The following is a 114,379-nucleotide window of genomic DNA, read 5'->3' as shown; positions in this document are numbered from 1 at the left end:
GCCTCGTGGAGGAGGGTGCCGTCGGTCCCGACCAGTGCGGCCTTCATTCCGGTGCCGCCCACATCGAGGGCGATGACATGTCTCACGGAAGACAGTTTCGCCCGCCGACCCCCAAAAGGTCTAGTCCACTAGCGCGGTTTGTTGCGGACGCATACAAAATGATGAACGCGTGAAGGTGGACCTTTTTGTGCCGTAAAGCGACTAATGGGCAACTCGGATCGGGGTGAATCCGGACCAAAGGTCTGGACCAAGATACGGGGAGGGGGTCCCGACTGCCAGTACCTGCAAGCCAGTTGTGGTTTGCGGGGCCGATATACGTTGCCGAAGCGATACTCCGGTGGTGTAGACCGCTGGTTCGGCAATGGGGGAAAATCGCAGTTCGTCCGGACGGTGTCGGACAGGGGGCAGTGCCGCGGCCGGACAGGGGGCCGCCGGCGACGCCGACGCACCGTCCGCGCGATGGCTGAAAAACAATGAGGATGGGCGAGGCTGTGCAGCGGCGCTTTTTGGGTCTGACCGCGGTGGTGGCCGCGCTGGGAATGACGGCAACGTTGTCGGGCTGCGGCGGTGACACCGGCTCGGGCGACGTCACGCTCAAGCTGGTCGCCGCGGACTACGGCACCGGCCCGGAGAACAGCTCCGAGAAGTACTGGAGCGGGGTCGCGTCGGGCTTCGAGAAGGAAAACCCCGGCATCAAGGTCGATGTCACCGTCCTGTCGTGGAAGGACGTCGACCGCGAGGTCGCCGAGATGGTCAAGGCGGGCAACGCCCCGGACATCGCCCAGATCGGCGCGTACGCGGACTACGCCAAGGCGGGCAAGCTCTACACCGCCGACGAGACGCTCGCCATCCGCACCGCGGCGAACTTCCTCCCGTCGCTCACCGACGCGGGCAAGGTCAACGGCACGCTCTACGGCCTGCCCTTCGTCGCCAGCACCCGGCTGCTCTTCTACAACCAGAAGCTCTTCGACCAGGCCGGCCTGGACGCCCCCGAGACCTGGGAGGACATCCAGAGCGACGCCACCGCGCTCAAGGCGAAGGGCGTCGACTACCCCTTCGCACTGCCGCTCGGCCAGGAGGAGGCCCAGGCCGAGACCCTGATGTGGCTGCTCAGCGGCAACGGCGGCTACACCGACGACGTCGGCTCGTACGACATCGACTCGGCCGAGAACGTCGCCACGTTCCGCTGGCTGCGGGACAACCTCGTCGGCAAGGGCCTCACCGGGCCGGTCGAGCCCGGCAAGCTGGACCGGGCGAAGGCGTTCGAGGCGTTCACCGCGGGCAAGGTCGGCATGCTCAACGGCCACCCCACCCTGATGGACGAGGCCGAGGCCAAGGGAGTCAAGGTCGGCATGGTGCCGCTGCCCGGCTCCGACGGCCCGACCACGGGCTCCATGGGCGTCGCCGACTGGATGATGGGCTTCAAGCAGAACGGCCACCGCCAGGAGATCGGCAAGTTCCTCGACTATGCCTACTCCGACGAGAACGTGCTGGAGTTCGCCGAGGAGTACGACCTGCTCCCGGTGACCGGCAGCGCCTCCGCCGCGATGGAGACCGACAAGAAGCACAAGAAGCTGCACGAGTTCCTTGCCGCGCTGCCCAACTCGACGCTGCCCCCGTTCGGCAAGACGTCCTGGGCCACCGTCAGCGACGCGATCAAGAAGAAGATCGGCGGCGCGGTCGCTCCGGGCAGCAACCCCGAGAGCATCCTCGGGGAGATAGCCGCCGAGGCGACGCGGGCCGAGGCCGCCGAGTAGCCGCCGGGCGGCCGGTGTCGGGGGTGGGCGTTAGGTTGGTTGATATGACCGCCTCCGGCCCTGCTCCTGACCCCGACCCCGGCCCTGCCCCCGCCGGCTCCGAGCAGTCCGATTCCCCGGCCGTGGATTCTCCGGCCGGGGAATCGTCCGCCGTGCCCGTGGCCGGTGCGGACGAGCTGTCCGTACGGGAGCGGGCGCTGCTGGCCCTGGAGCGGCGGTCCTGGGCGGGGCCCGGGGCGAAGGAGCGGGCGATCCGGGAGGAGCTGGGGATGTCGCCGGTGCGGTACTTCCAGCTTCTCAACGCGTTGATCGAGGACGAGCGGGCGTTGCGGGTGGATCCGGTCACGGTGAACCGGTTGCGGCGGGTGCGGGACGCGCGGCGCGGGCGGCGCTGAGGCCGGGCTTTCGGGGGCTCCGCCCCCGGACCCCCGCTCCTCAATCGCCGGAGGGGCTTGATGGGCCGGGCCCCCGCTCCTCAAGCGCCGGAAGGGCTTGAGGGGTCGGAGGGGCTTCCGGGGCCGGAAGAGCTTGAGGTGTCCAGCACCAGGTCCACCGCTCGGTCCAGGCGGTCGCGTTCGGCTTCGGTCAGGTGGGGGTTCCGCTGCTGGCGGGTGCAGGCCAGGGTCAGGTCGGTGGCCGACGCGCCGCCGTCGTCGGAGAGTTCCGCCAGGAGTGCCGTCAGCAGCGGCCGTACGTCCGCCCCGGCCGGGAGCGACGGGTCGAGCGCGATCCGGGCCAGGGTCAGCGCCGACATCGCGCGGTCGAGGCCGGGCGGGCCCTCCGCCGCGGTGGACCAGTCGATCACCACCGCGCCCTCCGCCGTCAGCACCACGTTCTCCGGATGCAGGTCCAGGTGGAGCACACAGTCCTCCGGGTTCGCCGAGACCCGGGGCGGTATGGCGTGCAGGTCACGCAGCAGCCGGGCGAGCAGCGCGCCCGCCTCGGCCGCCTCCACCCGCCCCGCCAGCAGGGCCTCGGCCAGGGTCGGGCCGGTCAGCCGCTGGAGCACCAGGTCCGTGGGGCGGGCGCCCTCGGCGGGCGGGCCGATGCGCGGTACGGGAAACCCGAAGGCGCCCACGTACGACATCACGGCCAGCTCCTCCGTGGTGTCGGTGCGGTCCCGGTAACGGCGAAGGACCCAGGAGCCGTCGAGTGCGTACACGTCGGCGGTGCGTCCCGAGCCCAGAAGTTGCCCTGTGTGCATGAGGGCGAACCTACCCGGGCGCCCCGCCGAAAGGGAGACGGCTTCCGGCTTCGCCCCATAACGCCGGGGGAGGGGGGTGAACGGGATCTCCTGCGCCGGGTGTCACCGCCGCTACGGTTTCGGCAATTCCCTGGTCCGGACCAACCCCCACCGGACCCGGACACCCCCTGAACCAAGGAGAGTTACGTGGAGAGAACCACGCTCCGCAGACGCGCCCTCGTCGCCGGCACCGCCACGGTGGCCGTGGGCGCGCTCGCCCTCGCCGGGCTGACCGGTGTGGCGTCCGCCGGCCCCGCGGGCACCACCGCCGCGCCGGTTTCCGCCGACAGCCTGTCGCCCGGACTGCTGGCCGCCATGGAGCGCGACCTCGGTCTGGACGCGGACGACGCGCGCGGCCGGATAGCCAACGAGTACCGCGCCGCCGCCGTCGCCGCCGGTCTGGAGAAGTCCCTCGGCGCCAGCTACGCCGGAGCCCGGGTCAGCGGTGCGAAGGCGGCCCTGACCGTCGCCACCACCGACGCCTCCCAGACCGCCCGGATCACCGAGGCCGGGGCGAAGGCCGAGGTCGTCGGCCACAGCCTGGACCGGCTCGAAGGCGTCAAGGAGGCCCTCGACCGGGCCGCGCTGCGCAAGGCTCCGAAGGACGTGCCCGTCTGGTACGTCGACGTCGAGGCCAACCGGGTCGTCGTGAACGCCGCGAGCACCGCGGCCGGAGCGGCGTTCCTCAGGACCGCCGGGGTCGACAGCGGCCCGGTCACCGTCGCCCGGTCCGCCGAACAGCCGCGCGCCCTCGCGGACCTGCGGGGCGGCGACGCGTACTACATGAACGGCTCCGGCCGCTGTTCCATCGGCTTCCCGGTGAAGCGCGGCACCCAGAACGGCTTCGCCACGGCGGGCCACTGCGGGCGGGTCGGCACCACCACCAACGGCTTCAACCAGCAGGCCCAGGGCACCTTCCAGGGCTCCACCTTCCCCGGCCGCGACTACGCCTGGGTCGCCACCAACGCCAACTGGACCCCGCGTCCGCTGGTCAACGGCTACGGGCGGGGCGACGTCACCGTCGCCGGATCCACCGCGTCCGTCGTCGGCGCCTCGGTCTGCCGCTCCGGCTCCACCACGGGCTGGCACTGCGGCACCATCCAGCAGCTCAACACCAGCGTCACCTACCCGGAGGGCACCATCTCCGGCGTGACCCGCACCAGCGTCTGCGCGGAGCCGGGCGACTCCGGCGGCTCGTACATCTCCGGCAACCAGGCGCAAGGCGTCACCTCCGGCGGCTCGGGCAACTGCTCGTCCGGCGGTACGACGTACTTCCAGCCGCTCAACCCGCTGCTCCAGGCGTACGGGCTGACCCTGGTCACCAGCGGTACGCCCACCGACCCGCCCACCACGCCGCCGACCGACCCGCCCACCGACCCGCCGGGCGGCACCTGGGCGGCCGGCACCGCGTACGCCGCCGGAGCCACGGTGACGTACGGCGGAGCGACCTACCGCTGCCTCCAGGCGCACACGGCCCAGCCCGGCTGGACCCCCGCGGCCGTTCCGGCGCTCTGGCAGCGGATCTGACCGCCGCCGCCCCGGCCGCCCGTACGGGTGTCGCTCGCCGACACCCGTACCCGGACCGGCCACCGACCGTCCCGCGCCACCGAACCTCCTGAACCTCCGCCTCCCGCCTCCCCGCGCCGAGGCCCACCGAGGACTCCGAGGAAACGTCATGACCCCACAAAAGGACAACGGCAACGCCACCCCCCACGACCCCGACGCCTCCGACGAGGCGTCGGGCGACCGGCGGCGGATCAGCCGCAAAGGTCTCCTGAAGGCCGCGCTCGTCGCGAGCGCCGCACCCCTGCTCGCCGGAGGAGGCGTCGCCCTCGCCCGCGACGCCGCCTCCACCGGGAACGGGCCCCTGGCCCCGACCCCGGAGTGCGACGACGGCGACGACACGACGCCGCCGCAGATGGAGGGGCCGTACTTCAAGCCCAACTCGCCGCGCCGCACCAGCCTGGTGACCCCGGGCACGCCCGGCGTACCGCTCACCGTGAGCGGCTATGTCTTCGGCCGGGCCTGCCGGCCCATCTCCGGGGCGCTGCTCGACTTCTGGCAGGCGGACGCCAACGGGGCGTACGACATAGCCCGGTTCGCCTTCCGCGGTCACCAGTTCACCGGAACGGACGGGTCGTTCAGCCTCACCACGATCGTGCCGGGCCTCTACCCGGGCCGGACGCGCCACATCCATGTGAAGGCGCAGGCGCCCGGCGGCCGCATCCTCACCACCCAGCTCTACTTCCCGGACGAGCCGCGCAACAACACCGACGCCCTGTTCGACCCGGAGCTGCTGATGAACGTCCGCAGCGTCGGGAACGGGCGCCAGGGCACCTTCGACTTCGTCCTGGACGTCGCCCAGACGCCCGGCCCGACCGATCCGCCCACCGATCCGCCCACCGAGCCGGGGACCAGCTGGGCCTCCGGCACCTCCTACCGCGCGGGCGACCGCGTGACCTACGGCGGGGTCGCCTACCGCTGTCTGCAGGCACACCAGGCCGTCTCGGGCTGGGAGCCGCCGAACGTCCCCGCGTTGTGGGAACGCGGGTAGACGAGGAACAGCGAGCGCGCACCACCGCCCGCGCCCCGTTCACGCCGTCCGGCGCGTGAACGGGGCGCTTTTCCGTGCCGGAAAGTTTTCCCGGACCGTCCGAAACATTTGCCCGGACCCGTCGCGTCATACAGGTGGAAGGGCGGAACGGATGGGTGGACGGGGGAGGGTATGAGGGCGTCGCGCACCGAGGAGTACCGGGTGTTCGCGGCCGGCCGGGCCGGCCATCTGTTCCGCTCGGCCTGCCTGTTGACCAGTGGCGATGTGCATCTCGCCGAGGATCTGGTGCAGGAGACGCTGAGCCGGATGTACGTGCTGTGGGGCCGGGCCCGCCGGATCGACAACCCGGCGGCGTACGCGCAGACCGTGCTCGTGCGGACCTTTCTGACCCACCGGCGACGGCGCTCCGCGAGCGAACGCCCGCTGGCCGAACTGCCCGACGGCGCTCCGGTGGACCCCGACGACCCGGCGCTGCGGATGACGCTGCTCCAGGCCCTCTCCCAACTGGCGCCCAAGGACCGCGCGGTCGTGGTGCTGCGGTACTGGGAGGACCGGAGTATCGAGGAGACCGCCGCCGCCCTCCAGGTCAGCCCCGCTGCCGTACGGACCCGCTGTGTGCGGGCGCTCGGGCGGCTGCGGGGGCAACTGGGCGGCAGCATCGCGGAGTTCGCCGCCCGCTGACTTCGGCCTCCTGCCCGACCGGCCCCCGCGGGCCGTCAACTGTCGAACACCCCCGAATTGCCCCCGAATACTCCGAACGAGAAGTGGTGGTTCCCCATGCCCAGTGAAGACGAGCTGCCGTTCGAGGACAGCCTCGGTACGGAGCTCCGCCGTGCCGGAGAGACCTTCGAGCTGTCCGGCCGTGCCGCCCTGGTGGACGGCGCGCTGGAAAAGGGCCGGCGCACCGTGCGTCGCCGCCGGACCGCCGCCGTGGCCGGAAGCGTGCTGACCCTCGCGCTCATCGGCGGGGGGGTCACCTTCGCCACCGGGCAGCTGCGTCCTTCCGGCGACGGGGCGAACGTCGCGAGCAGCGGCCCGGTCGTGCAGACGCCCACCCCCTCGGCCGCCCCCACGGACGCCGCCGCACCCACGCCGACGGCCGCGCCCACCGACGCCGCGACGGCCGACCCTTCGCCCTCGGACGCACCGGCGGCCACCTCCGCCGTCACGGGCGGTTCGCGCACCGGCGAGCCCTCGCCGGACCCGGCCTCGCGCGGGACGCACGACGCCGGGGTTCCGGCGCCGCCGCTCGACTACACGCTGCTGATGCCGACCTTCCGCGCCCTGCTCACCGAGGGACTGACCGTGAGCGACGAGACGGACAGCGGCGGCGAGTTCGCCGCGGTCGTCGTCGACGACGGCAAGGGCCGCTCCCTCGTGCAGATCAATGTGCAGCCGGACATGCGGGACGTCGCCGACGATCTGTACCGCGACGCGACCACCCGGCCCGACGGCACCCTGCTCGCCACCTCGAAGACGCCCGGTGAGAAGGGCGGCGCGGGGGTCGTCATGTGGACGGCCGACTCCATGCGCCCCGACGGCATGCGGGTCTTCGTCTCCGCCTTCAACTCCGGCGAGCAGTCGAGCACCGCCACCCGCCCGGAGCCCGCGCTCACCATGGACCAGCTCATCGCCCTGGTGCTCAGCCCGGAATGGCCGAAGCTCCAGCAGCGGTAGACCGCGGGCCGGTGGCGCGGCGGCCCGGGAAGCCGCGCCACCGCGGGTCACTTGGCGTCCGAGTAGCGCTCCACCACCGCCGTGGTGAAGGGGAAGCGCACCGGAGTCTCCCCGAAGGCGGTCCGCCCGGCCAGCTCGCCCGCCGCGCGGATCGCCTCGGCGACGGCCGCGGTCTCCTCGGCCGGGCAGTGCACGATCACCTCGTCGTGCTGGAAGAACACCAACCGCGCCCGCAGCCCCTGCTCGAAGAGCGTCCGGCGCAGGGCGGCCAGGAGCAGCAGCGCCCAGTCGGCCGCACTGCCCTGCACCACGAAGTTACGGGTGAAGCGGCCCCGGGCCCGTGCCGTACCGCCGCCGGACCCGGCTCCGGCGCCCCGGTCGTCCTCCGGATCCTCCTGCGGGATGCCCGCCTCCTCGTCCTGGCCGGCCAGCGCGACCGGCGGGCTGGTCCGGCCCAGCCAGGTCCGCACCACCCGCCCCTCCTCGCCCGCCCGCGCCGCGTCGTCGACATAGGCGACGGCGAGCGGGAAGCGGCGGCGCAGGGCGGCCAGGTTCTTCAGGCCGTCGCCGGAGGTCTGGCCGTAGATCGCCCCGAGCAGCGCCAGCTTGGCGTGCTCGCGGTCGCCGGAGAACGCCCGGTCGGACAGGGCCTTGTAGAGGTCGCCGTCATGGCCGGCCACCTCCATCAGGCCCCGGTCGCGGGAGATCGCCGCCAGCACCCGGGGCTCCATCTGGTCGGCGTCCGCGACGACGAGCCGCCACCCCTCGTCGGCGACGACGGCCTGCCGTATCACCTTGGGGATCTGCAGGGCCCCGCCGCCGTTGGTCGTCCAGCGGCCGCTGACCGTGCCGCCCGGCTGGTACTCCGGGCGGAAACGGCCCTCGCGCACCCAGTCCTGGAGCCAGGACCAGCCGTGCGCCGTCCAGATCCGGTACAGCTTCTTGTACGCGATCAGCGGCTCGACCGCCGGATGGTCCAGCCCTTCCAGCTCCCACCGCCGGGTCGACTTCACCGGGATCCCGGCCTGCGTGAACGCCTTCACCACATCGGCCGGCAGATCCGGGCGCACCCGTCTGCCGAACGCCGCCGACACCTCGTCCGCCAGCTCGGCGAGTCTGCGGGGCTCGCCGCCGCCCGCGTACCGCTCGCCCAGCAGTCCGTTCAGCAGCTCCTGGTGGACGTCGGCGCGCCAGGGCAGCCCCGCCCGGTGCATCTCGGCGGCCACCAGCATCCCCGCCGACTCCGACGCGGTCAGCAGCCGCATCCGGTCCGGGTGCTCCGCCGTGTCATGGCGGCGCAGCTGGTCCGCGTAGACCCGCAGCAGCCCCTCGAACGGCACCCCGGTCCCCGACGACGGCTCGAAGAGGGAGGACTGCGCGCCCGGTTCGGCGGACCGGGTGGGCGGGTCCGGCGGCACCGGACCGTTGTCCAGCCGGGCCAGCGCGGCGGCCGCCGACCGGGGCTCGCCCAGCCGCCCGGCGTGCCCGAGCAGCAGCAGCTCGGCGCACTCGATGTCGTAACACCGCTCGACCCGGACCCCGGCGGCCAGCAGCCGGGGGTAGATCTCGGCGGTCGACCGCCACACCCAGCGCACCACATCGGGGCGGGAGCGGACCGCCTCGACGAGATCGGGCTCGGCGACGACCGGACCGGCGGGCGTGCCGTCCCGCCCCAGCGGCGCGAGCAGCGCCCCGCCCCCGTCCTCGGCCGCCACCGCCCACCGTCCGGTCATGGGGGCGAGTCTGGCACCCGCCACTGACAGTGCCCCGGAAGCGGGCCGCCGACTGGCCGCCGGGCTCCGCAGCGCCGAGGATCGCCTCATGGAAGCGATCGTGTACGAGGAGTTCGGCGGCCCCGACGTCCTGCATCTGGCCCGGCTCGACCCGCCGCGCCCCGGCCCCGGCCAGGTCCGGGTCGCCGTGCGGGCGGCCGGGGTGAACCCGCTCGACCACAAGATCCGGAACGGCTGGATGGAGGGCGTCTTCCCCACCCCGCTGCCCGCCACGCCCGGCGCCGAGTTCGCCGGGGTGGTCCAGGAGACGGGGGAGGGCGTCACCGCGTTCGCCCCCGGTGACGAGGTCCTCGGCTGGAGCGCCACCGGCTCCTACGCCACCGAGGCGCTGGCCGAGGCCGCCGCCCTCGCCCGGAAGCCCGAGGGGCTGTCCTGGGAGCAGGCCGCGGCGCTGCCCGTCGCGACCGACACCGCGTCCCGGGTCCTGGACGAACTGGCGCTGGCCGAGGGCGAGACGCTGCTCCTGCACGGGGCGGGCGGCGGCGTCGGCTCCGCCGCCGTACAGCTCGCGACGGCCCGCGGCGCGACCGTCATCGGCACCGCGTCCCCGGCCAACCACGACTATCTGCGGGTGCTGGGCGCGGTCCCGGTGGCGTACGGGGACGGGCTGGTCGAGCGGGTGCGGGAGCTGGCCCCGGAGGGGGTGGACGCGGTGTTCGACGCGTCGGGGCGCGGCGCGCTGCCCGCCTCGATCGAGCTGCGCGGCGGCACCACGGACCGGATCGTCACCATCGCCGACGGGGACGCGGCCGAGCTGGGCGTCGCCTTCTCCCCGGGCGGCGGTCCGCCCTCGGCCGAACGCCTCGCGGAGAGCGCCCGGCTGGCGGCCACGGGTGAGCTGCGGGTGGAGATCGCCCAGGTCTTCCCGCTCGCCGACGCCGCGAGCGCCCACGCCCTGAGCGAGGGCGGCCATGTGCGGGGCAAGCTGGTGCTGCTGCCGTAAGGGGCGGCCGGGCGGTGCGCCTACCCTTGGCCGGATGGAATCGGTGATCGACCGGGCGTGCGCGGCGGCTCTCTACGCGGAGGGCGACGCCGCCCTGGACACCGGCGCGTCCCTGCTCGCCGCCGCCCCGGACGCCGACGACGCGGCGCACCGGCGCGGCGAGGAGTTCGTCCGCCGGGCCTGGGACCGGGGCTGGCAGCCGGCCGACCTGATCCGGTGCGTGCGCCGGGAGCTGGACGAGCGGCGGGCGGCGCTGGCCGCGGCCCTGATCGCCGCCGAGACCGCCCGGTACGCGGAGCTGCCGCCCCGCTGGCCCCAGCAGCTCGCCGAGCTTCCGCCGCCCGCGCCCCGCAACCGGCCCGACCGGTTCTCCTACGCCGCCGATCTGCTGGAGCTGTACCGGCTGCTGCTGCGGCTGCCCGCCATCGAGCCGGTGGGGCCGCCGCCCGGCACGGTCGCCGACGACCTGCACCGGCCGCCCGCCGCCGACGAGCCCCGCATGCTCACCCGGATCCGGGCGCTGCTGGCGAAGGCCGAGGCGACCGGCTTCCCGGAGGAGGCCGAGGCGCTGACCACCAAGGCGCAGGAGCTGATGGCCCGGCACAGCATCGACGAGGCCCTGCTCGCCGCCCGGACGCACAGCCGCGAGACGCCGGGCGCCTGCCGGATCGGGGTGGAGCCCCCGTACGAGAGCGCCAAGGCGATCCTGCTCGACGCCGTCGCCTCCGCGAACCGCTGCCGGGCCGTGTGGAACGAGGACCTCGGCTTCACCACGGTCGTCGGCTTCGATCCGGACCTGGAGGCCGTGGAGCTGCTGTTCACCTCGCTGCTCGTCCAGGGGACGGCCGCGATGACCCGCGCGGAGGCCGGACAGCGGGCCGGAGGACGTAAGCGGACCAAGACCTTCCGGCAGGCCTTCCTGATGGGGTACGCGCAGCGGCTCGGCCGCCGGCTGGCCGACGGCGCCGAGCGGGTCACGGCAGCGGCCGGATCCGACACCGATCAGGGCGGCGGGCTGCTTCCCGTCCTCGCCGCCCGGGATGTCGCGGTCACCGACACCGCCGGGCGGATGTTCCCGAGGACCACGACCGCCCGGGTCCGGGGCGTGAGCGACCTGGACGGCTGGACGCACGGCACCGAGGCCGCCGACCGGGCCCGCATGGGCGGCGGGAGAGGCGGCGCGTCACCCCGACCCGACCGCGCAATCAAGCCATAAGTCGAGCTTGTCCGGTATCGCCCGGTTAGGCTCGGCCCATGAGCTGGCTCCGGGCGCTGAAGGAGACCGCCCGCTCGGGGCTGGAGATCGAGCGGCAGAGGCTGGAACCCCTCATCGCCTTCCGCGGTGCGGCCGGTCTCGCCCTCGTCATCGGCACGAGCCTCCTGCTGTTCGGGCCGGAGATCGCGGCGAGCTCCGCGTTCGGCGCGTTCCAGGCGGCCATCGCCACCTTCCAGCGCAGCTGGCGCCCGCGCCCGGTCCTCGCCCTGGTCTCCGGCGCCAGCCTCGCCGTCTCGACGTTCGTCGGCTACGTCAGCGGCGCGCACGTCGTCCTCTTCCTCTGTCTGCTCGGCGCCTGGACCTTCCTCGCCGGGCTCGCCTGGGCGGCCGGGCCCACGGGCGGCATCATCGCCTCGTCCAACGTCGCGATCATGCTGGTCACGATCACCCTGCCCACCTCGGTCGTGGACGCCGCCGCCCACGCCGGGATGATCGCCGTCGGCGGCTTCGTACAGGCGGCGCTGATCGTCCTCTTCCCGGTCCGCAGATGGGGCGCCCAGCGCGACGCGCTCGCCGACGCGCTGGCCGCCGAGGCCGACTACGCCCGTCGGCTGCGGAACGACCCGGTCGCCCCCTTCGACCCGCTGCCCCTGATGACCGCCCGCAGCGCCGCCGCCGTCACCCCGCGCCAGGCCCGCCGCCGCCCCGCCGAACTGCACGGGGCGCGGGGCGTCGCCGAGCGGCTGCGCCCGGTGCTCGCCTCGCTCGCGGACCCGGCGATGGGGGTGCCCGGCGACGGTCTGGAACGGCTCTGGGTGAACGAGCTGCTGGGCGCGGCCGGATCGGTGCTGGACGCCGCCGCGCGGGCCGTCCGGCACGGCGAGCCCGTCCATCTCTCCGCCACCGACCTGGGCGTCCTGAAGACCCCCGACAACGACGTGATCCTCGTCGGCCCCGCCCGCCGCGCCGCCGACCGGCTCTCCGCCCTGCTCGACGACGTCCTGGAGATCGCGGAGGGCACCGGCACCGACAGCGGGATCCCCACGGACCTCGCCCCGGACACCCGGCACCGGCCGACCCTGCTGAAGCTGATCCCGGTGGTGCTGGCCTCGATGCGCCGCGAGCTGCACCACGGCTCGCCGATCATGCGGCACGCCATCCGGGTCGCGGTGGTCGCCGTCTCCGGGTACTTCGTCGGCGAGGCCGTACCGCTCGGGCACGGCTACTGGGCGCCGATGACCGCCGTCATGGTGATGCGGCCGGAGTTCTCGCAGACGTACGCCCGTGCCGCCGGCCGCTTCGGCGGCACCCTGGTCGGCGTCGGGCTCGCCACCGCCGTCGTGCAGACCGCCCACCCCGACGCCCGGCTCTCCGCGCTCCTCGCGGTGATCTGCGCCGGGCTGATGTATCTGCTGATGCGCACCGGCTACGCGGTCGGCCAGGTCTGCGTCGCCGCGTACGTCGTCTTCCTGCTCGGCATGGCCGGCGACGACTGGTCCCAGACCGTCACCGAACGCATCGTGCTGACGCTCGTCGGCGGACTCCTCGCGATGCTCTCGTACGCCGTCTACCCGGCCTGGGAGACTCCGCGGCTGCGCAACCGGCTGGCCGAGTGGCTGGTGGCGGACGGGCGGTACGCGGCCGCCGTCGTCGACCGGTACGCGGACCCCGCCGACCGCGACGACGAGGACGTCCGGGACGCCCTGATCGCCACCCGCGAGGCCCGTGTGGCGTGGCAGGAGGCGCTGGCGACCGCCCAGCACGAACCCGTACGCCACCGGGGCATCTCCCGGGCCGCCGCCACCGACGCCCAGCACGCGCTGGCCCAGCTCGGACGGTCCGCGATGGTGCTGGAGGCCCACCTCCCGGCCCGGTCGGCCGACCCGGTGCCCGGCGCCGCCGAACTGGCCGAGGCGTTGCGCCGGGCCACCGAGAAGGGCGCCAAGGCGGTACGGGAGCGGCGGCTGCCCGACTGGCAGCCGGTGGTGGACGCGGTGGCCCACTGGGACATGCCCACACCGACGGAGGACGGCACGACGCCGGTGGGCGACCCGGTGGTGCGCCGGGGCGCGGCGCTGCTGCTGGACGCGCTGGAGGAGTTCACCCGCGCCCTGGACGAGCGGGGCGGCTCCACCCGGGTCAGCAGCACGCTCGCCGAGAGCTGAGAGAGCGGCGAGCGTGCTGCTGACCCGGGTGGCCACGGTCCTTACGGGGCGGGCACCTCGGGCAGGTCCGAGAGGTCGGGAAGCGAGGGCATCCCGCTCGGCAGCTTGCCCGGCTCGGCCTTGGTGAGGGTGTCCTTGGTGCCGCCGTCCCACGAGACGACCAGCTTCGAGCCGTCGACGGAGTCGATCGCGCCCATCGTGCGGTCGGTGGAGCCGCCGGTGCACGTCAGCGCCAGCATCGGCTCGCCGCCCATGTCCTTCACATCGCCCTGGCACACGGACTGGTCGGCGACGAGGGCGACCTTGCGGGCGGCGACGGACACGGTGACGTTCTTGCCGTCCGTGAGCCCCACCCAGGTGCCCTCCAGCGCCGCGGCGTCCGTGCCGCCGTCCTTGGACTCCTCGGAGCTGTCGCCGCCACCGGGCGTCGCGCTCGCCGCGGGGTCCGCGCCGGAATCCTTGCCCGCGTCGTCGTCGCTGCCGCACGCGGTCAGCGCCAGTGCGGCGGCCAGAGCGGCGACCACGACGGCGCCGGTGCGTAGAGAGCTGGTCACGTGGAGTTCCCCCTTGCTGTATTTCCGGTCGAAAGACCGCGCCACGTTACCAAGGTCCGCACGGATCAACTCCGGTAAGCGGGAGCGAAATAGGCGTGCCGTTCGTCTCTCTTCCGGGAGGATGCCGCCAGGGGCGGAAAGCCTGTAATCAAAGGAACACCCCGCGTGCACGTGCATCTGCTCATGCATTGGCATATGAACAGAGCTATGATCCGAGCTAGTTGACACTTGCACCTTGCAACTCGGGGAGCGTCCTGTGCACCACGTGTACAACGGCATGGCGGCCACAGAGCTTCGCGGAGTCGTCTGGCAGAAGAGCAGGCACAGCAACTCCCAGGGATCCTGCGTGGAGTTCGCGCGGCTGCCCGGAGGGGATGTGGCGATGCGGAACTCCCGTCACCCCGACGGGCCCGCCCTCGTCTACACACCCGCGGAGATCGAGGCGCTGCTGCTGGGCGTCAAGGACGGCGAGTTCGACCACCTCGCCACCGGCGCCTGACGCCGGGCCCGGCCCGTGACGGGCCGGACCGGGGTTCCTAGGAACCCGACTTCGGGTTTTCCGGAAGCCGGAAAAGGGCCCAGACCACCTTGCCGTACAGCGGTCCCGAAGGCAGTTCCCCGAGCGGTGCGGGGGAGGGGTGCCAGCCCCAGCTGTCGCTGACGCATTCCACCAGGAACAGGCCGCGGCCCGATTCGGCGGAATCCGCCGCCTCGCCGGCCACCGGGCTCTCCCGGCTGGGATCGCGCACCGCGCACACCAGTCGTGAGGTCCAGCGCATCAGGTGCAGGCGCACCGGCGGGTCCTGGAATTCCCGCGGCGGATCACCGGGCAGGGCGTGGCGCAGGGCATTGGTGACGAGTTCGGACACCACCAGGGCGACATCGTCGAAACGGTCGCCCAGCTCCCAGCGCTCCAGTGTGGCCCGGGTGAACTTCCGTGCGCCGCCGACCGCTTCGTAGCGTGCGGGCAGAGCGCAGGACGCCGATCCGGCAACCCCTGAGGGGTCGGTGGGGGGAAGCCCCTGCCGTAACGGCTCGAGCATCGTCGATCCATTCGTCCCCATACGAGGCACTCCCGGGATTCGCGGCTGTAGCGGCACTGCCTGTAGCGGTACTGCGGGGGGTACAGCGGCACAACACGAGCACGCAGGTGCGCGAGGACCATGGTTCCGAATGCGCAGGGCAGATGCAAGGGCAGATGCACGTGCACGCGCCGGACCTGCCCGATACCGTGGTGGTTCTGGGGCATTTCTTCCCGGGGTCAGTTTCGGAGCTTTCTGGACGTCTTCCCATTTCCGTAATCGAATGAGTACGGGCTGAAGCGTTTTGGTGGCAGAATCCGGCACTCGGGGTTCCGGGGGGCTCCGGGTGCCAGGTACACGATGGGGAGGGTCGGACCAGTGTCCGCAGGCGAGTCGAGTGGATCGGTGGTGCGGCGCATCCTCCTGGGCTCACAGCTCAGGAGACTGCGGGAGTCGCGCGGAATCACCCGTGAGGCGGCCGGCTACTCGATCCGGGCCTCCGAATCGAAGATCAGCCGCATGGAGTTGGGACGGGTGAGCTTCAAGGCCAGGGACGTCGAGGACCTGCTCACGCTCTACGGAGTGGCGGACGAGGCGGAGCGGGACTCCCTTCTCGGCCTGGCGCGCGAGGCCAACGTGGCGGGCTGGTGGCACAGTTACGGCGATGTACTGCCCGGCTGGTTCCAGACGTACATCGGTCTGGAGGGTGCGGCCTCCCTCATCCGTACCTTCGAAGTCCAGTTCGTGCACGGCCTGTTGCAGACCGAGGCGTACGCCCACGCCGTCGTCGCGCGCGGGATGCGCGGCGCCTCGCCCGCCGAGATCGACCGCCGCGTGGCCCTGCGGCTGGAGCGCCAGAAGGCCCTCGTCTCGGAGCGCGCCCCGACGTTCCACGCCGTGCTCGACGAAGCCGCGCTGCGCCGTCCGTACGGCGAACGCGAGGTCATGCGTGCCCAATTGCGGCATCTGATCGATATGTCGGAGCAGCCGAACATCACGCTTCAGGTCATGCCCTTCAGCCATGGCGGCCATGCGGGCGAGAGCGGCTCATTCACGATGCTGCGATTCCCGGAATCCGATCTGTCGGACATTGTCTATTTGGAGCAGCTGACGAGCGCGCTCTATCTGGACAAGCCCGAGGAAGTCGCGCACTACGAAAAGGCCATGGCGGACCTCGCCCAGGAGAGCCCCGCACCGGAAGAGAGCCGGGATCTTCTGCGCGGGCTCCTCCAACTGACGTAAATTCTCAGTACGATGACGTCGCATCAGGAGTGTGCGAACGCCTGCAGTAAGGGATTGCATGTCCTTCTTCCATGAACTGGCCCACCAGTACATCGACGGCGAGTGGCTGAACGGCAGCGGCTCGTGGGACATCATCGATTTCAATCCCTACAACGGCGACAAACTCGCCGCCGTCACCGTGGCCACCGCGCTGGAGGTCGACCGGGCCTACCGGGCGGCCGAGCGCGCGCAGCGGGAATGGGCCGCCGTCAACCCGTACGAGCGGCGTGCCGTCATCGAACGCGCGCTCCGGATCACCGAGGAGCGCGCCGAGGAGATCGCCGAGGCGATCATCGACGAACTGGGCGGCATCCGGTCGCGGGCGGCCCACGAGGTGCACGCGGCGTCGGAGTTCCTGCGCGAGGCGGTCCGCCAGTCGCTGCGCCCCACGGGAAGGCTGCTGCCCGCCGTGGGCGACGGCCGGGAGAACCGGCTCTACCGGCTGCCCGTCGGCGTCGTGGGCGTCATCAGCGCCTTCAACTTCCCGTTCCTGGTGACGATGAAGTCCGTCGCCCCCGCCCTGGCGCTCGGCAACGCGGTCGTCGTCAAACCCCATCAGAACGCGCCCATCGTCGGCGGCGGGCTGATAGCGAAGATATTCGAGGACGCGGGACTGCCCGCCGGGCTGCTCAACGTCGTCATCACCGACAGCGCCGAGATCGGCGACGCGTTCATCGAGCACCCCGTGCCCAAGGTGATCTCGTTCAGCGGATCCGAACGGGTCGGCCGCCACATCGCCGCCACCGCCGCCGGCGCCTTCAAACGGACCATCCTCGAACTGGGCGGCAACAGCGCCCTGGTGGTGCTGGCGGACGCCGACGTCGACCACGCGGTCCGGGCGGCTCTCTTCAGCCGCTTCGTCTACCAGGGCCAGACCTGCCTGGCCGCCACGCGCATCCTGGTGGACCGGTCGGTGGCGGCGGAGTTCACCGAGAAGTTCACCGCCCGGGTGGCCGCCCTCAAGGCCGGCGATCCGAGGGATCCGGAGACCACCATCGGGCCTGTCATCAACGCCTTCCAGGCCGACGCGCTGGACGCCCTGGTGGACCGGGCGGTCGCGGACGGCGCGACGGCGCTCGTGCGGGGCCGGACCGTCGGCAACGTCGTCGGCCCGACCGTTCTGACCGGCCTCGCGGAGGACTCCCCGCTGCTTCGGCAGGAGGTCCTCGGCCCGGTGGCCCTGCTGATGACGTTCGACGGCGAGGAGGAGGCCGTGCGCATCGTCAACGACGGCCCCTACGGACTGAGCGGCGCCGTCCACACCGGGGACGCGGAGCGCGGGGTGCGGTTCGCGCGGCGGGTCGACAGCGGGATGTTCCACGTCAACGACTCCACCGTCCAGGACGACCCGCTGGTCGCGTTCGGCGGCGAGAAGGCGTCCGGGATGGGGCGGCTGAACGGTGAGGCGGCGGTGGAGGCGTTCACCACCCAGCGGTGGATGTCGATCCAGCACGGCCGCTCGGTCTTCCCGTACTGACCCTCCGTCATGTCCGGTGTGCCGGGCCCCGGAACGTGGTGCGGTAGGCGCCCGGCGAGACGCCCAGCGCCGCGTGGAAGTGAAGGCGCAGATTGGCCGCCGTGCCGAGCCCGGCGCGGGCGGCCACCTGCTCGACGGGCAGGTCCGACTCCTCCAGCAACTCCCGCGCCAGTTCGATGCGTTGCCGGGTCAGCCAGGCCATCGGCGGCAGGCCCGTCTCCTCCCGGAACCGCCGGGTGAAGTGCCGTACGCTCATCGACTCCCGGGCCGCCAGCTGCCCCAGGGTGATCGGGTCCTGGAGCCGCCGCAGCGCCCAGTCGCGGGCCGCGGAGGTCCCCGGAGCCGACCGCTCGGGCACCGGCCGCCGGATGAACTGCGCCTGGCCGCCCTCGCGATGGGGCGGCACGACCGTGCGCCGGGCCACGTCGTTCGCGACGGCCGTGCCGTGGTCGCACCGGATCATGTGCAGGCACAGGTCGATGCCGGAGGCGCAGCCCGCCGAGGTCAGCACGGGCCCGCCGTCGGTGTAGAGCACGTCCGGGTCCAGGGCGACCCGCGGGAAGAGCCGGGCGAACAGCTCCGTGTACCGCCAGTGGGTGGTCGCCGTGTGCCCGTCGAGCAGCCCGGCCGAGGCCAGCACGAACGCGCCGGTGCAGATCGAGGCCATCCGCACACCGGGCCGGATCAGCGCGAAGGCCTCCGCCAGCGGGGCCGGGAGGACCGGCTCCTCCTGGACGTAGTCCTCGTACGACGACAGGACGATCACCGTGTCGGCCTCGGCCAGCGCCTCGGGCCCGTGCGGGACGGCCACGGTGAAGTCGCCGTCCGTGCGGACGTCCCCGGGGCGCGGGGCGCAGGTGGCGACCTCGTACAGCGGCTCGCCGTCCGCCGAGGCCCCGTGCCGGGCCTGGCCGAAGAGCTGGTGCACGATGCCCAGCTCGATGGGGAGCAGGACCTCGCGGGCGAGCACGGCGACCCGGTGCCGGCCGGGGTGGGTGAAAACGGTCATGGCCATATCCTTGCGCACCTGGTCCATCAGGACACTCGTGGCGGCGGCCCCCGCTCGCCAGGCTGTCCGCATGGCCCCTTCGACATCCGTCCGGTCCGTCCGGCCCGCCCGTGTCCACCGCGCCTGGCTGATGGCCGCCGTCGCCGGCGCGGCCATCGTCACGGCCGGGGCGTTCACCACCGTGCCGGGCCTGCTGGTGACGCCCCTGCACGAGGAGTACGCCTGGGAGCGCGGGCAGATCGCGCTCGCCGCCTCGGTGAACATGGTGCTCTTCGGCCTCACCGCCCCGTTCGCGGCGGCGCTCATGGACCGGATCGGGGCCCGCCGGGTCGTCGTGGGCGCGCTGCTGCTGGTCGCGGCGGGGGCGCTGCTCACCGGGGTGATGACGCGGCCGTGGCAGCTGGTCGCGTACTGGGGCGTGCTGATCGGCCTCGGCAGCGGCTGTCTGACCATGACCTTCGCCGCCGGGGTGACCGCCCGCTGGTTCGACCGGCGGCGTGGTCTGGTGACCGGTGCGCTCGGCTCCGCCAGTCATCTGGGCCAGTTGCTCTTCCTGCCGCTGCTGGCCTGGTCCGTCGACCGCTTCGGCTGGCGTCCGCCGGTGGTGACGCTGGCGCTGGTGGCCCTGGCGGTCGCCGCCGCGGTGTTCCTGCTGCTGCGCGACCACCCGGCCGATGCGGGCGTAGAGCCGTACGGGGCACCGGAGTTCGTGCCGCGGCCGGCTCCGGCGCCCGGAGCGGCGATGCGCACCCTGAAGGTTCTCGCGCGTGCGGCGCGCGGCGGCCCGTTCTGGCTGCTGGCCGGGATGTTCGCGCTCTGCGGGGCGTCCACCAACGGCATCATGTGGTCCAACTGGGCTCCCGCCGCGCACGATCACGGCATGCGGGCCACGGCGGCGGCCTCGCTGCTGTCGCTCGTCGGGGTCTTCTCCGCCCTCGGCGCGGTGCTGGCCGGCTGGCTGACCGACCGCTTCGACCCGCGCCGCCTGCTGACCGTCTGCTTCGCCGTCCGCGCGCTGCCGCTCGTGTTCGCCTCCTCGGTCACGGCCCCGATGCTTCTGTTCGTGGCGGTGTACGGCCTCGTCGACGTCGCGACCGTGCCGCCCGTCATCGAGCTGGCCCGCCGGGTGTACGGGGCGGACGGCCCGGTCGTCTTCGGCTGGACGAACGCGGCCCACCAACTGGGCGCGGGCGCCTCGGCCTTCCTCGGCGCCACCGCACGGGACGTGTTCGGCACGTACGACGTGGTGTGGGCGGCGCTGGCGGCCGGCTGCCTCGTCGCGGCGCTGCTCGCTCCGGCCGTGCGCGTGAGGGCACACCGGCCCGCCCTGCGCGAGCCCGGCGGGCTACCCTAGTCAAAGTTGAATAGGAAAGATGGGTGTCATGTCCGCGATCCGGCTGCTGGTCCTCGGCGCCGTGCGTATGCACGGCCGCGCACACGGCTATCAGGTCCGCAACGACCTGGAGTACTGGGGCGCGCACGAGTGGTCCAACGCCAAGCCGGGGTCGATCTACCACGCCCTGAAGCAGATGGCGAAGCAGGGACTGCTCCTCGCGCACGAGACGGCACCCTCCACGGCCGGCGGCCCGCCGCGCACGGAGTACGAGGTCACGGACGCGGGCCTGGCGGAGTACCGCACCCTGCTGCGTGACGCCATCCGCTCCTACGACCAGGACATGGACGTCCTCTCGGCGGCGATCGGGTTCATCGTGGACCTGCCCCGCGCGGAGGCGGTCGCGCTGCTCAAGGAGCGGATCGAGGCCATGAAAGGGTGGCGGGACTCGGTCACCGAGTACTACACGCCCGAGGAGGGCCCCGAATCCCTGGGCCACATCGGCGAGATCATGAATCTGTGGGTGCACTCGGCCGACACCGGCGCGGAGTGGACCCGGGGCCTGATCGCCCGCATCGAGGGCGGCGCGTACACCTTCGCGGGCGAGGGCGATCCGTTCGTCGGCGTGCTCGCCGAGGGTGAGGAGAACCCGTACGCGACCGGTGTTCCCGATCCCGGGGACCGCGACTAATCAAGTTTGACGAATGCTGCGGCGGGGTTTACCTTCGACCTGCTAGTCAAGTTTGACTACAGGCGTGGGTGAACGCATGGAAGGGCGGCGGGGAACGTGACCGAAGCGATCGTCATGGACGGTGTGCACAAGCGGTACGGGGAGAAGCGCGCCCTGGACGGACTGGACCTGGCCGTCAGCGGCGGCACCGTGCACGGCGTGCTCGGCCCCAACGGCGCGGGCAAGACCACCGCCGTACGGATCATGTCGACGCTGCTGCGTCACGACGCGGGCGGGGTGACCGTGGCCGGCCTCGACGTCCGGGAGCGGGCGGGCGAGGTGCGGCGCAGGATCGGGCTGCTCGGGCAGCACGCGGCGGTGGACGAACAGCTCGGCGGGCGGCAGAACCTGGAGATGTTCGGGCGGCTGTACCACCTGGGCGCACGCCGGGCGGGCAGCCGGGCGGACGAGCTGCTGGAGCGGTTCGGCCTCGCGGACACCGGGCGCAAGGCCGTGAAGCAGTACAGCGGCGGCATGCGCCGACGGCTGGACCTGGCCGCGTCGCTGATCACCGATCCGGACGTGCTGTTCCTGGACGAGCCGACGACCGGCCTCGACCCGCGCGGCCGGACCGAGGTGTGGGATGCGGTCAGGTCGCTGGTCGGCGGCGGCACCACGGTGCTGCTGACCACGCAGTATCTGGACGAGGCGGACCAGCTGGCCGACCGGATCTCGCTGATCGACGGCGGCCGGGCGGTCGCCGAGGGCACCCCCGACGAGCTGAAGGCCCTCGTCGGCGGCGACCGGATCGACATCGTCCTGCGCGACGCCTCCCGGCTGGTGGAGACGGCCGCGCTGCTCGGCGGCGAGGACCTGACGCTCGACCCCGACCGGCGGCGGATCGGCGCGCCCGCCCCGGACCGGATGGCGGCCCTGGCCCGGACGGTGCGGGTGCTGGAGGAGGCGGGCATCGAGGCGGAGGACATCGCGGTGCGCCGCCCGACCCTGGACGAGGTGTTCCTGTCGCTCACCGGACAGCCCGCGGCGGAACGGCGTGCGGAGAAGAAGGCGGAGGTGCCGGCATGAGCGCGGCCACGACGACGGTTCCCGGCCCGGACGGCGGCGGGGCGTCCGCCCGGCTCGGCTGGGCGCTGGCCGACTCCTGGACGATGACCCGCCGCGAACTGGCGCACTGGGCCCGGCAGCCCGTCGAGGTGGTCGTGGGCCTGGTCTTCCCGGTGATGCTGCTCCTGATGTTCACCTATCTGGCTCGGCCTTCGGCCGAGAGCGATGCTCGCGGTCACCCAGGACCTCGGACATCACCGCTTCCGCTCATGCCGATGCTCCTGGTCGGCGCATCGCGGATGCCGATGGGCGGGTGGAGCGCGGCATCCTCCAGCGGTCGCGGCTCTGGCATGCTGGCCTGGTGGCCGATGGTCATCCGAGTGGCCGGTCGACGGCCACCGCCGTACGGGAGTTGTTCGGCAACCCGGGCGGCGCCACCGGATCCTGGGCCGCCGAACACGCCCAACTGCTCGCGATCCTCTGGCCGGTGGCCATCATCGCGGTGTTCTTCCCGCTGGCGGTACGGAAGTTCGCGCGGCTGAGCCGCTGAGGGGGCCCGCGGTCTAGTACTTGCCCTTGCCGGTCTTGGAGGCCACGATCCAGCCCTTGCGGTCGTAGACCGAGTCCTTGCCGTAGTACCAGACGTTCCCGGCGGCGCTCTTGGCCTGGCACACGGCCCAGAAGTGGCCGGCGAAGTCGAGGCCGTACCGCTTCTTGTACGTCTGGCCGGGGCCGGTGCGTACCGCGGCCCCGGCCAGGTCGTCCACGGTGCGCCACTGGTTGGTGATGTTCTTGGTGCAGGACCGGCTGTCCAGGGCCGACGCCGTGGGCGCGGTGGCGAGCGTGGTGCCGAGCACGGCGACGGCGACCGTGGCCGCGGTGGCGGCGGTACGGCCGAGGCGGCGCGTGGCGCCGCGGGCCGTGAGGTGCGTGGACAAAAAAGCCTCCCGAGCAGGCGTGGTGGGGGGAGCCCCTGGGGTGTGGGCACAGGGGTTCATGCTGCGAGGGAGAGCTTAGTTGTCCCGCTCCGAGGCCTTTCGGGCACCCTTCGAGGGCGCCGCCCGGGTCACGGAGCGAGACGCCTCCTAGTGGTGGAAGGCCGTCGCGGCCGCCCGGTCATGGCTCAACGGATGCTTCTGCGCCCGCAGTTCGGGCAGCAGCAGCTTCAGGTCCTCGATCAGCAGCTCGGCCAGGTCGGAGGAGAAGCCGTTGCGGCACACCACCCGCAGCACCGACAGATCCTGCCGGTTGGCGGGGAAGGTGTACGCGGGCACCAGCCAGCCGCGCTCGCGCAGCCGGCGCGACACGTCGAACACGTCGTACGCGTGGACGTCGGCGGTCGTCGTGAAGGCGAACACCGGCAGCTCGTCGCCCCGCGTGAGCAGCCGGAAGTCGCCCAACTCCTCGATCGCGCGGGCCAGTCCGCAGGCCACGTCCCGGGAGGCCTGCTGGACCGCCCGGTAGCCGTCGTGCCCGAGGCGCAGGAACGTGTAGTACTGCGCGACCACCTGCGCCCCGGGCCGGGAGAAGTTCAGCGCGAACGTCGGCATGTCGCCGCCCAGGTAGTTCACCCGGAAGACCAGCTCCTCCGGCAGCTCCTCCGCCGTACGCCACAGCGCCCAGCCGACGCCCGGGTAGACCAGGCCGTACTTGTGGCCCGAGGTGTTGATCGACGACACCCTCGGCAGCCGGAAGTCCCACACCAGGTCCGGGTCGAGGAAGGGCGCCACCATCGCGCCGGACGCCCCGTCCACGTGGACCGGGATGTCGAGTCCGGTGCGCTCCTGGAGGGCGTCCAGGGCCGCGCACAGATCGGCGATCGGCTCGTAGGACCCGTCGAAGGTGGAGCCGAGGATGCCGACGACCCCGATGGTGTTCTCGTCGCAGAGCTCGGCGGCGGCCTGCGGGTCGAGGTGGAAGCGCTCGCCGTCCATCGGGACCTGCCGGGCCTCCACCTCCCAGAAGGTGCAGAACTTCTCCCAGCAGACCTGCACATTGACGCCCATCACCAGGTTGGGCCGTGCCGTCGCCGGATAGCGGTCCGCGTTCCGCTTCGCCCAGCGCCGCTTCAGGGCGAGCCCCGCGAGCATGCACGCCTCGCTCGACCCGGTGGTCGAACACCCCACGGTGGACACCGGATCGGGCGCGTTCCACAGGTCGGCGAGCATCGCCACACAGCGCTTCTCCAGCTCGGCGGTGCGCGGGTACTCGTCCTTGTCGATCATGTTCTTGTCCCGGCACTCGCCCATCAGGACACCGGCCTGCGGCTCCATCCAGGTGGTGACGAACGTGGCCAGGTTGAGCCGGGAGTTGCCGTCGAGCATCAGCTCGTCGTGGACCAGCCGGTACGCCGTCAGCGGCGGCAGCGGCCCGTCCGGCAGCCGGTGCCGGGGCGGCGCGGTGTTCATCGCGGCCGTCGGGTCCGCCTCGCCGAAGAACGGGTTCAGGGCGAGCCTGCGCCGCTCCTCGGAGGGTTCGTCCTGTTCCGGGTGGGCACCGCGGTGGAGCGGCATGGGGGAAGCCCTTCTCTCGGCCGAAGCGATGCGGGTACGGGTCAGCTCTCCGCTGCCAGGCCCGCCTTGATCGCCCGGGTGAACTTCACGACCCGCTCGGCCTGCACGCGGACGGCGGTGAGCGTCTGCTCGCCGACCGGGAGGTCACCCTGCCCGGCGATGTGCGAGGTGCCGTACGGATTGCCGTCGACGAACTTCGTCGGGTCGGTGTACCCGGGGGTGACGAGGATGCCGCCGAAGTGGTGGATCGTGTTGTACAGCGCGAGCAGCGTGGACTCCTGGCCGCCGTGGGCGGTGGCCGTGGAGGTGAAGCCGCTGTAGACCTTGTCGGCGAGCTGTCCCGACTGCCACAGCCCGCCGAGCGTGTCGATGAACTGCTTCAGCTGGGCGGTGATGTTCCCGAACCGGGTCGGCGTACCGAAGATCACCGCGTCCGCCCAGACCATGTCGTCCGGTGTGACCTCGGGGATGTCGGCGGTCTTCGTCACGTTCTCGGCCCACGCGGGGTTGGAGTCGATGGCCGCCTGCGGGGCGAGCTCCGCGGCCCGGCGCAGCCGCACCTGCGCCCCGGCCCGCTCCGCGTCCTCGGCCATCGCCTTCGCGATCGTGGCGATGGTGCCGGTGGAGGAGTAGTAGATGACGGCGACGTTGACGGGCGTGGGCATGCGGGGGACCTCCGTCGGAGCAGCGGTACGGAACCGTGTCGGGGCGTGAGCGCGCACAGCGCGCAAAGCGCGCGAACCAGATGAACCCGACGATACGGAGGTTCGGTGCGTCCGGCGCGTCGGGCGGGTCCTTCTCCGTGACCACCCGGTGAACGGCGTACGCCGCTCGCCTAGCGCAGCGACTTCCCGTCGCCGTCCAGCTGCATCTGGGCCCGCCCGGTGACCAGCAGCCAGGCGGGCAGGGTGGCCGCGCACAGCAATGGCAGCACGGAGGCGTCGCTGACCAGCACCGCCGCGGTGAACAGGCTCACCCAGCCCTGCCGGGTGACGGCGAGCAGCACGCCCAGCACCGCACAGGACACCGCGAGCGCCGCCGGGACCGCGTCGACGAGCGCGTGGGCGCAGAGCCCGAGCGACACCCCGACGAAGACCGCCGGGAAGATCCGGCCGCCCCGGAAGCCGCAGGCGGCCGCGATCACGAGGGCGGCCGTCTTCACCACCGCCATCCCCGCGAACTCCCCGGCCGACCAGCCGTCCGGGTCGCCGGCGAGCTCCTTCACCTCGTCGAGCCCCTTGAAGAGGGTGAGATGGCCGCCCAGCGCGCCGAGCAGCCCCAGCACCAGACCGCCCGCCGTCAGGGCGAGCACCGGGTGCCGCAGCGCCGTGAAGACCCGGTGCGCCACCGGGAACGCGTACACCGCGAGCAGTCCGAGGAGCGCGCCCGCCGAGGCGATCAGCAGGGCGGAGAGCAGATCGCCCCAGTGCGGTCCGTCGTACGCCGGGAGCGACAGGTCGAAGCTGGGGTGCGCGATCAGCGACATGGTCAGCGCGCCCGCCGTGCCCGCCGCGAGCGGGGCGAACAGCCGGTCCCAGAACGCCCCGGGGCCCGGCTGAGAGGCCAGCACCTCGGAGAGGATCAGCGCGGCGGCGACCGGGGTGCCGAAGAGCGCCCCGATCGTTCCGGCCGCCGCCAGCGCCACCCACAGCTCGCCCGGCGCACCGGGTGCGAACCGCCGGCCGAGCCAGAAGGCCAGCGCGATGTTGGCCGCGGTGATCGGGTTCTCCGGGCCGAGACTCACCCCGCCCGCCAGCGCCAGGACCGTCACCAGGAGCAGCCCGGGCACGATGCCGGGCCGCATCGGGGCGTCGACCAGCCCGGTGGTGGCCGGGTCGGGGCCGCCGTGACCGGGCACGGTCCGCAGGACGAGCCCCACCGCGAGGCCGGTCGCGGTGAGCATCACGACCATCCACAGCGAGGAGAACCGCCCCACCCCGAGCGTGTCGGGCAGGGTCTTCCAGAGCACGTCCTGGAACTGCTCCGCCAGCAGGCTCACGCCGAGCAGGATCAGCGCGCACACGACGCCGACGGCGATCGCGGGCAGCACGAGCGGCAGCAGCCGCCGGGCCGGGGCGGCCGGGGGGCGCGGGGGAGCCGGCGGCGGAGCGGGGGATTCGGGGGCCACCGGCCCACCCTAGAGCGACGAAAAGGGCAAAACGCTTCATGGTGTCTCGGCGGCCCGGCGCCCCCGCGTCACCCCCGCGCGGCAGCCGCACCCGCGCGGCAGCCGCACCCGCGCGGCAGCCGCACCGCCCGGGGCCGTGCCCGGGTCACACCTTGCTGATCACCGCCGCCGTCCCGTACGCGCAGACCTCCGTGCCGACGTCCGCCGCCTCGGTCACGTCGAAGCGCATCATCAGGACCGCGTTCGCGCCCCGGGCCCGCGCCTGCTCCACCAGCCGGTCCATCGCCTGGTTACGGGTCTCGACCAGCGTCTTGGTCAGCCCCTTCAGCTCGCCGCCGATCATCGACTTCAGCCCGGCGCCGATCTGGCTGCCGAGATGCCGCGACCGGACGGTCAGCCCGAAGACCTCGCCGATGACCTGGGTCACCTGGTAGCCGGGTACGTCGTTCGTGGTGACGACCAGCACGTCCGCCTGGGCCGTCTGGCCGCCACCGAATTCCTCAATGCCCATGTTTGTGGCACCTCCTGTGATCAGCTTCGGGCCGCTTTCCAGGATGCGCATTCCCGCTGTGCGCCACTGGAACCACGGGCGCCCATCGGGCGTTGATAGCTTGGGGCAGCCACAGAGCCGCCATCGCACACCTCATCCTGGAGCCCGGACCCTTGAATACGCTTGCGCTCGGACCGAGCTGGCTGGACCCGGACTATCTGCTCAACACGTTCGGGCTCCCCGGCCTCCTTCTCATCGTCTTCGCCGAGTCCGGCCTCCTGATCGGGTTCTTCCTGCCCGGCGACTCGCTGCTGTTCACCACGGGTCTGCTGGTGACCACGGGACAGCTGAAGTACCCGCTGTGGCTGGTCTGCACGCTGATCGCCGTCGCCGCGATCGTCGGCGACCAGGTGGGCTATCTCTTCGGCCGCAAGGTCGGCCCGGCCCTCTTCAAGCGCCCCGACTCCCGCCTCTTCAAGCAGGAGAACGTCGAGAAGGCCCACGAGTTCTTCGAGAAGCACGGCCCGAAGTCCCTGGTCCTGGCCCGCTTCGTGCCCATCGTGCGCACCTTCACGCCGATCATCGCGGGCGTCAGCCGGATGAACTACCGCTCCTTCATCACGTACAACGTCGTCGGCGCGATCCTCTGGGGCGTCGGCGTCACCGTCCTCGGAGCGCTGCTCGGCAAGATCGACTTCGTGCACGAGCACATCGAGATGATCCTCATCCTGATCGTGCTCATCTCCGTGGTGCCGATCGTGATCGAGGTGCTGCGGGCCCGCAGCCAGAACAAGAAGGCGGCCGCCGCCGAGGCGCCGGACGGCGACGGCTCCGGCCGTCCCCCGGCGGGCGGCAACGGCCCCTCCTCCGGCCAGCGCGGCCGTCACGCCAAGCGCTGACCCGCGTACGTACCCGACGAAGCGCCCCTCCCCGCAGCTCCGGGGAGGGGCGCTTCTGCGCGTACCGGCGCGCGTACGGGCGTCCGTGCAGCATGCGTACGGCGTGCGTACCCGCGTCCGTACGGCCACGAGGCCCGCGGGCTCAGAACCCCCGGGTCCGCTTCGCCGCCCGCCGGCTCGCCCCGCCGACCGCGCCCGGCACCCCCATGAACAGCCGCGAGATCTCGCTCCCCAGGTTCACCCCGATCGCGATGGCCAGCGCCGTCGCGACCGCCGTCGACAGCGAGGCGAGCCCGGTGTCCAGCTCGTTCTGCGCCACGCCCAGCAGACCGAAGTACGTCGCCGAACCGGGCAGCAGCGGCCCGATCGCCGCCGTGATGTACGGCAGCGAGGAGTGGAACCGGTAGCGCGAGAACAACTGGCCGAACAGGCCGACCAGCCCGGCCGCCACCGCCGTGGCCGCGACCGGCGAGATGTTCCCGGTCCGGGCCATCGCCCCGAAGATGATCCAGGCCACGCCACCGTTCAGGGTGACCGCCAGCACGGTCGACCGCTCCTGCTGGAGCAGCACGGCGAAGGCCAGGCTCAGCGCCATCGACGCCAGGATCTGGACCACCGGCTCGTTGTACGGCGTGAACCGGGCCTCGGGGTTGAGCTGCGCCCCCAGCTGGAGCCCCAGGTACAGGATGATCAGCACGCCCGCGACGATCCCGATGAAGAAGTACATGACCTCCAGCAGCCGGGCCGACGCGGTGATGTAGTAGCCGGTCAGCCCGTCCTGCACACCCGCCACCAGCGCCCGCCCCGGCAGCAGCGCGAACAGCCCACCGGTGATCACCGCGGACGGGCGGATGTCCGTCGAATGCGTCAGCGTCAGCGCCACCCCCATCGCGGCGGGCGGCATCGCGGCCACCGTGAACTGGTAGAACTCCGGCAGCCCGCGCCCGGCGCACAGCCACGCGAGCCGGTCGCCGAGCATCGCGCCCGCCGCCGCCACGACGAACACCAGGAACCCGCCGCCGACCAGCACCGAAGCCGAACCGGCCAGCAGCCCGGCGGCCGCCGTCAGCACCCAGCCCGGGTAGGGGTGGCGGTTACGGCGGATCTCCGCGAGCCGCCGGTAGGCCTCCTCCAGCGACACCTCGGCGTCCGTGTTCGTGATGTCGTCGACCAGCCGGAACACGGCCGCCAGCCGGGTGTAGTCGGTGCCCCGGCGGCGTACGGTACGGCTCGCCGTCACCGGGTCGTCGACCAGCGACGGCTGGTGCGAGATGGACAGCAGCGTGAACGTGACGGTCGGCTCGCTGCGGTCGAGCCCGTAGGACCGGGTCACCGCGAACATCGCCGCCTCGACGTCCTCGGCGCCCTCACCGCCCGCCAGCAGCAGCTCCCCGATACGCAGCGTCAGGTCGAGCACGCGCGGCACCGCGGGGCCGGTCTCGTCGTCGGTGTGCTGGATCGCCTCCGTGGCCGGACGCTCGGTGACCGGCATCCGCAGCATCGTGCGCATCCGGTCCTGCCAGGGCGCCTCCTTGGTCAGCTTGACCATCGGAATGCCCTGCGCCGGGGTGAACGCGGGCGGCGACTGCTGGGCGTTGTACGTGCTCGGCGGCGTGAAAGCGGAACTCAGCGTGTCGGAGTTCGAACCGCCCCCGGAACCGCCGCCCGACGCGGCCGGACCGTTCGGCTCCTGGTGCACCCCGGTCGGGATGGCGAACTCCGACGTCGGATGGTCCTCCTCGGGCGGCGACACCGGATACATCGTCCCCGCGGGCGGAGCGAAAGCGCTCCGCGCCTCGTCGGACTGGGGCTTCTGGTCCTCGGGACCGCCCGATTCCGCCACCACTCGACCTCGTTCCTGCTCGACTGCACGTCACTGGGGGTCGCCCCGCCGCACGTGTGCCCAGTATGGCCACCGGCATGGGCCCCGCACGCGCGGAAGTGCGGACAGCGAAACGGGCGGCACACCCGCGAAGGTGTACCGCCCGTTCGAAGACGGCCGTCCGGCTCACCAACGGAACCGGAAGAGGGACGTCAGTGCGCGCCGCCCTGCGCCTCAAGACGCTTGTACGAGGCCTCGATCTCGGCCTCCGCCTCGGTACGGCCGACCCAGTCGGCGCCCTCGACGGACTTGCCCGGCTCCAGGTCCTTGTAGACCTCGAAGAAGTGCTGGATCTCCAGGCGGTCGAACTCCGACACGTGGTGGATGTCGCGCAGGTGCTCCACCCGCGGGTCGGACGCCGGGACGCAGAGCAGCTTGTCGTCGCCGCCCGCCTCGTCGGTCATCCGGAACATACCGATGGCGCGGCACTTGATGAGGCAACCCGGGAAGGTCGGCTCGTCCAGGATGACCAGCGCGTCCAGCGGGTCGCCGTCCTCGCCGAGGGTGTTCTCGACGAAGCCGTAGTCGGCCGGGTAGCTGGTCGAGGTGAAGAGTCGACGGTCCAGGCGGATCCGACCGGTCTCGTGGTCCACCTCGTACTTGTTCCGCGAACCCTTCGGGATCTCGATGGTGACGTCGAACTCCACGGGTGGCTCCTCCATGATCAACACATACGACTGGTGGTTAAGTGTCCCCCACGCAGAAGTGTGCTCGCGAAAGGGGCTGGTCAGCGGTGGCCGAGCAGGTGGAAGAACCGTCGGTGCGCCCCTCGGACCCGTGGGGCGGGCCGAAGATCCTGACGAAGAAGCGCAACGGGGCGTACACCTGGCAGGTGATCGCAGGCTCCGCAACGCTCGGCCTGGTCGTCGCCGCCGGCGCCGTCCTCGCCGCCGGCCCCTGGGACAACGGTCAGCGTAAGGCCGAGCGGGCACTGGCAGCCGCCGGTGACCGCACAGGTGGCGCACATCACGGCCGCCCGACGCCCGACGGCCCCCGCCCGGCCCCCAGCGCCCCGGCCGTCCTCCCGGCCCTCGGCACCACCACCCACGACGCCCCCCAGGACCCCGCCGGGCTCCGCGACGCCCTCGCCCCGCTCATCGGCGCGCCCGAGCTGGGCACCGAGGTCGCCGCGTCCGTCATCGACACCGCCACCGGCAAGGAGCTGTACGGACGCGGCGCCACCACGCCGATGACGCCGGCCTCCACCATCAAGATCGCCACCGCCACCGCGGCCCTCTCCGTCCTCGGCCCCGACCACTGCATCGCCACCACCGCCGCGCTCTCCCCCGACGCGCGCACCCTCACCCTCGTCGGCGGCGGCGACCCCACGCTCGGCGAGACGGCCCTGCGCACGATGGCCGGAAAGGCCGCCGAGGCGCTCCGCGAGGACGACAAGGACTCCGTACGGCTCACGTACGACACCTCCCGCTACACCGGCCCCGTGCTCCACCCGATCAGCCCCAACGAGAACATCGCGCCCGTCACCGCGCTGATGGTCAACGAGGGCCGCCTCGACGACACCGACCGCGGCGTCGCCGACCGCAGCGAGGACCCCGCGGGCGACGCCGCCCGCACCTTCGCCGCACAACTGGAGAAGGCCGGCGTCAAGGTCACCGGCGAGCCCCGCGAGGCCCGCGCCGACGACAAGGCCCGCACCCTCGCCACCCACCGCTCCGCCCCGCTCTCCGCCCTCGTCGAGCGCACCCTCACCAACAGCGACAACGACATCGCCGAGGCCCTCGCCCGGCAGACCGCCATCGCCAAGGGCGAGAAGGCCTCGTTCGCCGGGGCCCGCCGCGCCGTCACCAACGAACTGAAGAAGCTCAGGATCCCGGTGGCCGACGCCCACTTCGCCGACGGCAGCGGCCTGGACCGCAAGGACCGGGTCACCCCCGCCCTCCTCACCGCCCTCCTCGCCCGCGCCGCCGACCCCGACCGCCCCGGACTGCGCCCCGTCCTCACCGGCCTCCCGATCGCCGGCTTCAGCGGCACCCTGGACGGCCGCTACGAGAAGGACGCCGGAGGCACCGGTCTGATCCGCGCCAAGACCGGCACCCTCAACCGCGTCAACGCCCTCGCCGGAACCGTCGTCGACCGACAGGGCCGGCTCCTCGCCTTCGCCTTCCTCGCCTCCGGCAGCCTCCACGCGACCCAGGCCGAACCCGCCCTCGACGCCCTGGCCACCGCCCTCGCCGGAACGGGCGGCTGACGGCAGGCCCCGGGGCCTGCCGTCAGCCGAAGAGCCCTGCAACACCCCACCAAGGGACGACAGCCTCACGTACGGTTGACGCATGACGAGCATCGGTGGTGCCCAGATGGTCGACTGGAATCTCGCGGTGGCGACCGCGACCCGGCTCGTGCGGCCCGGGCCCGACATCAGCCGCGAGGAGGCCCGCGCCGTCGTCGCGGAGCTCCGGCGGCACGCCAAGGCCTCGGAGGAACACGTCCGGCTCTTCACCCGGATGATCCCCGAGGGCACCGAACCCGAGGACACCCCCGTCCTCGTCGTCGACCGCCCCGGCTGGATCAAGGCCAACGTCGCCGGCTTCCGCGAGCTGCTGCGCCCCCTGCTCACCAAGATGGAGAGCCGCCGCTCCGGCGGGCCCGGCGGAGCCGTCCTCGGCGCGGTCGGCGGCAAGGTCACCGGCGTCGAGCTGGGCATGCTGCTCTCGTTCCTCGCCTCCCGGGTGCTCGGCCAGTACGAGACCTTCGCCCCCGCCACCAGAGACCTGCCCGCCTCCGCGAACGGCGGCGGCCGGCTGCTCCTCGTCGCCCCGAACATCGTCCACGTCGAACGCGAGCTGGACGTCGACCCGCACGACTTCCGGCTCTGGGTCGCCCTCCACGAGGAGACCCACCGCACCCAGTTCACCGGCGTGCCCTGGCTCCGCGACCACCTCCAGGGCGAGATCCAGACGTTCCTCGACGAGACCGACGTCGACCCGATGACCTTCGTGGAACGCCTCCGCGAAGCCGCCCAGTCGCTCTCCGGCGGCCGCCCCGAGGGCGAACAGGGCGAGAGCGACAGCCGCAGCCTCGTCGACATCGTCCAGACCCCCGCCCAGCGCGAGGTGCTCGGCCGCCTCACCGCCGTCATGTCCCTCCTTGAGGGCCACGCGGACTACGTGATGGACGGCGTGGGCCCCGACGTCGTCGGCTCCGTCTCCGAGATCCGGGAGAAGTTCCAGCAGCGCCGCGCCCAGGGCGCCGGCCGCCTCGACCAAGCCCTGCGCAAGCTCCTCGGCCTGGACGCCAAGCTCCGGCAGTACAAGGACGGCGAGAAGTTCGTACGATCGGTCGTCGACGAGGTCGGCATGGACGGCTTCAACCGCGTCTGGACCTCACCGAACACCCTGCCGACCAAGGCCGAGATCGCCAAGCCCGCCGACTGGGTCGCGCGGGTGCACCGTAAGGCCGAATCCTGACCATCAGGCGGCCCGCGGACCCAAATTGGCCCTCCAATCACCCATCCGAGGGACCATAGGGGCATGGGAAGGCGTGCAATGCTCGATGAACAGCTTGCCTCTGTCACCATCGACGCACTCTGAGTGACGGGACTCACGCGTTCCGGCGCTCGACGCTCCTCCCGAACTCCACGAAGGGCACCGGACATGGGTCCCCATCCTGCGGTCGCGGCGATACGCCTGGCGGTCCGCCGCGTACTCCACGACGTACTCACCGAATTCCACCGGCACGCCGACCACGAACGGCCCGCCGAAGCGGCCAGGCGCCCCGCGCACGCCGCCCGCTCCCGCTACGCCGAGGCCGGCACGGCGGGCGCCCCCCGCGCCGCCCTCCCCGAACGGCCCGACACCCCGCTCGTCCTCGTCGCCTGCTCCGGCGGCGCCGACTCCATGGCGCTCGCCTCCGCCCTCGCGTTCGAGGCCCGCAAACTCGACGTCCGGGCCGGCGGCGTCACCGTCGACCACAACCTCCAGCCGGGATCCGGCCTCCGCGCCGCCGAGGTCGTCACCCGGCTCACCGCCATGGACCTCGGCCCCGTCGAGGCCGTCGCCGTGCACGTCGGGCGCGAGGGAGGCCCCGAGGCCGCTGCCCGCGACGCCCGTTACGCCGCGCTGGACGCCGCCGCCGAACGCCACGGCGCCGCCGCCGTCCTGCTCGGCCACACCCGCGACGACCAGGCCGAGACGGTCCTCCTCGGCCTCGCCCGCGGCTCCGGCATCCGCTCGCTCTCCGGCATGGCCGCCGCCTCCGGGCCCGCCGGCCGCTACCGCCGCCCCTTCCTCCAGCTCGACCGGCAGACCGCCCGCAAGGCCTGCCTGGTCCAGTCGCTGCCCGTCTGGGACGACCCGCACAACATCGACCCCGCCTACACCCGCTCCCGGCTCCGCCACGAAGGCCTGCCCGCCCTGGAGAAGGCGCTCGGCAAAGGCGTCGTCGAAGCCCTCGCCCGCACCGCCCAGCTCTCCCGCGACGACGCCGACGCCCTGGACACCTGGGCCGCCGAGGCCGAGCTCTCCGTACGCGACGACACCGGCCGGCTGGAGTGCGCCAAGCTCTACGTCCTGCCCCCCGCGGTACGCCGCCGGGTGCTGCGCCGCGCACTGATCGAGGCCGGGGCGCCCGCCGGCTCGCTCTTCGCCCGGCACCTCGAAGAAGTCGACCGCCTGATCACCGGCTGGCGCGGCCAGCGCGCCATCAACCTGCCCGGCCGCGTCGAAGCGATGCGGCAGGGTGGCAGACTGGTCATTCGGCAGAGCTGACGCGCAAGCGGCTGAAGTGCAGACGAACCGCCGCCGGCCCGGGCACCCCGGACCGGCGGGCCGGGCCGTCGGCAGCACAGAAAGAGACGTGGGTGAACGAGAAGGACATGGGTACCGACCTTCAGTCGGTGCTCCTCACCAAGGAAGAGATCGACGCGAAGCTCGTCGAGCTGGCCGCGAAGATCGACGCGGAGTACGCGGGCAAGGACCTGCTCATCGTCGGCGTGCTCAAGGGTGCGGTGATGGTCATGGCGGACCTGGCGCGCGCGCTGTCCACCCCCGTCACGATGGACTGGATGGCCGTCTCCTCGTACGGAGCGGGCACCCAGTCCTCCGGCGTCGTCCGGATCCTCAAGGACCTCGACACCGACATCAAGGGCAAGCACGTCCTGATCGTCGAGGACATCATCGACTCCGGCCTGACGCTGTCCTGGCTGCTGTCCAACCTGGGCTCCCGGGAGCCGGCCTCGCTGGAGGTCTGCACCCTGCTGCGCAAGCCGGATGCCGCAAAGGTCGCGATCGATGTGAAGTGGATCGGTTTCGACATCCCCAACGAGTTCGTCGTCGGCTACGGGCTGGACTACGCGGAGAAGTACCGCAACCTGCCCTTCGTCGGCACGCTCGCCCCGCACGTCTACGGCGGCTGACCCCGGCCGACCCGCCGGGGAACCCTCACTGCCCGCGGGCCGTTGGAGCTTCGAAAGCAGGTTTCTCCGCCGTACCCGGCAGTCGCGGGTGACGATGCTGGGGTACCGTCCGAAGAACAGTCTTTTCAAACAGCAGCATTTACCTACGGGCAGGAGGGACGGGGCGTCTTCGCTCCGTATGGATGGACGTGAAGCGATACTTCCGTGGGCCGGTCATGTGGATCGTGCTGGCCGTCCTCGCCGTGGTCGTGTTGATGCAGGTCGTCGGCTCGTCGGGCGGCCACAAGACGGTGGACACCGGCAAGGTGATCCAGGCGATCAGCAAGGACCAGGTGGAGCAGGCCAAGCTGACCACCGGTGACGAACAAATGGTCAAGATCGAGCTGAAGAAGGGCCAGAAGCTCGAAGGCGAGTCCGGCAGCAAGTTCCAGGCGAGCTACATCGGCAACCAGGGCGTCGAGCTCGCCGACACGCTCCAGACGAAGTTCGAGGCGGGTGACATCGAGAAGGGTTACACCATCTCGCCGTCGAAGCAGTCCCCGTTCATCTCGATCCTCCTCTCGCTGCTGCCCTTCGTCCTCATCGTGGTCGTCTTCCTGTTTCTGATGAATCAGATGCAGGGCGGCGGTTCCAAGGTCATGCAGTTCGGCAAGTCCAAGGCCAAGCTGATCACCAAGGACACCCCCAAGACGACCTTCGCCGATGTGGCGGGGTCCGACGAGGCGGTCGAAGAGCTCCACGAGATCAAGGAGTTCCTCCAGGAGCCGGCGAAGTTCCAGGCCGTCGGCGCCAAGATCCCCAAGGGCGTCCTGCTCTACGGGCCGCCCGGTACGGGCAAGACGCTGCTCGCACGCGCCGTCGCCGGCGAAGCGGGCGTGCCGTTCTACTCGATCTCCGGTTCCGACTTCGTCGAGATGTTCGTCGGCGTCGGCGCCTCCCGCGTGCGCGACCTCTTCGAGCAGGCCAAGGCGAACGCCCCGGCGATCGTCTTCGTCGACGAGATCGACGCCGTCGGCCGCCACCGCGGCGCCGGCATGGGCGGCGGTCACGACGAGCGCGAGCAGACCCTCAACCAGCTGCTCGTCGAGATGGACGGATTCGACGTGAAGGGCGGCGTCATCCTGATCGCCGCCACGAACCGCCCGGACATCCTCGACCCGGCGCTGCTGCGCCCGGGACGTTTCGACCGCCAGATCGCGGTCGACCGCCCGGACATGCAGGGCCGCCTGGAGATCCTCAAGGTGCACCAGAAGGGCAAGCCCGTCGCGGAGGGCGTCGACCTCGGCGCCGTCGCCCGGCGCACGCCCGGCTTCACCGGTGCCGACCTGTCGAACGTGCTCAACGAAGCGGCGCTCCTGACGGCGCGCAGCGACAAGAAGCTCATCGACAACGAGAGCCTCGACGAGGCGATCGACCGTGTCGTGGCGGGCCCGCAGAAGCGGACCCGGATCATGTCCGAGAAGGAAAAGAAGATCACCGCGTACCACGAGGGCGGACACGCCCTGGTCGCGGCGGCCTCCCCCCAGTCGGACCCGGTCCACAAGATCACGATCCTCTCCCGCGGCCGCGCCCTCGGTTACACGATGGTGCTCCCGGAGGAGGACAAGTACTCCACGACCCGCAACGAGATGCTCGACCAGCTGGCGTACATGCTGGGCGGGCGTGCGGCCGAGGAGCTGGTCTTCCACGACCCGACCACCGGCGCCGCGAACGACATCGAGAAGGCCACGGCAACGGCCCGCGCGATGGTCACGCAGTACGGCATGACGGAGCGCCTCGGCGCGATCAAGTTCGGCGGCGACAACTCGGAGCCCTTCCTGGGCCGCGAGATGGGCCACCAGCGCGACTACTCCGAAGAGGTCGCGGCACTGGTCGACGAGGAGGTCAAGAAGCTCATCGAGACCGCCCACAACGACGCGTGGGAGATCCTCGTCGAGAACCGCGACATCCTCGACACCCTGGTGCTCGAGCTCCTGGAGAAGGAGACGCTGGGCAAGGACGAGATCGCGGAGATCTTCGCCCCGATCGTGAAGCGCCCCGCCCGCCCGGCATGGACCGGATCCGCCCGACGCACCCCGTCGACGCGACCCCCGGTCCTCTCTCCCAAGGAACTGGCCCTCACCAACGGCGCCTCGGTCGCCAACGGTTCGGCCACCCCGCCGGAGATCGCCCCGACGGACCTGACGAAGGACATCGCCCCGTCCACCGAGGCGATCCCCGAGGACCGTCCCGAGAGCTAGCCCCGGACCGACTCCGGTGAGACCTCCGTCACGGGGGCCGACCCGGTCCCGGAATGGAAGCCGCGCCCCCCAGGTTTTAGCCTGTGGGGGCGCGGCTTTTCCGTATGCCTGCGAGGTTCGAGCGCAATCCGTGCATCGGACAGCACAGAGGAACGAGGCACAGATGACCGACCCGGTGACGTTGGACGGCCAGGGTTCGATCGGCGAATTCGACGAGAAGCGGGCCGAGGCGGCCGTACGCGAACTGCTGATCGCCGTCGGAGAGGACCCGGACCGCGAGGGCTTGCGGGAGACGCCGGGGCGGGTGGCGCGGGCGTACAAGGAGATTCTGGCCGGTCTGCGGCAGGAACCCGAGGATGTGCTCACCACGACGTTCGATCTCGGGCACGACGAGATGGTCCTGGTGAAGGACATCGAGATCATGTCGCTCTGCGAGCACCACCTCCTGCCTTTCCACGGTGTCGCACACGTCGGGTACATCCCGGCCGACACGGGGAAGATCACCGGCCTGTCGAAGCTGGCCCGCTTGGTGGACGTCTTCGCCCGCAGGCCCCAGGTACAGGAACGTCTCACCACACAGGTGGCGGACTCGCTCATGCGGATCCTGGAGGCGCGGGGCGCGATCGTGGTGATCGAGGCCGAGCACATGTGCATGTCGGTACGGGGCATCCGTAAGCCCGGCGCGAAGACCACGACGTCGGCCGTACGCGGACAGCTGCGCGATGCTTCGACCCGAGCCGAGGCGATGAGCCTCATATTGGCGCGCTAGCCCGCTTTGTCAGTGGTGCCCGATACGCTCCCCGGCCTGTGATGGTGAACAGGCCGGGGAGCGCCGCATGATCGATGGGTTACCGAGCAAGCAGACCGTGAACGCGGTGGGAGGGCGTCTCCAGGCCCGGGAGATCGCCGTCGGCACCAGGCTGTGGACGCTGGACGGGTCCCGCGCGGCACAGACGACGGTCACGGACGTCACGGCCGTCAAGGCGAGGGCAGCCGTGGAGGTCGTCACGAGCCATGCGGCCTTCACGGTCTCCGGGGACTTTCTGCTGGCCACGCCGGGTGGCTGGACCCGTGCCGAGGACGCGACAGGCAGCACCGTCGCGTGGACCCACGCGCGTAAACTCTGCCGCGAACGGCTCACGTTCCGCATGGGATACGCGTTCGGCTATTTCGTGGGGGCCACCTGCGCGGACGGCACGGTGGGCAGGAACTACGTCTCGCTCGTCGTGAACGACGAGGCGTTCGCCACCCGCTACGCGAGGTCCCTCACCGAGGCGACAGGCCTGGAGGCACGGCTTCAGCCCGTCGTGCGGCCCTCCGGGTACCTGGGCCGGGATGTCCCGGTCTTCCGGGTCCGGGTGGTGTCCTCCTACCTCGCCGACGCCCTGCGCCAGTACGCCGGCGGCGACGCGCACCACATGAGGCAGGCGTTTCCCCGGGTCGTGCTGCGGGACCGCGAGGTCTTCGACGGCTTCCTCGACGGATACGCGGACGGTGACGGGTGCCGTGCCAAGCACTGGGCCGGCCGGACCCTGGTCAGCGCCAACGTGCCGTTCCTCGTCGACCTCGCCGAGATCATCGGCGCACGGTTCACCCCGGCGAGGAAGGGCCTCGCATCGCACCTGGTCGTGGTGGACCGCTGGGCGGCGCGCGGCACGTTCCGGCCGGAGCATCACGACGCCGATCCCGTGGAAGCCGACTGGGTGACCGTCGAGTCCGTGCGACCTCGCCCCGCGCCAGGCAAGCCGTTCACTCTGTACGGATACCGGCTCCGGCCGCATCCCACGTTCCTGGTCAACGGGCACCTGGTCCGCGCGGCGACGTGACCGGCGCGGCGAACCCGCGTCCTGCGTTACGCCGCCGCCGTGCCCGTGCCGTCGTGGTCGTTGCCATCCTCCGGGAGGCGGCAGACGCGTTCCAGGAAGAGGGCGGCCGCGATGACGCCGATGGCGGCGATCACCGCCGCGCCCGCGTAGATCGCCTGGTCGCGGCGGGGCGGGATGTCGAGGTAGCTCAGGAGGAAGACGCCCGTGCCGCCGTACATGCCGGCGACCAGGGCGGCCACCAGGGCGCTCGCCTGGCCGAAGACGACCGCGCGGGCCGCGAACAGGGGCTCCACTCCCTTGGCGCCGGGGCGGCGTTCGCGTTGGGCGCGGAGGCGGGTGCGGGTGGAGAGGGCGGTCGCGAGGAGGATCACCGCGATCACGGCGAGCACGATCGACGCGGCCAGCGGGACGCTCGGCAGGGTGCCGAAGGAGTCCCAGAGGCGGGCTCCGCCCCAGGAGAGGACACCGGCGGCGGCGAAGAGGCCCGCCAGTACCCCGAGCCGTAGTTGCTTCACCGAGTGAGCCGCCCTTCGCGCCGCCTGTGCCCGGTCCGGCCGTGCGCCGGACCACCGTCCGTCGAGCCTAACGATTACTCCGGCAGGCGCAGTTCCAGGTCGGCGCGGGGCAGCACGCTGTCGCGGCCGACCGCCGCGAGCAGCTGGGCCACCGGGCCGGCGCCGGGCAGCTGGGCCTCGGGGTCCATGTCGTGCCAGGGGGCGAGGACGAAGGCCCGCTCGTGGGCGCGCGGGTGGGGGAGCGTGAGCACCGGGTCGTCGGAGAGGACGTCGGCGTACGACACGATGTCGACGTCGATGGTGCGCGGGCCCCAGCGCTCCTCGCGGACCCGGTCGAAGGCCTCCTCGACGGCCTGACCGCGCTCCAGCAGGGAGGCGGGGGGCAGGGTCGTCTTCACGAGGATGACCGCGTTGAAGTACGACGGCTGGCTGTCCGCCTCGACGCCCCAGGGCTCCGTCTCGTACACCGGGGAGACGGCCTTGACCCGCAGGCCCGGGGTGTCCTCCAGGGCGTCGACGGCCCCCTGGAGGGTCTCCAGGCGGTTGCCCAGGTTGGAGCCGAGGGAGATCACGGCCATCTTGGGGTTGGAGAGCGTGACGTCCGCCGCGTCCACCTGCCGGACGACGGCGGTCGGGACCGGCTGGACGGTCGGGTCGCTCTGCCCTTCGGTGGAAAATGCAGTCATGCTCGGCTCCGGGTGATGGTGATGGTCACGTCGTCGAAGGGGACGGTGATCGGCGCGTCCGGCTTGTGCACCACCACCTCGACCTCCTGGACGCCTTCGTGCTTCAGGCACTGCTGGGCGATGCGCTCGGCGAGCGTCTCGATCAGATCGACCGGCTCGCCCGTCACCACGTCGACGACCTCCTCGGCCACCACGCCGTAGTGCACGGTGCGGGCCAGGTCGTCGGTGGCTGCCGCGGGGCGGGTGTCGAGGCCGAGCACCAGGTCGACGATGAAGGTCTGGCCCTCTTCCCGCTCCCGGGGGAAGACACCGTGGTGCCCACGGGCCTTGAGGCCGCGCAGCGCGACACGATCCACGCGAATCACTCCTGCTGTCGTTGGTCGAGAGGCACCCGGCCGCGTGCGGGCGGCGAGGTGCCTTCTTTCGAATCTACCTGCGAGCACCGACAGTGCTCGCCCGTGGGGGCCATGGACAGCACCTCACCTGGCTGATAGCCGCCCATACCCGGCGTTCGGCGTTCCAACCCCTATCGGTCCCGTACCCACTCGGGAGGGTGTTTCCTCCTCAGGAGGCCGTTTCCTCGTCGTCGTCCTCGTCGGATTCCGTCAGGACGGGCGACCCGTGGTGGGACCAGAGCTTCCAGCCGTCGGCGGTGCGCCGGAACACGTTCGTGGCGACGACCAGCTGGCCCACGAGCGGGCCGAGCGCGCTGCCGTCCTCGGCGGGGCCGCCGCTGAGGATGTTCTCGGTGCAGGTGACCAGCGCCATGTCGCCGGTCATCGAGATGTTGACGTCGGTGAGGAAGAACTGGATGTACTCGGTGTTCGCCATGATCAGGGCGTAGCTGCGCAGCACCTCGCCCCGGCCGGTGAGCACCGGCCAGCCGGGGTGGACGCAGGAGACGGTGAGGTCCTCGCCCGGCAGCCAGCGGTCGGTGAGGTCCTCGTAGTCGCCGCGTTCCAGCGCCTCGTAGAAGCCGGTGTTGGCCGCCTCGACCTCCGCGATGTCGGCGGCGGCCCGTGCGTGTTCCTCGTTCACGCGGCTCCCTCGACCGCGCGGGCGACGCGGACGGCGTCGGCGGTGGCCCGTACCTCGTGGACCCGTACGGCCCAGGCGCCGGCCTGCGCGGACAGCGCGGAGACGGCCGCGGTCGCCGCGTCGCGTTCGCGGGCGGGCGGCGGGGCGGAGCCCGTACCGGCCAGGACATGGCCGAGGAAACGCTTGCGGGAGGCGGCCACCAGCAGCGGGCGGCCCAGGGCGTGCAGCTCGGTCAGGTGCGCGACGAGCGACAGATCGTGGGCGGCGTCCTTCGCGAAGCCGAGGCCCGGGTCGATCACGACGCGCTCCGGGGCGACCCCGCCCGCGATCACCGCGTCCATCCGCTGCCGCAGCTCGTCGAGGACCTCGGCGACCACGTCCTCGTACACCGCGCGGCTGTTCATCGACTCGCTGAAGCCGCGCCAGTGCATCACGACGAACGGGACCTCGCTCGCGGCGACGGCCGGGATCATGCCCGGGTCGGCCAGGCCGCCGCTGACGTCGTTGACCAGGACGGCCCCGGCGGCGACGGCCTGCTCGGCGACACGGGCGCGCATGGTGTCCACGGAGACGGTGACGCCCTCGGAGGCCAGCCCCCTGACGACCGGGATCACCCGGCGCAGCTCCTCGGCCTCGTCCACCCGGCTGGCGCCGGGGCGGGTCGACTCACCGCCCACGTCGACCAGGTCCGCGCCCTCGGACACCAGGTGCAGACCGTGCTTGACCGCGGCCGTGGTGTCGAACCAGCGGCCGCCGTCGGAGAAGGAGTCGGGCGTCACGTTGACGACCCCCATGACCGCACAGCGGTCCCACTCCGGCAGTCCTCGGATCGTGCCCCGCGCGCGTGACGTACTCATACGACCAGACTATGGGGTGTCCACCCCGTCTATACCGCGCTCACCTCGTGCTGCTCCGGCCCCGTGCGCCGCGCGTGGCCGCACGGGCGGCGCCTGCGGGGGCGGAACGGGCGGGGCAGCGAGAGGTTCACGAAGCCCTCCGCCTGCATCGCGGCGATCCCGATGCGGGGCAGGTCGCGGCTGGTGCGGAAGACCACGAAGCGGGGCTCCCAGCGCGGCTTGAACTTGGCGTTGAACTTGTACAGCGACTCGATCTGGAACCAGCGCGAGAGGAAGATCAGCAGCCCTCGCCAGCAGCGCAGCACCGGTCCCGCGCCCAGCCGCTCGCCGCGGGCCAGCGCGGAGCGGAACATCGCGAAGTTCAGCGAGACCCGGGCGACGCCGAGCTTCTCGGCGGCCTGGAGCGAGGCGACGATCAGCAGCTCGTTCATGCCGGGGTCGGCCGCGCGGTCGCGGCGCATCAGCTCCAGGGACATCCCGTCGTGGCCCCAGGGGACGAAGTGGAGGACGGCCTTCAGGTCGCCGTGCGGGGAGTCCTCCGTACCGGAGCCGGGCAGATGGGCGGTGGCGATCACACAGTCGCCGTCGGCCGGGTCGCCGATCCGGCCGAGCGCCATGGAGAAGCCGCGCTCGGTGTCGGTGCCGCGCCAGTCGGCGGCGGCCCGGCGGATCCGGTCCAGTTCGGTGTCGCCGATGTCGCGTGCCCGCCGGACCCGGGTCTCGTAGCCGTTGCGTTCGATGCGCTTGACCATCTGGCGCACGTTACGCATGGCGCGCCCGGCGAGGGAGAAATCCGCCACGTCCACCACCGCCTCGTCGCCCAGCTCCAGGGCGGTGAGCCCGGTCTCGCGGGTCCAGACCTGGCCGCCGGTCTCGCTGCAGCCCATCACGGCGGGCGTCCAGGAGTGCGCCTGCGCCTCGTCCATGAAGCGCTCGATCGCGCCGGGCCAGGCCTCCACGTCGCCGATGGGGTCGCCGCCGGCCAGCATCACCCCGGAGACGACCCGGTAGCAGACGGCCGCCTTGCCGCTGGGGGAGAAGACGACGCCCTTGTCGCGGCGGAGCGCGAAGTGACCGAGCGAGTCCCGGCCGCCGTGCCGCTCCAGCAGGGCCCGCAGCCGGCTCTCGTCGTCCTCGGTGAGGCGGGCGGCCGGGTGCTCGGGGCGGAAGGCGAGGTAGATGGTGGTGACGGCGGTCAGCAGGCCGAGCGCGCCCAGCGAGTACGCCACCGTCCAGGTGGTCCGCCCGGCGTAGTCGACGGGGCCCTCGACGCCGAACAGGCCGTACAGCACGTGCTGGAGGCGGTCGGCGATGGACGGGTCGCCGACGACCCGGCCGGGGTGGACGCTGACGATGATCAGCCCGAGCCCCAGCGAACCGGCGCCCAGGAGGACGAAGTTGGCGAGCGCGCGCCAGCGGCTGCGCGGGTCGGGCAGCGCCCGGAACTGGTCCCGGTGGCGCACCAGCAGAGCGCAGAGCGTCAGCGAGACGAGCACCCCGATGATCGAGTGGCGGTACGCGAACTGCGCCACGGCCCCCGCGGGCAGCAGGGCCACCGCCGCCCGCCAGGCCCGCCGCTTGTGCCGCTTCAGCCCGTGCGCGAGCAGCAGCAGGAGCACACCGGCGCTCAGCGAGAGCGCGGCGGCGAACGGGCCGAGCGCCCCGGGGAGCACTTCGGCCAGGGTGTGCATCCGGCTGTGCCGGAAGCGCGGGAAGACCCCGGCGGCGACGTCGATCAGCCCGACGACGGTGCAGGCGGTACCGACGAGAGCCGGTACGGATTCGGGGCGCGGCCCGCGGAACAACCGGCGGACGCGCTGCGGAACCGACACCGAATTATCCCCATCTAGCGTGACAGACATCGTTTCCCGTGGCTTCGCGAGAGATTCGTTGAGTCCGCCGGCCGGAGCCCCACGGACGATGTGCGCCCTCTAGGACGTGGGTTGCGGAGCGAGGGTTCACCCACATTCCGGAAATTTCCCGTTCCCGTCCCCTCTCGTCCCTTGTACGGAATCGCAGAGAAAGCTCACTCATGGGTCTCACCAGCACAGCAGTCCTCGCCGTCGTGGCGGTGCTGGCCGTCGCGCTCTTCGCCGCCACGGTCCGGTTCTGGCCGCGCCTGGCCCGGCCCGGCGCCGCCGCGGTGTCGGGCCGGATCGGGCTGCTCCTGGCGACCCAGCTGACGCTGTTCGCGGCGGTGGGTCTGGCGGCCAACAACGCCTTCCTCTTCTACGGTTCCTGGGCCGACCTCTTCGGTCGGCAGCAGGAGCTCGGCGTGGTCTCCGACCATGCGGGGAACGGGCCCGGCCCGCGGCACATGACGCGGATCGACTCCCAGCACCCGGACGTGCCGGGCGGCCGGGTGCCGGCGGTCGGCGGGCGGATCGACAAGGTGGTCGTCTCGGGGCGGACCTCGGGCATCGAGTCACCGGCGTACGTCTATCTGCCGCCGGAGTACTTCCAGGCGGCCTACGCCGGGCGGAAGTTCCCGGCGGTCGTGGTCCTCACCGGCTATCCGGGCACGGCGGAGAACCTGCTGGAGGGGCTGCGCTATCCGCAGACCGCGCACGAGCGGGTGAAGGCGGGCAAGGCGCAGCCGATGATCCTGGTGATGCTGCGGCCGACGGTCGCGCCGCCCCGGGACACCGAGTGCGTGGACGTTCCGAAGGGCCCGCAGACCGAGACGTTCTTCGCGAAGGACCTTCCCGAGGCCATCGCCGGGTCCTACCGGGTCGGGAAGAAGGCCCGTAACTGGGGCATCATCGGCAACTCGACCGGTGGCTACTGCGCGTTGAAGATCGGGCTGCACCACCCGGACCGGTACGCGGCGAGCGCCGGGCTCTCCGCGTACTACAAGGCCGCCGAGGACCCGACGACGGGGGATCTGTTCCACGGCCGGGACGAGCTGCGCGACCGCGCCGACCTGATGTGGACCCTGGAGAACCGGCCGCCGTCGGGCGGTTCGTTCCTGGTGACGACGTCACGGGAGGGCGAGGACAACCTCGGCGACACGATGACGTTCATCGAGAAGGTGAAGGCGCCCGCGAAGGTGTCGTCCATCGTGCTGGACAGCGGCGGGCACAACTTCACGACCTGGCGGCGGGAGATCCCGCCGGCCCTGGAGTGGCTGAGCGCCCGCCTCGGCGAGAACTGAGCCCGGCCGGTCAGCCGTCCGTGGCGAGTGTCGCCACCGTCTCCACGGCGACCTCGGCGCGCGGTACGTCCTGGGCGTCCGCGTCGATCGAGCGGCGCAGCGCCTCGTGCAGCCGGGCGGGGGTCAGTACGCCGAGGAAGCGGCCCTCGCTCTCCTTGTCGATGACCGCGATCCAGCCCGCGTCGTGCTGGAGCATGGTGGCGAAGGCCTGCTTGAGGGGCGCGCCGAGCGGAAGCCAGGCCTCCATGCGGCGGGCGTGTTCGCGGACGGTGCCCTTGGCCGTGGCGTCGGCGGTCGCGTCGGCGGGGATCCAGCCGTGGAGGTTGTCGCGGCCGTCCAGGACGACCGCCCAGCGAGCGCCCTGGGACCTGAGCCGTTCGGTGGCGGCGGCCAGCGGGTCGTCGAGGTGGACGACCGGCGGCTGGTCGAGGTCGCTCTCCTCGATGGGCGTCACCGAGAGCCGCTTGAGCCCGCGGTCCGCGCCGACGAAGTCGGCCACGTACGGGGTCGCGGGGGCGCCGAGCACGGTGGCGGGGGAGTCGAACTGCTCGATGCGGCCCTGCCCGTAGACGGCGATCCGGTCGCCGAGGCGGACGGCCTCCTCGATGTCGTGGGTGACGAACAGCACGGTCTTGCGGACCTGGGCCTGGAGTTTCAGGAATTCGTTCTGGAGCCGTTCGCGGACGACCGGATCGACCGCTCCGAAAGGCTCGTCCATCAGGAGAACGGGCGGATCCGCGGCCAATGCGCGGGCCACGCCCACGCGTTGGCGCTGGCCGCCGGAAAGCTGTTCCGGATAGCGGTCGCCATAAACGGACGGATCGAGTCCGACGAGGTCGAGGAGTTCGGCGGCGCGTTCGCGTCCCTTTCCGCGCTTCCAGCCGAGCAGATGGGGAACGGTCGCGGTGTTCTCCAGCACGGTCTTGTGCGGGAAGAGGCCCACCTGCTGGATCACATAGCCGATGCGGCGGCGCAGTCGGACGGGGTCGATGGTGGATATGTCGTCCCCGTCGAGGAATATCCCGCCCTCGGTCGGTTCGATCAGCCGGTTCACCATCTTCATGGTGGTCGTCTTGCCACAACCGGAAGGTCCGACGAGCGTGACCAGTTCACCCTCGGCGACCTCGAAGGAAAGGTCGTCGACGGCGGTGGTGCCGTCGGCGTACCGCTTGGTGACGTGCTCGAAACGGATCATGGTTCCCCATTGTGGAGGGCGTTCTGTGAAGGGCATGTTGCCGGAATGCGACAGCCTCCGCGATTGTCAGTGGTCGAGGATAGGCTCGCCAGTCATCAGTTCGATCCGGGGCGATCCGGGCCGGCGGGAGGAAAGCAGGAGGTGAGGGGCGGATGGCCGAGCAGAGTTGCCTGGTGACGAACGACTGGATCTGCGGGGAGTATCTCCGCTCCCGCAGCCAGGAGTTGACCGATGCGACCGTGCAGCACATCGGGATCACGGTGGTCTCGGTGCTGATCGGGCTCGCGGTCGCCTTTCCGCTGGCGCTGCTCGCCCGCCGCGGCCGGCGGTTCGCCGGACCGGTGCTGGGGCTGACGACCGTGCTCTACACCGTGCCCTCGCTGGCGATGTTCTCGCTGCTGCTGCCCCTGTTCGGGCTGTCGGCCGCGCTCGTCGTCACGGGTCTGGTGCTCTATTCGCTGACCATCCTCGTGCGCAACATCCTGGCGGGGCTCGAAGCGGTGCCGCAGGAGGCCAGGGAAGCCGCCCGCGGTATGGGGTACGGCCCGGCGCGGCTGCTGTGGGAGGTGGAGCTTCCGCTGGCGCTGCCCGCGGTGATGGCGGGGCTGCGGATAGCCACCGTGTCGACGGTCGCGCTGACCACGGTCGGCTCGCTCGTCGGCAAGGGCGGCCTCGGCAATCTCATCGAGGACGCGCTGCCCAGCTTCTTCAAGGCCCAGGTGCTCACCGCCTCGGTGCTGTGCGTGCTGCTCGCGGTGGCGGCGGACCTGCTGCTGCTCGGCCTCCAGCGGCTGCTGACGCCCTGGACCCGGATATCCGGGGCGGTCGTCCCGCCGTCCGGCCCGGTGAAGGCGGGGGCGTCCGCGTCCGCCCCGGCGAAGGTGGAGGTGGGCTGACCCGTGGGAGTCATCGGCGACGCCTGGACCTGGCTGACCACCGGGGCCAACTGGTCGGGGGACGGCGGGGCCGCGCACCGGCTCGGCGAGCATCTGTACGTGAGCGGGGTCGCCCTCGCGGTGGCCTGCGCGATAGCCCTGCCGCTCGCCCTGTATCTGGGGCACATCGGCAGGGGCGGCGCGCTCGCGGTCAACATCTCCAACGTGGGGCGGGCCGTGCCGGTCTTCGCGGTGCTGGCCCTGTTCATGGTCACGCCCCTGCGCAACTCGGGGTACTGGCCCACGATCATCGCGCTGGTGCTGTTCGCGGTGCCGCCGCTGCTGACCAACGCCTATGTCGGGATGCGGGAGGTGGACCGGGCCGTGGTGGAGGCCGCGCGCGGCATGGGGATGTCGGGCGGGCAGCTCTTCTTCCGGGTCGAGCTGCCGCTCGCCTACCCGATGATCATGACCGGGCTGCGGTCCGCCGCGGTCCAGGTGGTGGCCACCGCGTCGATCGCCGCGATGGTCGGCCTCGGCGGGCTGGGCCGGATCATCACCGCCGGGTTCAACACCTACGACACCGCCCAGGTCTTCGCGGGCGCCGTCCTGGTCGCCGGTCTCGCCCTGCTCGTGGAGGGCGTGCTGGTGGCGCTGGACCGGGCGCTGTCCCCGCTGCGCCGCCGCAGGCCCGCGTGAGCGTCCCGCAGCGCCTCGTTTCCGATCACCTTTCTTCTGGTCACTTTTCTTCTGTTCGGACGGAGAACAACACTTATGAGCAGGACCTCGCGGATAGCCGGAGCGGTCATCGGCATGGTGGCGCTGGCCGGGTCGCTCGCGGCCTGCGGCGGCGACAGCCTGGAGAAGGAGAAGGGCGGCTCGGGCTCCTCGGCCGGTGACGGGAAGAAGGGCTCCCTGGTCGTCGGCTCGGCCTCGTTCACCGAGTCCAAGGTGCTCGCCGAGCTGTACGCGCAGATCCTGGGCGACGCCGGATACAGCACCTCGATCACCACGGTGAAGAACCGTGAGCTGTACGAGCCCTCGCTGGAGAAGGGCGAGATCGACGTCGTACCGGAGTACGCGGCCACGATCGCCGAATTCCTCAACGCCAAGGTCAACGGGGCCGACGAGGCCCAGGCGAAGCCGGTGGCATCCGGGGACGCCGGGGCGACGGTCTCCGCGCTGAAGCAGCTCGCCGAACCGCTGGGCCTCACGGTCCTCCCGGCCGGGAAGGCCGTCGATCAGAACGCCTTCGCGGTCTCGAAGGAATTCGCCGAGAAGAACAGCCTGAAGACGCTTTCCGATCTGGGGAAGTCGAAGATCAAGGTCAAGATCGCGGCGGGCGACGAGTGCGAGGTGCGGCCGTTCTGCGCCCCCGGTCTGAAGAAGACGTACGGCATCGACGTCACGGGTATCGACCCCAAGGGCGTCGGCACCCCGCAGTCCAAGCAGGCCGTTCGTGACGGCAAGGTCCAGCTGGTCCTGACGACCACCACGGACGCGGTGCTGGACGGGCTGGTGTTCCTGGAGGACGACAAGAAGCTCCAGAACGCGGACAACGTCCTTCCCGTGCTGAATGCCAAGGACGCGGGTGCGCCGGAGATCGCCGCCGCGCTGGGCAAGCTCACCGCGGCGCTCACCACGGAGGATCTCGCCGAGCTGAACCGGAAGGTCGACGCCGAGCGGGCCAAGCCGGGCGATGTGGCCAAGGAGTATCTGGAGTCGAAGGATCTGATCAAGAAGTAGTTCTCGATCTCCGGGTAAAGGGCCGCGGAGAGAGCTTCCGGGGGGCCGCGAGGTAACCGGCGGAGAACAGATTGCCGGGCGGCCCCCCAAGTGGCGCGCACACACGGTAAATTTCAGGCCATGCCACGTGGACGCCACCGCCATTCGCCGCCCCTCCACAGAATCCTGCCGCCTTCCGTGGTGGCGGGAGTGTCGGTCGCCGGTGCCGCAGGCGCCTGGCTGCTGGCCGAACCCCTGGTCCTGCGCGGCCTGGTGGCCGCCGTGGCGGCCGCCGCCGTGACCGGCGCGTATCTGATGCGCAGCTGGGACCGGGCGGCGGGGCTGCGGGTCGCCGAGCTGACCCGGGCCCGTGCCAGTGACGAATGGCGGGCCGAGGAGCGGATAGCCGAGCTGGAGCAGGATCTGGAGGAGTCGCGTGAGCTGCGCACCCGTCTGGAGACCAAGCTCCGCCGCAAGCGCGTGGAGCTCGCGGGGCTGCGCGGCGAGCACGCCGGACTGCTGCGCCGTTACGCCAACGCCGAGACCGAGCGGGCCAGCGCGCTGGAGGGCCGCAGGCAGCTCGCCATCGAGGCCGCGGCGCCCAAGGAGCTGCTGCCCGCGCGGTCCACGCCGACCCCCGAGTCGTACCGCCGCGCGGACGAGGCCCTGAAGAACCTCACGCGCAACGCGGCGCTCCAGGAGACCCGTCGGACGGTGGAGGCGGTCCGGCAGCGGCAGCTGGCCGTCGGGGACCGGAACCGGAAGCGGGACACGGAGGCGGAGGGCCCGCAGGGGAAGCACGCGGCGGCCACCGGGGCGGGCGCGCACTCGGACCACCAGCACCGCCGCCCCGCGACCACCCAGCCCGCCCCGGCCACCGAAGCCGACGCCCTTCCGCCGGCGAAGACCCCGGCCACCGAAGCCGCCGCTCTTCCGAGCGCGAAGACCCCGGCCTCCATCGCGCCGGTGCGGGTGCCGCGCGCGATCGCGGCGGCCTCGGCCGTCGTCCCGTACGCCGCGCGCCGCCAGCCGGTCCCGCAGGGCAACTTCGACTTCTTCGGCACCCAGAACGCCCAGAAGGCGAACGCCGCGATCGAGTCCGTGCAGAACGAGGACCTCGCGGACGTCGTCGGCGAGGAGGCGCTCGCCGCCCACCGCACGGGAGCGGTGCCGAACCAGGCCGTCGGCAAGGTCATCGACCTCACCGCGCACGACGAGACCGAGCAGATCGACGTGGCACAGCTGCGCGGCGCGGTCTCCTGAGCCCGGCCCCGCCCGCCACGTCGCGCGCTACTTGTCGATGTCCCCGACGACGAAGAACAGCGAGCCCAGGATCGCCACCATGTCGGCGACCAGGGTGCCCGGCAACAGCTCGGTGAGCGCCTGGATGTTGTTGAACGAGGCGGAGCGCAGCTTCAGCCGGTAGGGCGTCTTCTCGCCCTTGGACACCAGGTAGTAGCCGTTGACGCCGAGCGGGTTCTCCGTCCAGGCGTAGGTGTGGCCCTCGGGGGCCTTGAGCACCTTGGGCAGCCGCTGGTTGATCGGCCCGGGCGCCAGGTGGGCCATCCGGTCCAGGCAGGCGTCGGCCAGGTCCAGGGCGTTGAGGGTCTGCTCCAGCAGGCACTCGAAGCGGGCCAGGCAGTCGCCCTCGGTCCGGGTGACGACCGTCAGGGTGTCCTGGAGCTCCCCGTACGCGAGGTACGGCTCGTCGCGCCGCAGATCGAAGTCGACGCCCGAGGCGCGGGCGATCGGCCCCGACACCCCGTACGCGTGCACCGCCGCGGCGGACAGCACGCCCACGTCGCGCGTACGGCCCCGGAAGATCTCGTTGCCGAGGACGAGGTTCTCGTACACGTCCATGCGGGAGCGGACGGAGGCGACGGCGTCCCGGACCCGCCCGGCCCAGCCCGCCGGGACGTCCTCCTTCAGGCCCCCCACCCGGTTGAACATGTAGTGCATCCGGCCGCCGGAGACCTCCTCCATCACCGCCTGGAGCTCCTCGCGCTCCCGGAAGGCGTGGAAGACCGGGGTGATGCCGCCGAGTTCGAGGGGGTAGGAGCCGAGGAACATCAGGTGGTTGAGGACCCGGTTCAGCTCGGCGAGCAGCGTCCGCGTCCACACGGCGCGCTCGGGAACCTCCATGCCGAGCATCCGCTCGACGGCCATCACGACGCCCAGCTCGTTGGAGAACGCGGAGAGCCAGTCGTGGCGGTTGGCGAGCATGACGATCTGCCGGTAGTCGCGCGCCTCGAAGAGCTTCTCCGCGCCCCGGTGCATATAGCCGATGACCGGCTCCGCGTGCTGGACGCGCTCGCCGTCCAGCACGATCCGCAGCCGGAGGACCCCGTGCGTCGAGGGGTGCTGGGGACCGATGTTGAGCACCATGTCGGTGCTCTCCGCCGCTCCGCCGATGCCGATCGTCGTCTCCGTCATGCGGGACAGTATTCCCTGCGGCCGTGGACCGTTCCCCGCGCCCGCCGTACGAGGGCGGTCACCCGGGTTCCGGCAGCCCCACCCGGTGCAGCAGCCAGCCGAAGTCGCCGAGGCCGCCGCGGGCGGTCAGCTCCGCCGCCTCGCCCGCCGCCGCCAGCGCCCGTACGTAGCCCGCCGGGTCGGTGGCGGCCAGGCCCAGCGGCGGCCGACCGCCGTCGACGCCCAGGCGGCGCAGCGCCGCCCGCTGGTCGGTCAGTTCGGTGCTCGCGCGCGGTACGGCCGACGACACCGCCGCCGCGCAGGCGTCCAGCGCCACATGGGCCGTCAGGTCGCAGGAGCCGTCCGGCACCGGACGCGTCTCGCGCCCGTCCCGGAAGCCGGTCAGCGTCCCGAAGGGCGGCCGGGCGTCCCGTACGTGCGCGTAGTCCACCGCCACCGCGAGACCGGCGGTCAGCGAACCGGCCGCGGCCGCCCACGCCTCGTCCCGGGAGCGCCCGATCTCCGCCCGCTCGCCCGGCGCGGACAGCGGCCACCAGCGCTCCAGCCACGCCGCGTCCGCCCCGGTCACCGCGGCGCCGAGCCGCTCGGCTCCGTCCGGGGCGCGTACCTGGACGTACCGGGGGACGCCGTCCGCGTCCGCCTCCGCCACCGCCGCCGGAACGTTGTCCAGCCACTCGTTGGCGAACAGCAGCCCGGTGGTTCCGGAGGGCAGCTCCGCGCACCACTCGATCCGGGGGTCCAGGCCCGGCGGCCGGGCGGCGACCTCGACGGCGTACGGGGTCACCTCCAGCCCCTCCGGCAGCGCGGCCAGCACTCCGGTCAACAGCTCGCCGCGCCCCGCCCCGACGTCGACCAGCGCGACCGTGCCGGTCTCCAGCTCCCGTGCGATTCCGGTCAGCAGCCGGGCCACCGCCGCCGCGAAAAGGGGCGAGGCGTGGACCGACGTACGGAAGTGGCCGACGGGCCCCTCCGGGCTCCGCAGCGGGCTGCGATAAAAGCCCTCATGTCCGTACAGAGCGGCCTGAGCCGCCTCCTGCCACCCACGCCACTCGTCCGTCACATGGGCAAGTCTCCACCTTGGGGAGTACGGTCCCCGTACCTGGATCGACCCTCCGGTTGACCCGGGCACCGATCCGCTGTCCCTACGCTGGGTTACGTGCAGCGCCTCTACGATTTCATCCGCAGACACCCGACGGGCGTCGACGTCTTCTGGGCCGTCTTCCTCCTCGGGCTCTCCGGCGTGTCGATGGTGTCGGGCATGTACGACGCGGGGCGCGAGGAGATCGTCGCCGTTCCGGTGGCGCTGGGGCTCTCCACGGTCGTGGCGCTGCGCCGCAGGGCCCCGGAGAAGATGCTGCTGCTCGCCATCCTGGTGGGCGTCGTGCAGCTGGTGTTCAACGTACGGCCGGGCATCGGGAACTTCGCGATGCTGGTGATCACGTACACCGTGGCCACGGTCGGCGAGCGCTGGGCGTCCCGGCTCGCGCTGATCTGCAGCCTGAGCGCGGCGGCCCTGTCCCAGCTGCGGTGGGAGGCCGAGCCCGGCGGTTCCTGGGCCCAGGTGATCTTCGTGACGGTGATCATGACCGTGCCGTTCGTGCTGGCCTGGGTGCTCGGGGACTCGCTGCGGACCCGGCGCGCCTACTTCGACCAGCTGGAGGAGCGCGCCGCCCGCCTGGAGCGGGAACGCGAGGCGCAGTCCAAGGTCGCCGTCGCCGCCGAGCGGGCCCGGATCGCCCGCGAACTGCACGACGTCGTCGCGCACAACGTGTCCGTGATGGTCGTCCAGGCCGACGGCGCCGCCTATGTCATGGACGCCGCCCCCGACCAGGCCAAGCAGGCCCTGGAGACCATCTCCAGCACCGGCCGCCAGGCGCTCGCCGAGATGCGCCGGCTGCTCGGGGTGCTGCGCACCGGCGATGCTCCGGAGAGCGGCGAGTACGTTCCCCAGCCCGACGTCGAGCAGATCGAGGACCTGGTCGCGCAGGTGCGGCAGACCGGCCTGGAGGTCGACTTCAAGGTCGAGGGCACCCCCCGCCCGCTGCCCAGCGGCGTGGAGCTGACCGCGTACCGCGTGGTGCAGGAAGCCCTGACGAACACCCGCAAGCACGGCGGGCCCGACGCCGGGGCCAGCGTCCGGCTGGTCTACTTCGACGACGGCCTGGGGCTGCTGATCGAGGACGACGGCCGGGGCGCGGCGCACGAGCTGTACGAGGACGGCGGCGCGGACGGCGCCGGGCACGGGATGATCGGGATGCGGGAGCGGGTCGGCATGGTCGGAGGCACCCTGGACGCGGGGCCCCGGCCCGGCGGCGGCTTCCGGATCAGCGCGCTGCTGCCGCTCAAGCCCCCGGGCTGACGGGGCCTTCCACGGCGACGGCCGGAGCGACGACGGCCACCACAACGGCGCACGACCGACTGACCGACCGAACGACCGACTGATCGACCGACTGACCGACCGACCTCAGGACAGGACACGTTCCCATGACCATGGCCATCCGCGTGATGCTCGTCGACGACCAGGTGCTGCTGCGGACCGGCTTCCGGATGGTGCTCGCCGCCCAGCCCGACATGGAAGTCGTGGCCGAGGCCGGGGACGGGGCCGAGGCGATCGAGATGCTGCGGTCCACCGCCGTCGACGTGGTCCTGATGGACGTCCGTATGCCCCGGCTGGACGGCGTCGAGGCGACCAGCCGTATCTGCGCGCAGCAGAACCCGCCGAAGGTGCTCATCCTGACCACCTTCGACCTCGACGAGTACGCCTTCTCCGGGCTCAAGGCCGGGGCCAGCGGCTTCATGCTCAAGGACGTGCCGCCCGCCGAACTGCTCGCCGCGATCCGCTCGGTGCACAGCGGCGACGCGGTCGTCGCCCCGTCCACCACCCGCCGGCTGCTCGACCGCTTCTCGCCGATGCTGCCCAGCAGCGACAAGGAGCCGAAGAACAAGCACATCGGCAAGCTCACGGAGCGCGAACGGGAAGTCATGCTCCTGGTCGCCCAGGGCCTGTCGAACGGCGAGATCGCGGCCCGGCTGGTGCTCTCCGAGGCGACGGTCAAGACGCACGTCGGCCGCATCCTCACCAAGCTGAACCTCCGCGACCGGGTCCAGGTCGTCGTCCTCGCCTACGAGACCGGCCTGGTCCGGGCCGGCGGCGGCGCGGGCTGACAGCGGGGGAGGCAGGCCGTGGGCACGCTGCTGTGGATCAACGGGCCGTTCGGCGGCGGCAAGACGCAGACGGCGTACGAGCTGCACCGGCGGCTCCCCGGCAGTGTGGTCTGCGACCCCGAGCACATCGGTTTCGGGCTGCACCGGACGCTGCCGCCGCGGCTGCGCGGCGACTTCCAGGATCTGGCGTCCTGGCGCTCCGGGGTCCGTGAGGTGCTCGGCCTCGCCCTGGAGCGGCACCCGGGGCCGGTGATCGTGCCGATGACGCTGGTCGACCCGGGGTATTTCGCCGAGATCGTCGGAGGGCTGCGCGAGGACGGCCACACCGTCCACCACAGCGCCCTCCTCGCGGAGCGCGCCACCGTTCTGCGGCGGCTGCGCGAACGCGGTCTCGTACGCGGGCTGAAGCGGGAGAGCTTCGCCGTGAGCCGGCTGGACGACTGCCTGGAGCGGCTCGCGCGCCCGGAGTTCGCTTCTCACATCCGTACGGACCGGGTGACGGTTCCCCGGGTGGCGGACCTGGTGGCCGGGGCCGCGGGCCTGACGCCCGTGCCGGACACGGACGGCCGGCTGCGGCACCGGCTGCGGCGGACCTGGACGGGCGTGCGGCACATCCGCTTCGACTGAGGCGGGCGCCGCCGGCAGCGGGCCGGCTCAGCGCAGGACGCCCTCCAGGAAGTCGCTGCCGAGCCGGGCCACGACCGTCAGGTCCAGCTGGTGCAGGACGTAACGGCCCCGGCGGCGCGTCGTGACCAGGCCCGCCTTCTTGAGCACCGAGAGGTGACGGGAGACCTCGGGTGAGGTGATGCCGTTGGATTCGGCCAGCTCACCGGTGGTGTACGGGGAGCGGGCCAGATTGCGGCAGAGCCGCATCCGCATCGGGTGGGCCAGGGCCTCCATCCGGCGCTGGAGCTGTTCCACGGTGGCGGGCGACGGCAGGTCGGGCAGGTGGACCGGGTAGTGGATCACCGGCCGCCAGCCCGGGGCGTGCAGCACCATCAGATGCGGCCAGCCGAAGCTGGTCGGGACGAACGTCAGGCCCGGGCCGACGCCCGGGTCGACGGCGGTGGTCCGGCCCTCGGACAGCTTGTCGATGCTGATCCGGCCCGCGTCCTCGTCCAGCGTCACGGCGGCGGACACCGCGCCGACCGCTTCGGCCAGCCCCTTGCGGCGCAGCAGCTCCGTCTTGTGCCGGGCGTCGGCGACCAGCTGCACGGAGGCCCGGCGCCAGGTGTCGGCGAAGAACGCCTGGTCGCAGTCCTCGAAGAGCCGCCGGATCCAGCCGCGTACGGAGACGGGGTCGGCCAGCAGCCGCCGGGTGAACTCCACCTGCTGCGGGCCGCGCGCCGCCGCCAGCTCCAGGGCGCGGGCGCGCATGGCCGTGTCGCTCAGCGGTGACGGCGCCCCGGCCCCGTAGTGGGTGGCGCAGGTGAACTCCAGGGCCGCGGCGACGAACCGCTCGTCGTCCATCCGGTCCAGCAGATCCAGGTCCTCGGCGAGCGTCGCCCCGGTCCTGCCGTCGCCGCCCCGGAGCCCGGAGAACGGCATGAACACATCGGAGAAGGTGTTCCGCCAGAGGAACTCCGCCTCCAGCATCCGGTCCGCGAGGTCGGCCTCCAGGCCCGCCGCGGTCGCGGTGGCCCAGCCGTGCAGCCCCGGGTGGTGGCCGGGCTCGGAGAGCGCGTGCAGGGCGAGGCCGAGCTCGGCCAGCGGGGAGGTCGCGAAAACGACGCGGTCGGCGGGCAGTCCCGCGATGTCTATGTGCACGCTCACCTCTCCATAGTGGGGGTACGCGCACGGGGCGTCGTGCCATTTGACGGGGGCCGTCAATCCGCGCGCGGCACCGCCGTGACCTGCGCAGGCTGTCCGCATGACCGCTCTCCAGCAGCACCTGCTCGACACCTACCGCACGGCCCGCCTGTCCCGGCCCGCACCCCCGCCCCCGGGCCGCCACGACGTCACGGCCCTGCGCAACCTGTACCGGCGCCTCCGCCCCACCACCTCCGGCACCCCATCAAGCCCGCCCGGCACCACATCCAGCCCGTCCGGCGTTTGAGGACGGAACCCTGGGCCAGGTGGCCGCCCACTGGACAGGTCCCGGCACCCCATCCAGCCCGTCCGGCGCTTGAGGACGGACCCCTGACGCCGGAGGGCCGGCACCGGACAAGGTCCTCCGGCCCCGGGGGTCGCCCCTAGGGCAAGGCCCCCTGCCCCAGGTACCCCACGAACCCCGCCACCGCCCCCCGCACATCCTCCGCCGACCACTCCAGCCCCGCCCCGCCCACCGTCACCTCCGTGACCGAGACCCCGGGCGGCAGCCCCGACCCCGGCGCCCCCGCGAACCACCGCCGGAACAGCGTCACCCCGGTCTCCTCGGCCTGCCGCACCGACGCCTCGTCCAGCACCTCCGTCCCGTACGGCAGCCAGACCTGGAACTGATGCGTGTGCGGCGGCTCCGGACGCACCCGGAACCACGGCACCCCCGACGCCGCGAACCCCTCCGCCAGCGCCCCGGCCACCACCTTCGTGTGCGCCACGTACGACGGCAGCCGGGGCAGCTCCCGCTCCAGGCCCAGCAGCGCGGACAGCGCCGCCGGGTACTGCTGGAAGACCTGGCCCCCGTACCGGTGACGCCACACCCGCGCCTCCTCCACCAGCGTCGAAGGCCCCGCCAGCGCCGCCCCGGACAGCCCGTCCAGCGACTTGTAGAACGACACGTACACGCTGTCCGCGAGCGCCGCGATCTCCGACAACTCCCGCCCGAAGTGCGGACCGCACTCCCACAGCCGCGCCCCGTCGAAGTGGACCACCGCGTCCCGCTCCCGGGCCGCCTCCACCACCGCCGTCAGCTCCTCCCAGGACGGCAGGACGAACCCGGCGTCCCGCAGCGGCAGCTCCAGCATCAGCGTGCCGAACGGCTCCGGGAACTCCCGGACCTCGTCCGCGCTCGGCAGCCTCGGCTCCGACGTCGGATGCACCGTGCGCAGCCCGCTCACCACCCCCAGCGCCCCGCCCTCGTGCAGCTCCGGATGGGACAGCGGATGCAGCGCCACCGTCGCGTTCCCCGTACGCCCCGCCCAGCACCGCAGCGCGACCTGCTGCGCCATCGTCCCGGTCGGGAAGAACGCCGCCTCCTCCATCCCGAGCAGCCCGGCCACCCGCCGCTCCAGATCGGCGACGACCCCGCCGCCGTACACATCGGTCCAGTCCTCCGGATCGTGTACGGACGCGGCGCCGGCCGCGAGCGCCGCCAGCCGCTCGCCCAGCGTCCCGTCCGCGCCCACCCGGGCCAGCACCCGCCGCGACTCCCGCCACGCGGTCAGCCTGCGCCGCCGCTGCTCCTGCTCATCCATCGTCGCCATGGGACGATCATCACCCGGACCTCCGACAGCGCGCCCACGGAATTCCGTCCCGTCCGGAAAGTTATCCACAGGCTGTGGGCAGGGGCGGGGCTTCCCCGAAACGCTGGCGTAGCATGCAGAGAAATCGTCCGGTACCCCCCGCGGACTGGAACGGAAGGCCGTCGCCGCGTGAACGCATCAGTTTCGAAGGAACCCCTCGACGCGAGGGACCGCCCCGCCCGGCTCACGGTCGGCGTCGTCGGCGCGGGCCGGGTCGGGCCCGCCCTCGCCGCCGCGCTCCAGCTCGCCGGGCACCGCCCGGTCGCCGTGTCCGGAGTCTCCGACGCCTCCCGGCGCCGCGCCGCCGAGCTGCTCCCCGACGTGCCGCTGGTGGAGCCCGCCGAGGTGCTGGCCCGCGCCGAGCTGGTGCTGCTCACCGTCCCCGACGATGTGCTGCCCACGCTGGTCGAGGGCCTCGTCGAGACCGGCGCCGTACGGCCGGGACAGCTGCTCGTCCACACCTCCGGGCGGTACGGGGCGAAGGTGCTGGACCCCGCGCTGCGGGCCGGGGCCCTGCCGCTCGCGCTGCACCCCGCGATGACGTTCACCGGCACCGCGGTCGACGTCCAGCGGCTCGCCGGCTGCTCCTTCGGCGTCACCGCCCCCGAGGAGCTGCGGCTGGCCGCCGAGGCGCTCGTCATCGAGATGGGCGGCGAGCCCGAGTGGATCGCCGAGGAGTCCCGCCCGCTCTACCACGCGGCCCTCGCGCTCGGCGCGAACCACCTGGTCACCCTGGTCGCCCAGTCGATGGAGCTGCTGACCAAGGCCGGGGTCACCGCCCCCGACCGGATGCTCGGCCCGCTGCTCGGCGCGGCCCTGGACAACGCCCTGCGCTCCGGCGACGCCGCGCTGACCGGCCCGGTCGCCCGCGGGGACGCGGGCACGGTCGCCGCCCACATCGCCGAGCTGCGCGCGCACGCCCCGCAGGCGGTGGCCGGATATGTCGCGATGGCCCGCGCCACGGCCGATCGCGCGCTCGCCCACGGCCTGCTCAAGGCCGAGCTGGCCGAGGACCTCCTCGTCGTCCTGGCCGACCAGGAGCGCCGCCCCGGCGGCCCCGGACCGGGGGAGACCCGATGACGACGACCACCAGCGGGACCAGCACCGGCCGGGCGGCCCACAGCTGTACGGGAGCGGGGGTGACCCGATGACACGCACGATGCGGACCACCCTCCTGCGCACCGCCGCCGAGCTCGACGCGCTGCCCCGCCCCGCCGGGGCCGAGCGGGCCGTCGTCATGACGATGGGCGCGCTCCACGACGGCCACGCCGCCCTGATCCGCGCCGCCCGTGCGGCGGCCGGCCCGGACGGCCAGGTCGTGGTCACCGTCTTCGTGAATCCGCTGCAGTTCGGTGAGGCCGCCGACCTGGACCGCTATCCGCGCACCCTGGACGCCGACCTGGAGATCGCCGCGGCGGCGGGGGCCGACGCGGTCTTCGCCCCCGGCGCGGACGAGGTCTACCCCGGCGGCGAGCCCCAGGTCCGGATCACCGCCGGACCCATGGGCGAGCGCCTCGAAGGCGCGGCCCGGCCCGGGCACTTCGACGGGATGCTCACCGTCGTCGCCAAGCTCCTCCACCTCACCCGCCCCGACGAGGCGTTCTACGGGCAGAAGGACGCCCAGCAGCTGGCCCTGATCCGCCGGATGGTCCGCGACCTGAATTTCGGCGTCCGGATCACCGGCGTCCCCACCGTCCGCGACGCGGACGGCCTGGCGCTCTCCAGCCGTAACCGCTTCCTCTCCGCCGAGGAGCGGCACACCGCGCTCGCGCTGCCCCGCGCGCTGTTCGCGGCCCGCGACCGGCTCGCCGCCCAGCAGGCCCTGCACGAGCGGGCCCGGGCCACCGCGCCCGGCGGCGACCGGGCCGCCGGGCTCAACAGGCTGGGCGAGGCCCGGGCCGCCGCCGACGCCCAGGCCGTGGCGCTGGCCCGGCCCAACGGGGCGCCCGCCGCCGTCCGCGCCGCCGCCCGGACCGTGCTGGAGGAGGCCGCGGCCCGGGGCCGGTCGCCCCTCGACGTGGACTACCTGGCCCTGGTGGACCCGGCGGACTTCACCGAGATCCCGGACGACCGCGAGAGCGGGGAGGCGATCCTCGTCGTCGCCGCCCGGGTCGGGGACACCCGCCTCATCGACAACCTGCCCCTCACCTTCGGAGCCCTCTCGTGACCGGTATACGGCTGACCGCCCCCGCCCCCGGCTGGGCCATCGACGCGGACGTCGTGGTGGTCGGCTCCGGTGTCGCCGGACTCACCGCCGCCCTGCGCTGCGCCGCCGCCGGTCTGGACACCGTCGTCGTCACCAAGGCCCGGCTCGACGACGGCTCGACCCGCTGGGCCCAGGGCGGTATCGCCGCGGCCCTCGGCGAGGGCGACACCCCCGAGCAGCACCTCGACGACACGCTCGTCGCGGGTGCGGGCCTCTGCGACGAGGAGGCCGTGCGCACCCTGGTCACCGAGGGCCCCGACGCCGTACGCCGGCTGATCGGCACCGGCGCGCACTTCGACACCACCGACAGCGGCGACATCGCGCTGACCCGCGAGGGCGGCCACCACCGCCGCCGCATCGCCCACGCGGGCGGTGACGCGACCGGCGCGGAGATCTCCCGCGCGCTGGTCGGGGCGGTCCGCGAGGCCGCCCTGCACACCATCGAGAACGCCCTGGTCCTGGACCTGCTCACGGACGCCGAAGGCCGTACGGCGGGTGTCTCGCTGCATGTCATGGGCGAGGGCCAGCACGACGGTGTCGGCGCGGTCCGGGCCCCCTCGGTGGTCCTCGCCACCGGCGGCATGGGCCAGGTCTTCTCCGCCACCACCAACCCCTCCGTCTCCACCGGCGACGGCGTGGCGCTGGCGCTGCGGGCCGGGGCGGAGGTCTCCGACCTGGAGTTCGTCCAGTTCCACCCGACCGTGCTCTTCCTCGGCGCGGACTCCGAGGGCCAGCAGCCGCTGGTCTCCGAAGCCGTACGGGGCGAGGGCGCGCATCTCGTCGACGCCGGCGGCGTCCGGTTCATGGTCGGACAGCACGAGCTGGCCGAGCTGGCCCCGCGCGACATCGTCGCCAAGGGCATCACGCGCCGGATGCACGAGAAGGGCGCCGAGCACATGTATCTGGACGCCCGGCACTTCGGGGCGCGGATGTGGGAGCAGCGCTTCCCCACCATCCTGGCCGCCTGCCGGGCCCACGGCATCGACCCGGTGACCGAGCCGGTCCCGGTCGCCCCGGCCGCGCACTACGCCTCCGGCGGCGTCCGCACCGATCTGCGCGGCCGCACCACCGTCCCCGGGCTGTACGCCTGCGGCGAGGTAGCCTGCACCGGGGTGCACGGGGCCAACCGCCTAGCGTCCAACTCCCTCCTGGAGGGCCTGGTCTTCGCCGAGCGCATCGCCGCCGACATCGACGAGGCCCGCCCGCCCCGCACCGAACCGGCCGACGCCCCCGGTGACGCGGGCGCCCCCGTCCCGCTGCTGTCCCCCGAGGCCCGTACGGCGATCCAGCGCACGATGAGCCGGGGTGCCGGAGTGCTGCGCTCCGCCGACAGCCTGGCCACCGCCGCCGATGAGCTGGAGGCCCTGCACCGCGAGGCCGCCGCCGACGTGGACGGGTCCAAGGCCGTCGTGCCCGGGGTCGACGCCTGGGAGGTCACCAATCTGCTCCTGGTCTCCCGGGTCCTGGTCGCCGCCGCCCGGCAACGCGAGGAGACCCGCGGCTGCCACTGGCGCGAGGACCGGCCCGACCGCGACGACGCCCACGGCCGCCGCCACCTGGTCGTCCGCATCGCACCGGACCGCACCCCGGTCGTCCACCGCACGGAGACCGCCGCATTCCCGCCCGTACGTCCGTCGGATTGAGCAGACTGCTGGAAGCAGCCGCTCCGCCACACCCGCGGAGCAGCACCGGCACCACACGCAGCACCGGCAAGACATGCAGCACCAGCCCCACCCGCACCACCCGCCACGCCCCCGAGGAGCCGACACCGTGAGCACGCCCGAAGAGAATCCGCGCCCCACACCCGTGGACGTACCGCTGATCAGCGTCGGCGCGCCCGCATCCCCCGCACCCACGGGAGGCGGCTGCGGCGACGGCTGCGGCTGCGGCGGTGACGAGGGCTTCGACCCCGAGGCCCTGGAGTGCGGCCTGGACCCGGCGCTCGCCCTGCTGCTGGCCCAGGCAGGACTCGACCCCGTCCAGGTCGAGGACGTCGCCCATGTGGCGATCGAGGAGGACCTCGACGGCGGGGTGGACGTCACGACGGTGGCGACCGTGCCCGAGGACGCCGTGATCACCGGTGACTTCACCGCCCGCGAGGCCGGTGTGGTCGCCGGGCTCCGGGTCGCCGAGGCGGTCCTGTCGATCGTCTGCACCGAGGCGTTCGAGGTCGAGCGGCACGTCGAGGACGGCGACCGGATCGTCCCCGGCCAGAAGCTGCTGACCGTCACCACCCGCACCCGCGACCTGCTGACCGGCGAGCGCAGCGCGCTCAACCTGCTCTGCCGCCTCTCGGGCATCGCGACCGCCACCCGCGCCTGGGCGGACGTGCTGGAGGGCTCCAAGGCCAGGGTCCGCGACACCCGCAAGACGACGGCGGGCCTGCGCGCGCTGGAGAAGTACGCGGTGCGCTGCGGCGGCGGCGTCAACCACCGGATGTCGCTCTCCGACGCGGCCCTGGTCAAGGACAACCACGTGATCGCCGCGGGCGGCGTCGCGGAGGCGTTCAAGCGCGTGCGCGCCGAGTTCCCCGAGCTGCCCATCGAGGTCGAGGTCGACACGATGGACCAGGTCCGCGAGGTGCTGGACGCGGGCGTCGACCTGATCCTGCTGGACAACTTCACCCCGGCCGAGACCGCCGAGGCGGTCGCCCTGGTCGACGGCCGGGCGATCCTGGAGTCCTCGGGCCGCCTCACCCTCGACTCGGCCCGCGCCTACGCGGAGGCGGGCGTCGACTATCTCGCGGTCGGCGCGCTCACCCACTCCTCGCCGATCCTCGACATCGGCCTGGACTTCCGCGACGCGTCCGCGTCGCCCTCCGCCGGGGACGGGGCCGACGCCTGATGCTGCTCACCATCGACGTCGGCAACACGCACACGGTCCTCGGCCTCTTCGACGGCGAGGAGATCGTCGAGCACTGGCGGATCTCCACCGACGCCCGTCGCACCGCCGACGAGCTGGCCGTCCTGCTCCAGGGCCTGATGGGCATGCACCCGCTGCTCGGCATGGAGCTGGGCGACGGCATCGAGGGCATCGCGATCTGCGCCACCGTCCCCTCGGTCCTGCACGAGCTGCGCGAGGTGACCCGCCGCTACTACGGCGACGTCCCCGCCGTCCTGGTGGAGCCCGGGGTCAAGACGGGCGTGCCGATCCTGATGGACAACCCCAAGGAGGTCGGCGCGGACCGCATCATCAACGCGGTCGCCGCCGTCGAGCTGTACGGGGGCCCGGCGATCGTCGTCGACTTCGGCACCGCCACCACCTTCGACGCGGTCTCCCCGCGCGGCGAGTACGCGGGCGGGGTGATCGCCCCCGGCATCGAGATCTCGGTGGAGGCGCTCGGCGTCCGGGGCGCCCAGCTCCGCAAGATCGAGCTGGCCCGGCCGCGCAGCGTGATCGGCAAGAACACCGTCGAGGCCATGCAGTCCGGCATCATCTACGGCTTCGCCGGTCAGGTCGACGGGGTGGTGGCCCGGATGAAGAAGGAACTGGCCGCCGACCCGGACGACGTCACGGTCATCGCGACGGGCGGCCTTGCTCCGATGGTGTTGGGGGAGTCCTCCGTCATCGACGAGCACGAGCCGTGGCTGACGCTCATCGGGCTGCGCCTGGTCTACGAGCGGAACGTGTCCCGCTCGTAGCGGGCGCGCCGCGGGGCCCGGCGTACCTGCGGGAACGGCCGGGACGACGGGCCGGGGAACGGCTCCGGCACGCCGCGCCACCGGCGACCAGTTAAACGGATTTTGTCCATTTAGCACGTATTGTCGCGCTATGCCCACGCCCTACGGTTCACGAGGCGGCATGGCGTTCAGCGCGGACGAGCTGCGGGTGCTCCGACGTGCCCTCGCCATCGCCCTCCACCCCATGCCCCTGTCCGACGAGGACGTCCAGGACTGCCTGCGGCTCGCCGGCTCCGTGGACGAGGCGGTCGGCGAGGCGGGTCGGCTGCGAGCGTTCCTCCTCGCCGACCTCGCCCGCTACCGCAACGCCCTCCCCGGCTCCGTCACCGGCTATCTGGAGCTGCTCCAGGACGCCCTGGCGGCCGGCTACGACCCCCGCCCGGACGATCTGGCCGCGCTGCGCGCCCTGCGCGGGAGGCCGCTCGCGGCGACCCTCCTGGAGCGCTGTCAGGTGCTCGCCGAGCGTTCCGTGCGCGCCCGGCTCGCCGGCCGCTCCGCCGGGCTCGCGGCCCCCGGCCCCCGCAGCCGGCTGCTCGCCCTGCCCGGCGGCCGCGCCGCCGACCGGGAACCGGACCGGCCCAGGACCCCGGCCGCCCCGGACAGTCCGCGGAAGCCCGGCGACCGCCCGATGCCCAAGCCCTCCGAGGTCTTCCCGCCGCGCCGCCGGCCCGCACCGCCCCCGTCCGAGGAGCGGGCGGCCGGCTGACGCTCCGGCGGTGTCCGACGCGGCGGCCTCCACCGGGAGGTCGCCGCGTCGGGCCGTTCGGGGCTCGCTACTCTGGACGGCATGGACTATGTATCCGCGCTCGTGCCGCCCGTGGTGATGGCCGTCTTCTTCATCGCCCTGATCGTGATCATCGTCAAGAGTCAGGGCGGCCCGAACAAGGCCAAGGAGGACGCCGCGGTGGACGCGACGTTCGCCCGCGCGGAATCCGCAAAGCAGACCGCTCGTCCGGAGAATGTCTGACCCTGGAAGCGGCTTGTCCGCCCCGCGCCTTCCCGGCGTACGCACCCGGAGCGCACGACTCGTCCGAGCCGTGCGCTCTTTTGCTGTGTAAATACCAGAACATTCAGGACATCTAGCACTAAAATGATCTGGTGCCCCGCCAATTGGGAGACCTCGAAGACGCCGTGATGACGCGCGTCTGGCAATGGAACCGACCGGTCACGGTGCGGGAAGTCCTTGAGGACCTTCAGCAGGAACGGTCCATCGCCTACACGACCGTGATGACGGTAATGGACAATCTCCATCAGAAGGGCTGGGTGCGCAGGGAAGTCGACGGCCGGGCCTATCGATATACGGCCGTCTCCACCCGGGCCGCCTACTCGGCCGCACTGATGAACGAAGCCTGGTCACTCAGTGACAACCCCGCCGCCGCACTTGTCGCGTTCTTCGGCATGATGTCCGCCGAGCAGCGCGAAGCGCTCCAGGATGCCGTTCGGATGGTTTCCCCCGGCCCCGCCGAAAGTGCCCCGGGCAACCCCGGGGAACCGACCGCGGACGCCGCCGGAGATGACGCCCCGGCCGATGACGCGACGCCGGAGAGCGGGCGATAGCGTCGGGGCATGTCCTCAGAGCAGCCGCAAAGCGATCCGGAAACCGAACTCCATACCGACCCGTCGGTAAATAAGCCCGCCATCACCGTCCGACGGGCCAGGACGAGTGATGTCGGTTCGGTGCGACGGCTCCTCGACGGGTACGTGTCCGGGGGCATCCTGCTCGACAAAGCGACCGTCACCCTTTACGAGGACATCCAGGAGTTCTGGGTCGCGGAACGCGACGAGGACGCGACGGTCATCGGCTGCGGCGCACTTCATGTCATGTGGGAAGACCTGGCAGAAGTACGGACCCTTGCCGTCGACCCCCGCATCAAGGGCGCGGGGGTGGGGCACCACGTACTGGACAAGCTCTTGCAGACCGCGCGATGGCTCGGTGTCCGCAGGGTTTTCTGTCTCACCTTCGAAGTGGACTTCTTCGCGAAGCACGGGTTCGTCGAGATCGGAGAGACGCCCGTCGACACCGATGTCTACAGTGAGCTGCTGCGTTCCTACGACGAGGGTGTCGCGGAGTTCCTCGGTCTCGAACGAGTGAAGCCGAACACCTTGGGCAACAGCCGGATGCTTCTGCACCTGTGATCTGCAGAAGGACCTGCAACCCTATGTCCGAATCGCGCACGTTTCCCGTCTTCCCGGGCTGCTGAACCTCTCCCGGGGGTTTGTGTTTTCGAGGGAAAAGCGGTTTCCTTTCCGCGTACTCCATTTTCGATGAAAGGATATCCCGTGGCACAGAAGGTTCAGGTCCTTCTTGTCGATGACCTCGACGGCGTCGAGGCAGACGAGACCGTCACGTTCGCTCTTGACGGCAAGACGTACGAGATCGACCTCACCACGGCCAACGCGGACAAGCTTCGCGGCCTTCTCGAGCCCTACACCAAGGGTGGACGTCGCACCGGTGGCCGTGCCGCCACGGGCCGTGGCAAGGGCCGCGCCGTGTCCGGCGGTAACAAGGACACCGCGGAAATCCGCCGGTGGGCCCGGGAGAACGGCCACAATGTGAATGACCGCGGCCGCGTTCCCGCCGAGATCCGTGAGGCTTACGAGAAGGCCAACGGCTGATCCGCTCCACCCCTTGTCAGCACCCCGGAGCGGGCGTGCGACAACCGGACCCGATGGCATTCCGTGGCCGCGGCGTCCACCAGGCGTACGAGATCGGGGGCACCCCCACCGCTGCTCCCGAAGCCCATGAGGGCCGGCAGTGCCGGCTCGGGCGCATGCCTCGGCTCTGGGGGCCGCAGCCAGAGCGCGGCCCCCGGCGAGTCCCCCGGGGAACCAGGGAGGGGCGGGGCCGCGACGCGGCCCCCCGCACCCACGGCGGTCAGGTCCAGCGGGACCGGACCCCACTCCAGCCAGTCGAGCAGCCCCGGCAGCTCATCGGCGCCGCCCGCGGCGACCAGCAGCCCCATCCGCGCACCGGACAGCAGCACCGGACCGGTGCGCACCCCGCGCCGCAGCACGGCGTGACCGGCCTCGGCGGGCAGCTCCAGCACATCGAAGCGCACCCCGGTGAGCAGCCGCAGCGGAGCGCGCCCCTCGGTCGCCCAGCCCAGCTCCCTCGCGTACCGCCGGGCGAGAGCGGCGTCGGCGGAACCCGGAGCGGCATCGGGTGACGAGCGGGGCTGCGGGACGGTGGGGGTCATGTCCGATGAACCGCCGAACCGCCTCCGGAGTTACGCACGGTTCGCGACGCATCACCCTGTGTGCCGCCCGAAGGGGCGCGCGAGAGCATTCAGCAGCGCAAGGATGTTCGCCCGTAGCGGAGGGAACCGGGGCGCGCCGCATGGACTGTCAGTGATTGCGGGTAAGACTTTCCTAGTGGGAAGGGGCGACACGCTGGCCGAGGCGTCTCACGTTCGCCATCGGCGTACTGGCGAAAGGGGTATCTGCCTGGCCTGCGGGAACATCGTCTCGCACCATCGGGTTGGAGCAGTTGTCAGCTGTTCGGCAGTAAGAATCCCCGCCCGGCGCGGGGTGATCCGGACGGATGTCGGCAGTTGGAATGAGCTGTCCCGTCCTGCGGGACTAGCATGCGGAAGGACTGGGAGGGGACCGACCCCTCACTGACCGACCGCTCTGAGGAGCGATTAACGATGTTCGAGAGGTTCACCGACCGCGCGCGGCGGGTTGTCGTCCTGGCTCAGGAAGAAGCCCGGATGCTCAACCACAACTACATCGGCACCGAGCACATCCTCCTGGGCCTGATCCACGAGGGTGAGGGTGTCGCCGCTAAGGCCCTGGAGAGCCTCGGGATTTCGCTCGAGGCGGTCCGCCAGCAGGTGGAGGAGATCATCGGGCAGGGGCAGCAGGCTCCTTCCGGGCACATCCCCTTCACCCCGCGAGCCAAGAAGGTCCTGGAGCTGTCGCTCCGCGAGGCCCTTCAGCTGGGCCACAACTACATCGGCACCGAGCACATCCTGCTCGGCCTGATCCGCGAGGGCGAGGGCGTCGCAGCCCAGGTCCTCGTGAAGCTGGGCGCCGACCTGAACCGGGTCCGGCAGCAGGTCATCCAGCTGCTTTCCGGGTACTCGGGCGGCAAGGAGGCGGCCACCGCAGGCGGTCCCGCCGAGGGCACGCCCTCCACGTCCCTGGTGCTCGACCAGTTCGGCCGGAATCTCACCCAGGCCGCTCGTGAGTCCAAGCTCGACCCGGTCATCGGGCGCGAGAAGGAGATCGAGCGGGTCATGCAGGTGCTGTCCCGCCGGACCAAGAACAACCCGGTCCTCATCGGCGAGCCCGGCGTCGGCAAGACGGCGGTCGTCGAGGGCCTGGCCCAGGCGATCGTCAAGGGCGAGGTGCCCGAGACCCTCAAGGACAAGCACCTCTACACCCTGGACCTCGGCGCCCTGGTCGCCGGTTCGCGGTACCGGGGTGACTTCGAGGAGCGCCTGAAGAAGGTCCTCAAGGAGATCCGCACCCGCGGCGACATCATCCTGTTCATCGACGAGCTCCACACGCTGGTCGGTGCGGGTGCCGCGGAAGGCGCCATCGACGCGGCTTCGATCCTGAAGCCCATGCTGGCGCGCGGTGAGCTCCAGACCATCGGCGCCACCACGCTCGACGAGTACCGCAAGCACCTGGAGAAGGACGCCGCTCTTGAGCGCCGCTTCCAGCCCATCCAGGTCGCGGAGCCGTCGCTGCCGCACACCATCGAGATCCTCAAGGGTCTGCGCGACCGTTACGAGGCCCACCACCGGGTCTCCATCACGGACGAGGCCCTCGTCCAGGCCGCGACCCTGGCCGACCGGTACATCTCGGACCGCTTCCTGCCGGACAAGGCGATCGACCTGATCGACGAGGCCGGCTCCCGGATGCGCATCCGCCGCATGACCGCGCCGCCGGACCTCCGCGAGTTCGACGAGAAGATCGCCGGTGTCCGCCGGGACAAGGAGTCGGCCATCGACTCCCAGGACTTCGAGAAGGCAGCCTCGCTCCGCGACAAGGAGAAGCAGCTGCTGGCGGCGAAGGCCAAGCGGGAGAAGGAGTGGAAGGCCGGCGACATGGACGTCGTCGCCGAGGTCGACGGCGAGCTCATCGCCGAAGTCCTGGCCACGGCCACCGGAATCCCGGTCTTCAAGCTGACGGAGGAGGAATCCTCCCGTCTGCTGCGCATGGAGGACGAGCTCCACAAGCGCGTCATCGGGCAGAAGGACGCCATCAAGGCCCTTTCGCAGGCGATCCGCCGTACGCGAGCCGGTCTGAAGGACCCGAAGCGCCCGGGTGGCTCGTTCATCTTCGCCGGTCCGTCCGGTGTCGGTAAGACCGAGCTCTCCAAGACGCTCGCCGAATTCCTCTTCGGCGACGAGGACGCGCTGATCTCCCTCGACATGTCGGAGTTCAGCGAGAAGCACACGGTTTCCCGCCTCTTCGGTTCGCCCCCCGGTTACGTGGGGTACGAGGAGGGCGGCCAGCTCACCGAGAAGGTGCGCCGCAAGCCGTTCTCCGTCGTCCTCTTCGACGAGGTCGAGAAGGCCCACCCCGATATCTTCAATTCCCTGCTCCAGATTCTGGAGGACGGTCGCCTGACCGACTCCCAGGGTCGGGTCGTGGACTTCAAGAACACGGTCATCATCATGACGACCAACCTCGGGACCCGGGACATCTCGAAGGGCTTCAACCTGGGCTTCGCCGCCCAGGGCGACGTCAAGACGAACTACGAGCGCATGAAGGTCAAGGTCAACGAAGAGCTCAAGCAGCACTTCCGGCCGGAATTCCTCAACCGTGTCGACGACACGGTGGTCTTCCACCAGCTGACCGAGGAAGACATCATCCAGATCGTCGACCTCATGCTCGCCAAGGTCGACGAGCGTCTCAAGGACCGCGACATGGGCATCGAGCTCAGCGCCGAGGCCAAGACGCTCCTCGCGAAGAAGGGCTACGACCCCGTGATGGGCGCCCGGCCGCTGCGCCGGACGATCCAGCGGCAGATCGAGGACATCCTCTCCGAGAAGATCCTCTTCGGTGAGCTGCGTCCCGGTCACATCGTGGTCGTGGGCACCGAGGGCGAGGGTGACGACAAGACGTTCACCTTCCGCGGCGAGGAGAAGTCGGCTCTGCCCGACGTCCCCCCGATCGAGCAGGCGGCAGGCGGCGCCGGCCCGAACCTGACGAAGGACGCGTGACGCTTTCGTAGCGCACAGCTGAGGGGCTGCCCCGGAACCGGCTTTCAACGGCCGGTCCGGGGCAGCCCCTTTTCGGTGCTCAGGGGGGCCTCCCCCTCGTGGGTCAGGAGATGTCGATCTTCAGCCGGTCGCCCAGCTCGGCCGCCCCGACGAGTTTCGGGACATGTGTCCCGGCGACGGTCGCCCGGAGGCCTGGCCATGCGTGCAGTGTGGTGAGGTCCAGCACCTCGGTGGTATCGCGCACCAGGAGGATCAGGTGGCCGAGCGCGGGGAAGCTGTGCCGGATGGACGCCAGGTTCTCCCCGCGCGGGGGCGACGGCAGGGTCAGTTCGGTGACCGACGGTGCGTCTACGGGGACCGTCGCCGGGCTGCCCCACGGAAACTCCGTCAGCTCAAGTCGGGTGATCCTCGGGTGCGCCCGCAGATCCGCCAAGGTGGCGAGGGACGCGTGCGTGCCCGAGAGCTCCAGTGAGGTCAGCGCCGGCCAGTCATGGAGGGCGTCCAGCGCCAAGGGGTGCTCGGTCTCCACCGCCAGGCGTGTCACCTGCCGGTGGGCGGGTAGCTCGCTGAGCTTCCGTACGTCCGGACAGACCAGCCACAGTGCGGTCAGCGCGGGGATGTCCGCCAGCGGGCCCAGGAGCGCCGGTGGCAGATGAGTGGCGTCGAGCCTCAGCGTCATGAGAGCGCTCAGCGCCTGAAGCGGGCGAAGGTCCTTGATCTGCGGACACCAGCGGAAGAAGAGGTGCCGGAGGGTCTCCCCGCATCCGTTCAGCACGGAGAGGTCCGAGAACCGGTGGTTCTCGGCGAGGAAGAGGAACTCCAGCGCCCTCCCGCCAAGCACCTCGCCCAGCTCCGCTTCGGAGATGTCGCCCCCGAAGGAGAGGTAGTCGGCGGACGGCAGATGGCGCAGGGCCTTCAACCGCCGGGAGTCGGTGATCGTGATCGATGCCCCGGCCAGGCAGTAGTGACTCAGCACTTCGACGGCGAAGGCTTCGGGAGGGAAGGCCTCCCAGCAGTCCGCCATCGTCTTGCCCAGGCCCGGATGCGCGCGTGCCCAGTCCCGGGCCACCGGGATCGCCTGCGCCCCGCCGATCAGGCCGAGGAGGAGCACCGCCTGCTCGGCGATCGCGCTGTCGACCGGTACGTCGCCCGGCTGCGGGAGGACGGCCAGCGCGTCCTGCCCGAGCCGTGCCAGGGTGTTCAGCTGATCCGCGCTGTGGGTCGGGAACAGCCTCGCGACGCTCACCCGGACCCGGTCGCGTACCGCCCCGTCCAGCCACGCCGCGTGCTGCGCACACAGTGCGGCCAGGACGTGGAGGTCGGTCCGCTCGACCGACCCCGGCTCGCACCTCTCGCCCGCGTCCAGCAACCCGGATACGAGCAAGCCCAGTTCGCGCCGCCCGCAGTGCCCCGACGCCAGCAGGATCACATCCTGCCAGGGCTCATCGTCCGCGTGGCGGAGCAGTTCGCCCAGGTGGTCGTCCTCGACGAGTTCCTTCGCGGCCAGGTAGTCCTGGAAGGTCCGGTGGATGAACTGATAGGCGGCGTCGGTGTGTTCCTGGAGCAGGCCGCTGCGGTTGAGCAGGTGGGTGAGGATCTTCTCCGGCGGGCCCTGGGCCCTGACCCGTTCCATCCCCGCCAGCGCACGGTCGAGTTGGCGCAGGGCCTGGTCCCGGGTGAACTCGGACTGGCCCTCACGGACCAGCCAGACGGCGATCCGCTGGAGGAGCTGGGTGGATTCCTCCACGTCCAGGTCGACGCCCTCGGGGTTCCCGATCCGGCGGCGGTGGTCGCGGTGGCCCAGCAGCATCTCCAGGGCCGAGCGGTACAGCTGCCAGCGGGTCTCCGGGAGGAAGCCGTCGCGGCGGCGGTGCAGGGCACAGACCACCGCGCAGAGCAGCGGCGTACGGGCCAGGTCACGGAGCGTGGAGTTCTGGTCGAACTGGTGGGCCAGGTCGCGTTCCAGTTCGTCCAGCCGCCCGGCGTCGTCCTCCTCCGACAGCCGGGCGGTCCGGTGCCAGGAGGCCACGAACGCCTGGATGTCCTCGTTCCGCATCGGCAGGAGCCGTAACTCCGCGAAGCCTTCCGAGCGCAGCCAGTCCGGCTCCACGGCGAGAGGGCGTACGGTCGCGACGCAGCGGGTGTCCGGGTAGCGGGTCAGGAGCTGCGAGAGCCAGGTGTGCGCCTGCTCGCGCTCCTCCGGCGGCACCTCGTCCAGGCCGTCCACCAGCAGTAACGCCCGCCCGGACTCCAGAACCCGGCCCGCCCAGCCCTCCGGGGCCGTGTCGATCACCAGCCCGGCCGCGCCCTGCAGCTCCGCCGGGCCCGGAAACGTCACCCCACGGGCCCGCAGGGTGCGCAGGGGGACGACGAAGGGGATCAGGCCGTTCAGCGGGGCCAGCGCGTCACCCAGGGTGCGGGCCGAGGCGTGCGCGGCCAGCCACCACAGCAGCGTCGTCTTGCCCGCTCCGGCCTCGCCGCGCAGCAGGACCCGGGGGCGGTCGGCGAGGAGGGCGTCGATGCGCTGGGGGAGTGGCGGCGCGGCCTCCGCCATCCCCCGGTGCTGTGCGGCCCGGTCCTGCGCCTGGGCCTCCAGGCTGAGGTAGGCGGTGTCCAGGTCCCACTCGGCTTCGTGCCGGCTCAGCTCGTCCAGGCCGAAGATCTTCGTACGGCGGTACGCCACTCCGAGCGCCTGCGCGTACTCCGCCTCGTACCGCAGATCGCGCGGGAAGCTGCCGTGGACGCGTTCCTCGCGCAGGTCGACCCCGGCGCGTCGGCAGACGAGGCGGAAGGGCTGCGCCGCCAGGACCGGGGCGAGCGGGACGCACTCGACCCGGCGGCCGTCGCGCTGCCGCGGGACCTGCCGGGCGATGCCCAGCAGCACGTCCCCCATGAAGACCGGGCCGCCGGAGAGCCCGGACAGGGCGGCCGGCTCGTCGTCCGGGCGGGCCCCGGGCGGGCCGTCGAGATCGCAGACCAGCAGGTCGCGGACCCGGCCCGCCAGCGGCAGGACCGTCGCCGTGTACTGGTCGGCCTCCAGGCGCTGGTCGCGGCCGTAGCGCTGGACGCGCGGGAAGCCGGTGATCTCGCAGTCGGGTATCGCCTGGCGGGTGTCGACCACCCCGAGCCGCACGGGCGGGACCGGGCGCACCGGCTCGACGGTCTCCAGCAGGGCCACGTCCAGTTCGTAGTCGATCCAGGCGACGGTGGCCCGTACGCGGCCGGAGACGGCCGGGTGGGCGATCAGGACGGACCCGGACTTGACCACGTGGGCGCAGGTGAGGACCAACCGGTCGGCGATCAGGACGCCGCTGCCCTGCTGGATCGCGGAGACGACGACCGTACGGTCGGCCAGAGGCACACCGCTCACGGCCGGACGGCCCCGTCACCGAACCCCGCCGTCGACCCGTCGTCCTCCGTCCCGATCTCCCACGCCTCGCCCGTCACGGCGTTGCGCGGCGTCAGGGTGAAGGCGACCTTGTGCGTGCGGCCCGTGGCGCGGGCGGCGTCCGCGCCCGCGTCGACCACCCAGGCCTTCACCTTGCCGCCCGCCTTCGCCTCCCGGCGTAGTTCGAGGGTGAACTCCATCTGGATGTCGCCGACCGCGAAGGAGACGGGGTGGTCCGTGCCCCGGGTCGCCGCGTCGATCAGCTGGTTGCGGATGGACGCGACGGCGTCCGCGAGCTCGATGCCGTCCAGTGCATGGGTGTTCTCGGCCGTCATTGGGGTCCCCCGGGGGTGCGGTGCCGCTTTCCCGCCAGCGTAGTGAAGTAGCAGGCCGAAGGTCCCGAATCGGAAGGACCAAGGTCCCACCGGCGGTGACAAGGCGCACAGGCCGAAACAGGCCTACTACCCGGGCTAGGAGCAGAGGCCGTGATCGGCCTCGGGACCTTCGGCCCGGCATCGGCAGGCCCTTTCGAGGTTTTGGGTGATACGACCGTTTCGCGGTGCCATGTCCGGAAACGAGCCCACGGAACAGGCGTTAAACGTCTTTCGCGCGAAGGATTTCATGGCCCGCGCCGCCTCCCCGTAAAGGGACAAGCGCGGCGAATTCCCCCAGCCCCCTCTACGGCTTTTCTTCGTAGATGGGGTGTTTGAGCATGGGTGGGGGTGCGGGTTACCAAGGTGGAGCAAGCCCGGACAGCACGCCGGGTCCACTCACCTTCGGAGGACTTCCTCGTATGAAGCGCGCAACGAACCAGCACACCATCCGCCCGTCCGCCTTCCGCGTCCGTGGCGCCGTCCTGGCCGCCGGCCTGGGGGCGTCCGTGGTGCTGGGTGCCGGAACGGCGTTCGCCTCCAGCGGCACCGAGGCCGCTGCGGCTCCCCTTGCCGCGAACACCACCGCCAACTCCGTCGCCGCGCAGGCGACCGCGCAGGGCAAGGCCGCCGACGCGGCCAAGAAGGCGGCCGCGAAGAAGGCCTCCGACGCGAAGAAGAAGGCCGAGGACAAGAAGAAGGCCGCGAAGAAGAACGCCGCCTCCTGGAAGACCCCGGTCAAGAAGTACACGCTGACCGCCAGCTACGGCACCGGTGGCGCCCGCTGGGCCGCCAAGCACTCCGGCCAGGACTTCGCCGTGCCGATCGGCACCACGGTCACGGCCGCCCACACCGGCACCGTCGTGAAGGCCGGCCCGAACGGCGCCGGCGACGGCCCCGCGTACGGCAACGCCGTCGTGATCAAGCACTCCAACGGCAAGTACTCGCAGTACGCGCACCTGTCGAAGGTCAACGTGAAGATCGGCCAGCACGTGAAGACGGGCCAGAAGATCGCCCTGTCCGGCAACACCGGAAACTCCAGCGGCCCGCACCTGCACTTCGAGATCCGCACCACCCCGAACTACGGCTCGGCGCTGAACCCGGCCGCGTTCCTCCGCTCGGTGCACGTCTCCATCTGATCCGGCCCGGCGTAACCGCGCGGCTCCCGACCGGCCGCCTCTAGGCACCCGGCGGCCGCGCAGCACAACCGAAGAGCGTTCAGTGGACCCGTTACACCCCGGTACCCGGGGCGTGCGCCCGGGTCACCCGATCGACGGCGACGTCGAGGACAGCCTCACGGCTCACTCCTCGGGGTCGCCGTCGGCGTTCCCGCGGGTCCGGCGGCCCGGCGGGAGGCGTTCCGCCGCAGGGCGTGGCGCTGCTCAGTCCGACGGCTGCCGCTGGTCCGCCATCCGCAGCACCGGGAAGCTCCCCGTCACCGTCGGCGCGTGCTCCGGCAGCCACAGCACCGCGATCGCCCCGCCCGTGCCCTCCGCCGCACCCGAGGGCGCCGCGTTGCGGAAGGTCAGCCGGGCGCCCAGCACCCGCGCCTGGCCCGCCGCGATCGTCAGGCCGAGCCCGTGCCCGTGCCCGGCCCGGTCCACGGAGCCCGTACGGAACCGGCTCGGCCCGTCCCGCAGCAGCTCCTCCGGGAACCCCGGGCCGTGGTCGCGGACCCGTACCACCCGGCCCTCGACCGTGACCTCCACCGGGGTGGAGCCGTGCTTGGCGGCGTTCCCGAGCAGATTGCCGAGGATGCGCTCCAGTCGGCGCGGATCGGTGGAGACCCACGACTCATGGATCACCCGTACGGTCACGTCGGGGTTCAGCAGCCCGATCCGGCGGCTGACGAACTCGCCGAGCGGCAGTTCCTGGAGCTCCGCCCGCTCCGACGCGCTGTCCAGGCGGGCCACCTCCAGCACGTCCTCGACCAGGGTGCGCATCGCCTGGGCCCGGTCCCGTACCAGCTCGGTGGGGCGGCCCGGCGGCAGCAGCTCGGCCGCCGTGAGCAGCCCGGTCACCGGGGTACGCAGCTCATGGGCGATGTCCGCGGTGACCCGGCGCTCCGCCTCGATCCGTTCGTTCAGCGCGTCGGTCAGCGCGTCGACCGCCCGCGCCAGCTCGTCGGTCTCGTCGCGCACGACGCCGCCGACCGCCTCCCTGACGCGTACGTCCGTCTGCCCCTGGGCGACCCGGCCCGCCGCGGCCGCCGCCTTGCGCAGCCGCCGGGAGAGCTGGCCGCCGATGAGCACGCCGAGCGCGCAGCCGCCGAAGACCACCGAGACCGAGCCGATGATCAGGGCCCGGTCCAGGTCGTCCATGATCGTGGCGGAGCGGTCCGCGAACCGGGTGTGCAGCGAGAGCACGTCGCCGTTGGCCAGCGGCACCGCCGCCCAGACCTCGGGAACCCCGTCGGAACTCTGTGTCACATGGGTGGCCCGGCGGTTCTTGCGGACCTCGTCGCGCAGGCTCTGCGGGATCGTCGGGTCGTTCAGCTTCGCCCCGAACTTCGGCCCGCCCCTCTGCATGCTCGTCGCCTCGTAGAAGCGCTGGGCGCCCAGCAGCCGCTCCAGCTGCACCTCGCGGGCGTTCTCGATCATCGATACGCGGGCCGCGTTGTGCACCACGAGGCTCAGCGCCACCGCGATGAGCGCGCCGACCGCCGCGATGGCGATGCTGATCTTCCAGCGGACACCGGTCCGCAGCGCCAGTCGCTTCATCCGGGCCTCAGCCGCGCAGTTTGTAGCCGAAGCCGCGGACCGTGTCGATCCGGTCCTGGCCGATCTTGGTGCGCAGCCGCTGGACGTGGACGTCCACGACCCGGGTGTCACCGCCCCAGCCGTAGTCCCAGACCCGCTCCAGGAGCTTGTCGCGGGACAGCACGGTGCCCGGCGCCGACGAGAACTCCAGCAGCAGCCGCATCTCGGTGGGCGTCAGCGCCACCTGCTCACCGGCGCGCCGCACCTCCATACCGTCGGTGTCGACCTCCAGATCGCCGAAGACCAGCACCCCGCCGAGCGCCTCGGTGTCCTCCTCCGTACCGCCCTGACCCGGGCCGTCCGGTCCGGCCGCGTGGCCGAAGCGGCGCAGCACCGCCCGGATGCGGGCGACCAGGACCGCGCCGTCGAAGGGCTTGGTGACGTAGTCGTCGGCCCCGGCCTCCAGGCCGAGCACCACGTCGATCGAGTCGGCCCGGGCGGAGAGCATGATCACCGGTACGGTCGACTCGTCCCGGATGCGGCGGCACAGGCTCACCCCGTCCAGGCCCGGCACCATCACGTCGAGCAGGGCGATGTCCGGCCGGTCGGCGCGGAACGCCTCCAGACCGGAGAGCCCGTCGGGCATCGCGGTGACCGTGAAGCCGACCCGCTCCAGGGCGAGCTGGGTGGCCTCGCGGATGACGTCGTCGTCCTCGACGAAGAGGACGTGGGTCTCGGCCATGGCGCTGCTTCTCGCTTTCCGTTCCTGCCCGGTTCCACCGGCGTGACGTCGTTCCTGCCCGGGGCCGGAGCCGCCGGGTGTCAGTTCCTGTCCGGCTTCACCGGTCCGTCCGAGGGAACCGGCTCCGGTTCCACCGGATCCACCGGCTCCGACTGCACGGGCAGATCACCGTCCGCGCCCTCGACGGCACGGCTGAAGTCGTTGTGCACCCGGTCGTGCTCGGTGAAGCGGTCGCTCGCCCAACGGTAGGTGACCACCTCCGAGCCGGAGGGGGACGACAGCGGATCCTTCGACCCGTAGACCTGGGTCGTCACCACCAGGTCGCCCCGGTCGATCGTGCCGTAGACGGCGGGGACCTCGGCCGAGAAGACGTTCTTGTACGCGCCGTCGTCGTCCGCCCGGTAGACGTACGTCCCGACGCTCACCGAGTCGGCGCAGCTCATCACGTTGACGACCACGTCGGCGGACGGGCCGCCGGTCAGCGACCCGTAGGAGGTGTCGACCGGATAGGCCTTGCCCGCGCAGGGCCTGAGCCCCTCCCTGACCTGCTCGCCCACCTTGGGGTCGCCCTGGAGGAGCCGTACGGCGTCGACCCGCCGGACGGGCGGGGTCGTGCCGGAAGGGCTGGCCTGCGGGGTGATCTGGGCGACCGGCTGACTGCCCGCGGGGCCCTCGTCGCGGGTGCCGGTGCCACCGGTGGAGCAGCCGACGCAGAACAGCCCGAAGGCGGCGAGTCCGGCCAAGGCCGTGCCACTCGCCGCCATACCGGCCCGGAAGCCCCGGCTCCGGCCCGGTCTGCCCGGGTCGTCGCCGTCGTCCGGGCCACCGGGGCCGGTCGGGGAGCCGTCCCCGAAGCCGTGCCCGAAGCCGTCCCCGCCGCTGCTGCTGCCGCTCAGGCCGCGCACCGCTCCATCCCCCGCTCGTCGTGACGCCCGTTCCGCTGCGCCGATGTGTGTGCCCTCGCCCCCCGCACCGACGTGACCGGCGACCGCTGGGCGGGGACCCGGGCGGAGACGGCCGGCGCCGCGCTCCGGTGGCTCCCGGTCTCCCGGGCGACCGCCTCGCGGCTGTCCAGCTCGCGGCTTTCCAGCTCCTGGCGCAGTCGCGCCAGCGCCCGGTGCAGCGTGCTCTTGACCGTACCGGCCGACATGCCGAGCGCCGCGGCCGTCTCCTCCGTGCTCATCTGCTCCCAGTGTCGCAGGACGACGACGCTGCGCTGCTTGGGAGCCAGAATGCCCAGAATGTCCATCAGGAGGGCGCGGTCGGCGCGCTGCTCGCTGCCGTCCTCGACGCTCGCGTCGGGCAGCTGCTCGGTCGGCACCTCTTCGAGCTTGCGCGCCCGCCACCACTCCGTACGGGTGTTGATCATGACGCGGCGCAGATAGGCGTCGGCCAGCGACTTGTCGGCGATGCCGTCCCAGCGGCCGTAGGTGCGGACCAGGGCGGTCTGCAGCAGGTCCTGGGCGTCCACGGGGTCGGGAACCAGACGGCGCGCGCTGCGCAGCAGCGCCTCCTGCCGTGTGCGTACGTAGTCCTCGAACGCGAGCACCTCGCCCTGCGCCATGACAACCGCCTCCGTCCCCGATGTTTCCCCGTGGTCACTGCTGTCGGAGACGCTACGGAGGCGTTGTCACGGCGATGTGCGGAGCAGCCGTAGGCCGGTGCACGGCTGCCCATCGGTTGTGTAACAGCGGGGTGGGGCGGGCCCCGGGAACGTCGGGTGGATCAGGTCAGCGGCAGCCGGTACCGGCCGTCGGCCAGCGGCTCGACGAGCCCGTCCGCCACCAGCCCGTCCAGCGCCCGGGCACGCTGCACCGGCTCCTGCCACACCGCGTCCAGCGCGGCCTGCGGCACCGGGTTCAGTGCGTCCCGCAACACCGCCAGCAGCCGCCCGCGCACCTGGCGGTCGGTACCGGCGTACGTCTGGCCCTTGCGCGGCGGCCCCTGGTGCGCGGGCTTCCCGGCCAGCCGCCAGGCACACCGCGAGGCGATCGGGCAGCGGTCGCAGTCCTCGTTGCGCGCGGTGCACACGAGCGCGCCCAGCTCCATCGTGGCCGCCGCCCAGCGCGCCGCCCGCTCGTCCTCCTCGGGCAGCAGCGCCCGCGCGAGCTTGCGCTCGGCGGCCGTGGTGGCGTTCGGCGGGTACTGGACGCCGGTCGCGGCACGGGCGAACACCCGGCGGACGTTCGTGTCGAGCACCGCGTGCCGCTGTCCGTACGCGAACGAGGCCACGGCCGCCGCCGTGTACTCGCCGATCCCGGGCAGCGCCAGCAGCTGGGCGTGCTCGCTCGGCACATCGCCGCCGTGCCGTTCCGTTATCGCCTGCGCGGCCCCGTGCAGGCGGAGCGCGCGGCGCGGGTAGCCGAGCCGGCCCCAGGCGCGGACCGCCTCCCCGGGCGCCTCGGCGGCCAGGTCGGCGGGGCGGGGCCAGCGGGCGAGCCACTGTTCGTACACCGGGAGGACCCGGTTCACCGGGGTCTGCTGCAGCATGAACTCGCTGACCATCACGCCCCAGGCGCCCGCTTCGGGGCGGCGCCAGGGCAGATCGCGGGCATGCTGCTCGAACCACCCGATGACGGGGGTGTGGAGGGAGGCGGCGGCGGGGGGCGTCTGGGGTGACGTCGAAGTCATGGCAGTCATGGCACTGACGATCCTGGCACGGAAGGAGGGGCGGGCGTCACGGGTGCGGGGGTGTCGCCCCGTGCGGCGGTCCCGCGGGTGCCAACGCCACCCGTTCTGTCCCCTGTGACCGTCTCGTGGCCGATTCCCGTGATGATGATCGGCAAAACTTGTGACCGGAGCGGCGGGTGGGGCCGGAGACGGCCCAGAACTCTCGTAGAGTTCGGACCGTGGGATCTATGCGCAATCCGGTCGGTCCGCTTCCCTCCAGCATCTACTGGCGACGAAGGGCGGTAGCGGGACTTCTGGTTGCGCTGCTCGCCGTGCTGATCGCCTGGGCGGTGACGTCCGGAGGAGGCGGCGGGGGCGGCCGGGACGACGGCAAGTCCGGCGGCTCCGGCCCGGCCAAGTCGATCGACCCCGGCCCTTCTGGCTCCGGCCCCGCGATCAGCCAACAGCCGGGCGGGCGCGACGAGTCGGACGAGGAGGACGGCTCCGGCGGATCGGGTGAGCCCTCGGGCGGCTCGTCCGACGGATCGTCAACCGGCGGTACGGATACGGGTTCCGGCGGCTCGTCGGGTACGGAGGCGGGTGCGGGCACGGCCGGTTCGGGCGGCGGTGGCACGGCGGGCCAGCAGGTTCCGGCCGGCTCCTCGCTCCCCGACTGCACGCCGGCCGCGGTGCAGTTGAGCCTGCGGACGAAGGTCAGTTACGGGCCCGACGACCGGCCGAGGTTCGAACTGATCGCGAAGAACACCTCGTCGACCACGTGCAAGGCCGACTTCGGGCCGAGGAACGCGGTGCTCACGGTCACCGAGGCGGGGGGCGAGGACGACGACCCGATCTGGTCCTCGAAGGACTGCCCCGCCGCGGCCGGTGCGCTGTTCCTCAAGGTGCCGGCGGGGGCGACGGTGGTCCACACGGTGGACTGGAACCGCACGCTGTCGGCCCCCGGCTGCGCGACGCCGCCGGCGGGCAAGGCGGGCCCGGGAACGTACCTCCTGGAGGCGAAGGCCCCCGGCGAACCGGTCCAACGAGCCTCTTTCGTCCTCACCAAGGACTGACCCGCCCCCCATCCCGTCCGACGCCCACCCCAGCCCGTCCGGCGACCACTCCAGCCCGTCCGGCGCTTGAGGACGGAACCGTCGACGTGGACGGGCGAGGCGTCGATGGGGCTGGTCGAGCCCGGAAACCCAGCCCGTCCGGCGCTTGAGGACGGAACCGTCCATGCGGACGGGCGAAGCGCCTAAGGGTTCGGGCCAGCCCGTGTAAGCAAGGTCTGCTGTGGCCCAGGGTTCCGTCCTCAAACGCCGGACGGGCTGGGAGGGCGCCGGACGGGCTGGAAGGGTCAGACGTAGCGTTCCAGGATCGACGACTCCGCCAACCGCGACAGCCCCTCGCGCACACTCCGCGCCCGGGCCTCGCCCACCCCGTCCACCGTCTGGAGATCGTCCACGCTGGCCGCCAGCAGCTTCTGGAGGCCACCGAAGTGCTCCACCAGCCGCTCGATGATCGCCCCCGGCAGCCGCGGCACCTTCGCCAGCAGCCGGAAGCCCCGCGGCGACACCGCCGAGTCCAGCGTCTCCGGCGAGCCGCTGTAGCCCAGCGCCCGCGCCACCACCGGCAGCTCCAGCAGCTCCGTGTGGCTCAGGGAGTCCAGCTCGGTCAGCGCCTCGGCCACCGTGCGCGACCGTTTCGCCGTCGGTTCGGGGACGTAGTCCCGGACGACCAGCTCCCGCTCCGGCTCCACCCCGGCGATCAGCTCGTCCAGCTGGAGCGAGAGGAGCCGTCCGTCGGTGCCGAGCTCGACCACGTACTCCGCGATCTCCGTCGCGATCCGCCGCACCATCTCCAGCCGCTGCGCCACCGCCGTCACGTCCCGGACGGTGACCAGGTCCTCGATCTCCAGCGCGGACAGCGTGCCCGCCACCTCGTCGAGGCGCAGCTTGTACCGCTCCAGCGTCGCGAGCGCCTGGTTGGCCCGGGACAGGATCGCGGAGGACTCCTCCAGGACCCGCCGCTCCCCGTCCACGTACAGCGCGATCAGCCGCATCGACTGGGAGACCGAGACGACGGGGAAGCCGCACGCCTTGGAGACCCGGTCCGCCGTACGGTGCCGGGTGCCCGTCTCCTCCGTGGGGATCGAGGCGTCCGGGACCAGCTGCACCCCGGCCCGCAGGATCTTGGTCATGTCCTTGTCCAGGATCAGCGCCCCGTCGAGCTTGCACAGCTCGCGCAGGCGCGTCGCCGTGAACTCCACGTCCAGCACGAATCCGCCGGTACACATCGACTCGACGGTTCTGTCCATGCCCAGCACGATCAGGCCACCGGTATTGCCGCGGAGAATGCGCTCCAGGCCGTCCCGCAGGGCCATTCCGGGCGCGACCGCGCTCAACGAGGCGCGCATCAGCGCCTCGTTACCGGTGCCTTGGCCGGACTTTCCGGGCGTCGTCGCCCGGTCGTTGGCTGCCACTGCACTCCTCCGGTCACAGGTTTGCGGTGCCCTTGCGTCCCCCATGCCGTGTCCACGGGCGGGCGAGACCAGGGCAAAGTCTACCGGCGCGCGTTGTCTTCCTGACGAGGCTGCGGCGCCTCTTGACGAGACCGGCGCGGGAGGACCCGCAGAGCATCGCCCATGTCGGCGACTTCCGTGACCTTCATACCGGCCGGGACCTTCCCCGGATCGGTCGGAACGAGCGCGTGGGTGAAGCCCAGCCGGTGTGCCTCGGCCAGCCTCCGCTGCACCCCGGTGACCCTCCTGACCTCGCCCGCGAGCCCCACCTCACCGATCGCGACCAGGTTCTTCGGGAGCGGGGTGTCGCTGGCGGCGCTGGCCAGCGCGAGCGCGATGGCCAGGTCGGCGGCGGGCTCGGTGAGCTTCACACCGCCCACCGTCGCGCTGTAGATGTCCCGCTTGCCGAGCGCGCTGATCCGGCCGCGCTGCTCCAGTACGGCGAGCATCATCGAGACCCGGGAGGTCTCCAGACCGGAGGTGGTGCGCCGGGGCGAGGGGATCTGCGAGTCGACGGTGAGTGCCTGCACCTCGGCGACCAGCGGCCGCTTGCCCTCCAGCGTCACGGTGAGGCAGGTGCCCGGCACCGCAACGTCGCGACGGGTAAGGAAGAGGCCCGAGGGGTCGGCGAGACCGGTGATGCCCTCGTCGTGCAGCTCGAAGCAGCCGACCTCGTCGGTCGCCCCGTAACGATTCTTGACGCCGCGCACCAGCCGCAGCCGGGCGTGCCGGTCGCCCTCGAAGGAGAGCACCACGTCCACCAGGTGCTCCAGCAGCCGGGGCCCGGCGATGGTGCCGTCCTTGGTGACGTGGCCGACCAGCAGCGTGGCCATCCCGCGCTCCTTGGACGCCCGGATCAGCGCCCCGGCGACCTCCCGGACCTGGGCCATTCCGCCGGGCGCGCCGTCGATCTCGGGCGAGGCGACCGTCTGCACCGAGTCCAGGATCAGCAGCGAGGGCTTCACCGCGTCCAGATGGCCGAGCACCGCGGAGAGATCGGTCTCCGCGGCGAGGTACAGGTGGTCGTTGATCGCCTTGATCCGGTCGGCCCGCAGCCGGACCTGGCTCGCGGACTCCTCGGCGGTCACATAGAGCGTGCGGTGGTCGTCGCTCGCCGCCTTGGCCGCCACGTCCAGCAGCAGCGTCGACTTGCCGACGCCCGGCTCGCCGGCCAGCAGCACGACCGCGCCCGGCACGAGCCCGCCGCCGAGCACCCGGTCCAGCTCACCGACGCCGGTCGAGCGGGCGGTGGCCGTACGGCTGTCGACCTGGCCGATCGGCAGCGCCGCCGTGGAGACCCGGCCCGCCGCGGTGGTGCGCACGGCGGGCGCGCCGCCGAACTCCTCGACCGTCCCCCACGCCTGGCACTCGGGGCAACGGCCGAGCCACTTGGCGGTGGTCCAGCCGCATTCGGTGCAGCGGTAGGACGGCCGGTCCTTCGCGGATTTCGTACGGGCAGCCATGGCGTCACCGTATAGGTGGGGTACGACAACGCCGCCCGCACGGTCGGCGCCACGGCCGGTGTGCGCGCCGTCCGTCCGCACGCAGGGCGCACGGAAGCACTCGCGAGTGCTCCTGGGCGCTCCCGCCCGAATCCATGATCTCTGTCCTCTTTCACGACTCTTTCGAGGGATACATTCACCCGTAAGGATTAAATGTGCTCAAGGGGCACTTGAGGCATGCGCTCCTTTGCCTACGGTCGCCGGGTGACGAGCAGCAGGCTGGAGACCCCCACGCACACCACCGGCGCACACCGGGCGCACCGCCGAGCCCCCCACGCTCCGGCACAGCGACCGCCCGCACGTTACGAGCCGTATCTCGACGGACTGTTCACCTACTGCCTCTCCGTGCTCTGCGACCACGACGCGGCCACCGAGGCGCTCGGCGCCGTCCTGTCGATCGCGGACCGGCAGGACGCCCGGGGCCCCACGGCCGAGGAGGAACGTCAATCCTGGCTGTACGCGCTGGCCCGGTGGACCTGTCTGCGCACCCTCGCCGAGCGCAAGCGCGGCCGCCAGGCCCACCGCCAGCCCTCCGGAACGGTCAAGGCCTCCGAGACCGGTACGCCCACGGCACCCGAGACCGGAAAGGGGGCGCACTCCACCCGGCGCACGCCGGAGCACACCCCGCCCGCCGGCCCCGCGCGGCCCCCCGCCACCCCCGAGGACGCCGCCACCCCCGCCCCCGCCGAGTCACCGGCCGCCGAAGCCCGCCGCCGGGAGCTCGCCACGCTCGCCTGGCCCGAGGCCGCGGGCACCACCCCGGAGCAGCGCGAAGCGCTCGAACTGGCCGTACGCCACCGGCTCACCCCGCGCGCCGTCGCCGCCGTCCTCGGCCTTGAGCCCGCCACCGCCCGCGAGCTGCTGGCCGCCGCGGCCTGCGAGGTGGAACGCACCCGCGCCGCCCTCGCCGTCGTCGAGGCGGGCAACTGCCCCACCGTCGCCCGGCTCACCGGCGACCACCAGGTGCTGCTCTCCGCCGCCCTGCGCCGCGAGCTCGTCCGGCACGTCGACGACTGCCCCCGCTGCCGCCGCGCCGCCGAGCGGGCGGACGCGGAGGGCCCCTGGCCTGGAGCCGCCCTGGCCCCGGTCGCCGCCCTGCCCCTCGTGGAGGCCCCCCGCCCCTCCGTGTACGTCGCGACGGCCCAGGCCCAGCGCTCCCGCGCCGCGGGCCCGCGCTTCGACCGGTCCGGATTCCCGCTCGACCCCAAGGACCAGGCAGCCCGCCGCGACCGGCTGCGCGCCCGGGTCGTGACCACCACGGTCGTCGCGACGGTGGTCGCCGCCCCCGTCATCGCCCTGTGGGCCGCGTACCGGGGCGCGCCGCAGACCGGCGAGGGCCACGACGGCACCTCGGTCACCGCCACGGAGGTGGACGGCGCCGGCGGAATGAGCGGCGACCCGTACTCCCCGTACGAGAACACCGGCCACGGCAGTCCCGGCGACCGCTTCGGCGCCCGCGTCCCGGACGTCACCGCCGAGGTCGTCAGCACCGGCGGCGCGCAGCAGGGCGACGCCCGGCTGGCGGTGACGGCCCGGACCTCCGGGGCCGTCACCACGATCACGCTGACCAACCCCGGCCGGGAACCGGTCAGCTGGTCGGCGGCGACCGACGCCCGGTGGCTGCGGCTCAGCCGTACGTCCGGCACGCTCGCGCCCGGGCGGTCCACCACGATCGCGGTCTCGGTGATCCGGGACGCACAGCCGGGCGGGCCGTGGCGGGCCCGGATCGCGCTGATCCCCTCGGGCTCCGCCGTGCTCATCGAGGGCAACGGGGTCACCTCCCCGACGACCGGCGGCCCGCGCCCCACCCGGCCCGGCACGGACTCGCCCCGCCCGACGGACCCGGGCACCACGGACCCCGGCCCCACCGACCCGGGCCCGACCGATCCGGGCCCCGGCCCCACCGATCCCGGGCCCACCGACCCCGGCCCGACCGACCCCACGGACCCGCCGGACCCGACCGACCCGCCGGACCCCACGGACCCGCCCGAACCGACCCCGGACCCCACCGACCCGACGGACCCGGGCCCCACGGACCCGGCCCCGACCGACCCGAGCCCGTCGGACCCGGGCCCGACGGGCTGACGGAGCGCGGCGGGGCCCTCACGCCCCGCCGCCGGACGTACGCCTCAGCGCTTCTTCTTCGGCGCCGGAAGCGGGTCCGCCGGATGCGGGGCCATCGGCAGCAGCGAGGACAGCCGCTCCTCGCACAGCTCGACCAGCCGGTCGTACCCCTCCTTGCCCATCAGCTCGGTCAGCTCCGGGCGGTAGGACACGTACACCGGGTCACCGGCCCCGTGCGCCGAGGTGGCCGAGGTGCACCACCAGTGCAGATCGTGGCCGCCCGGACCCCAGCCCCGGCGGTCGTACTCCCCGATCGTCACCTGGAGCACCCGGGTGTCGTCGGGCCGGTCGATCCAGTCGTACGTACGCCGCACCGGCAGCTGCCAGCACACGTCCGGCTTGGTCTCCAGCGGCTCCTTGCCCTCCCGCAGCGCCAGGATGTGCAACGAGCAGCCCGCCCCTGCCGGGAACCCCGGCCGGTTCTGGAAGATGCAGGAGCCCTCCCAGCGGCGCGTCTGGCGTTCGCCGTCCTCGTCGACGCCGACCCAGCCCGTCTCCGTACCGACGTCGTGGAACTGCCACAGCTCCGGTGTGAGCCGCGCGACGTTCTCGGCGACCCGTTTCTCGTCGTCCTCGTCGGAGAAGTGCGCGCCCAGCGTGCAGCAGCCGTCGTCCGCGCGGCCCGCCTGGATGCCCTGGCAGCCGCTGCCGAAGATGCAGGTCCACCGGGAGGTCAGCCAGGTCAGATCGCAGCGGAAGACCTGCTCGTCGTCCGCCGGGTCGGGGAACTCCACCCAGGCCCGCGCGAAGTCGAGGCCCTTCTCGTCGGACGGGTCCGGTCCGTTCGCCTCCGGCTGTGACGCCTGCTTGTTCGACTTCGGCTTCTTCGTGGCTTTGTCCTGCTTAGCCTTTTTCGTCTTTGGCACGCGCCCAGAGTAAGTCCGACCGGCGCATGGGGGGTGGCGTCGCGGGGCTGGGCACGCACATCTGCGGCGTTGTCGTCAATCACCAACGCTCCGCGTTGACTCAATCCTCCGCCTTGCAGCTGCACGCACCCAGCCCCGCTCCTTCTCCCACCCCCCATGCGCCGGTCGGACTTGTCCCATGGCGCAGTAGCGTTCCCGTATGAGACTCGGAGTCCTCGACGTGGGATCGAACACGGTTCATCTGCTGGTGGTCGATGCCCACCCCGGCGCCCGCCCGCTGCCCGCGCACTCGCACAAGGCCGAGCTCCGGCTCGCCGAACTCCTCGACGAGACCGGCGCGATCGGCCCGCTCGGCGTGGACCGGCTCGTGGCGACGATCGCCGACGCGGTCCAGGCGGCCGAGGACAAGGGGTGCGAGGATGTGCTCGCCTTCGCCACCTCCGCGGTGCGCGAGGCCACCAACGCGGACCTGGTGCTGGAGCGCGTACGGCTGGAGACCGGCGTCGACCTCGCCGTGCTCAGCGGCGAGGAGGAGGCCCGGCTGACCTTCCTGGCCGCCCGCCGCTGGTTCGGCTGGTCGGCGGGCAAGCTGCTGGTCCTGGACATCGGCGGCGGCTCGCTGGAGATCGCGTTCGGCATCGACGAGGAGCCCGACACCGCCGTCTCCCTGCCGCTCGGCGCGGGCCGTCTCACCGGCGCCTGGCTGCCGGACGACCCGGCCGGCCCCGAGCAGGTCAGGGCGTTGCGCCGGCATGTACGGGCCAGCATCGCGCGGACGGTCGGCGAGTTCGCCCGGGCCGGCCGGCCCGACCACGTCGTCGCCACCTCCAAGACCTTCAAACAGCTCGCCAGGATCGCCGGGGCCGCCCGCTCCACCGAGGGCCTGTACGTCCAGCGCTCGCTGAGCCGCAAGGCGCTGGAGGACTGGGTGCCCAAGCTGGCGGCGATGACCGCCGAGGAGCGCGGCCGGCTCCCCGGGGTCTCCGAGGGCCGGGCCGCCCAGCTGCTCGCCGGGGCACTGGTGGCCGAGGGCGCGATGGACCTGTTCGGCGTCGAGGAGCTGGAGATCTGTCCGTGGGCGCTGCGCGAGGGCGTCATCCTGCGCCGCCTGGACCACCTCCCGGCGGAACGGGCCGCGCTGCCGGGGTGACGACGCTCCGGCATCCATGGCCCTGATCACTTTCCGCCAGGAGCCCTCGGCGCGGCGCACCGGTGCCCGTACGCTGTCCAGGTGGCAGAACCAGTGGTGCGCATCCCCGATGCGAAGGTCGCCCTGTCAACGGCCTCGGTCTACCCCGAGTCCACCGCGACGGCCTTCGAGATCGCCGCGCGCCTGGGGTACGACGGCGTCGAGGTCATGGTCTGGACCGACCCCGTCAGCCAGGACATCGAGGCCCTGCGCCGGCTCTCGGACTACCACCGGGTGCCGATACTCGCGGTGCACGCCCCCTGCCTCCTGATCACCCAGCGGGTCTGGTCCACCGACCCGTGGGTCAAGCTCCAGCGGGCGAAGGCCGCCGCCGAGAAGCTCGGGGCGTCCACCGTCGTGGTGCATCCGCCGTTCCGGTGGCAGCGCAACTACGCCCGTGACTTCGTGACCGGGATCTGGCGGATGGCCGGCGAGACGGACGTCCGGTTCGCCGTCGAGAACATGTACCCCTGGCGCTACCGGGACCGCGAGATGCTCGCGTACGCCCCCGACTGGGACGTCACCAACGACGACTACCGGCACTTCACGGTCGACCTCTCGCACACCGCGACCGCCCGCACCGAGGCGCTCGCCATGGTGGACCGGATGGGCGACCGGCTGGCCCACGTCCACCTCGCCGACGGCAAGGGCTCGGCCAAGGACGAGCACCTGGTGCCCGGCCGGGGCGACCAGCCGTGCGCGGAACTGCTGGAGCGCCTCGCCCGTACGGGCTTCGACGGCCATGTCGTCATCGAGGTCAACACCCGCCGCGCGATGTCCTCCGCCGAACGCGAGGCCGATCTCGCGGAGGCGCTGGCCTTCACCCGCCTCCACCTGGCCTCCGCGACCGCCGCCGGCGACCCGGCCGCCACGACCGTCACCGATCCGGCCGCCGCGGCCGACCCGGCGTCCGGGATCCGCCGCCCGTGACCGAGGACGCCCCCGCCCCGCGCCGCCGGGGCCGCCCCTCCCGCCGGGCCGCGTCCGAAGGACCCGACGCCCGTACGCGCATCCTGGAGGCGGCCCGTACGGAGTTCGCCGAGCGCGGCTACGACAAGACGTCGATCCGGGGCATCGCCAAGGCCGCCGGGGTCGACGCCGCCCTCGTCCACCACTACTTCGGTACGAAGGACGAGGTCTTCGCCGTCGCCGTCGAGGTCACCTTCGAACCCGCCCTGGTCATCCCCACCGTGCTCGGCGGCCCTCCGGAGCACCTGGGGGAGCGGCTGGCGCGCTTCTTCCTCTCCGTGTGGGAGGACCCCGGCACCCGTACGCCCCTCCTGGCGATCCTGCGTTCCGCGGTCACCCACGAGGCGGCGGCGAACGTCCTGCGCGACTTCGTGCTGCGGCGTCTGCTGGAGCGGATCGCGGCCGAGCTGGACGTACCGGACCCGACCTTCCGCGCCGAACTGGCCGCCTCGCACATGCTCGGCATCGCGATGCTGCGGTACGTGGTCCGCGCCGAGCCGCTGGCCTCCGCGGACCCGGAGGACATCGTCGCGATGGTCGCCCCCACGCTCCAGCGATACTTGGGCGAGGGCTGACCACCCACCGACCACCACGTCCCGTATTCCGGACAGCCTGTCCAGATCTTGGATCCGGGGCGTACGCTCGAAGGCAGTCTTTTCTTTCACTGTCGGAGGCAGTCCCCCTGCCGAAGGAGCGAGCGACGATGCCCCAGCTGAGGTCCCGCACGGTCACCCACGGACGCAACATGGCGGGCGCGCGCGCCCTTATGCGCGCGTCGGGCGTAGCGAGCGCGGACATCGGCAAGCCGATCATCGCCGTCGCCAACTCGTTCACCGAGTTCGTCCCCGGCCACACCCACCTCGCCCCGGTCGGCCGGATCGTCTCCGAGGCGATCCTGGCGGCGGGCGCGGTCCCGCGCGAGTTCAACACGATCGCCGTGGACGACGGCATCGCGATGGGCCACGGCGGCATGCTCTACAGCCTGCCCTCCCGCGACCTGATCGCCGACTCCGTGGAGTACATGGTCGAGGCGCACTGCGCGGACGCGCTGATCTGCATCTCCAACTGCGACAAGATCACCCCGGGCATGCTGATGGCCGCCATGCGCCTCAACATCCCGACCGTCTTCGTCTCCGGCGGCCCGATGGAGGCCGGCAAGGCCACCCTCGTCGACGGCACGGTCCGCAAACTCGACCTGGTCAACGCGATCAGCGACGCGGTCGACGAGTCGATCTCCGACGAGGACATCCTCCGTATCGAGGAGAACGCCTGCCCCACCTGCGGCAGCTGTTCCGGCATGTTCACCGCCAACTCGATGAACTGCCTGACCGAGGTCCTCGGCCTCTCCCTCCCCGGCAACGGCTCCGTCCTCGCCACCCACACCGCCCGCAAGGCGCTGTACGAGGACGCCGGCCGCACGATCGTCGACATCACCCGGCGCTACTACGAGCAGGACGACGAGACGGTCCTGCCGCGCTCCATCGGCACCCGCGCCGCGTTCGACAACGCGATGGCGCTGGACATCGCCATGGGCGGCTCGACCAACACGATCCTGCACCTGCTGGCCGCCGCCGAGGAGGCGCAGCTCGCGTACAACCTCGACGACATCAACGAGGTCTCGCGCCGGGTCCCGTGCCTCTCCAAGGTCGCCCCCAACGTCGCCCCCGGCGGTACGTACTACATGGAGGACGTCCACCGCGCCGGCGGCATCCCCGCCCTCCTCGGCGAACTCCACCGCGGCGGCCTGCTCAACGAGGACGTGCACTCGGTGCACTCCGACACCCTCGCCGAGTGGCTGAAGAACTGGGACGTGCGCGGCGGCTCCCCGTCCCCCGAGGCCGTCGAGCTGTGGCACGCCGCCCCCGGCTGCGTCCGCTCCGCGACCGCCTTCTCGCAGTCGGAGCGGTGGGACACCCTCGACCTGGACGCGGCGGGCGGCTGCATCCGCGACGTCGAGCACGCGTACTCCAAGGACGGCGGCCTCGCCGTCCTCAAGGGCAACCTCGCCGTGGACGGCTGTGTCGTGAAGACGGCCGGCGTCGACGAGTCGATCTGGACCTTCGAGGGCCCGGCCGTCGTCTGCGAGTCGCAGGACGAGGCCGTCGACAAGATCCTCCGCAAGGAGATCGAGCCGGGCGACGTCGTCGTCATCCGTTACGAGGGCCCGCGCGGCGGCCCCGGCATGCAGGAGATGCTCTACCCCACCTCGTTCCTCAAGGGCCGGGGCCTGGGCAAGGTCTGCGCGCTGGTCACCGACGGCCGCTTCTCCGGCGGTACGTCGGGCCTCTCCATCGGCCACGCCTCGCCCGAGGCGGCCTCCGGCGGCACCATCGCGCTGGTCGAGGACGGCGACCGGATCCGGATCGACATCCCGAACCGCTCGATCGAACTGCTCGTCGACGACGCCGAACTGGACACCCGCCGGGCAGCGCTGAACGGCGTGTACGCGCCGAAGAACCGCGACCGCAAGGTGTCGGCGGCGCTGCGCGCCTACGCGGCGATGGCGACGAGCGCGGACCGCGGCGCGGTCAGGGACGTCTCGAAGCTGGGCTGACGCCGACTCACCCAGCGGCTCCGGGCGACCTATTTTCAGCCCCTCCGGCGATTGAGGAGCGGGGTCCGGGGCGGAGCCCCGGGAACCCGAGGCCGGAGCCCCCGGAACCCGCGGGGGGACCGGGCCTCACCAACCCCCCGGATCCGCCCCGTCCACCGCGAACACCGACCCGTCCGGCGCCGACCCCACGACCGTCCGCCCCGCAGCCACCGGGGCGGGCAGGTCGGACGCGTACGCCAGCTTCCCCCCGCTCAGCCGCGCCCGCGTCTGCCCCACCACCGCACCCCGTCCCGTGTCGACGGCCAGCAACCGCCCGTCCGCGGCCGAGAAGTACAGGTGCCCGCCCTCTCCGAGCACCGGCGCGGAAGCCCGCCCGACCCCCGTCTCCAGCCGCCACAACTCCGCCTCCGCCCCGCCGCCCGCCCCCGTGTCGACGGCCAGCAGCGACCCGCCCCGCGCCAGCAGATACGCGACGTCCCCGGCCATCACCACCTGCGGCCCGTCCAGCGTGAACGGCAGCGTGACCCGGGCGGACGCACCGCTCCCGGGGGCGTACCGCACCAGCTCGGCGGTGTCCGAGTTCTCGTCCATCGCCGTCAGCACCAGCTCCCCGGCACCGGCCGTGCCGACCGGCGTGAGCACCCCGTCCAGCCGCCGCTGCCAGGACGCCCGGCCGCTCACCACGTCCACCGCGGTGACGAGGGTCGAGGTGCCGGAGGGCGCGTGCTCGAAGGCGTAGGCGAGCCCGGACGCCGCGTCGTACAGCGCGAAGTCGGGCCGCGTGTGCCGCGCCAGCGGCCCCGTCCAGCGGACCTCCCCGCTCGCCCCGTCCAGCGCCGTCACCGTGCCGTCGTCCGCCACGGCCAGCAGCGTGTCGCCCGCCGGGAACGTGCCACCGGGGCTCGCGGACAGCGCGGTGTCCCGGACGGCGGTGCCCTTCACCGGGTCGTACGCGCGCAGCTTCCCGTCCGGCCCGGTGGCCAGCACGACCCCGCCCGAGACGATCGGAGCGTGGGCGGACCGGGACGAGGACGAGCGGGCCGACCACACCACGCGCCCGTCCGTCGGATCGATCCTGGCCGTACCGGTCCCGGCCACCGAGCAGTACAGCGCGCCGCCCGGCCCGGCGGTGGAGCAGACGGGCGTGGCGCTCCCGGCCGTCCGCAACTCCGTACGCCAAGGAGCGAAGGCCCCGGCATCCCCGGCACCTTCACCGCCCCCGGCGTCGACGCCGACGCGCCCCGGCGCAGTACGCCCCGCGCCCGACTCGCCCCCGCCCCACACGGCGTACGCCCCCGCGCCCGCCCCCGCCACCAGCAGAAGCAGCGCCGCCGCCACGACCACCCGGGAACGCGGCAGCCACCGCCGCCGGACCGCGGGCGCGGCGCGCACATGCGTGTCCTCCTCCGAACCGACCCGCTCCGCCGCCGGCACCGCCGCCGCGACCACCGCCCGCCGCCGCTGCGCCGGTACGAACGCGGCGGCCTCGTACGACGGGGGCAGCAGCGCCTCCATCACCTCGCCCGGCGTCGGCCGTTCGGCCGGGTCCTTCGCCAGGCACCGGGCGACCAGCGGCGCGAGATCCTCCGGCACCCCGCCGAGGTCCGGCTGGTCGTGCACCACCTGGTACGCCACGATGTACGGGCTGTCCGAGTCGAACGGCCCCCGGCCCGTCGCCGCGTGGACGATCACGGCGCCCAGCGCGAACACGTCGACCGGCGGCCCGACCTCGCGCGGCCGCTGGAACTGCTCGGGAGCCATATAGGGCGGCGAGCCGATCAGCTTGCCCGTCTCGGTGCGCAGATCGCTGTCGTACGGCCGGGAGATCCCGAAGTCGATGACCTTGGGCCCGCCGTCGGTCAGCAGGACGTTGCTCGGCTTCAGATCACGGTGGATCACGCCCGCCCGATGGATGTCCCGCAGCGCCTCGGCCAGACCGGCGGTCAGCCTGCGCAGCTCGGCGGGGGCCATCGGGCCGTTCCGCTTCACCTGCTCGGCGAGCGTGGGCCCGGGGATGTAGAGGGTGGCCATCCAGGGCCGCCCGGCCTCCGGATCGGCGTCGACGACCGGCGCGGTGAACGCCCCGCTGACCCGCCGCGCGGCCGCCACCTCCTGCCGGAACCGCGCCCTGAACTCGGGATCCGCCGCGTACGGCGCATGCACCACCTTCACCGCGAGCTGCATCCCCGAGGCCGAGCGCGCCAGATGTACGACCCCCATGCCGCCCGAGCCGAGACAGGCCTCAAGACGGTAGGTGCCGGCGTACTGCGGAAACTCCGCTTCCGGATGCGCTCCGGGCTCTCGCAGCGGCGGCATCGCCCACCCCCGTGTGTTCGTGCGCATGCGACGCACGGAGCCTAGTCGATGGTGCGTGCGAGAGGCACGGGGCTTGCTAGCCTGCGCGTCGTACGCGCACGGCGTACGCGTTTCTCAACGGGGGAGGCCCATATGGGCGTTGAAGAGCAGACGCAGGAACCGGCGGCGGCCGGGGAAACGGCGAGCGCGGACCTCACGGTGGAGACCACCGCATCCGGCACCCGCTACCCGATCGCCCCGGGCTACCGGGTCAACGTCCGCACCGGACCGGGCACCAGCTACCGCATCGTCCGGACTCTGCCGTACGGCCAGAAGATCCCGATCTACTGCCAGAAGCCGGGGGAGCGGGTCACCGGCCCGTACGGCACGTCGAACCTTTGGGACAACATCGCCAACGGCCAGTTCGTCGCGGACGCCTACGTCTACACGGGGCGTGACGGCTACATCGCACCGCGCTGCGACTGACGGCATCACCCGGGGTACCGGGGGCGGCGGGGGATAATCGACCCCGTGAGCGAGAACAGCGCAGCCCCCGGCACCCCGCCCGCCACGGCCCCGGGCCCGCAGCCCGAGCCGATCCGCTTCTTCGGCACGACATGGGTCGACCACGACGGCGGTTACGGGCTCCGCCGCGCCGGCGTCGCCGTCGGCTCCCTGGCCGCCGCGGTCGCCGCCTGCTTCGTCCTGCGCTTCGCCTACGAAGGCCTGGAGATCGCGGAGGTCGGCGGCCTCGTCGGCATTCTGGTCATCGCGATGTTCTCCATCTGCAGCGCCATCGCGTTCCGCAAGACCTGGGAGGGCTTCGGCGCCCGCCCGAAGGATCCGGCCCGCGAGGACGCCCTGCGCGGCCTGAAGTCGATCGGGTTCATCGGCTCGCTGCTCGCCTACTTCGTCCGCTCGCTCACCGAGGCCCCGGGCGAGAAGCTGCGCCGTACCGAGTACGAGAAGGCCCGCGTCCAGTTCGAGAAGCGGCGCTCGACCCGCACCGGCAACCCGGCGGCCCGCAAGGCATCCGGCCGCAAGCGCTCCAAGCGCACCTGAGCACCCGCCCGCCCCACGGACAACTCGCTCCACACAGCACTCCGAGCCCGCCGACACCGTCGGCGGGCTCAGTCGTGTGCCCGCCCTCTTCGCCTCTCCTCACCTCTTGACGAACGGGGGCATCGAGCGAAGAATTCATCACATGATGAATTACGAGCAGGGGGCGGCGCCGACCACCCCCCAAGGCCCCCCGGACCCGACACCGGACCCGCCACCACCCCCGGCGATCGAGGCCCACGCCCTCACCGTCGTCCGAGGCGTCCGCACCGTCCTGCGCGCCCTCGACTTCACCGTCCGCCCCGGCAGCATCACCGGCCTCCTCGGCCCCTCGGGCTGCGGCAAGACCACCCTCATGCGGGCGGTGGTCGGCACCCAGGACAAGGTCACCGGCACCCTCGACGTCCTGGGCCACCCCGCGGGCGACCCGGCCCTGCGCCCCCGCATCGGCTACGTCACCCAGGCGCCCTCCGTCTACACCGACCTCACCGTCCGGCAGAACCTCGACTACTTCGCCGCCGTCCTGCACCCCGGCCGCGCCCACCGGGACGCCCGGAACGACGCCGTCACCCGCGCCATCGGCGACGTCGACCTGACCACCCACGCCGACGCCCTCGCGGGCGCGCTCTCCGGCGGCCAGCGCAGCCGCGTCTCGCTGGCCGTCGCCCTCCTCGGCACCCCGGACCTGCTGGTCCTGGACGAACCGACCGTCGGGCTCGACCCCGTACTCCGCCGCGACCTCTGGGACCTCTTCCACCGCCTGGCCGCCGACCGGGGCACCGCCCTCCTCATCTCCTCCCACGTCATGGACGAGGCCGAACGCTGCCACCGCCTCCTCCTGATGCGGGACGGCCGCATCCTCGCCGAGGACACCCCCGACGCCCTGCGCCGCAGCACCGGCACGGCCACGGTCGAGGAGGCGTTCCTCCGCCTGGTCGACGAATCCGCGCCCATCACCGAGGAGGCGTCCCGATGACGGCCACCGCTCCCACCGCCCCGGCCCGCCCCACGGGCGAAGCCGCCCCGGCCCGCCCGCTCACCCCGTCCCGTACGACCGCCACGGCGGGCCGCGTCCTGCGCCAGCTGGCCCACGACCCCCGCACGATCGCGCTCCTGGTGATCGTCCCGGTCCTGCTGATCACCCTGCTCCGTTACGTCTTCGACGGCAGCCCCTACACCTTCGACTCCATCGGGGCCTCGCTCCTCGGGATCTTCCCGCTGATCACGATGTTCCTGGTGACCTCGATCGCCACCCTGCGCGAACGCACCTCCGGCACCCTGGAACGCCTCCTCGCCCTCCCGCTCGGCAAGGGCGACCTGATCGCCGGCTACGCCCTGGCCTTCGGCGCCGTCGCGGTCGTCCAGTCGGCACTCGCGACGGCCGTCTCCATCTGGCTGCTGGGCCTCGACGTCATCGGCTCGCCCTGGCTGCTGCTCCTGGTCGCCCTGCTCGACGCCCTGCTCGGCACCGCGCTCGGCCTGTTCGTCTCCGCGTTCGCCGCGTCCGAGTTCCAGGCCGTCCAGTTCATGCCGGCGGTGATCTTCCCCCAGCTCCTGCTGTGCGGCCTGTTCACCCCGCGCGAGGCGATGCACCCCGTCCTGGAGGCGATCTCGAACGTCCTGCCCATGTCGTACGCCGTCGACGGCATGAACCAGGTCCTCCACCACACCGACATCACCGGCGACTTCGTCCGCGACATCGCGATCGTCGCGGGAAGCGCCCTGCTGGTCCTCTGCCTCGGCGCGATCACCCTCCGCCGCCGTACGCCGTGAGAACCCCGATGCGAGGATGACGGGAAGAGCACAGCCCAGCACCGCCCGGAGGGTGAACGCATGACCCAGACAGTCGCAGTCCTCGGCACCGGCAAGATCGGCGAGGCCCTGCTCAGCGGGATGATCCGGGCGGGCTGGCGACCGGCCGACCTCCTGGTGACCACCCGCCGCAGCGACCGGGCCCAGGAACTGCACACGCGGTACGGGGTCGAGTCCGTCACCAACGCGGAGGCGGCCAAGAACGCCGACATCCTCATCCTCGCGGTCAAGCCGCAGGACATGGGCAAGCTCCTGGACGAACTCGCACCGCACGTCACCGCCGACCGTCTGGTCATCAGCGCCGCGGCCGGCATCACCACCGCGTTCATCGAGGACCGGCTCACCCCGGACACCCCGGTCGTCCGGGTCATGCCCAACACCCCGGTCCTCGTCGACGAGGGCATGTCCGTCATCTCGGCCGGCAGCCACGCCACCGGTACGCACCTCGCCGCCGCCGAGGAGATCTTCGGCGGCGTCGGCAAGACCCTGCGCGTACCGGAGTCCCAGCAGGACGCGGCAACCGCCCTCTCCGGCTCCGGCCCCGCCTACTTCTACTTCCTGGTCGAGGCCATGACCGACGCGGGCATCCTGCTCGGCCTGCCCCGCGCCCAGGCCCACGACCTCATCGTCCAGGCCGCGATCGGCGCCGCCGTCATGCTCCGCGACAGCGGCGAACACCCGGTCAAGCTCCGCGAGGCCGTCACCAGCCCGGCCGGCACGACCATCAGCGCCATCCGCGAACTGGAGAACCACGGGGTACGCGCGGCCCTCATCGCCGCCCTCGAAGCGGCCCGCGACCGCAGCCGCGCACTGGCCTCCGGCAACGGCTGACCCACGGCTCCCGCCGGGGGTTGACACGCCCCCGGCAGATCCGTAGTGTGCTCCGAGTTGTCCGACGTGAGCGCCGACCCCGGTCGGTCCCCGGACAGCCATTCCGCAGTAACCACGACAGAACACGCGACCTCGTGTCGCATGCTTTTTCGTGCGCTCTCGCGAAATGAGGAATCCGCGTTCGAAGGGACGCACCCCGATTAGCGTCGGGGGGCAGGATTCCGCTAAAGTCTCACTCGTCGGAACGGCCCAACAGCCGGGAGGACAAGCCCCACTGACTGGGAATCAGGCCCGAAAGGATCTGATAGAGTCGGACTCGCCGAAAGGGAAAGCGCGAAAGCGAATTCCTCGGAAGCGAAATGCAGAACCCGCTTCGACCGGGAATCGGACACGAAAGAGTCTGATAGAGTCGGAAACGCAAGAACGAAGGGAAGCGCCCGGAGGGCCCCGGTGAAACGGGACCGAAGGAAGCGTCCGTTCCTTGAGAACTCAACAGCGTGCCAAAAGTCAACGCCAGATATGTTGATACCCCGGCCTGCTTCGGCAGGTTGGTGGTTCCTTTGAAAGTCCTGCCGTTCCGCTCCTTGTGGGTGGCGGTAGGCAATACAACGAGGACGCTGTGAACAACGGGTCTTATTCCGACCGGTTGTTCCGCTCTCGTGATGTGTGCACCCGATTACGGGTAAACATTCACGGAGAGTTTGATCCTGGCTCAGGACGAACGCTGGCGGCGTGCTTAACACATGCAAGTCGAACGATGAAGCCGCTTCGGTGGTGGATTAGTGGCGAACGGGTGAGTAACACGTGGGCAATCTGCCCTTCACTCTGGGACAAGCCCTGGAAACGGGGTCTAATACCGGATAACACTCTGTCCCGCATGGGACGGGGTTAAAACTCCGGCGGTGAAGGATGAGCCCGCGGCCTATCAGCTTGTTGGTGGGGTAATGGCCTACCAAGGCGACGACGGTAGCCGGCCTGAGAGGGCGACCGGCCACACTGGGACTGAGACACGGCCCAGACTCCTACGGGAGGCAGCAGTGGGGAATATTGCACAATGGGCGAAAGCCTGATGCAGCGACGCCGCGTGAGGATGACGGCCTTCGGGTTGTAAACCTCTTTCAGCAGGGAAGAAGCGAAAGTGACGGTACCTGCAGAAGAAGCGCCGGCTAACTACGTGCCAGCAGCCGCGGTAATACGTAGGGCGCAAGCGTTGTCCGGAATTATTGGGCGTAAAGAGCTCGTAGGCGGCTTGTCGTCGGATGTGAAAGCCGGGGCTTAACGGGTCTGCATTCGATACGGGCTAGCTAGAGTGTGGTAGGGGAGATCGGAATTCCTGGTGTAGCGGTGAAATGCGCAGATATCAGGAGGAACACCGGTGGCGAAGGCGGATCTCTGGGCCATTACTGACGCTGAGGAGCGAAAGCGTGGGGAGCGAACAGGATTAGATACCCTGGTAGTCCACGCCGTAAACGTTGGGAACTAGGTGTTGGCGACATTCCACGTCGTCGGTGCCGCAGCTAACGCATTAAGTTCCCCGCCTGGGAGTACGGCCGCAAGGCTAAAACTCAAAGGAATTGACGGGGCCCGCACAAGCAGCGGAGCATGTGGCTTAATTCGACGCAACGCGAAGAACCTTACCAAGGCTTGACATATACCGGAAAGCATCAGAGATGGTGCCCCCCTTGTGGTCGGTATACAGGTGGTGCATGGCTGTCGTCAGCTCGTGTCGTGAGATGTTGGGTTAAGTCCCGCAACGAGCGCAACCCTTGTTCTGTGTTGCCAGCATGCCCTTCGGGGTGATGGGGACTCACAGGAGACTGCCGGGTCAACTCGGAGGAAGGTGGGGACGACGTCAAGTCATCATGCCCCTTATGTCTTGGGCTGCACACGTGCTACAATGGCCGGTACAATGAGCTGCGATGCCGCGAGGCGGAGCGAATCTCAAAAAGCCGGTCTCAGTTCGGATTGGGGTCTGCAACTCGACCCCATGAAGTCGGAGTTGCTAGTAATCGCAGATCAGCATTGCTGCGGTGAATACGTTCCCGGGCCTTGTACACACCGCCCGTCACGTCACGAAAGTCGGTAACACCCGAAGCCGGTGGCCCAACCCCTTGTGGGAGGGAGCTGTCGAAGGTGGGACTGGCGATTGGGACGAAGTCGTAACAAGGTAGCCGTACCGGAAGGTGCGGCTGGATCACCTCCTTTCTAAGGAGCATCTAGATTCCGCAAGGAATCCAGAGCCACTACGTCGGCAAATGTTCGACGGTGGTCAGCTCATGGGTGGAACGTTGACTATTCGGCACGACAGGTTGATTACTGCTAGTACTGCTTCGGCGTGGAACGTGGTGAGAGATCGGTTGTGTCGGGCACGTTGTTGGGTGTCTGAGGGTACGGCCGAGAGGCTGCCTTCTGATCCGGTCCCAGTGAACTCGCCTGTTTGGGCGGGGTGATGGGTGGCTGGTCGTTGTTTGAGAACTGCACAGTGGACGCGAGCATCTGTGGCCAAGTTTTTAAGGGCGCACGGTGGATGCCTTGGCACCAGGAACCGATGAAGGACGTGGGAGGCCACGATAGTCCCCGGGGAGCTGTCAACCAAGCTTTGATCCGGGGTTTCCGAATGGAAACCCGGCAGTCGTCATGGGCTGTCACCCGCTGCTGAACACATAGGCGGTGTGGAGGGAACGAGGGAAGTGAAACATCTCAGTACCCTCAGGAAGAAAACAACCGTGATTCCGGGAGTAGTGGCGAGCGAAACTGGATGAGGCCAAACCGTATGCGTGTGATACCCGGCAGGGGTTGCGCATTCGGGGTTGTGGGATCTCTCTTTTACAGTCTGCCGGCTGTGAGACGAGTCAGAAACCGTTGATGTAGGCGAAGGACATGCGAAAGGTCCGGCGTAGAGGGTAAGACCCCCGTAGCTGAAACATCAGCGGCTTGTTTGAGAGACACCCAAGTAGCACGGGGCCCGAGAAATCCCGTGTGAATCTGGCGGGACCACCCGCTAAGCCTAAATATTCCCTGGTGACCGATAGCGGATAGTACCGTGAGGGAATGGTGAAAAGTACCGCGGGAGCGGAGTGAAATAGTACCTGAAACCGTGTGCCTACAAGCCGTGGGAGCGTCGCTGGCAGCACTTGTGCTGTCAGTCGTGACTGCGTGCCTTTTGAAGAATGAGCCTGCGAGTTAGCGGTGTGTAGCGAGGTTAACCCGTGTGGGGAAGCCGTAGCGAAAGCGAGTCCGAATAGGGCGTTTGAGTTGCACGCTCTAGACCCGAAGCGGAGTGATCTAGCCATGGGCAGGTTGAAGCGGAGGTAAGACTTCGTGGAGGACCGAACCCACCAGGGTTGAAAACCTGGGGGATGACCTGTGGTTAGGGGTGAAAGGCCAATCAAACTCCGTGATAGCTGGTTCTCCCCGAAATGCATTTAGGTGCAGCGTCGTGTGTTTCTTGCCGGAGGTAGAGCACTGGATAGGCGATGGGCCCTACCGGGTTACTGACCTTAGCCAAACTCCGAATGCCGGTAAGTGAGAGCGCGGCAGTGAGACTGTGGGGGATAAGCTCCATGGTCGAGAGGGAAACAGCCCAGAGCATCGACTAAGGCCCCTAAGCGTACGCTAAGTGGGAAAGGATGTGGAGTCGCAGAGACAACCAGGAGGTTGGCTTAGAAGCAGCCACCCTTGAAAGAGTGCGTAATAGCTCACTGGTCAAGTGATTCCGCGCCGACAATGTAGCGGGGCTCAAGCGTACCGCCGAAGTCGTGTCATTCACACATTAAGGGCCAACGCCTGTGTGGATGGGTAGGGGAGCGTCGTGTGCCGGGTGAAGCAGCCGCGGAAGCGAGTTGTGGACGGTTCACGAGTGAGAATGCAGGCATGAGTAGCGATACACACGTGAGAAACGTGTGCGCCGATTGACTAAGGGTTCCTGGGTCAAGCTGATCTGCCCAGGGTAAGTCGGGACCTAAGGCGAGGCCGACAGGCGTAGTCGATGGACAACCGGTTGATATTCCGGTACCCGCTTTGAAACGCCCAGTACTGAATCAGGCGATGCTAAGTCCGTGAAGCCGGCCCGATCTCTTCGGAGTTGAGGGTAGTGGTGGAGCCGATGAACCAGACTTGTAGTAGGTAAGCGATGGGGTGACGCAGGAAGGTAGTCCAGCCCGGGCGGTGGTTGTCCCGGGGTAAGGGTGTAGGACGCACGGTAGGTAAATCCGTCGTGCATATAGTCTGAGACCTGATGCCGAGCCGATTGTGGTGAAGTGGATGATCCTATGCTGTCGAGAAAAGCCTCTAGCGAGTTTCATGGCGGCCCGTACCCTAAACCGACTCAGGTGGTCAGGTAGAGAATACCGAGGCGTTCGGGTGAACTATGGTTAAGGAACTCGGCAAAATGCCCCCGTAACTTCGGGAGAAGGGGGGCCATCACTGGTGATCCGATTTACTCGGTGAGCTGGGGGTGGCCGCAGAGACCAGCGAGAAGCGACTGTTTACTAAAAACACAGGTCCGTGCGAAGCCGTAAGGCGATGTATACGGACTGACGCCTGCCCGGTGCTGGAACGTTAAGGGGACCGGTTAGCTGACTTTCGGGTTGGCGAAGCTGAGAACTTAAGCGCCAGTAAACGGCGGTGGTAACTATAACCATCCTAAGGTAGCGAAATTCCTTGTCGGGTAAGTTCCGACCTGCACGAATGGCGTAACGACTTCTCGACTGTCTCAACCATAGGCCCGGTGAAATTGCACTACGAGTAAAGATGCTCGTTTCGCGCAGCAGGACGGAAAGACCCCGGGACCTTTACTATAGTTTGATATTGGTGTTCGGTTCGGCTTGTGTAGGATAGGTGGGAGACTTTGAAGCGGCCACGCCAGTGGTTGTGGAGTCGTCGTTGAAATACCACTCTGGTCGTGCTGGATGTCTAACCTGGGTCCGTGATCCGGATCAGGGACAGTGTCTGATGGGTAGTTTAACTGGGGCGGTTGCCTCCTAAAGAGTAACGGAGGCGCCCAAAGGTTCCCTCAGCCTGGTTGGTAATCAGGTGTTGAGTGTAAGTGCACAAGGGAGCTTGACTGTGAGACCGACGGGTCGAGCAGGGACGAAAGTCGGGACTAGTGATCCGGCAGTGGCTTGTGGAAGCGCTGTCGCTCAACGGATAAAAGGTACCCCGGGGATAACAGGCTGATCTTCCCCAAGAGTCCATATCGACGGGATGGTTTGGCACCTCGATGTCGGCTCGTCGCATCCTGGGGCTGGAGTCGGTCCCAAGGGTTGGGCTGTTCGCCCATTAAAGCGGTACGCGAGCTGGGTTTAGAACGTCGTGAGACAGTTCGGTCCCTATCCGCTGTGCGCGTAGGAATATTGAGAAGGGCTGTCCCTAGTACGAGAGGACCGGGACGGACGAACCTCTGGTGTGCCAGTTGTCCTGCCAAGGGCATGGCTGGTTGGCTACGTTCGGAAAGGATAACCGCTGAAAGCATCTAAGCGGGAAGCCTGCTTCGAGATGAGTATTCCCACCCCCTTTGAGGGGTTAAGGCTCCCAGTAGACGACTGGGTTGATAGGCCAGATGTGGAAGCCCGGTAACGGGTGGAGCTGACTGGTACTAATAGGCCGAGGGCTTGTCCTCAGTTGCTCGCGTCCACTGTGTTAGTTCTGAAATAATGAACGGCCGTGTTTACATCCGGTGTTCTAAATTTCATAGTGTTTCGGTGGTCATTGCGTTAGGGAAACGCCCGGTTACATTCCGAACCCGGAAGCTAAGCCTTTCAGCGCCGATGGTACTGCAGGGGGGACCCTGTGGGAGAGTAGGACGCCGCCGAACAATTTTTCCGGGAAAGCCCCGTGCCTTGTGGCACGGGGCTTTTCTGCGTTCTGAACGTCTAGGGTCGAACCATGCGCTACGAACTGGTCATCTTCGACAACGACGGTGTGCTCGTCGACAGTGAGCCGCTCGCCAACACCGTCCTCTCCGGCTACCTGACCGAACTCGGTCACCCCACCACGTACGACGAGTCGCTCCGCGACTACATGGGGTCTGCCGTGCACCGCGTGCACGATCTCGTCGAGGAGAGGACCGGGCAGAAGCTGCCCGAGGACTTCGACTCCACGCTCAACGCCCGTACGTTCGCCGCTTTCCAGCAGGAGCTGGTGGCGGTGGACGGGGCCGAGGAACTGCTCGGGAAGCTCGTCGCGGACGGGGTGGACTACTGTGTCGCCTCCTCCGGGGGCCACGAGCGGATCCGGGTCGGGCACCGCAAGACGGGGATCGACCAGTGGTTCGAGGAGGAGTGGATCTTCAGCTCGGAGGATGTCGGGCGGGGCAAGCCGGCACCGGATCTGTTTCTGTACGCCGCCGAGCGGATGGGCGTCGCGCCGGAGCGATGCGTCGTCATCGAGGACAGTCCGCTCGGGGTCGAGGCGGCGCGGGCGGCCGGGATGGACGTGTACGGGTTCACGTCGATGATGCCCGCCGACCGGCTCACCGGAGTGACCGGGCACTTCTCGGACATGGCGCAGCTTCCCGAACTGCTGGCCTGAAACTGCTCGGCTGATCCGTCTACCCACGGGTAGCGCCTGGCTCTACGCTCGCGGCCATGACAGATGCGGGCTTGCGGTACGGCAGGGCCTCCCTGGGGTTGAGCTTCGGCGTCCAAGGGGTGGCCTTCGCCCTTCTGGTGACGCGTATCCCCGCCATTCAGGACCAGTACGGGATATCCGACGGGCTGCTGCCCGTCTTCCTCGCCGCTGTCCCGATCCTGGCGGGGGCCGGCAGCGTGGCCACCGAGAAGGTGGTCGCGCGGGTGCGGCCCGGTGTGGTCCTGCGGTGGGCCCAGCCCCTCGTCCTGCTCGCCCTGCTCGGGGTGGGCGCCGGGCGGGAGGTGTGGCACGTCGCCGTCGCGCTCGGCGTCTTCGGGCTGGCCGTCGGGGCGCTGGACGCCTCCATGAACATGCTGGGCGTCAGCCTCCAACGGGCGTACGGGCGCTCCATCATGCTCGGGTTCCACGCCGCGTACAGCCTCGGCGGGATCGCGGGGGCGTCGCTGGCGTGGGTCGGAGCGCGGTGGGACCTCTCGTTGTTCGTGTCCTATCTGCCCGTCGTGGTGGTGCTGTTGCCCGCCGCGCTGGCCGGAAGCCGGTGGTACACGGAGGGGAAGGGGCCGGCGGAGGAAGCGCGCTCCGGTGGTGGGGGTGCGGGCGGGGGGCTGTCGTTCAAGCTGTTGCTGCCGTTGTGCCTCGTCATGACCTTCGCGTACATCGGGGACTCGACCGTCTCCAACTGGAGTGCCAAGTACCTCCAGGACGTGCTGGGCAGCTCCGAGCAGCTCGCGACCGTTCCGTACAACGTCTACATGGTGACGACCCTGCTGGGGCGGGCCGTGGGGGACCTCGGGGTGCGGCGGTTCGGGGCGGTCGCCGTGGTGCGGGGCGGGAGTCTGCTGGCGGCCGGCGGGTTCGCCGTGGTGGCGCTTGCGCCGGGGGCCTGGGTGGGGATGCTCGGGTTCACGATGCTCGGGTTCGGGCTGTGCGTGATCGTGCCGCAGACCTTCGCGGCGGCCGGGCGGATGTTCCCGGAGAACAGCGACGCGGCCGTGGCCCGGCTGAATATCTTCAACTATGTGGGGTTCCTCATCGGTTCGCCGCTCGTGGGCGCTCTGGGCGATGCGTGGAGTTATCGGGGAGCCATGCTCGTACCGATGGGTCTGGTGCTGGTGACGCTCGTGTATGCCCGCGCGTTCGGGCCGGACCCCGCCCGATACGGTGGCGGGCATGAGCGGGCGCGCACAGCTGATGTGGGATGACGCAGTTACGGGGTACGACTTCGGGGAGGCCCACCCCATGGATCCGGTCCGGCTGGACCTGACGATGGGGCTGGTGCGGGCGTTCGGGCTCGACGGGGCGGTGGATCTGCGGTCGGCGAAGTCCGCGGGGGACTCCACCCTGCGGCTCGTGCACCGGGAGGACTACGTGGCGGCGGTGCGGGCCGCCTCGCTGAATCCGCGCGCCGCCGACCAGGACTACGGGCTCGGGACCGTGGACGATCCGGCGTTCGCCGGGATGCACGAGGCGTCCGCGCTGATCGCCGGGCTGTCGGTGGGCGCCGCCGAGGCCGTGTGGCGGGGCGAGAGCGAGCACGCGGTGAACTTCACCGGGGGGCTGCATCACGCCATGCCCGGTTCGGCCGCCGGGTTCTGCGTCTACAACGACCCGGCGCTCGCCATCGCCCGGCTGCTGGAGCTGGGCGCGGAGCGGGTCGCGTACGTCGATGTGGACGTGCACCACGGCGACGGGGTGCAGGCCGCGTTCTGGGAGGACCCGCGCGTGCTGACGATCTCGCTGCACGAGCATCCGAGGACGCTGTTCCCGCAGACCGGGTGGCCGGAGGAGACCGGGGCCGGGGCGGGCGAGGGCTCCGCGGTGAACGTGGCGCTGCCGGCCGGGACCGGGGACGAGGGGTGGCTGCGGGCGTTCCACGCCGTGGTGCCCGAGCTGCTGGCCGACTTCCGGCCCCAGGTGCTCGTCACCCAGCACGGGGCCGACACCCACTTCGAGGACCCGCTCGCGCATCTCGCGGTGTCGCTGGACGCGCAGCGGGCGGTCATGGAGTCCTGTCACCGGCTGGCGCACGACCACGCCGACGGGCGCTGGGTGGCGCTCGGCGGCGGCGGATACGCGGTGGTGGACGTGGTGCCCCGGTCGTGGACGCATCTCGTCGGGATCGCGGCGCACGCGCCCGTCGACCCGGAGTCGGTGGTGCCGCCGTCCTGGCGGGATCTCGTCTACGCCCGTACGCGGCAGTTGGGGCCGGGCCGGATGACCGACGGGCGTACGCCGTCCTGGAAGGCGTGGGAGGACGGTTACGATCCGGCGGACCGGCTGGACCAGGCGGTGCTGGCGTCCCGGAGGGCGGCGTTCCCGCTGCGGGGTCTGCTGACCTGAGGGGCGCGGCCGGGGCGTGCGCGGGCATTGTGCCGTGCGCTACGCCAACGGTGGGGCGTAACGGGAATCCGGTACGCCCGGGCCGCGCGATACGGCAGCATCCCAGGGGTGTTGAGCACCGGGGCGTTACGCGCCCATCTGCTGGCGGCCCGGCTGGCCGGGCCCGTGGCCACGCCGCGCGAGAACAGTCTGCGCAGCTACCGGCTGTTCGCCGCCCGGGATCCTCGGGTGATGCTGGGGCTGGCGCCCGAGCGGGCCTGGGGCGAGGGCGAGCTGTTGCGGCTGATGGCGGACCGGTGCGGGGTCTCGGCGGATCCCGCGCATGTGAGCGGGCCCGACGCGATCGACCCGGACCGGACGGTGGCCGCGCTGGACGCGTTCGCCGAGCGGTTGGCGCTGGTGGCCGAGCGGCGGGCTCCGGTGCTGCTGGGGACCGGTCATCCGCACCGGCTGCTCGGTTTCTACGCCGGGCTGGCAGACGCTCTGTCGGCGGCGGGCTGTCCTGTTCTCACCCCCGCGCAGGGGAGATGTGTCGACATAACGACCCGGTTTGGCGTACGTACGTACAACCTCGACTACGTACGGGGTGTCGCGCTGGTGCGCGAACCAGGGGGGCGGCCCACGGGTGGTGAGACCGGCGCGCACACGCATTCGCCGCTTCCGGTGCGGCTGGCGCTCCAGGACGCGGCGGAGCGGCTCGGGGTGCTGCCCGAGCTGGTGATCGGGGATCACGGCTGGGTCTGCGGCGCAGGTCAGCTGGGGATCGAGGCGATCGGGCCGGCGGACACGGACGATCCGGCGCTGTTCGTCGGGGAGGCGGAGGGCCGGGTGTCCGTCGTCGTTCCGCTCGACGACGGCGTACGGGCCCCGTTTTACCGGCCGTTGACGCGCTATGTGCTCAATCGGGCCCGTCTGTCACCGTAGGCCGTCGACCGCCCCTCCTCTTCCCCACTCGCACCACCCGCCCCTAACCTGGTGAGTGAGCGCACAACGACGAAGAGTCACCGGAGGGGAAGCCGGTGCGCGTCCGGTGCGGAAGGTACAGGTGGGTCATGGCTGCTGGCAGCGAGAGGCCTCTCAACGAGGTCAAGTTTCTGACCGTGGCGGAAGTCGCCTCGGTCATGCGAGTGTCGAAGATGACCGTGTACCGCTTGGTGCACAGCGGTCATCTGCCGGCGATCCGGGTGGGCAGGTCCTTCCGGGTGCCGGAGCAAGCGGTTCACGCGTATCTCCGCGAGTCCTTCGTGGGGGTGGAATCAGCCTGACGTCAGCCTGGGATCAACCCGGGGTTGCCTGCGGATTACGTCCCTCGGACGGTGGCGGGTAGGCTAGGCCGACGTAGGTCGTGTGGGCCCAGACGCCCCGCACCAGTGAAGATGAAGTAAGCGAGGGTAGTCGTGGGCTCTGTTATCAAGAAGCGGCGCAAGCGGATGGCCAAGAAGAAGCACCGCAAGCTGCTCAAGCGCACGCGCGTTCAGCGTCGCAACAAGAAGTAAGCGAACGCAGTTCGTGAGATCCGCAGCCCTTCCGCCGTTCCGGTGGAAGGGCTGCGGTGCGTTTCGGGGCCTGGGGTCATCACAGGGCGGCGTCCACCCGCTACGGTGACGGCCAGGGAAGTTACCGCGGGAAGCAGGGGAGCCGGGTCTTGGGAAAGGTCGTGCTCGTCACCGGAGTGGCCCGGCAGCTGGGAGGCCGCTTCGTCCGGCGCGTGCAGCGCGAGCCCGGGGTGGACCGGGTGATCGCCGTCGACGCGGTCGCGCCCGCGCATCAGCTGGGCGACGCGGAGTTCGTCCGCGCCGACATCCGGCAGTCGGCCATAGCGCGGATCCTGGCCGAGTACGCCGTCGACACGGTGGTCCACCTGGACGTCTCCGGCAAGGCGCTCGGCGCCGGCGGCCGGACGGCGATCAAGGAGACCAACGTCATCGGCACCATGCAGCTGCTCGGCGCCTGCCAGAAGTCGCCGACGGTGCGACGGCTCGTGGTGAAGTCCAGTACGAGCGTGTACGGGTCGGCGCCCCGCGACCCCGCCGTGTTCACCGAGACCACCCCGCCCAAGTCGCTGCCCAGCGGCGGCTTCGCGAAGGACGCGGTGGAGGTCGAGGGGTACGTACGGGGCTTCGCCCGCCGCCGGCCGGACGTGGCGGTGTGCGTGCTGCGGTTCGCCAACATCCTGGGGCCGCACCCGGACTCGCCGCTCGCCGACTATCTGTCGCTGCCCGTCCTGCCGACCGTCTTCGGCTACGACCCCCGGCTCCAGTTCGTGCACGAGGACGATGTGATCGACGTCCTGGGGATCGCGGCGGGCGAGCCCCGGCGCGGGACGCTGAACAGCGGCACGTTCAACATCGCCGGTGACGGGGTGCTGCTGCTGTCGCAGTGCTCGCGGCGGCTGGGCAGGCCGACCGTGCCGGTGCTGCTGCCCGCCGTCACCTGGGTCGGCTCGGCGCTCCGTACGATCGGCATGACCGACTTCTCGCCGGAACAGATCCGGCTGCTCACCCATGGCCGGGTGGTCTCGACCGTGCAGATGCGCGAGACCCTCGGCTTCCGGCCGAAGTTCACCACGGCGGAGACGTTCGCGGAGTTCGCGCGGAGCCGGGGGCCGGGGCTGCTGCCGCCGGCGACGGTGGGCGGGGCGGTGGACCGGCTGGCGGCGCTGCCGCTGCCGGGAGGCGCCGGGCCGCGGGAGCGCGGGTCCGGTGCGGTACAGACGACTCACGGCGCCAGGTAGAGGAGCGCACCGACGATGGCGGACGCCAAGGTCATTCCGTTCGACGACGACCGTTCGCGGTCCGGCGGCACATCGCGCCCGGCGCGGCGCCGGACCGGGCCGGGCGGCCCCGGCGGCGGTCGCGGTGACGGCTCGGCGGCTCCGGTGAGCGCCCTGCCGGGGGCGCAGGCGCCCGAGCCGCCCGTGGAGGCGGAGCAGGAGGAGCTCCGTCAGGATGCGGGCGGCGCCGAGGGTTCCGCGGGCGGTGGCTGGGAGCGGCGGATCGCGGGCGGGCTCGCGTTCCTGCGGCGGCGGGTCACCGGTGACTACGACGTCGACGAGTTCGGTTACGACAAGGAGCTCACCGACCAGGTCCTGATGTCGGCGCTGCGCCCGCTGGCCGACAAGTACTTCCGGGTCGAGGTGAAGGGCATCGAGAACATCCCGTCGGACGGCGGGGCGCTCATCGTGGCCAACCACTCCGGGACGCTGCCGCTGGACGGGCTGATGCTCCAGGTCGCGGTGCACGACAACCATCCGGCGGAGCGGCATCTGCGGCTGCTCGCCGCCGATCTGGTCTTCCATCTCCCGGTCGTCAACGAGCTGGCGCGCAAGGCCGGTCACACGCTGGCCTGTGCGGAGGACGCGCAGCGGCTGCTGGAGACGGGTGAGATCGTCGGGGTGATGCCGGAGGGCTTCAAGGGCATCGGCAAGCCGTTCGGCGAGCGCTACAAGCTGCAGCGCTTCGGCCGGGGCGGGTTCGTGTCGACGGCGCTGCGCGCGGGTGCGCCGATCGTGCCGTGCTCGATCGTGGGCGCGGAGGAGATCTACCCGATGATCGGCAACGCGAAGACGCTGGCCCGGCTGCTGGGCTTCCCGTACTTCCCGATCACGCCGACGTTCCCGTGGCTGGGACCGCTGGGCGCGCTGCCGCTGCCGACGAAGTGGACGATCCAGTTCGGTGAGCCGATCCCGACGGACGGCTATCCGCCGGAGGCGGCGGAGGACCCGATGCTGATGTTCAACCTGACGGACCAGGTGCGCGAGCAGATCCAGCACACGCTGTACAAGCTGCTGGTGCAGCGGCGGTCGGTCTTCTTCTGACCTGCTGTACGAGGGAAGGGCCGGTACGCGATCGCGTACCGGCGTTGCTCGGATCTACGGCCTGAGGTTCTCGCCGTCGATGCCGAGGCCCGGGAGGAGCCCGGGGAGGAGCGGGGGCAGGGTGACGTCCGGGGCGGCCGGTGTGCTGGGCTTGCCCTCGGGGGAGGGCTTGGTGAGGCCGTCCGTCGGGAGGTCGTCCAGCAGGCCGTCCGTGCCGCCGCCGAGCAGCCCGTCGTCCGGGGTGGCGTCGCCGGAGCCCGGGGAGCCGGAGGGCTTGGGGGTGGTGCTGTTGTCGTCGGTGCGGTCTCCGGGCTGCTCGGGGGCGGCCGGGGACGCGGGGGCGTCGGTCCGGGGCGAACCGGCGTCCGGGGTGGTGGTGTCGGCGCGTCCGGTGTTCTTGTCCTCGCCCGGGGGGCGGGGGAGGAGCGACTGGAGCGGTGCGACCTCTTCCTCTATGGCGTCGAAGACCGAGCTGACCTCGTCGCGGACGTCGGTGAGCTGGACGGGCAGCCGGTCGCGGAGGCTGCTCCAGGTGTCGCGGTGCGAGCGGGAGAAGGTGTCCAGGGTCTGGATGGGGCCGATCGCTCCGTCGCGCTGGTAGGCGGCGCGGAGCAGGCGGTGGCCCTCGGAGGCGTCGTGGGACATGCCGTTGAGCGCGCGTCTGACGGCGCCGAGGGATTCGTGGTCGAGTGCGCCGGAGCGGCCGCGCTCCATGAGTCTGCGGGCCTCGCTGAGCCGGGTGGAGGCCTGGTCGAGATAGACCTCGCCGCGGTCGGCGTCGCCCTTGGCCATGCCGAGGCTGATGTCCTCCATCCCGCGCTTCAGCCCGTACAGCGAATCACCGGGGAGGGCGTCGGAGCTGGCGGCGGCCACGCCGCCGAAGGCTCCCGCGGCCACGCCGACGGTGAGCCCGCCGGCGGTGAGCCCCTTCGCCCAGCGGGAGCGGGGGCGCAATTTCCGCAGTGGTGAGGCCCGGTGGGCCCCCTTGCCCCGTTGCACGGGCACCGTAGGGCCCGTGGACGCGCCGCCCTCGGCGAACATGGCCTCCATGGCCGCGACGAGCTGCGCTCGCTGCACCACTTTGACCTCGGGGTCCAACTGCGGCTTCGGTAGCTCACCGAGGCCGTTCGCCAGGGCCAACAGCGGTCCGCGGTCGGCCTGGTCGGCCGGCTCCGCGGGCTGTACGGCCGCCGCACCCTGGGGGGTCTGCTCCTCCAGGGCCTGGGCGAAGGCGTTCGCCCGCCGGTGTGCCGAAACGTTTGCGATCACTGGCGGCACCTCCTCTCGTCATGACGGTCGACTCCCCTGGCGGTCCGGAAGTTGCACACCTTGAGCGTTTCCACTCGATGGAGTGAGCGGAGACGGACAGGGGGTGACGACAGGGGGCCTGCAACCGGCACAACGAGGCGCGCGGCACTTGGGTTACGCACGAAAGATGATCGGACCAGTGCGTGACGGGACGGTCACGCAGCGGTCCGGTCAGCGGGCGTCGTCCGGCAGGAGTCGGGCGAGCGTCCGTACGGCTCGGTACTGGAGGGTCTTGATCGCGCCCTCGTTCTTGCCCATCACCCGGGCGGTCTCGGCGACCGAGAGGCCTTGGAGGAACCGCAGGGTGACGCACTCCTGCTGCTGGGGGTTGAGCCGCCGCACGGCCTGGAGCAGGGCGGCGTTGGAGAGGGACTCCAGGACGGAGTCCTCGGGGCTGCGCGCCACCTCGTTGGCGTCGAGCATTTCGCCGGTGGTCACTTCCAGTCGGAAACGACTGGATTTGAAGTGGTCTGCGACCAGATTGCGAGCGATCGTGACCAGCCAGGCGCCGAAGTCGCGGCCCTGCCAGGTGAACGTGGAGATACGGCGCAGCGCGCGGAGGAAGGTCTCACTGGTGAGGTCCTCCGCGGTCGCCTTGCCGCCCACGCGGTAGTAGATGTACCGGTACACGGTGTCGCTGTACTGGTCGTACAGGCGGCCGAAGGCGTCCGCCTCACCGGCCTGTGCGCGCTCGACGAGATCCATCATGCGCGCGCTGTCGCTGTCGGCGGTGGGACGGCGGACGGTCGAGGTGGTCGAGGCGGCGCGGGTGCCGCGTCTTCCGACCGCCGCACTGCGTTCGGCCAGGGCGTAGCAAGGGCCGGCAGGTGCAGGGGTGGCAAAAGCGGGGACGGCGTACGCGGTGGGGACGAAGCCGCGCAAGCGGTCAATGACCGATGCACGCAGCGTAGCCAGGCCCGAGGCGTCAACCCCGACGTGTGGGTACACGGGACTCCCAGAGGCAGAGCTTCCATCACGAGCAGTTCGAAAAACGTCACCCGTGGTAGCGAGTGACGGTCTCCGTGATGCGTCTGAGGAGAATAACGCTTCGTGCAGGCAGCGCTACACCCAGTTGTCTAAATCACCGGTTCCGTCGCTTCTGTTATCGCTAAGTGACGTATCAAGTAGCACTTGGTGACCGTTTATTGATCGGATTACTTCGTGATCTGTCTGCGGGGGCGACGGGTTGTGGCCGCGCGACGGCGATCCGGCAGGCCGGAGGGGGCGTCGGCCGGGGTGCCGGAGCGGTTCACGATCGGGCGCCCGGGCCCGGGCGTGGCTGCGCCCCGTGACCGGACGGGCGGGCACGGGGCGCGGAGCGCGCGGGGTGGGGAGCGTGCGAAGCGGGTGCGGGTCAGCGGCGGCGGCGGTGCAGGGCGACGGCGGCGGCCGTGCCACCCGCGAGCGCGCCGACCCCGGCGGCGGCCGGGATGCCGACCTTGGCCGCCTTGCGGCCGGTGCGGTAGTCGCGCAGCCGCCAGTCGCGGGCGCGGGCGTACTTGCGGAGCTTGGTGTCCGGGTTGATCGCGTACGGGTGGCCGACCAGCGAGAGCATCGGGATGTCGTTGTGCGAGTCGCTGTAGGCGGCGCAGCGGTCCAGGTCCAGGCCCTCGGCGGCGGCCAGGGCGCGGACGGCCTCGGCCTTGGCGGGGCCGTGCAGGGGTTCACCGACCAGGCGGCCGGTGTACACGCCGTCGACCGATTCGGCGACGGTGCCGAGCGCGCCGGTCAGGCCGAGGCGGCGGGCGATGATGGTGGCGGTCTCCACGGGTGCGGCGGTGACCAGCCAGACCTTCTGCCCGGCGTTCAGGTGGGCCTCGGCCAGGGCGCGGGTGCCGGGCCAGATGCGGTCGGCCATGTACTCGTCGTAGATCTCCTCGCCGATGGACATCAGCTCGGAGACGCGGTGACCCTTGACGATGGACAGGGCGCTGTCGCGGGCGTCCTGCATGTGTTCGGGGTCCTCGACGCCGGCCAGCCGGAACCAGGCCTGCTGCCAGGCGAACCGGGTGAGTTCGCGGCGTTCGAAGAACTTCCGCTTGTAGAGGCCGCGGCCGAAGTGGAAGATCGCGGCGCCCTGCATCACGGTGTTGTCGAGGTCGAAGAAGGCGGCGGCGCGGTCGTCCCCGGCGACGGGGAACGCGGGCTCCTCGGGAGCTTCTTCGGAGGTTCCGGTCAGGAGGGCGGAGTCGTCGTCGGCGGCCGAGGTCTTGCGTGCGGCCTCGGCGGCGGCCTCGCCTGCCAGGACGCTCCGTGCGGTAGCGGAACGCCTACGGGGTGTGAGCCATCCAAGAGCGGCCATGCGGTGAGCATAGCCAGTCCGCCGGTACCTGCCCGACCTGCCGCGATGCGGGGGCGTGAACGCTTCGGGTCGGAATGGTGAATCGGGCGATTCCGGGCGGTCCGGGGCGGCGGTCCGCGGGCGCAGAATGAAGGCATGAGTCCTCTGCTGCGCCGTACGAAGAAGAAGCCCGCCGAGCGGGTGGTCACGCTGGTCGGGAAGCCCGGATGCCATCTGTGCGAGGACGCGCGGGCGGTGGTGAGCGCGGTCTGCGCGGAGACCGGTGCGTCGTGGGT

General features: G+C 71.4%; 103 protein-coding genes, 3 rRNA genes and 1 pseudogene (2 of these 107 running past the window's edge). 68 read left to right on the top strand and 39 right to left on the bottom strand.

Features of this window, described 5'->3' with window-relative positions:
* Positions 1-47, bottom strand: the beginning of a protein-coding gene (locus tag KV381_RS16065) for an ROK family protein (RefSeq protein ID WP_230543875.1). Its footprint begins 847 nt before the window's first position; 47 of the gene's 894 nt are visible here — the first part of the coding sequence; its start codon is at positions 45-47; its stop codon lies off the left edge, out of view.
* Positions 48-479: 432 nt separating this feature from the next.
* On the opposite strand from KV381_RS16065, the gene KV381_RS16060 reads away from it, so the two are divergent.
* Positions 480-1,757 (top strand): ABC transporter substrate-binding protein, encoded by a 1,278-nt coding sequence (locus KV381_RS16060; RefSeq protein WP_098024138.1) that lies wholly within the window; start codon positions 480-482, stop codon positions 1,755-1,757.
* 44 nt (positions 1,758-1,801) lie between these two features.
* Positions 1,802-2,152, top strand: coding sequence for a DUF3263 domain-containing protein (locus KV381_RS36495; protein ID WP_098024159.1), 351 nt, complete (start codon positions 1,802-1,804; stop codon positions 2,150-2,152).
* Positions 2,153-2,232: 80 nt separating this feature from the next.
* On the opposite strand, the gene KV381_RS16050 is transcribed toward KV381_RS36495, so the two are convergent.
* On the bottom strand, positions 2,233-2,961 hold the full coding sequence (locus tag KV381_RS16050) for a phosphotransferase (RefSeq protein ID WP_218785448.1): 729 nt from the start codon (positions 2,959-2,961) through the stop codon (positions 2,233-2,235).
* A gap of 186 nt (positions 2,962-3,147) precedes the next feature.
* On the opposite strand from KV381_RS16050, the gene KV381_RS16045 reads away from it, so the two are divergent.
* From KV381_RS16045 to KV381_RS16030, 4 genes are all read left to right on the top strand, one after another.
* Positions 3,148-4,527: an alpha-lytic protease prodomain-containing protein gene (locus tag KV381_RS16045; protein ID WP_030625746.1), complete on the top strand. Its 1,380-nt coding sequence runs from the start codon at positions 3,148-3,150 to the stop codon at positions 4,525-4,527.
* A gap of 148 nt (positions 4,528-4,675) precedes the next feature.
* Positions 4,676-5,554, top strand: a complete 879-nt coding sequence (locus tag KV381_RS16040) for a carbohydrate-binding protein (RefSeq protein WP_218785446.1) — start codon at positions 4,676-4,678, stop codon at positions 5,552-5,554.
* Positions 5,555-5,725: 171 nt separating this feature from the next.
* Positions 5,726-6,235 (top strand): SigE family RNA polymerase sigma factor, encoded by a 510-nt coding sequence (locus KV381_RS16035; RefSeq protein WP_218785444.1) that lies wholly within the window; start codon positions 5,726-5,728, stop codon positions 6,233-6,235.
* 96 nt (positions 6,236-6,331) lie between these two features.
* Positions 6,332-7,231, top strand: coding sequence for a hypothetical protein (locus KV381_RS16030; RefSeq protein WP_218785442.1), 900 nt, complete (start codon positions 6,332-6,334; stop codon positions 7,229-7,231).
* A 47-nt stretch (positions 7,232-7,278) separates the two neighbouring features.
* On the opposite strand, the gene KV381_RS16025 is transcribed toward KV381_RS16030, so the two are convergent.
* Positions 7,279-8,964: a bifunctional 3'-5' exonuclease/DNA polymerase gene (locus KV381_RS16025; protein WP_030087990.1), complete on the bottom strand. Its 1,686-nt coding sequence runs from the start codon at positions 8,962-8,964 to the stop codon at positions 7,279-7,281.
* A gap of 88 nt (positions 8,965-9,052) precedes the next feature.
* On the opposite strand from KV381_RS16025, the gene KV381_RS16020 reads away from it, so the two are divergent.
* From KV381_RS16020 to KV381_RS16010, 3 genes are read left to right on the top strand one after another with little or no spacing between them, the layout of a single operon-like run.
* Positions 9,053-9,967, top strand: a complete 915-nt coding sequence (locus tag KV381_RS16020) for an NADP-dependent oxidoreductase (protein WP_030087989.1) — start codon at positions 9,053-9,055, stop codon at positions 9,965-9,967.
* Positions 9,968-10,001: 34 nt separating this feature from the next.
* Positions 10,002-11,183, top strand: a complete 1,182-nt coding sequence (locus tag KV381_RS16015; protein WP_030087988.1) for a DUF2786 domain-containing protein — start codon at positions 10,002-10,004, stop codon at positions 11,181-11,183.
* Between the two features lie 38 nt (positions 11,184-11,221).
* Positions 11,222-13,348: an FUSC family protein gene (locus tag KV381_RS16010; protein WP_030087986.1), complete on the top strand. Its 2,127-nt coding sequence runs from the start codon at positions 11,222-11,224 to the stop codon at positions 13,346-13,348.
* A 41-nt stretch (positions 13,349-13,389) separates the two neighbouring features.
* On the opposite strand, the gene KV381_RS16005 is transcribed toward KV381_RS16010, so the two are convergent.
* A complete protein-coding gene (locus KV381_RS16005) occupies positions 13,390-13,902 on the bottom strand; it encodes a hypothetical protein (protein WP_030087984.1) in 513 nt (170 codons plus the stop codon).
* A gap of 256 nt (positions 13,903-14,158) precedes the next feature.
* Here KV381_RS16005 and KV381_RS16000 point away from each other — a divergent pair, with 256 nt between their 5' ends.
* Positions 14,159-14,401 (top strand): DUF397 domain-containing protein, encoded by a 243-nt coding sequence (locus KV381_RS16000; protein WP_030087982.1) that lies wholly within the window; start codon positions 14,159-14,161, stop codon positions 14,399-14,401.
* A gap of 37 nt (positions 14,402-14,438) precedes the next feature.
* Here KV381_RS16000 and KV381_RS15995 read toward each other — a convergent pair whose 3' ends face one another.
* On the bottom strand, positions 14,439-14,945 hold the full coding sequence (locus KV381_RS15995) for an ATP-binding protein (protein WP_030087980.1): 507 nt from the start codon (positions 14,943-14,945) through the stop codon (positions 14,439-14,441).
* Positions 14,946-15,302: 357 nt separating this feature from the next.
* On the opposite strand from KV381_RS15995, the gene KV381_RS15990 reads away from it, so the two are divergent.
* Both KV381_RS15990 and KV381_RS15985 read left to right on the top strand, forming a co-directional pair.
* The gene (locus KV381_RS15990) at positions 15,303-16,166 is read left to right on the top strand and encodes a helix-turn-helix transcriptional regulator (RefSeq protein ID WP_030087977.1); all 864 of its coding nucleotides are present in this window, start codon (positions 15,303-15,305) and stop codon (positions 16,164-16,166) included.
* Positions 16,167-16,224: 58 nt separating this feature from the next.
* Complete coding sequence (locus tag KV381_RS15985) at positions 16,225-17,682, top strand: aldehyde dehydrogenase family protein (RefSeq protein ID WP_218785440.1); 1,458 nt, start codon at positions 16,225-16,227, stop codon at positions 17,680-17,682.
* Between the two features lie 7 nt (positions 17,683-17,689).
* Here KV381_RS15985 and KV381_RS15980 read toward each other — a convergent pair whose 3' ends face one another.
* Complete coding sequence (locus KV381_RS15980) at positions 17,690-18,697, bottom strand: GlxA family transcriptional regulator (protein ID WP_230543864.1); 1,008 nt, start codon at positions 18,695-18,697, stop codon at positions 17,690-17,692.
* 64 nt (positions 18,698-18,761) lie between these two features.
* Here KV381_RS15980 and KV381_RS15975 point away from each other — a divergent pair, with 64 nt between their 5' ends.
* From KV381_RS15975 to KV381_RS37075, 4 genes and pseudogenes are all read left to right on the top strand, one after another.
* Positions 18,762-20,045: an MFS transporter gene (locus tag KV381_RS15975; protein ID WP_218785438.1), complete on the top strand. Its 1,284-nt coding sequence runs from the start codon at positions 18,762-18,764 to the stop codon at positions 20,043-20,045.
* Between the two features lie 28 nt (positions 20,046-20,073).
* Positions 20,074-20,715 carry a PadR family transcriptional regulator gene (locus tag KV381_RS15970; RefSeq protein WP_030625761.1) on the top strand — a complete coding sequence of 214 codons (642 nt, stop codon included), beginning with the start codon at positions 20,074-20,076 and terminating at the stop codon, positions 20,713-20,715.
* 96 nt (positions 20,716-20,811) lie between these two features.
* Complete coding sequence (locus tag KV381_RS15965; RefSeq protein WP_306438259.1) at positions 20,812-21,780, top strand: ATP-binding cassette domain-containing protein; 969 nt, start codon at positions 20,812-20,814, stop codon at positions 21,778-21,780.
* Positions 21,777-22,309, top strand: a pseudogene (locus KV381_RS37075) (hypothetical protein). The gene KV381_RS15965 and the pseudogene KV381_RS37075 overlap by 4 nt, the downstream one beginning before the upstream one ends.
* A gap of 13 nt (positions 22,310-22,322) precedes the next feature.
* On the opposite strand, the gene KV381_RS15955 reads toward KV381_RS37075, so the two are convergent.
* The 5 genes from KV381_RS15955 to KV381_RS15935 form a co-directional block, all read right to left on the bottom strand.
* Positions 22,323-22,697, bottom strand: coding sequence for a hypothetical protein (locus KV381_RS15955; protein ID WP_218785436.1), 375 nt, complete (start codon positions 22,695-22,697; stop codon positions 22,323-22,325).
* Positions 22,698-22,844: 147 nt separating this feature from the next.
* Positions 22,845-24,272: a glutamate decarboxylase gene (locus KV381_RS15950; protein WP_218785435.1), complete on the bottom strand. Its 1,428-nt coding sequence runs from the start codon at positions 24,270-24,272 to the stop codon at positions 22,845-22,847.
* A gap of 41 nt (positions 24,273-24,313) precedes the next feature.
* On the bottom strand, positions 24,314-24,937 hold the full coding sequence (gene wrbA, locus KV381_RS15945) for an NAD(P)H:quinone oxidoreductase (protein WP_030625769.1): 624 nt from the start codon (positions 24,935-24,937) through the stop codon (positions 24,314-24,316).
* 170 nt (positions 24,938-25,107) lie between these two features.
* Positions 25,108-26,400 (bottom strand): ion channel protein, encoded by a 1,293-nt coding sequence (locus KV381_RS15940; RefSeq protein WP_030087959.1) that lies wholly within the window; start codon positions 26,398-26,400, stop codon positions 25,108-25,110.
* 145 nt (positions 26,401-26,545) lie between these two features.
* Positions 26,546-26,911 carry a YbjQ family protein gene (locus KV381_RS15935; protein WP_030087957.1) on the bottom strand — a complete coding sequence of 122 codons (366 nt, stop codon included), beginning with the start codon at positions 26,909-26,911 and terminating at the stop codon, positions 26,546-26,548.
* A 152-nt stretch (positions 26,912-27,063) separates the two neighbouring features.
* On the opposite strand from KV381_RS15935, the gene KV381_RS15930 reads away from it, so the two are divergent.
* Positions 27,064-27,789, top strand: coding sequence for a DedA family protein (locus tag KV381_RS15930; RefSeq protein WP_030087954.1), 726 nt, complete (start codon positions 27,064-27,066; stop codon positions 27,787-27,789).
* 142 nt (positions 27,790-27,931) lie between these two features.
* Here KV381_RS15930 and KV381_RS15925 read toward each other — a convergent pair whose 3' ends face one another.
* Positions 27,932-29,635: a threonine/serine exporter ThrE family protein gene (locus KV381_RS15925; protein ID WP_030087952.1), complete on the bottom strand. Its 1,704-nt coding sequence runs from the start codon at positions 29,633-29,635 to the stop codon at positions 27,932-27,934.
* Positions 29,636-29,823: 188 nt separating this feature from the next.
* Positions 29,824-30,318 carry an inorganic diphosphatase gene (locus KV381_RS15920; RefSeq protein ID WP_018959738.1) on the bottom strand — a complete coding sequence of 165 codons (495 nt, stop codon included), beginning with the start codon at positions 30,316-30,318 and terminating at the stop codon, positions 29,824-29,826.
* Positions 30,319-30,404: 86 nt separating this feature from the next.
* Between KV381_RS15920 and dacB the strand changes: the two genes are divergently transcribed.
* The 7 genes from dacB (at position 30,405) to KV381_RS15885 (ending at position 39,108) form a co-directional block, all read left to right on the top strand.
* Positions 30,405-31,880: a D-alanyl-D-alanine carboxypeptidase/D-alanyl-D-alanine-endopeptidase gene (gene dacB, locus KV381_RS15915; protein ID WP_218785434.1), complete on the top strand. Its 1,476-nt coding sequence runs from the start codon at positions 30,405-30,407 to the stop codon at positions 31,878-31,880.
* A gap of 82 nt (positions 31,881-31,962) precedes the next feature.
* Entirely contained in the window at positions 31,963-33,096 is a 1,134-nt protein-coding gene (locus KV381_RS15910; RefSeq protein WP_098024154.1) for a zinc-dependent metalloprotease, read from the top strand.
* 186 nt (positions 33,097-33,282) lie between these two features.
* Entirely contained in the window at positions 33,283-34,395 is a 1,113-nt protein-coding gene (gene tilS / locus KV381_RS15905; protein ID WP_030625775.1) for a tRNA lysidine(34) synthetase TilS, read from the top strand.
* Positions 34,396-34,502: 107 nt separating this feature from the next.
* Positions 34,503-35,042 carry a hypoxanthine phosphoribosyltransferase gene (gene hpt / locus KV381_RS15900; protein WP_003968263.1) on the top strand — a complete coding sequence of 180 codons (540 nt, stop codon included), beginning with the start codon at positions 34,503-34,505 and terminating at the stop codon, positions 35,040-35,042.
* 182 nt (positions 35,043-35,224) lie between these two features.
* Positions 35,225-37,282: an ATP-dependent zinc metalloprotease FtsH gene (gene ftsH / locus KV381_RS15895; protein WP_030087941.1), complete on the top strand. Its 2,058-nt coding sequence runs from the start codon at positions 35,225-35,227 to the stop codon at positions 37,280-37,282.
* Between the two features lie 163 nt (positions 37,283-37,445).
* On the top strand, positions 37,446-38,051 hold the full coding sequence (folE, locus tag KV381_RS15890) for a GTP cyclohydrolase I FolE (RefSeq protein WP_018514307.1): 606 nt from the start codon (positions 37,446-37,448) through the stop codon (positions 38,049-38,051).
* A 67-nt stretch (positions 38,052-38,118) separates the two neighbouring features.
* A complete protein-coding gene (locus KV381_RS15885; protein WP_234024695.1) occupies positions 38,119-39,108 on the top strand; it encodes a hypothetical protein in 990 nt (329 codons plus the stop codon).
* A 26-nt stretch (positions 39,109-39,134) separates the two neighbouring features.
* On the opposite strand, the gene KV381_RS15880 is transcribed toward KV381_RS15885, so the two are convergent.
* The 6 genes from KV381_RS15880 to KV381_RS15855 form a co-directional block, all read right to left on the bottom strand.
* Positions 39,135-39,623, bottom strand: coding sequence for a DUF3180 domain-containing protein (locus KV381_RS15880; RefSeq protein ID WP_030087936.1), 489 nt, complete (start codon positions 39,621-39,623; stop codon positions 39,135-39,137).
* 74 nt (positions 39,624-39,697) lie between these two features.
* A complete protein-coding gene (gene folK / locus KV381_RS15875; protein WP_103507673.1) occupies positions 39,698-40,309 on the bottom strand; it encodes a 2-amino-4-hydroxy-6-hydroxymethyldihydropteridine diphosphokinase in 612 nt (203 codons plus the stop codon).
* Positions 40,306-40,665: a dihydroneopterin aldolase gene (folB, locus tag KV381_RS15870; protein ID WP_003968268.1), complete on the bottom strand. Its 360-nt coding sequence runs from the start codon at positions 40,663-40,665 to the stop codon at positions 40,306-40,308. Before folB ends, folK begins: the two co-directional genes overlap by 4 nt.
* A gap of 208 nt (positions 40,666-40,873) precedes the next feature.
* Positions 40,874-41,347: a nuclear transport factor 2 family protein gene (locus tag KV381_RS15865; RefSeq protein ID WP_030087932.1), complete on the bottom strand. Its 474-nt coding sequence runs from the start codon at positions 41,345-41,347 to the stop codon at positions 40,874-40,876.
* A complete protein-coding gene (folP, locus tag KV381_RS15860) occupies positions 41,344-42,141 on the bottom strand; it encodes a dihydropteroate synthase (RefSeq protein WP_030087930.1) in 798 nt (265 codons plus the stop codon). Before folP ends, KV381_RS15865 begins: the two co-directional genes overlap by 4 nt.
* 92 nt (positions 42,142-42,233) lie before the next feature.
* Complete coding sequence (locus KV381_RS15855; RefSeq protein ID WP_050495787.1) at positions 42,234-44,066, bottom strand: phosphatidylglycerol lysyltransferase domain-containing protein; 1,833 nt, start codon at positions 44,064-44,066, stop codon at positions 42,234-42,236.
* Between the two features lie 170 nt (positions 44,067-44,236).
* On the opposite strand from KV381_RS15855, the gene KV381_RS15850 reads away from it, so the two are divergent.
* Positions 44,237-45,358 carry an esterase family protein gene (locus KV381_RS15850; protein WP_218785433.1) on the top strand — a complete coding sequence of 374 codons (1,122 nt, stop codon included), beginning with the start codon at positions 44,237-44,239 and terminating at the stop codon, positions 45,356-45,358.
* Positions 45,359-45,368: 10 nt separating this feature from the next.
* Here KV381_RS15850 and KV381_RS15845 read toward each other — a convergent pair whose 3' ends face one another.
* Positions 45,369-46,553: an ABC transporter ATP-binding protein gene (locus KV381_RS15845; protein WP_193463853.1), complete on the bottom strand. Its 1,185-nt coding sequence runs from the start codon at positions 46,551-46,553 to the stop codon at positions 45,369-45,371.
* Positions 46,554-46,705: 152 nt separating this feature from the next.
* On the opposite strand from KV381_RS15845, the gene KV381_RS15840 reads away from it, so the two are divergent.
* The 4 genes from KV381_RS15840 to KV381_RS15825 all read left to right on the top strand — a co-directional run bounded on the left by KV381_RS15840 (position 46,706) and on the right by KV381_RS15825 (position 50,416).
* Entirely contained in the window at positions 46,706-47,449 is a 744-nt protein-coding gene (locus KV381_RS15840; protein WP_256995074.1) for an ABC transporter permease, read from the top strand.
* Positions 47,450-47,452: 3 nt separating this feature from the next.
* The gene (locus tag KV381_RS15835) at positions 47,453-48,127 is read left to right on the top strand and encodes an ABC transporter permease (protein ID WP_030087921.1); all 675 of its coding nucleotides are present in this window, start codon (positions 47,453-47,455) and stop codon (positions 48,125-48,127) included.
* A 75-nt stretch (positions 48,128-48,202) separates the two neighbouring features.
* A complete protein-coding gene (locus tag KV381_RS15830; RefSeq protein ID WP_218785432.1) occupies positions 48,203-49,174 on the top strand; it encodes an ABC transporter substrate-binding protein in 972 nt (323 codons plus the stop codon).
* A gap of 120 nt (positions 49,175-49,294) precedes the next feature.
* Positions 49,295-50,416, top strand: a complete 1,122-nt coding sequence (locus tag KV381_RS15825) for a hypothetical protein (RefSeq protein ID WP_167396311.1) — start codon at positions 49,295-49,297, stop codon at positions 50,414-50,416.
* A 27-nt stretch (positions 50,417-50,443) separates the two neighbouring features.
* Here KV381_RS15825 and KV381_RS15820 read toward each other — a convergent pair whose 3' ends face one another.
* Both KV381_RS15820 and KV381_RS15815 read right to left on the bottom strand, forming a co-directional pair.
* The gene (locus KV381_RS15820; RefSeq protein WP_030087915.1) at positions 50,444-51,586 is read right to left on the bottom strand and encodes an NADH-quinone oxidoreductase subunit D; all 1,143 of its coding nucleotides are present in this window, start codon (positions 51,584-51,586) and stop codon (positions 50,444-50,446) included.
* Positions 51,587-51,644: 58 nt separating this feature from the next.
* A complete protein-coding gene (locus KV381_RS15815) occupies positions 51,645-52,646 on the bottom strand; it encodes an SAM-dependent methyltransferase (RefSeq protein WP_218785431.1) in 1,002 nt (333 codons plus the stop codon).
* Between the two features lie 96 nt (positions 52,647-52,742).
* On the opposite strand from KV381_RS15815, the gene KV381_RS15810 reads away from it, so the two are divergent.
* The 3 genes from KV381_RS15810 (at position 52,743) to KV381_RS15800 (ending at position 55,378) form a co-directional block, all read left to right on the top strand.
* A complete protein-coding gene (locus KV381_RS15810; RefSeq protein WP_030087910.1) occupies positions 52,743-53,945 on the top strand; it encodes a sensor histidine kinase in 1,203 nt (400 codons plus the stop codon).
* A gap of 131 nt (positions 53,946-54,076) precedes the next feature.
* Entirely contained in the window at positions 54,077-54,751 is a 675-nt protein-coding gene (locus KV381_RS15805; protein ID WP_030625788.1) for a response regulator transcription factor, read from the top strand.
* 18 nt (positions 54,752-54,769) lie between these two features.
* On the top strand, positions 54,770-55,378 hold the full coding sequence (locus KV381_RS15800; RefSeq protein ID WP_256995073.1) for an AAA family ATPase: 609 nt from the start codon (positions 54,770-54,772) through the stop codon (positions 55,376-55,378).
* A gap of 27 nt (positions 55,379-55,405) precedes the next feature.
* Here KV381_RS15800 and KV381_RS15795 read toward each other — a convergent pair whose 3' ends face one another.
* Positions 55,406-56,518, bottom strand: coding sequence for a DUF5937 family protein (locus KV381_RS15795; protein ID WP_030087904.1), 1,113 nt, complete (start codon positions 56,516-56,518; stop codon positions 55,406-55,408).
* A 103-nt stretch (positions 56,519-56,621) separates the two neighbouring features.
* Here KV381_RS15795 and KV381_RS15790 point away from each other — a divergent pair, with 103 nt between their 5' ends.
* Positions 56,622-56,807 carry a hypothetical protein gene (locus KV381_RS15790; protein ID WP_230543867.1) on the top strand — a complete coding sequence of 62 codons (186 nt, stop codon included), beginning with the start codon at positions 56,622-56,624 and terminating at the stop codon, positions 56,805-56,807.
* A 136-nt stretch (positions 56,808-56,943) separates the two neighbouring features.
* On the opposite strand, the gene KV381_RS15785 is transcribed toward KV381_RS15790, so the two are convergent.
* On the bottom strand, positions 56,944-58,113 hold the full coding sequence (locus KV381_RS15785) for a low specificity L-threonine aldolase (RefSeq protein ID WP_218785430.1): 1,170 nt from the start codon (positions 58,111-58,113) through the stop codon (positions 56,944-56,946).
* A gap of 168 nt (positions 58,114-58,281) precedes the next feature.
* On the opposite strand from KV381_RS15785, the gene KV381_RS15780 reads away from it, so the two are divergent.
* The 10 genes from KV381_RS15780 (at position 58,282) to KV381_RS15735 (ending at position 66,654) form a co-directional block, all read left to right on the top strand.
* Complete coding sequence (locus KV381_RS15780) at positions 58,282-59,232, top strand: Rossmann-like and DUF2520 domain-containing protein (RefSeq protein WP_030087900.1); 951 nt, start codon at positions 58,282-58,284, stop codon at positions 59,230-59,232.
* 67 nt (positions 59,233-59,299) lie between these two features.
* Entirely contained in the window at positions 59,300-60,319 is a 1,020-nt protein-coding gene (gene panC / locus KV381_RS15775) for a pantoate--beta-alanine ligase (protein ID WP_218785429.1), read from the top strand.
* Entirely contained in the window at positions 60,316-62,001 is a 1,686-nt protein-coding gene (locus KV381_RS15770; protein WP_218785428.1) for an L-aspartate oxidase, read from the top strand. Before panC ends, KV381_RS15770 begins: the two co-directional genes overlap by 4 nt.
* 163 nt (positions 62,002-62,164) lie before the next feature.
* Complete coding sequence (nadC, locus tag KV381_RS15765; protein WP_030087894.1) at positions 62,165-63,202, top strand: carboxylating nicotinate-nucleotide diphosphorylase; 1,038 nt, start codon at positions 62,165-62,167, stop codon at positions 63,200-63,202.
* Positions 63,202-63,999: a type III pantothenate kinase gene (locus KV381_RS15760; RefSeq protein WP_030087892.1), complete on the top strand. Its 798-nt coding sequence runs from the start codon at positions 63,202-63,204 to the stop codon at positions 63,997-63,999. Before nadC ends, KV381_RS15760 begins: the two co-directional genes overlap by 1 nt.
* A gap of 160 nt (positions 64,000-64,159) precedes the next feature.
* Entirely contained in the window at positions 64,160-64,744 is a 585-nt protein-coding gene (locus KV381_RS15755; protein WP_030087888.1) for a hypothetical protein, read from the top strand.
* An 81-nt stretch (positions 64,745-64,825) separates the two neighbouring features.
* Positions 64,826-65,005, top strand: coding sequence for a hypothetical protein (locus tag KV381_RS15750; protein WP_030087885.1), 180 nt, complete (start codon positions 64,826-64,828; stop codon positions 65,003-65,005).
* A gap of 131 nt (positions 65,006-65,136) precedes the next feature.
* Positions 65,137-65,595 carry a BlaI/MecI/CopY family transcriptional regulator gene (locus tag KV381_RS15745; RefSeq protein ID WP_086779590.1) on the top strand — a complete coding sequence of 153 codons (459 nt, stop codon included), beginning with the start codon at positions 65,137-65,139 and terminating at the stop codon, positions 65,593-65,595.
* A 9-nt stretch (positions 65,596-65,604) separates the two neighbouring features.
* A complete protein-coding gene (locus KV381_RS15740) occupies positions 65,605-66,174 on the top strand; it encodes an amino-acid N-acetyltransferase (protein ID WP_030625797.1) in 570 nt (189 codons plus the stop codon).
* Between the two features lie 144 nt (positions 66,175-66,318).
* On the top strand, positions 66,319-66,654 hold the full coding sequence (locus tag KV381_RS15735; protein ID WP_018489329.1) for an Lsr2 family protein: 336 nt from the start codon (positions 66,319-66,321) through the stop codon (positions 66,652-66,654).
* On the opposite strand, the gene KV381_RS15730 is transcribed toward KV381_RS15735, so the two are convergent.
* Entirely contained in the window at positions 66,633-67,235 is a 603-nt protein-coding gene (locus tag KV381_RS15730) for an SCO3374 family protein (protein ID WP_030087879.1), read from the bottom strand. The genes KV381_RS15735 and KV381_RS15730 overlap by 22 nt on opposite strands.
* A gap of 450 nt (positions 67,236-67,685) precedes the next feature.
* On the opposite strand from KV381_RS15730, the gene KV381_RS15725 reads away from it, so the two are divergent.
* Positions 67,686-70,214, top strand: coding sequence for an ATP-dependent Clp protease ATP-binding subunit (locus KV381_RS15725; protein ID WP_030087877.1), 2,529 nt, complete (start codon positions 67,686-67,688; stop codon positions 70,212-70,214).
* Between the two features lie 103 nt (positions 70,215-70,317).
* Here the strand turns inward: KV381_RS15725 and KV381_RS15720 are convergent, their stop codons facing one another.
* Both KV381_RS15720 and KV381_RS15715 read right to left on the bottom strand, forming a co-directional pair.
* Positions 70,318-73,584 (bottom strand): serine protease, encoded by a 3,267-nt coding sequence (locus KV381_RS15720; protein ID WP_218785425.1) that lies wholly within the window; start codon positions 73,582-73,584, stop codon positions 70,318-70,320.
* Positions 73,581-73,937 carry a trypco2 family protein gene (locus tag KV381_RS15715; protein ID WP_218785424.1) on the bottom strand — a complete coding sequence of 119 codons (357 nt, stop codon included), beginning with the start codon at positions 73,935-73,937 and terminating at the stop codon, positions 73,581-73,583. The genes KV381_RS15720 and KV381_RS15715 overlap by 4 nt, the downstream gene beginning before the upstream one ends.
* A 458-nt stretch (positions 73,938-74,395) precedes the next feature.
* On the opposite strand from KV381_RS15715, the gene KV381_RS15710 reads away from it, so the two are divergent.
* Positions 74,396-75,112, top strand: coding sequence for a M23 family metallopeptidase (locus KV381_RS15710; protein ID WP_030087870.1), 717 nt, complete (start codon positions 74,396-74,398; stop codon positions 75,110-75,112).
* 243 nt (positions 75,113-75,355) lie between these two features.
* Here KV381_RS15710 and cseC read toward each other — a convergent pair whose 3' ends face one another.
* The 5 genes from cseC to KV381_RS15685 all read right to left on the bottom strand — a co-directional run bounded on the left by cseC (position 75,356) and on the right by KV381_RS15685 (position 80,054).
* A complete protein-coding gene (cseC, locus tag KV381_RS15705) occupies positions 75,356-76,693 on the bottom strand; it encodes a two-component system sensor histidine kinase CseC (protein ID WP_030087868.1) in 1,338 nt (445 codons plus the stop codon).
* Positions 76,694-76,700: 7 nt separating this feature from the next.
* Positions 76,701-77,414, bottom strand: a complete 714-nt coding sequence (gene cseB, locus KV381_RS15700) for a two-component system response regulator CseB (protein WP_030087866.1) — start codon at positions 77,412-77,414, stop codon at positions 76,701-76,703.
* Positions 77,415-77,494: 80 nt separating this feature from the next.
* Positions 77,495-78,178 carry a hypothetical protein gene (locus KV381_RS15695; protein WP_030625806.1) on the bottom strand — a complete coding sequence of 228 codons (684 nt, stop codon included), beginning with the start codon at positions 78,176-78,178 and terminating at the stop codon, positions 77,495-77,497.
* 128 nt (positions 78,179-78,306) lie between these two features.
* The gene (locus tag KV381_RS15690) at positions 78,307-78,978 is read right to left on the bottom strand and encodes a SigE family RNA polymerase sigma factor (protein WP_030087862.1); all 672 of its coding nucleotides are present in this window, start codon (positions 78,976-78,978) and stop codon (positions 78,307-78,309) included.
* A 161-nt stretch (positions 78,979-79,139) separates the two neighbouring features.
* Positions 79,140-80,054 carry an A/G-specific adenine glycosylase gene (locus KV381_RS15685; RefSeq protein WP_030087860.1) on the bottom strand — a complete coding sequence of 305 codons (915 nt, stop codon included), beginning with the start codon at positions 80,052-80,054 and terminating at the stop codon, positions 79,140-79,142.
* Positions 80,055-80,272: 218 nt separating this feature from the next.
* Here KV381_RS15685 and KV381_RS15680 point away from each other — a divergent pair, with 218 nt between their 5' ends.
* Positions 80,273-81,097, top strand: a complete 825-nt coding sequence (locus KV381_RS15680; RefSeq protein WP_234024694.1) for a hypothetical protein — start codon at positions 80,273-80,275, stop codon at positions 81,095-81,097.
* 284 nt (positions 81,098-81,381) lie between these two features.
* On the opposite strand, the gene disA is transcribed toward KV381_RS15680, so the two are convergent.
* Entirely contained in the window at positions 81,382-82,506 is a 1,125-nt protein-coding gene (gene disA / locus KV381_RS15675) for a DNA integrity scanning diadenylate cyclase DisA (protein WP_006125491.1), read from the bottom strand.
* An 80-nt stretch (positions 82,507-82,586) separates the two neighbouring features.
* Entirely contained in the window at positions 82,587-84,008 is a 1,422-nt protein-coding gene (gene radA / locus KV381_RS15670; protein WP_103536762.1) for a DNA repair protein RadA, read from the bottom strand.
* Between the two features lie 216 nt (positions 84,009-84,224).
* Between radA and KV381_RS15665 the strand changes: the two genes are divergently transcribed.
* Positions 84,225-86,132, top strand: coding sequence for a hypothetical protein (locus KV381_RS15665; protein ID WP_218785422.1), 1,908 nt, complete (start codon positions 84,225-84,227; stop codon positions 86,130-86,132).
* Between the two features lie 44 nt (positions 86,133-86,176).
* Here KV381_RS15665 and KV381_RS15660 read toward each other — a convergent pair whose 3' ends face one another.
* Positions 86,177-87,037 carry a hypothetical protein gene (locus tag KV381_RS15660; RefSeq protein ID WP_030087851.1) on the bottom strand — a complete coding sequence of 287 codons (861 nt, stop codon included), beginning with the start codon at positions 87,035-87,037 and terminating at the stop codon, positions 86,177-86,179.
* Between the two features lie 199 nt (positions 87,038-87,236).
* Here KV381_RS15660 and KV381_RS15655 point away from each other — a divergent pair, with 199 nt between their 5' ends.
* The 4 genes from KV381_RS15655 to ilvD all read left to right on the top strand — a co-directional run bounded on the left by KV381_RS15655 (position 87,237) and on the right by ilvD (position 91,749).
* A complete protein-coding gene (locus tag KV381_RS15655; RefSeq protein WP_030087849.1) occupies positions 87,237-88,187 on the top strand; it encodes a Ppx/GppA phosphatase family protein in 951 nt (316 codons plus the stop codon).
* A gap of 93 nt (positions 88,188-88,280) precedes the next feature.
* Positions 88,281-89,156 (top strand): sugar phosphate isomerase/epimerase, encoded by an 876-nt coding sequence (locus KV381_RS15650; protein WP_218787233.1) that lies wholly within the window; start codon positions 88,281-88,283, stop codon positions 89,154-89,156.
* Complete coding sequence (locus tag KV381_RS15645; RefSeq protein ID WP_218785420.1) at positions 89,153-89,770, top strand: TetR family transcriptional regulator; 618 nt, start codon at positions 89,153-89,155, stop codon at positions 89,768-89,770. The genes KV381_RS15650 and KV381_RS15645 overlap by 4 nt, the downstream gene beginning before the upstream one ends.
* 128 nt (positions 89,771-89,898) lie before the next feature.
* Positions 89,899-91,749: a dihydroxy-acid dehydratase gene (gene ilvD / locus KV381_RS15640; RefSeq protein ID WP_030087844.1), complete on the top strand. Its 1,851-nt coding sequence runs from the start codon at positions 89,899-89,901 to the stop codon at positions 91,747-91,749.
* A 126-nt stretch (positions 91,750-91,875) separates the two neighbouring features.
* On the opposite strand, the gene KV381_RS15635 is transcribed toward ilvD, so the two are convergent.
* Positions 91,876-94,065: a protein kinase gene (locus tag KV381_RS15635; protein WP_218787232.1), complete on the bottom strand. Its 2,190-nt coding sequence runs from the start codon at positions 94,063-94,065 to the stop codon at positions 91,876-91,878.
* A gap of 132 nt (positions 94,066-94,197) precedes the next feature.
* Here KV381_RS15635 and KV381_RS15630 point away from each other — a divergent pair, with 132 nt between their 5' ends.
* The 16 genes from KV381_RS15630 (at position 94,198) to KV381_RS15555 (ending at position 110,494) form a co-directional block, all read left to right on the top strand.
* Positions 94,198-94,530: an SH3 domain-containing protein gene (locus KV381_RS15630; protein WP_030087840.1), complete on the top strand. Its 333-nt coding sequence runs from the start codon at positions 94,198-94,200 to the stop codon at positions 94,528-94,530.
* A gap of 45 nt (positions 94,531-94,575) precedes the next feature.
* The gene (locus KV381_RS15625; protein WP_030087838.1) at positions 94,576-95,106 is read left to right on the top strand and encodes a membrane protein; all 531 of its coding nucleotides are present in this window, start codon (positions 94,576-94,578) and stop codon (positions 95,104-95,106) included.
* Between the two features lie 142 nt (positions 95,107-95,248).
* Positions 95,249-96,079, top strand: coding sequence for an ABC transporter ATP-binding protein (locus KV381_RS15620; protein ID WP_218785418.1), 831 nt, complete (start codon positions 95,249-95,251; stop codon positions 96,077-96,079).
* Positions 96,076-96,876: an ABC transporter permease gene (locus KV381_RS15615; protein ID WP_218785417.1), complete on the top strand. Its 801-nt coding sequence runs from the start codon at positions 96,076-96,078 to the stop codon at positions 96,874-96,876. Before KV381_RS15620 ends, KV381_RS15615 begins: the two co-directional genes overlap by 4 nt.
* A gap of 60 nt (positions 96,877-96,936) precedes the next feature.
* Positions 96,937-97,746 carry a pyrroline-5-carboxylate reductase gene (gene proC / locus KV381_RS15610; RefSeq protein WP_030087833.1) on the top strand — a complete coding sequence of 270 codons (810 nt, stop codon included), beginning with the start codon at positions 96,937-96,939 and terminating at the stop codon, positions 97,744-97,746.
* 689 nt (positions 97,747-98,435) lie between these two features.
* A 16S ribosomal RNA gene (locus KV381_RS15605) occupies positions 98,436-99,951 on the top strand.
* A gap of 295 nt (positions 99,952-100,246) precedes the next feature.
* Positions 100,247-103,366: ribosomal RNA gene (locus KV381_RS15600) — 23S ribosomal RNA — on the top strand.
* Between the two features lie 78 nt (positions 103,367-103,444).
* A 5S ribosomal RNA gene (gene rrf / locus KV381_RS15595) occupies positions 103,445-103,561 on the top strand.
* The 16S, 23S and 5S rRNA genes sit together here, the layout of an rRNA operon.
* Positions 103,562-103,632: 71 nt before the next feature.
* The gene (locus KV381_RS15590; protein WP_030088025.1) at positions 103,633-104,277 is read left to right on the top strand and encodes an HAD family phosphatase; all 645 of its coding nucleotides are present in this window, start codon (positions 103,633-103,635) and stop codon (positions 104,275-104,277) included.
* Between the two features lie 56 nt (positions 104,278-104,333).
* Positions 104,334-105,539 carry an MFS transporter gene (locus KV381_RS15585; RefSeq protein ID WP_030624467.1) on the top strand — a complete coding sequence of 402 codons (1,206 nt, stop codon included), beginning with the start codon at positions 104,334-104,336 and terminating at the stop codon, positions 105,537-105,539.
* A complete protein-coding gene (locus KV381_RS15580; protein WP_030088029.1) occupies positions 105,508-106,677 on the top strand; it encodes an acetoin utilization protein AcuC in 1,170 nt (389 codons plus the stop codon). The genes KV381_RS15585 and KV381_RS15580 overlap by 32 nt, the downstream gene beginning before the upstream one ends.
* Positions 106,678-106,785: 108 nt before the next feature.
* The gene (locus KV381_RS15575; protein WP_030088030.1) at positions 106,786-107,601 is read left to right on the top strand and encodes a phosphatase; all 816 of its coding nucleotides are present in this window, start codon (positions 106,786-106,788) and stop codon (positions 107,599-107,601) included.
* 128 nt (positions 107,602-107,729) lie between these two features.
* Positions 107,730-107,942, top strand: coding sequence for a helix-turn-helix domain-containing protein (locus tag KV381_RS15570; protein ID WP_003968329.1), 213 nt, complete (start codon positions 107,730-107,732; stop codon positions 107,940-107,942).
* Between the two features lie 132 nt (positions 107,943-108,074).
* A complete protein-coding gene (locus KV381_RS15565) occupies positions 108,075-108,173 on the top strand; it encodes a 30S ribosomal protein bS22 (RefSeq protein WP_003948845.1) in 99 nt (32 codons plus the stop codon).
* A gap of 149 nt (positions 108,174-108,322) precedes the next feature.
* Complete coding sequence (locus tag KV381_RS15560) at positions 108,323-109,411, top strand: NAD-dependent epimerase/dehydratase family protein (RefSeq protein ID WP_030088032.1); 1,089 nt, start codon at positions 108,323-108,325, stop codon at positions 109,409-109,411.
* Between the two features lie 15 nt (positions 109,412-109,426).
* Positions 109,427-110,494, top strand: a complete 1,068-nt coding sequence (locus KV381_RS15555; RefSeq protein WP_030088035.1) for a lysophospholipid acyltransferase family protein — start codon at positions 109,427-109,429, stop codon at positions 110,492-110,494.
* A 54-nt stretch (positions 110,495-110,548) separates the two neighbouring features.
* Here the strand turns inward: KV381_RS15555 and KV381_RS15550 are convergent, their stop codons facing one another.
* The 3 genes from KV381_RS15550 to KV381_RS15540 all read right to left on the bottom strand — a co-directional run bounded on the left by KV381_RS15550 (position 110,549) and on the right by KV381_RS15540 (position 114,104).
* Complete coding sequence (locus KV381_RS15550; protein ID WP_030088037.1) at positions 110,549-111,763, bottom strand: DUF5667 domain-containing protein; 1,215 nt, start codon at positions 111,761-111,763, stop codon at positions 110,549-110,551.
* Positions 111,764-111,973: 210 nt separating this feature from the next.
* The gene (locus KV381_RS15545) at positions 111,974-112,750 is read right to left on the bottom strand and encodes an ECF subfamily RNA polymerase sigma factor, BldN family (RefSeq protein ID WP_003968333.1); all 777 of its coding nucleotides are present in this window, start codon (positions 112,748-112,750) and stop codon (positions 111,974-111,976) included.
* 406 nt (positions 112,751-113,156) lie between these two features.
* Positions 113,157-114,104, bottom strand: a complete 948-nt coding sequence (locus tag KV381_RS15540; protein WP_030624474.1) for an HAD family phosphatase — start codon at positions 114,102-114,104, stop codon at positions 113,157-113,159.
* Between the two features lie 135 nt (positions 114,105-114,239).
* Between KV381_RS15540 and KV381_RS15535 the strand changes: the two genes are divergently transcribed.
* Positions 114,240-114,379: the 5' portion of a glutaredoxin family protein gene (locus KV381_RS15535; RefSeq protein WP_030088041.1), read on the top strand. The gene runs 151 nt beyond the window's last position; 140 of the gene's 291 nt are visible here — the first part of the coding sequence; it begins with the start codon at positions 114,240-114,242; the stop codon falls past the right edge of the window.

This window comes from Streptomyces sp. WY228 (assembly GCF_019287315.1).
Taxonomy (GTDB): domain Bacteria; phylum Actinomycetota; class Actinomycetes; order Streptomycetales; family Streptomycetaceae; genus Streptomyces; species Streptomyces caviscabies.
This window is presented reverse-complemented; position numbering and strand designations above follow the sequence as displayed.

What these genes read in the sequence shown, in the direction of transcription:
- ilvD (WP_030087844.1), top strand. Translation starts at nt 89,899, where the DNA reads ATGCCCCAGCTGAGGTCCCGCACGGTCACCCACGGACGCAACATGGCG.
- KV381_RS16015 (WP_030087988.1), top strand. Translation starts at nt 10,002, where the DNA reads ATGGAATCGGTGATCGACCGGGCGTGCGCGGCGGCTCTCTACGCGGAG.
- KV381_RS15695 (WP_030625806.1), bottom strand. Translation starts at nt 78,178, where the DNA reads ATGGCGGCGAGTGGCACGGCCTTGGCCGGACTCGCCGCCTTCGGGCTG.
- cseC (WP_030087868.1), bottom strand. Translation starts at nt 76,693, where the DNA reads ATGAAGCGACTGGCGCTGCGGACCGGTGTCCGCTGGAAGATCAGCATC.
- KV381_RS15710 (WP_030087870.1), top strand. Translation starts at nt 74,396, where the DNA reads ATGAAGCGCGCAACGAACCAGCACACCATCCGCCCGTCCGCCTTCCGC.
- KV381_RS15885 (WP_234024695.1), top strand. Translation starts at nt 38,119, where the DNA reads ATGATCGATGGGTTACCGAGCAAGCAGACCGTGAACGCGGTGGGAGGG.
- KV381_RS15840 (WP_256995074.1), top strand. Translation starts at nt 46,706, where the DNA reads ATGGCCGAGCAGAGTTGCCTGGTGACGAACGACTGGATCTGCGGGGAG.
- KV381_RS15845 (WP_193463853.1), bottom strand. Translation starts at nt 46,553, where the DNA reads ATGATCCGTTTCGAGCACGTCACCAAGCGGTACGCCGACGGCACCACC.
- KV381_RS15685 (WP_030087860.1), bottom strand. Translation starts at nt 80,054, where the DNA reads ATGACTGCCATGACTTCGACGTCACCCCAGACGCCCCCCGCCGCCGCC.
- radA (WP_103536762.1), bottom strand. Translation starts at nt 84,008, where the DNA reads ATGGCTGCCCGTACGAAATCCGCGAAGGACCGGCCGTCCTACCGCTGC.
- KV381_RS36495 (WP_098024159.1), top strand. Translation starts at nt 1,802, where the DNA reads ATGACCGCCTCCGGCCCTGCTCCTGACCCCGACCCCGGCCCTGCCCCC.
- proC (WP_030087833.1), top strand. Translation starts at nt 96,937, where the DNA reads ATGACCCAGACAGTCGCAGTCCTCGGCACCGGCAAGATCGGCGAGGCC.
- KV381_RS16030 (WP_218785442.1), top strand. Translation starts at nt 6,332, where the DNA reads ATGCCCAGTGAAGACGAGCTGCCGTTCGAGGACAGCCTCGGTACGGAG.
- tilS (WP_030625775.1), top strand. Translation starts at nt 33,283, where the DNA reads ATGGGTCCCCATCCTGCGGTCGCGGCGATACGCCTGGCGGTCCGCCGC.
- KV381_RS15950 (WP_218785435.1), bottom strand. Translation starts at nt 24,272, where the DNA reads ATGCCGCTCCACCGCGGTGCCCACCCGGAACAGGACGAACCCTCCGAG.
- KV381_RS15985 (WP_218785440.1), top strand. Translation starts at nt 16,225, where the DNA reads ATGTCCTTCTTCCATGAACTGGCCCACCAGTACATCGACGGCGAGTGG.
- KV381_RS15740 (WP_030625797.1), top strand. Translation starts at nt 65,605, where the DNA reads ATGTCCTCAGAGCAGCCGCAAAGCGATCCGGAAACCGAACTCCATACC.
- KV381_RS16025 (WP_030087990.1), bottom strand. Translation starts at nt 8,964, where the DNA reads ATGACCGGACGGTGGGCGGTGGCGGCCGAGGACGGGGGCGGGGCGCTG.
- KV381_RS15585 (WP_030624467.1), top strand. Translation starts at nt 104,334, where the DNA reads ATGACAGATGCGGGCTTGCGGTACGGCAGGGCCTCCCTGGGGTTGAGC.
- KV381_RS15630 (WP_030087840.1), top strand. Translation starts at nt 94,198, where the DNA reads ATGGGCGTTGAAGAGCAGACGCAGGAACCGGCGGCGGCCGGGGAAACG.
- folP (WP_030087930.1), bottom strand. Translation starts at nt 42,141, where the DNA reads ATGGGGGTCGTCAACGTGACGCCCGACTCCTTCTCCGACGGCGGCCGC.
- KV381_RS15790 (WP_230543867.1), top strand. Translation starts at nt 56,622, where the DNA reads ATGACCGCTCTCCAGCAGCACCTGCTCGACACCTACCGCACGGCCCGC.
- KV381_RS15715 (WP_218785424.1), bottom strand. Translation starts at nt 73,937, where the DNA reads ATGACGGCCGAGAACACCCATGCACTGGACGGCATCGAGCTCGCGGAC.
- KV381_RS15635 (WP_218787232.1), bottom strand. Translation starts at nt 94,065, where the DNA reads ATGCCGCCGCTGCGAGAGCCCGGAGCGCATCCGGAAGCGGAGTTTCCG.
- KV381_RS15755 (WP_030087888.1), top strand. Translation starts at nt 64,160, where the DNA reads ATGGCGTTCAGCGCGGACGAGCTGCGGGTGCTCCGACGTGCCCTCGCC.
- wrbA (WP_030625769.1), bottom strand. Translation starts at nt 24,937, where the DNA reads ATGCCCACGCCCGTCAACGTCGCCGTCATCTACTACTCCTCCACCGGC.
- hpt (WP_003968263.1), top strand. Translation starts at nt 34,503, where the DNA reads ATGGGTACCGACCTTCAGTCGGTGCTCCTCACCAAGGAAGAGATCGAC.
- KV381_RS16035 (WP_218785444.1), top strand. Translation starts at nt 5,726, where the DNA reads ATGAGGGCGTCGCGCACCGAGGAGTACCGGGTGTTCGCGGCCGGCCGG.
- KV381_RS15655 (WP_030087849.1), top strand. Translation starts at nt 87,237, where the DNA reads ATGAGACTCGGAGTCCTCGACGTGGGATCGAACACGGTTCATCTGCTG.
- KV381_RS15730 (WP_030087879.1), bottom strand. Translation starts at nt 67,235, where the DNA reads ATGACCCCCACCGTCCCGCAGCCCCGCTCGTCACCCGATGCCGCTCCG.
- KV381_RS15850 (WP_218785433.1), top strand. Translation starts at nt 44,237, where the DNA reads ATGGGTCTCACCAGCACAGCAGTCCTCGCCGTCGTGGCGGTGCTGGCC.
- KV381_RS15615 (WP_218785417.1), top strand. Translation starts at nt 96,076, where the DNA reads ATGACGGCCACCGCTCCCACCGCCCCGGCCCGCCCCACGGGCGAAGCC.
- KV381_RS15620 (WP_218785418.1), top strand. Translation starts at nt 95,249, where the DNA reads ATGATGAATTACGAGCAGGGGGCGGCGCCGACCACCCCCCAAGGCCCC.
- KV381_RS15555 (WP_030088035.1), top strand. Translation starts at nt 109,427, where the DNA reads ATGGCGGACGCCAAGGTCATTCCGTTCGACGACGACCGTTCGCGGTCC.
- KV381_RS15760 (WP_030087892.1), top strand. Translation starts at nt 63,202, where the DNA reads ATGCTGCTCACCATCGACGTCGGCAACACGCACACGGTCCTCGGCCTC.
- KV381_RS16040 (WP_218785446.1), top strand. Translation starts at nt 4,676, where the DNA reads ATGACCCCACAAAAGGACAACGGCAACGCCACCCCCCACGACCCCGAC.
- panC (WP_218785429.1), top strand. Translation starts at nt 59,300, where the DNA reads ATGACACGCACGATGCGGACCACCCTCCTGCGCACCGCCGCCGAGCTC.
- KV381_RS15570 (WP_003968329.1), top strand. Translation starts at nt 107,730, where the DNA reads ATGGCTGCTGGCAGCGAGAGGCCTCTCAACGAGGTCAAGTTTCTGACC.
- KV381_RS15910 (WP_098024154.1), top strand. Translation starts at nt 31,963, where the DNA reads ATGACGAGCATCGGTGGTGCCCAGATGGTCGACTGGAATCTCGCGGTG.
- KV381_RS15580 (WP_030088029.1), top strand. Translation starts at nt 105,508, where the DNA reads ATGAGCGGGCGCGCACAGCTGATGTGGGATGACGCAGTTACGGGGTAC.
- KV381_RS15805 (WP_030625788.1), top strand. Translation starts at nt 54,077, where the DNA reads ATGGCCATCCGCGTGATGCTCGTCGACGACCAGGTGCTGCTGCGGACC.
- KV381_RS16060 (WP_098024138.1), top strand. Translation starts at nt 480, where the DNA reads ATGGGCGAGGCTGTGCAGCGGCGCTTTTTGGGTCTGACCGCGGTGGTG.
- KV381_RS15690 (WP_030087862.1), bottom strand. Translation starts at nt 78,978, where the DNA reads ATGGCGCAGGGCGAGGTGCTCGCGTTCGAGGACTACGTACGCACACGG.
- folE (WP_018514307.1), top strand. Translation starts at nt 37,446, where the DNA reads ATGACCGACCCGGTGACGTTGGACGGCCAGGGTTCGATCGGCGAATTC.
- KV381_RS15590 (WP_030088025.1), top strand. Translation starts at nt 103,633, where the DNA reads ATGCGCTACGAACTGGTCATCTTCGACAACGACGGTGTGCTCGTCGAC.
- KV381_RS15975 (WP_218785438.1), top strand. Translation starts at nt 18,762, where the DNA reads ATGGCCCCTTCGACATCCGTCCGGTCCGTCCGGCCCGCCCGTGTCCAC.
- KV381_RS15680 (WP_234024694.1), top strand. Translation starts at nt 80,273, where the DNA reads ATGCGCAATCCGGTCGGTCCGCTTCCCTCCAGCATCTACTGGCGACGA.
- KV381_RS15750 (WP_030087885.1), top strand. Translation starts at nt 64,826, where the DNA reads ATGGACTATGTATCCGCGCTCGTGCCGCCCGTGGTGATGGCCGTCTTC.
- KV381_RS15830 (WP_218785432.1), top strand. Translation starts at nt 48,203, where the DNA reads ATGAGCAGGACCTCGCGGATAGCCGGAGCGGTCATCGGCATGGTGGCG.
- cseB (WP_030087866.1), bottom strand. Translation starts at nt 77,414, where the DNA reads ATGGCCGAGACCCACGTCCTCTTCGTCGAGGACGACGACGTCATCCGC.
- KV381_RS16010 (WP_030087986.1), top strand. Translation starts at nt 11,222, where the DNA reads ATGAGCTGGCTCCGGGCGCTGAAGGAGACCGCCCGCTCGGGGCTGGAG.
- KV381_RS15935 (WP_030087957.1), bottom strand. Translation starts at nt 26,911, where the DNA reads ATGGGCATTGAGGAATTCGGTGGCGGCCAGACGGCCCAGGCGGACGTG.
- KV381_RS15725 (WP_030087877.1), top strand. Translation starts at nt 67,686, where the DNA reads ATGTTCGAGAGGTTCACCGACCGCGCGCGGCGGGTTGTCGTCCTGGCT.
- KV381_RS15825 (WP_167396311.1), top strand. Translation starts at nt 49,295, where the DNA reads ATGCCACGTGGACGCCACCGCCATTCGCCGCCCCTCCACAGAATCCTG.
- KV381_RS15540 (WP_030624474.1), bottom strand. Translation starts at nt 114,104, where the DNA reads ATGGCCGCTCTTGGATGGCTCACACCCCGTAGGCGTTCCGCTACCGCA.
- KV381_RS15995 (WP_030087980.1), bottom strand. Translation starts at nt 14,945, where the DNA reads ATGCTCGAGCCGTTACGGCAGGGGCTTCCCCCCACCGACCCCTCAGGG.
- folK (WP_103507673.1), bottom strand. Translation starts at nt 40,309, where the DNA reads ATGACTGCATTTTCCACCGAAGGGCAGAGCGACCCGACCGTCCAGCCG.
- KV381_RS15970 (WP_030625761.1), top strand. Translation starts at nt 20,074, where the DNA reads ATGTCCGCGATCCGGCTGCTGGTCCTCGGCGCCGTGCGTATGCACGGC.
- KV381_RS16050 (WP_218785448.1), bottom strand. Translation starts at nt 2,961, where the DNA reads ATGCACACAGGGCAACTTCTGGGCTCGGGACGCACCGCCGACGTGTAC.
- KV381_RS15785 (WP_218785430.1), bottom strand. Translation starts at nt 58,113, where the DNA reads ATGGCGACGATGGATGAGCAGGAGCAGCGGCGGCGCAGGCTGACCGCG.
- KV381_RS15820 (WP_030087915.1), bottom strand. Translation starts at nt 51,586, where the DNA reads ATGACGGAGACGACGATCGGCATCGGCGGAGCGGCGGAGAGCACCGAC.
- ftsH (WP_030087941.1), top strand. Translation starts at nt 35,225, where the DNA reads ATGGACGTGAAGCGATACTTCCGTGGGCCGGTCATGTGGATCGTGCTG.
- KV381_RS15855 (WP_050495787.1), bottom strand. Translation starts at nt 44,066, where the DNA reads ATGTCTGTCACGCTAGATGGGGATAATTCGGTGTCGGTTCCGCAGCGC.
- KV381_RS16020 (WP_030087989.1), top strand. Translation starts at nt 9,053, where the DNA reads ATGGAAGCGATCGTGTACGAGGAGTTCGGCGGCCCCGACGTCCTGCAT.
- KV381_RS15980 (WP_230543864.1), bottom strand. Translation starts at nt 18,697, where the DNA reads ATGGCCATGACCGTTTTCACCCACCCCGGCCGGCACCGGGTCGCCGTG.
- KV381_RS15665 (WP_218785422.1), top strand. Translation starts at nt 84,225, where the DNA reads ATGCGCTCCTTTGCCTACGGTCGCCGGGTGACGAGCAGCAGGCTGGAG.